The sequence below is a fragment of the Actinoplanes sichuanensis genome (assembly GCF_033097365.1).
GTDB lineage: Bacteria > Actinomycetota > Actinomycetes > Mycobacteriales > Micromonosporaceae > Actinoplanes > Actinoplanes sichuanensis.
The window spans coordinates 5810961-5924801 of the sequence record NZ_AP028461.1 but is presented as its reverse complement, the minus strand read 5'-3'; the positions used below and the strand labels follow the sequence as shown (position 1 = coordinate 5924801).

The window sequence follows — 113841 nt, the reverse complement described above, 5'->3', positions numbered from 1 at the left end:
GTTCGTCACCGTGTCCAGCCGACCCGGTTGGGCCCGGACCTCTGCGGGTAGCTCGGAGCCGTGCCCGAGGAATCGAACACCGCCACCGCCGAGGACCGTGCCCGCCTGGAGCGCGAGGACCGGGAAGAGCGCGAGCTCGTCCGTGAGCCGGACGTCAACCAGGAGTCGAACCGGTCGGCCACCCGGCTGGAGCTCTTCTTCGACCTGGCGTTCGTGCTGTTCGTGGCCGGATGCGCGGACCTGCTGGCCAAGGACGAGACGGCCACCGGCGGGCTCCGGTTCGCGGCCGTCGTCGCGGTCGGCTGGTGGGCGTGGGCCAGCACCACCCTCTACGCCAACCGGTTCGACACCGACGACGCGATCTTCCGGCTGCTCACCCTGACCGGGATGGGCGGCGTGATCATGATGGCCGCCGCGGCCGACCAGATCACCGGCCCGGCCTGGACCTGGTTCGTGGCCGGTTACGTGCTGCTGCGGGTGGTGCTCACCATCGGCTACCTGCGGGTGTGGCGGACGCTTCCGGAGACCCGGGCCGGGATTCGGCCGTACCTCCTCGGGCATGCCGCCGGAGGCGCGTTCTGGCTGGTGTCGCTGATGGTGCCGGCGCCCGGTCGGTATGTCCTGTGGGCGGCCGGGGTGTTCGTCGACCTGCTCGGTCCGGCGCTGAGCGCCCGCCGGCCGGACGCCCCGCCGCTGCACATGGAGCACCTGCCGGAGAGGTTCGGGCTCTTCGTCATCCTGGTACTCGGCGAGTCGGTCGCGGCCACCGTGCACGGCCTGCACGACGGGAAGTGGACGTCCGGGACGACGATCACCGCGGTGGCGGCGTTCCTGGTGGCGGCGGCCCTGTGGTGGTCCTACTTCGACCTGTCCGGCGGCGCCGCGAAACGCCGCCTGGTCCAGGAGGGCGAGCGCACCCGGGAGGGCGTGCACGACTTCTACGTGTACGCCCACCTGCCGGTCGCGGTCAGCCTGGCCGCGGTGGCGGTCGGCCTGGAACACGCCATCGCGCACGGCTCGGACGACCATCTCGCCGCCGGCACCCGCGGTGTGCTCGGCATCGGCCTGGCCGGTTACCTGCTCAGCGCCGCGGTCATCCAGGGCGTGCTGTCCCGCCGGTACCGTCCCGCGCTGATCTGGCCGGGCCTCGGCGTCCCGGCGATCGCCGTCATCATGCTGCTGGACCTGAGCCCGGCCGTGCTGACCGGGCTCTGCGCGGCGGTCCTGATCGCCGGTGTCGCCACCGGCATCCACCAGCACCGGCAGGGCGAGATCAAGGTGGCCAAGGTCTGACCTCAGCGGCCGGTCACGGTCAGCGCCGCGTCCACGATGGACACCGTGTCGATGCCGTGCAGCCGGTACGCGTCGGCCAGGCTCGACGACTGACCGAACTCGGTCACGCCGAGGCACCTGATCCGGTCGCCGCGGACCGCGCCGAGGAACGCCAGCGTGTGCGGATGCCCGTCGTGCACGGTCACCAGCGGCGCTCGGCGGCCGTCCGGGAACAGCTCGGACACGATGTCCCCGCCCACCCCGGACTCCCGCGCGCCGCGCTGCTGGAACGAGCGGAACACCAGATCCGGGCTGGTCAGGCAGACGACCCCGGCGTTGACGCCCTCGGCTGCCAGAGCCTCGGCGGCGGCGATCACCTCGGGCATGATCGCGCCCACCCCGACCAGCGTCACGTCCTCGGCCGACAGCGGATGCTCGGCGGGCAGCCGGTAACCACCGGCCACCGCCTGCCGACGACGCCGCTCCCGTAGGGCCGGATCGTCCGGCACGGCCGCGAGCTGCGGATCGATCGGCCGGGTGGACAGCCGGAAGTACGCCGACGTGCCGTCCGGTACGCCGACCCGGCTCATCGCGTGCAGGAAACACCACTCCAGGTCCTGCGGGAACGCCGGCTCCCAGGCCACACAGCCGGGCTGCTCCAGCCCGATCGACGGTGTGGTGATCGACTGGTGGGCACCGCCCTCCGGCGCCAGGGTCACCCCGGACGGTGTGCCGACCAGGATCGACTGGCCGCCCGCGTAGATCCCGTACGACCACGGCTCCAGCGCCCGCGACACGAACGGGTCGTACAGCGTCGCGATCGGAATGAGTCGCTCACCCCACCGCGACCAGGTCGCGCCCAGCTCGCCGAGCAGCGACACCAGGTTCACCTCGGCGATGCCCAGCTCGATGTGCTGGCCGGTGCGGTTCTCCTGCCAGCGCAGCACCCGCTCGGCGTCGTCGGCGAACCAGTCGTGCCGGTCCTGGACCGCCCACACCCCGGTCTTGTTGATCCAGCCACCCAGGTTGGTCGACGAGGCGACGTCGGGGGAGCAGGTGACCACCCGGGCGGCCGCCGACGGCGCGTCCCGCGGCAGGTCGGCCAGCAGTCGGCCGAGCGCGGCCTGGGTGCTGATCGGCTTGCGGTAGGCGTGTCCCAGCTGGGCCGGAACGGACACCGGCGCCGGGGCGGCGACCGGCTCCCGGCGCAGCACCCGGCCCCGCTCGGCACACCAGCGCCCGGCCCGGCTGTCCGGATCGAACCGTTGCCACGGCGTCGCCCGGTCCACCCCGGACGACTCGGCCAGCACGTCCATCTGCGCGCCGGTAAGCAGCGCCGAGTGGTTGTTGGGGTGGCCCTCGGTCGGCAGCCCACGGCCCTTGACGGTGTAGGCGAACACCACGGTCGGCCGGTCCGCGTCCGCGTCGACCGCCCGGAACGTGTCCACCAGCAGCCCGATGTCGTGGCCGCCCAGGTCCCGGACGGCCGCCGCCAGCTCGGCCGGGTCCAACTCGTCCAGCAGCGCCTTCAGCTCCGGCGCGCCGGGCAACGCGTCTCCGGCGGCGAGGATCCGCTCGGCGGTCTGCGCCGGACCGGCCCGCAGCATCCGCTGGTACTCCTCGTTCGGCATCGCCTCCAGCCGGGCCCGCAGTACCTGGCCGCCGGGCCGCTCGAACAGCTCCGAGATGATCCGGCCCCACTTGAGGACGACCACCTGCCAGCCGGCCGCCGCGAACATGCCCTGCAGCTTGGCGATCTGGATGTCCGGCACCACCCGGTCCAGCGACTGCCGGTTCAGGTCGACCACCCAGAGCAGCTCGCCCATCCGGGCCACGGCCGGGTCCATCACCGCTTCCCAGATGGCGCCCTCGTCGAGTTCGGCGTCACCGAGCAGGCTGACGAACCGGCCGCCGGTGGGCGTACCGGCGAATTGTGAACTCAGGTAGCGGTGCGCCATCGCCGCCCAGAGGGCGGCGGTCGCGCCGATCCCGACCGACCCGGTGGAGAAGTCGACGGTGTCCGGATCCTTCAACCGTGAGGGGTACGACTGCAGGCCGCCCTTCTCCCGCAGCCTCGGCAGATACGCCTCGTCGAGGTCGCCGAGCAGGTAGTTGACCGCGTGCAGCACCGGCGAGGCGTGCGGCTTGACCGACACCCGGTCCTGGGCGGTCAGCTCGGCGAACCACAGCGCCACCATGATGTCGACCATCGACGCACTGGAGGCCTGGTGACCGCCCACCTTGACGCCGGAGTCGTTGGGCCGGCCGGCGTTGGCGGCGTCGACGATCGACGCCGACAGCCACAGCACCCGGCGGGCGATCTCGCGCAGGACGTCGACGTCGGGGGCGGGATGGGTCATCGGGAACTCCGGGACATGAGGGCTCGGTCGAGGTCGGTGATCAGGTCGTCGGCGTGCTCCAGGCCGACGGAGAGCCGGACCAGGTCGGCGGACGGCCGGGCGTGCGCCGCCACCGGCCGGTGGGTGAGGGCGGCCGGATGCTGGATCAGCGAGTCCACCCCGCCGAGCGAGACGGCGTGGGTGAACAGCCGGGTGCCGGTGGTCAGCCGGCAGGCTGCCTCGAACCCGCCGCGCAGCGCGACCGACACCATCGCCCCGGGGCCGCGCGACTGTCGGCACAGCAGCCCGCGCGGGTCGCCGTCCAGCCCCGGATAGTGCACACGGGCCACCGCCGGATGCCCGGTCAGCCACCTCGCGATGCGACCGGCGCTGTCCTGCTGGGCGCGCATCCGGACCGGCAGCGTGGCCAGACCCCGATGCAGCAGGTAGGCGCCCCACGGGTGCAGGAGCCCGCCGGTCACCGCCCGGACCTGCCGCAGTCCGGCGGCGGTCTCCTCGCCACAGGCGATCACCCCGGCGACCACATCGCCGTGGCCACCGAGGTATTTGGTCGCGCTGTGCAGGGCCATGGTGGCCCCGAGAGTAACCGGATTCTGCAGCACCGGGGTGGCGAAGGTGTTGTCCACCAGCAGGGGGACGTTCCCGGCCTGTTCGGCGACGGCCGCGATGTCGACCAGGTCCAGGGTCGGGTTGGCCGGCGTCTCCAGGACGACCAGGCCGGTGTCCGGGCGGATCCGGTCGCCGACCTCGGCCTCGGCGCAGAACGTCACCTCGGTCCCGAGCAGACCGGAGGCCAGGAGATGGTCGGTGCCGCCGTACAGCGGGCGGACCGCGACCACGTGCCGCCGGCCGGTCATCGCGGTGTGCGCCAGGATCGCCGCGGTCATCGCCGCCATGCCCGATCCGAACGCCACCGCCGTCTCGGTGTGCTCGAGCTGGGCCAGCGCCGACTCGAACCGGGCCACCGTCGGGTTCCACAGCCGGGCGTACACGGCGCCGCCGTCGGCGAGTGGATGGCCGCCGGTCGCCATCGCCTCGTACGACTCCCCGCCCCGCTCCGGATCGGGCAGCGGATAGGTCGACGACAGGTCCAGGGGTGGCGCGTGCACGCCGAGCGCGGTGAGGTCCGCACGGCCGGCGTGCACCGCCACCGAGTCGCTGTGCAGAGGGCTCGTCATGGTCGTAGGGTTCCGGAAATCGCAACCCGAACATAGAGTCGCCGTCGAATCGGTAACCACTCGGCCATAATTCGACTTTTTCTGCAGTGCGGCGGCGATTTGGAGCGATCACTTTGCGGAACCCGCAACGGCCGGTCACCCTCGACCACGTCGATCACCGGTTGCTCCGGGCGCTCGCCGAGGACGCCGGGGTCACCAACAAGGCGCTGGCCGGGCGCCTGGGTCTGGCCGAGTCCACCTGTGCCTACCGGATCCGGGCGCTGCGTGAGGCCGGGGTGGTCACCGGTGCCCGCGCCCAGCTCGACCTGGCGCTGCTCGGTTACCCCTTACAGGCGATGATCAAGGTACGGCTGGGCAGCCACACCATGGCCAACGTCAGCCAGTTGTACGACGCGCTGGCCGCGACCCCGGGTGTGCTGCAGGCCTTCCACGTGGCCGGGGCCGACGACTTCTACCTGCACGTCGCGGTGGAGAACGCGGAGGCGCTGCGGGACTTCGTGCTGCGTCACGTCACCAGCCACCGGGTGGTCCGGCAGACCGAGACGCACCTGGTGTTCGAGGTGCGCCCCGGCGCCGGAGTCCTGCGAGCCTGACCTGCTGTCGTGATCGCCGCTCGTTCGGCCGCCGCCCGGGTTTCGGGTGCCGTGCGGGTTTCGGGTGCCGTGCGGGTTTCGGGTGCCGTGCGGGTTTCGGGTGCCGTGCGGGTTTCGGGTGCCGTGCGGGTTTCGGGTGCCGTGCGGGTTTCGGGTGCCGTGCGGGTTTCGGGTGCCGTGCGGGTTTCGGGTGCCGTGCGGGTTTCGGGTGCCGTGCGGGTTTCGGGTGCCGTGCGGGTTTCGGGCGCCGGTCAGCAGCCCAGCCGTCGGGTGCTCAGGGCGAGGTCGTCGATCCACAGGTCGAACGTGCCGGGGGTGGTGCCGGCCTGGTAGAGCTGCCAGCCGACCTTGACGGTGTCGACCGCGGGCAGCACGAACGGCACATCGGCCCCGCCGTGCTCGGTGGTGGACGCGGTCAGCTCCGGGTTGGCGACTTCGTCGATCCACACCGCGACCTGGTTGCCGGCCCGGTCGAGTCGCCACTCGAAGCACTGCCAGCGGTCCTCGGTCACCGGAGCCGACTCGCGCCAGTTCGTCCAGTCGCCGGTCGGCCCGCCGTCCGCGCCGACACCCCAGAAGACGCCCGGGACCGTCGGTGCGTACTGCCCTCCGATCGGCCGGACGACCTCGCTGCTGCCCGTCCCGGTCGCCTCGACCAGGGTGAAGTGCGCCCAGTCGGGTGCGGTCGGGAAGGCGTCGACGCGCAGCCGCATCCGGCCGTAGAGCCGGTCCCCGGGCACGGTCAGATCGTCGATGCGCAGGAACGCGCGCCCGTTGTCGACGGTGTTCACGTGCAGCACCCGGCCGTGGCGGGCCCGCTCGACGGTGAGGGTGCCGTTGCGGGTGTCGACGCCCCAGTCGGTGGTGGCCGGCCCGCCCAGCGGCTGCCGATCGAAGGTCTCGCAGAAGAGCAGGTCACGGCCGCAGGACGCGGGCTTGGCCGCGTCGGCCGGGACGCTGCCGGCGGTGGCGCCGAGCAGTGCGGCCGCCACGACCGCGGTGAACAGGTTACGCACCGTTGCCTCCAATCATTGGGAGCGCTCCCAGGCATCGTAAGGCATCGATTGATGATGGGGCGGTTGCGGTCTGGGAGGTGGGCGCGCCTCCGGGCTGTCGCCTCCGGTCATGCGGTGAGCGGCAGCCAGTAGGCGGCGAAGGTGTCCGGCTGGAAGCCCTCCGAGCGGTAGAGGGCCTGTGCCGTCTCGTTCTCCGGCGCGGTCTGCAGCTGGACCGCCACCGCACCCGCCGCCCGGGCCTCGTCGGCGCACGCCCGGACCAGTGCGCGACCCGCGCCGGTGCGCCGGGCGGTGGCCGAGACGAACAGGTCGTTCAGTGTCCAGACCGGGGCCATCGAGAGCGACGAGAAGGTCGGGTAGACGTTCACGAAGCCGGCCGGTGTGCCGTCCTCGGTGCGGGCCAGGAAGACCACGGACTCGCCGCGTTCGTGCCGCTCGCGGAGGAACGCCAGCACCCGCTCGGTCGATGCCGGTCGGTGGTAGAAGTCCAGGTACCCGGCGAACAGCGCGGCCACCTCGGGCAGGTCCTCGGCGGTGGCGCGGCTGACCTTGATCATGTCGGTTTCCTCTCCTCGGGCCGGTGCGGCCGGGCTCATCCTGCATCAGGTCGGGAAGGGCGCCGCGCATCGGGACCCCTGTGATAGTCACCTCTTGTGATAGTAAGAATCGGTGACTAAATTGGTGGCATGACGACAGTCGAACTGACCCGCTTCCGTGTCGAACCGTCCCGCGTCGACGAGTTGCTCCAGGCTCGTCCGGCGATGCTCGCCGACTTCCGGGCCGACCGCGCCGGATTCCTGGACGCCCGGCTCGTCCGGCTGCCCGGGGATCAATGGCTGGACATCGTGACCTGGCGCACTCCGGAGGACTTCGCGACCTCCCGGGCGAAAGGTGCGAACCTGCCCGGAATCAGCGCTTTCTTCGCCGCGATCGCCGAGCTCGTCAGTGCCGAGGAGGGTGCAGAGGAGTCCATTCCGGGCAGCTGAGGCACGTATCCGGGATACCGCGGGAGATGTAGATCTGTCAGGATGATGGCCCTCGAAGTTTTGATCGACTCGGCAGGCAACGTTTCGGGCCGCAGCCCCGTCATCTATCGGTAACGGCCATGGATGGCGCCGACCGGGACCCCTCGATTGTGAGAGCCATGATTCAGCGACGTAAGGTCATCATCGGCACACTCGGCGTGGCCGCGGTCGCCACCGCCGCCGGGTGTACCGCCTCCGGCAGCAAGGGCGCCGACGGCTCCACCGCCTGGGTCGAGCCGGTGGCGGAGACCGAGCAGGCCGCGGTGCCGGCCCGGGTGGCGATGACCCCGGTGAGCGGCACCAAGGACGTGTCGCCGGCCAACCCGATCGTGGTCACGGCCGAGGAGGGCACTCTCAAGTCGGTCACCGTCACCTCTGGAAAGACGAGGGTCAGCGGTGCCATCCAGGCCGACGGGACCTGGAAGTCGGATGACGACCTCGACTACGGCAAGAGCTACAAGGTGGTCGCGACGGCCGCCGACAGCAAGGGCGTGGACAGCGAGCACACCTCCACGTTCAGCACGGTGAAGCCGGCGAACACCGCGAAGGTCACCTTCCAGGCCAACTCGATGACCGCCCTCAAGAACGGCAAGACGTATGGCGTGGGCCAGCCGGTGATCATCGCGTTCAGCCGGTCGGTCAACAAGGCCGCCGCCGAGAAGGCCATCGAGATCGAGACCTCGCCCGCCGTGGAGGGCAAGTTCTACTGGCGTGACGACAAGACCGTGCACTGGCGGCCGAAGAAGTACTGGGCCGCCGGCACGCAGATCAAGGTCTCGGTGAAGGCCTTCGGCGTCAAGCTCGGCAAGACCGTCTACGGCGCGAAGAACTCGTCGGCCAGCTTCAAGATCGGCCGGGCGTTGATCGCGATCAGCGACAACCGGACGCACATGACGAAGGTCTACATCGACGGCAAGCTGGTCCGCTCGATGAAGAGCAGCCTCGGCAAGGGCGGTTACACCACCGGGGCGAACGGCCAGAAGATCAACTACTGGACCGCGGGCGGCCCGCACGTCGTGCTCACCAAGGAGCGCGTGCACGCCATGAGCTCGGCGAGCTACGGCGTCACCGACCCCAACGACCCGAACTTCTACGCGCCGAAGGACATCGAGTACTGCGCGCGGATCAGCTACTCCGGCGAGTTCCTGCACGCCGCCCCGTGGAACGGCTCGCTCGGCCGGGCCAACCTGTCGCACGGCTGCATCAACCTGAGCACCGCCGACGCCAAGTGGGTGTATGAGAACTTCATGCTCGGCGACATCGTCGACGTTCGGAACAGTCCGCGCGACCTCGAGGTCTGGAACGGCATCGGCGACTGGACGGTTCCCTTCGACAAGTACGGTGACTGACCTGCCGGTGGCTCGTCTGGCGGTGCGCTGACCGGTGGACGTCCTCTTCGACGCCGTGGACCGGGCGCTGGAGGACGCCCGCCGCGGTGCTCCTCTGTGTACCGCCGGCCGGGCTGCTCGCCGTCGTCGTGACGCGCGGCATCACCCGGCCGCGGTGGCCCGGTCCGACTGTTGGTGGCGACGCTCGTGGTGCTCGCCTCGTCGCAGCTCGTGGTGGGCGACGACCACGCGGGGGACAACGCGGTCGGCCGGACGTCGCCGCCGCGGCGTGGCGCTGGTCACGTGCGGCGGTCAAAGCGTTCTGGCGGCGTCCGGGAAAGCCGCCGCGACCGGCGACGCGGCCGTTCTAACCTATTTGCCGTGATCGATTTTAAATATGGTGAAACACGGCCATCGTTTGCTGCTGATCTATCAGGATATTGCCTGCGCTGACCCTTTCCATGGACAGAAGGAGTTCAGCGTGATCCGCAAGAGAGTGCCGACCGCCATCGCCATGACCCTCGCCGCCGGAGCCGGCGTGGTCGGCCTGACCGCGTCGCCCGCGGCCGCCCAGGCCGTGCCGTGCGTGCAGAAGATCGCAGTGGTCAACAACGGCGGCTTCGTGATCGATTTCCAGATCACCACGCGTGACGGCCAGCTCTCCGCACCGACCGACGACTACCCGATCAACCAGTGGCGGATCGTGGACCTGGCATCCACACCGTTCGCCGCGGGCGTCGACGTGCGGCCCCTGGTCCACGCCCAGGCCGGTGACGACGTTCCGGGCAACGTCTTCGTCTCGTACTGCGCGAACGGGCAGACCGCCACCTACACCGCTAGCGGTACCACGCTCGACTACTCGGTGACCCTGCTGACCTGATCTAGCTGAGGCGGGAGCGGAACTCGGCGAGCGTCAGCACCGCCGCGTTCCGCTCCTCCACCGGGAAGATCGCGATGTCGGCGTCGTCCTCCTCCAGCTGGGGCAGCCACTCCTTCAGGAAGACCTTGACCGGGATCCGGATGGCGTGCTCGCCGTCGACGTCACCCTCGTTCTCCAGGCGGGCGACCGTCGCATACGGCCAGATCGGCAGCAGGTTGCGGCGGCGGCCGTCCTCGGTGAAGAGGATGTCGCCCTCGTCGCCCCAGACCCACAGGGCGCCCCGATCGGCGATGGCCTCGAACGTGGCGGCCATCCGGGCCGTGGCGTCCAGCCCGAGCAGTCGCTCCGCGTCACGCCGTGAGATGTCATCCGATGCCATGGCGATGATGTTATCGACCGCCGGACGGCCCGCGTCGGGCCGCCCGGCGGAACCGGGATCAGGCCCGTGTGCAGGCGGTTCCGTTCAGGGTGAAGGCCGACGGACTGGTGAAGGTCCCGCTGTAGGTGCCCTGGAACCCGAACGACGAGCTGCCGTTCGCCGGGATGCCTCCGTTGTGCGTGGCATTACGCGCCGTGATCGCACCCGATGTGCCGCTCAGTGCCGCGTTCCACGAGCCGGTGATCGACTGGCCGGACGGGAGCGTGAAGTCCAGCGCCCAGCCGTTGATCGCGCTGCCGCCGGTGTTGGCCACCGTGACGTTGGCGGTGTAGCCGTTGTTCCAGACGTTGGTGGCGTAGGTGACCCGGCAGGACGCGCTTCCCGACGGCGGTGACGAGGGCGGTGTCGACGGGGTGCTTCCGCCTCCGTTGACCGTGGCCGAGAAGTCGGTCACGGCGAGTCCGGCGCCGCCGATCCACGGCTCGAAACCGGCCTGCACGCTGGTCAGGTACCAGGAGTTGGTCACCGACGTACGCGTCTTGGTGTCGTTGATGAAGTCCAGGACGCTGAAGCTCCAGCTGTTGATCGCCGAGGGCGCGAGGTAGGACACCACGGCGTTGGAGCCGTTGCTGCCCTGCCACACCTGCCAGGTCTTCCCGCCGATGGTGGCGTTGCCGACCGGGGAGCCGATCGGCTGGATCGAGCCCTGCCGGTTGAACCAGATCATGATCTCCTGCGCGTTGACGCCGTCGGTCTTCGGCGACGGGTCGAGCCAGATGTCGTAGGCCGCGTCGTAGGTGGCGCCGGAGACGTACTGGAAGCTGACGTTGCTGGTGGCGCTGCTGATCGAGCCGACCTGGATCGGCAGGTTGGTGCCGGGGGAGCACTTGGTGTAGTGGCATCCGAAGTAGACGGCCGGGTACGAGACGGGCGCGCCGCTGGTGTTGCCGGTGCCCTGCTGGCTGGTGATCGAGAAGCCGGTGCCGGTCACGTTGATGCACTGCTGGGCCGAGGTGCCCCAGCGGTTGTTCATCACGACGTAGCGGCCGCCGATCGTGGTCGTGCCGTACTGCTCGCAGATCTGGGTGTCGGCCGCGGCCGGCCCGGCGAGCGTGAGCACGGTGATGCCGGAAACGGCCAGCAGGCCTAACGCGAGTAGGGAACGTAGGGGACGGATCACGGGGGAGCTCCTTCTGGGGGATGGTTTGGGAGCGCTCCCAGAAGCGTACGTCCATCCCTGTTTCGTGCCAACGGGCATCTATCTCACAGGAAATTCATAGGTGTCCGATTTGGATGGTTCGGCCGCGGCCGGAGCACCGCCGGCCGCCCGACCGGAAGGAACTCATGACTGAACCGACGAACCGTCGCCGCCGCTCCCGCCTGCTGACCGTGGGCGCTGTGACGGGCGCGCTCGCGCTCACCGCGGCCGGGGTGGGAGTGGCCCGGGCCGCGACCACCACGCCGGCGCTCTCCTTCGTGGCCGCCACCTCGGCGGTCACCGCGGAGCGCTACGAGTACGACGGCGACGTGTGGCTCTCGTTCGACCTCGGGCTGCACGTGATCGCCGGCAAGGACCCGTTCGAGATCTGGGCCAAGCGCTCCGGCTACGACAAGCCGATCACGGCCGAGCAGGTGGTGGTCCAGAACGGAAAGAAGAAGAAGGTCGCCCTGCCGGCGGGCATGGTGGCCGACTTCAACGGTCTCAAGGACTTCACGAAGTTCACCATCGTCGACGAGGCCGGTAAGACGGTCAAGGAGTACACGACGGCGTTCTGCGGCAACACCTGGGGCTCGGCGCGCACCCGGCCGGACGCCCCGGCGACCAGCCCGTACCCGACCAGCTGCGGCGGCTACAACCCGTTCACGCTGGGCGCGGTCTGGGGTGTGCAGGCCGGCTGGAACTCGGCGGTGCCGGACCGGCCGTTCAGCGACGGCCGCGGTGACGACGGCTTCGACCTGCCGGTCGGTAAGTACACCGCCACGGCCACGGTGAACCCGACGTACCAGAAGATGTTCGGCATCCCGGAGAAGTCGGCGACAGTCAGCGTCGCCGTCACCGTCGTCGACATGTCCGACGAGGGCAAGGGCGGCCTGGCCCGGGCCAAGAAGGCGGACGTCGCCGCCGACCCGGCGCTGGCCGCGCCGGCCGACGAGCACTCCCTGCACGCCGGTCAGGGTGACGCGACCCGCCAGGTCTCGTCCTACCTGCCCGAGTTCCGGGCGCCGGCCAAGCGCCCGGTCACGCTGAAGGCCGCGCCCACCAGCGGACCGAAGCCGGACCTCAAGTCGCTGCCGGCCTGGGGGATCGACCTGTCCGAAGAGGACGGCAAGTGGTACGTCAACTTCGGTGCCACCGTCTGGAACGCCGGCACGTCGCCGCTGCTCGTCGACGGCTTCCGGCGCGCCGGCACCGAGCTGATGGACGCCTACCAGTACTTCTTCGACGCCAAGGGCAACCAGGTCGGCTCGAAGGAGGCGGGCACCATGGAGTGGGACCCGCGGGAGGGCCACAAGCACTGGCACTTCACCGACTTCGCCCAGTACAACCTGCTGTCCTCGGACCAGAAGCTGGCCGTGCGCAGTGGCAAGGAGGCGTTCTGCCTGGCCAACACGGACGCGGTCGACTACACCATCACCGGCGCCAAGTGGCGTCCGGAGAACACCTCGCTGGAGACCTCGTGCGGCGCCGACACCGTCGTCGCGGTGCGTGAGGTCCTGGACATCGGCAACGGCGACACCTACAGCCAGAGCCGCCCCGGCCAGTCGTTCGAGATCACCGATCTGCCGAACGGCACCTACTACATCCAGGTGCTGGCCAACCCGGAGAAGAAGCTCGCCGAGCTGAGCACCACGAACAACTCGGCGCTGCGCGAGATCATCCTCGGCGGCACCCCGGAGGCGCGGACGCTCACCGTGCCGCCGGTACACGGCATCGAGGGCTGACGTATGCGGTGGCCGCCGTCTCGCGGCGGCGGCCACCACCACGCGAGATCAGCGAACGAAGTCCTCGTAGGCCTTCAGCACCAGGCCGTGGAAGTGGTGCACACCGTGCTCGGACAAGCCCGAGCCCTCCGGGTCGTACACGATCCGCCCCTGATCAAAAGCGGGCGTCGCCATGCCCCGCTGAACGCTCTCCACGATCGCGATGTCCTGCTGCTGAAGAACGTCGTCGATGTAGCGGACCGCCTCCACCTCGGCGTCCTCGAGCTCCGCCGTCTCGAAGAAGAAGTCCCACGTCTCCAGCGTCCGGTCCGGCCCGTCCGGGATCACCTGGAACACCATGAAGTTGCCGCGTCCGGGATAACGCAGCAGGCAGGTGTTCGGCCAGAGCCACCACACCGCGTGCTGGGTGACCGAGGCGCCCGACACGTCGTAGGCCGGATTGTCCGCCTTGCCCGCCTCGGCGAAGTGGCTGGACCAGATGCCGTGCGTCTTGACCTCGTAGGTGTCCATGTCGACGAGCGCCACGAACTCCCGGTGCGCGATGTGGCAGTGGTAGCACTCCAGGAAGTTGTCGATGACGTTCTTCCAGTTCGACTTGACGTCGTAGGTGAGCCGCTTGGCGAAGGTCAGCCCGGCCACGTCCGGCGCCCACCGCTCGATCTCGGCGAGCAGGTCCGGCGCCTGCTGCGCCAGCGGGGCCGCCGATCCGTCCAGGTTGACGTAGACGAACCCGCCGAACTCCTCGACCGCGATGCGGTCGAGACAGATCTCAGCGCGATCAAAACCGGGCATGCGGTCGGTCTGGCGGGCCCGGCGCAGCGATCCGTCCAGGTCATAGACCCAGGCATGGTACGGGCAGACGATGGTCCCGGTGGTGCCCGAGCCGGACAGCAGCTCGTGCGCCCGGTGCTTGCACACGTTGTAGAAGGCCCGCAGCCCGCCCGACCTGTCCCGGACCACCGCGACCGGTGACCCGGCCACCGTCGTGGCCACATAACTGCCGGGTGCCCGCAGTTTCTCCACATGACAGACCCACTGCCAGGTCCGGGCGAAGATGGCCCGCTGATCCACGTCGACCCAGCGCGGATCGGTGTACGCCGCCGCCCGCAGCGACATCGACCGGGCCGGATCCGGGTCGTACCCCGAACCGATGTCCTTGACGTCCTGCCTATTGACCGTCATCAGATTCCTTCCATGGTGCTCCGGCCTTCCGGCCGGGGAGGAAACGGAAAGCCCTGCGCAGCAGTACAGGGAAGTCGATTCGCAGGCAAGGCGGATCGACGTCCGGGCCCGCCGCCCGCGCAGTCGTACGGGTGTCCTATCCTTTGTGGATGGTCAAGGGTGTGGAGCGGTTACCGGTACCGTTTCTACCCCACCCCGACTCAGGCCGATCTGCTGACCCGGACGTTCGGGTGTGTGCGGCTGGTCTACAACCTGGGGTTGCAGGCCCGTCGTGACGCCTGGCGGCAGCGGCAGGAGACGCTCGGCTACGGTGCGACGTCGGCGTTGCTGACCGGCTGGAAGAAGACGCCTGAGTTCGAGTTCTTGAATGAGGTGTCCTGTGTGCCGTTACAGCAGACGCGCTGAGGCATCTCGACGACGCCTACCAGAGGTTCTTCGCCGGTCAGGCGCGGTTTCCGCGGTTCAAATCGAAGAAGCGGTCGCGGCGGGCGGCGGAGTTCACCAGCAGTGCGTTCACCTACCGGAATGGTGAGTTGAGGCTGGCGGAGCTGATGGACACACGTCTGGATGTGGTGTGGTCGCGGCCGTTGCCCGACGGTGTGGTGCCGTCGACGGTGACGGTGTCGCAGGACCGGGCCGGCCGCTGGTTCGTGTCGTTGCGCGTCGAGGTGCCTGCCGCCACCGCTCCGGCCACCACGAAGATGGTGGGGATCGACGCCGGCATCAACCGGTTGCTGACCCTGTCTGATGGGCAACCGGTCGACAACCCCCGGCACGAACGCCGGGAGCGTGCCGCCCTGGCCCGCGCGCAACGGAACCTGGCGCGCAAGGCGCAGGATTCCCGCAACAGGGAGAAGGCGCGGCTGCGGGTGGCGCGGGTGCATGCCCGGGTCGCTGACCGGCGCCGGGACATGTGGCATCAGGTGACGACTCGGCTCGTGCGCGAAAATCAAGTGCTCGTGGTCGAGGACCTCGCCGTCCGCAACATGCTCAAGAACCACACACTGGCGCGGGCGATCAGTGACGCGTCCTGGCGGATGTTCCGCACCCTGCTGGAGTGCAAGGCAAAGCAGTACGAGCGGACGCTGATCGCGGTGCCACGCTGGTTTCCGTCGACCCGGTTTTATGTTCGGTGTGCGGGGTCCGGGCGGAGAAGATGTCCTTGTCGGTGCGGGAGTGGACCTGCACCGGCTGCGATACCAAGCATGATCGGGACGTGAATGCGGCCCGTAACATTCTGGCCGCCGGGCTGGTGGTGACGGCCTGTGGAGCTGACAGAGGACCTCAACGGGGGGCCGTTTCCCGGGCGGGCAGTCGGCGATGAAACAGGAAACACTCTGGGGTGACCCAGTGGAATCCCCGTCCCTTCAGGGCGGGGAGATGTCAAGACTCGCTATTGTGGCGGCTCCGGGAGCAGCCGCTCCAGCGCCGCGCCGGTCGCGTCGGCGAGCGCGGACAGCCGGGCGATCTGCTCGCCGGTCGGCCGGCGGGTGGTCGACCAGTAGACGCCGACCGCGCCGAGCGGATCGGCGGCGCGGACCGGGATCATCGCCAGCGAGCGGACGAAGGTGGGCCGGTAGGCGGCCATCGGGATCCGGTCGTCGAGGCGGATGTCCGGGATGATCGCGGTCGACCGGGACAGCATCGCCCAGCCGCTGATGCACTCGGTGATCGGGAACCGCTGGCCCTTCCACAGCGGGCTGATCGCGTCCTCGTCGGCGTAGAAGCACTTGTCGCCCTCGCGCAGCACCACGGTGGCGCCGTGCGCGTCGGCCAGCGCCCGGGCGTTCCCGCGCACCAGACGCTGGACGATGGTCAGGGTGCGGGCCCGGCCGAGGGCGACGACCACGTCGCGCAGCATGTCGTCCGTGGAGTGCACAGATACCACAGTAGGGGCGGGTGGGGCCGGACGGCGCCACTCCGGAGAGTGATGACCGACCGTTATGTCGGCTTCGTGCCCGGATGCGCCGCGGCTGTACCGACGATCGAGCCCGATTCGGCCCGTCAGGTGGACGGCGGCGGCCGAACGGAGACGTTGAAACGATCTTAAGTCGGGCTTCCGGGGCAGTTGTTCCCCGGAGCAAGTTTCCTGTGCCAGGGTTGGCCCTTCCCGCCGATCAGCACTGGTGAAACCCGGTGCGAGAAATGTGGAGGATCCGTGGCGAACATCGAGACCGCGCTGAAAGAGGCCATGACCCTCGAAGGCGCCGTCGGCGTCGCGCTCGTTGATTACACCAGCGGGCTCACCCTCGGTTATCTGGGCGGTGACGGGGTCATGGACATGACCGTCGCCGCCGCCGCGAACACCGACGTGGTCCGGGCCAAGATGCGGGCCCTGGAACTGCTCGGCCTGCAGGACGGGATCGAGGACATCCTGATCACCCTCGACTCGCAGTACCACCTGATCCGGCTGCTGCGCTCCCGGCACGGCGGCGACGCGCTCTTCCTCTACCTGGCCCTGCACAAGAACCGGGCCAACCTGGGCCTGGCCCGGCATCAACTGCGCAAGATCGAGTCGGAACTCGACGTATGACTGGCCCTCATGGCGGTCTGCCGAGCCGGCTCGCCCCGCGGCACTCCGCCCAGCAGCAGTCCGCGAGGTCCGTCCAGCTCGACCCGGTGACCGACCCGCGGCGGCCACTGCGGCTCGAACTGGCCGGGCTGCGACATCAGGTCGTCGGGGTGACCGGCTGCATCATCGCCGGCGTCGACGGCCTGCTCATCCTGCACGACAGCCGGACGGCGGGTGAACCGCACGACGTCGCCGCGATGGCCGCCGCCGCCCACGGCATCAGCCGCACCTGCGGCGGTGCCCTGGGTCAGGGGCAGTTCCAGGAGGTGACGATCCGCAACCGGGAGGGCTGCCTCGCGGTCTACGGGATCGGCGACCTGGCCCTGCTGGCCGTGGTCGGCGACGGCATGGTCAACATCGCCCGACTGCACCTGGAGGCCCGGCCGGTACTGGGTCGCCTGGCGCAGATGCTCGACCTGACCAAGTCGTAGTTCAGTTGTAGGAGATGATCTTGTTGATCAATCCGCCGCCGGGGAAGTCCATCATCAACACCCCGGTGCGGGTGAACGAGCCGGAGTTCAACCGCCCCAGCAGGTACGGATTGACGCCCTGCTGGAACAGCGCGCCGCCGGCCACCCAGTAGGGCGGGGCGAGGGCGCCGGAACCACTGGTGAAGTTGACGTAGATCTTCGTCGGGTCGCCGGAGTTCGTGGTGGTCAGGAAGTTGTTCACGGCGGTGCGCTTGTCGGCGATCTGGGCGAACGTCGGCACGTTGTACTGATCCTGCACGTAGGTGGACGACCCGTCGGCCCACCCGGAGAACTGGGCGAGCCCGTAGTCGGCGAACCGGCCGCCGCGCGGGCCGTTCAGCACCGCCAGTACCACCTTGCCGCGGACCGCGCCCAGGGTGGGCACCGCGGCGGCCGACGAGCGGGCCACCGACGGGGCCCAGAACAGGCCGGGGCGGGCGGCGACGTACGAGTCGAAGATGTCCGGGAAGCTCTTCTGTCCGGTCGCGTCGCTGCACGAACCGGTCTCGCCGGTGCAGTCGTGCTTGAAGCGCAGCAGGACCGTCTCGGCCGGGTGCGCGGTGAGGAACGCGGACAGCTTGTCGAGCACGTCGTCGAAGTTGGCGACCTGGTAGACCGCGCCGTGGTGGATGGTGAACGTGTTGCCGTCGTTGATCCGCGCCCGCACATCGATCGCCCGGATGCCGGCGTTGAGTTGCGCGGTCAGCGTGCCGGCGCTGTCGCCGTAGTTCTCCTGCGTCTGCGTGTAGTCGCCGCCGTGGATCGAGATCGTTTCGTGAGTGCCCGGGATCGACAGCGCGGCCAGGCTCCGGCCGTCCGGGATCCGGGCCATCCAGTCCGGGTTGTTCGCGCTGCTCAGCGTCCGGTACGAAGTGTCGGCCGCATACGCGGGCTGGGGCACGAGGAGCAGCGCGGCGCTGACGAACGCTGCGGCGAGAAGGCGCTTCATGCGACGAGAAGATATCGACTGCGCTTTATAAGCGCTAGTCGCAGCCTTGATCCGGGGAGTCGGTCAGGAACGCGACGAGACGGGTGGCCGCGCCGGTGTGCTTCGTGTACGCCTCCGGAAAGGCCGAGATCTGCACCGCCTGGGCCGCCTCGGTGAGCCGCATCTGCTGCCAGCCCTTCACGTCGAGCAGCTTGTCGTAGAACTTCTGGGTCTGGTATGCCGGGTCGGAGAGCTGCTTCGGCGTGCCCCACCCCTGGCTGGGGCGCTGCTGGAAGAGACCGATCGAGTCGCGGTCACCGCCGCGCAGGTTGCGCAGCCGGGACTCCTGCAGCGCGGTCGCCACCGCGATCACCAGGCCCTGCTCGGGCACCCGTCGCTCGGTGCCGATGGTGACGATGACCCGCGCGTTGGCGAGCTGTTCGTCGGTCCACCGGTCGGCCGCCGACGGGGCCGGCGCGGGTGTGCACCCGGCGTCGGCGCGTACCAGCGGGCTGATCAGAAATGCCACGAGAACGGCGACGGCGGTCACGAACAACGCGCGCACAGGGGCCTGCACCTTACTGCGGGGGAGTGGGGGACCGGCGAAGGATACCGATCAATGTCCGCCGGGTGAAAGCTCACGGGATCGGCCGTTCGGCCGAAGAAGTCTGTGTGGAGTGCACGGAGACGGACGTGCCGCGATGGAGGCTGACCCGCACCCTCGCCGCGTCGATCGGTGTGGACGCGGTCGCCTGGGTGTGGTTCGGGATCGGCCTGGTCACGCCGACACCGCCCGCGGTGGGTTGGGCCATGTTGATGTTCGCGGTGCCGATCGCGGTGTACGCGGGCTGGCGCGCCGGGGCCGCGGGCCGCACGTTCTGGCGGTACGCGTCGGCCGGCATGGTCGGTCTGGGCCTGGCCTCGATCTCCGCGGCCCGGGACTTCTTCAGCGGCGAGCAGGTGGGCCAGCACATCGGCGGGGTCACCGCCGGGCTCTATGTCACGGGCCTGATGGCGTTCCTGCTCGGCCTGCTGCGCATCCCCGGGGCGAAACGCACTCGCATCGAGTGGATCCGTTTCGGCCTGGACGTCGCCACCATGGTCGTCACCGTGACGACCTTCAGCTGGTACCTGATCCTGCCGCGCTGGGAGCGCTGGACCCAGGGCACCGCGGCCGGCGCCGCCTCGATCGTCGTCATCACCACCGCGGCGATCATCGGCATGCTGGCCTTCGTCAAGGTGTCCTTCACCGGCACCGGCCCGATCGATCGTCGGGCGCTGTACATCCTCGCCATGACCGGCGCGGTCGGGGCCGGCGGCGGCGCGCTGGCGCCGCTGCTGGCCGACCGGCCCTACCTGAACACCGGCCACGTGCTGCTGCCCACCACGTCGCTGCTGGTCTGTGTGGCCGCCGACCGGCAACGGCGGGCCTCCCGGGCGGGCATTCCGGCGCCCCGGCCGCTGTCCCGCCGGCCCAGTGTCATGCCGTACACCGCGGTGCTGGCCACCGGCGCGCTGCTGCTGTCCGCGGCGGCCTCCGGCGCCGGGCACCTGCTGGTGGTCGCGACCGGATCGGTCGTCGTCACGCTGCTCGTCGCGATTCGGCAGGTGATCGCGCTGCGGGACAACGCGCGGCTGCTCGACGACCTGGACGCCCGCCAGCGCGAGCTCGCCCACCAGGCCGGCCACGACAGCCTCACCGGCCTGGCCAACCGGGCCGTGCTGGTTCGCGAGATCACCGCCGCCCTGGACGACGGCCCGGCCGACGTGACGGTCGCCCTGCTCGACCTGGACGACTTCAAGGAGATCAACGACGACCTCGGGCACCCGGTCGGCGACGCGCTGCTCGCCGCGGTCGGCGCCCGGGTCACCGCCCAGCTGCCGGCCGGGTGTCTGGTGGCCCGGCTCGGCGGCGACGAGTACGCGCTCCTGCTGCGCACCGACCACGCCACCACGATCGCCGCGATCGCCGCCGACCTGCGCCGACCGGTCCGTGCCGGCGGGCACGAGCTGGTCGTCGAGGCGAGCATCGGGCTGGCCCCGGCCCAGTACGGCGACACCGCCGACGAGCTGCTGCGCCGGGCCGACGTGGCGATGTACGAGGCGAAGAGCCTGGGCAAGGGCCGGCACGTGATCTACCACGAACGGATGGACCACCGGACCGCCGAGCAGTCCCGGGTGGCCGCCGACCTGCGCGGCGCCCTCGACACCGACCAGCTGCACCTGCTCTACCAGCCGATCGTGGAGATGCCCGGCGGCGAGCTGTTCGGGGTGGAGGCGCTGATCCGCTGGACCCACCCGCAACGCGGCCCGATCGGGCCCGGCCTGTTCATCCCGGCCGCCGAACGCACCGGCCTGATCGTGCCGCTCGGCGCCTGGATCCTCGAGGAGGCCTGCCGGCAGGCGGTCCGCTGGCGGCAGGAGATGGGTGACGCCGCGCCACGGACGGTCACCGTGAACGTGTCGGCCCGCCAGCTGCGCGAGGCCGGGTTCGCCGGTGAGGTCGACGCGGTGCTGCAGCGGACCGGGCTACCGGCGTCCGTGCTGACCGTCGAGGTGACCGAGACCGCGGTGTTCGACGGCGGCACCGCGCTCGACGAGCTCAAGGCGATCGCCGCGCTCGGGGTGAAGATCGCCCTCGACGACTTCGGCACCGGCCACTCGTCGCTCGGTCTGCTGCGCACCTGCCCGGCCGACATCCTCAAGGTCGACAAGTCGTTCGTCGACGACGTCACCGAGAACGGCGAACCGGCCGTCATCGTGGCCGCGCTGCTGACCATCAGCGAAGGCATGCGGCTGCGCGCGGTGGCCGAGGGCGTGGAGACCGCGGCGCAGGCGGCCGAGCTGCACCGGCTCGGCTACCGCTACGCGCAGGGCTACCACTATGCCCGACCGATGCCCGCCGAGGCGATCAACGCGTACCGCCCGGCCGGCGACGGCCACCGGGTCGCCGCCTAGACTCCGGCCTCATCCCGGCTGTGCGCTTTCACCTCGTACATCCGGGTGTCGGCGGCGGCCATCAGGTCGTCGGCCTTGGTGGCCGGGCCGCCGACGGCGACGCCGATGCTCGCCCCGATGCGCACCCGGCGGCCCGGCAGGTCGAAGGGCAGGCGCATGTCGGCCATCAGCCGTCGTGCCCGGGCCTGCACGTCGGCGGCGCTGGTGACGCCGGTCAGCACCGCGGCGAACTCGTCGCCGCCGAGCCGGCCCAGCAGGTCCTCCGACCGCAACCCGGCGCGTAACCGTTCGGCCGCGGCCACCAGCAGCGCGTCACCGGCGGCATGCCCGTAGCCGTCGTTGACCGCCTTGAAACCGTCCAGGTCGATGAAGAACAGCGCCACCGAGCCCTCGCCGGTCGCACCGGCCAGCGCCTCCTCGAGCACCCGCAGCACCTCGGTCCGGTTCGGCAGCCCGGTCAGCGGGTCGTGGGCGGCGGCGTGCGCGAGCCGGTCCTGCTGGGCGCGCCGGTCGCTGATGTCGCGCTGGTTGGAGACGATGCCGCCGACGGCCGGATGGTCGATCGCGTTGCGCAGGGTCACCTCGTGCCAGTGCCAGGTGCCGTCCCGGTGCGCGACCCGCAGCTCCAGACGGGCCTGGCAGTCCGCGCCACCATCGGTCACCGTGGTCAGCGCCGTGTTGATCGCCAACTGGTCGTCCGGATGGAACAGGTCCAGGTAGCCGGTGTTCAGCAGTTCGCCGGGGTCCCAGCCGCCGACGTGCCGGACGGCCGCGCTGACGTGGGTGATCCGGCCCAGCCCGTCGATCACCGCGACCACGTCCGAGGAGTCCTGGACCAGCGCCCGGAACCGTTCCTCGGCCCGTTGCAGGGTGAGGGCGGCCTCCTCGGCGCGGGCCGCGGCGAGTCCCAGGTTGCCCAGCCCGAACCCGGCCAGCAGCAGGTTGATCGTGGCGGCCAGGTGTGAGTGGGCGGGCGGCACCACCGAGGGGGCGCCGAGCTGCACGGCGATCTCCATCGCGACGGTCACCACCGCGGTGACCCCGGTGGCCGGGCGCCAGGTCCGCGACCCGGACCAGCCGATGTGCAGGACACCGATCAGGACGACGGCGGCGGGCAGGAGGAAACCCCAGCCCGCCACCAGCAGCACCACCCCGATCAACACGGTGGCGTGGACCAGCCGCAGCACCACCCGGTTGTGCAGGTGCCCGCCGCCGAGCAGCCGCTGGTAACGCTCGCTGCCGCTGGCCGCGAACAACACGACGAGAGCGGCCAGCAGTGCCGGTGAGCCGAGGACCGCACCGTGCCGCCGGCCCCACTCGGCGAGTCCCAGGATCGCGAGGAACAGCACGGGTGCGCCGATCGCGGGCGGCACGGCGTCGGTCGCCGGGCGCGCGCCGAGGAACGGGCGGCCGGTAGGCACCTGCGTCACGTCGCTCCTCCGCCCTGGGACCGGTCCTCGGTCTCATCGGGTGGCCGGGGCCCGACATGAGAACTTCCCCGGACGGCTACCGGTCGGTGGAGCCGGCGCCGGGTTCGTCGAGGACCGCCTCCACCAGATACGGCCCGTCGTGATCGAGCATCGTGCGCAGAACTCCGGACAGGTCGGCGGCGTGTCGGACCCGGGACGCGGGTACCCCCATGGCCGCCGCGAGGTGTACGTAGTCGACACGTGGCTCGTATACGTGGTGACAGACCACGAATTTCGCGGCGACCCCGTGGTGGGCGGCCGTCCACAGTGCCTGGCAGGTGTGCATGGCTCCGCCGTCGCTGGTGAAGCCGACGACCGTACGCTCCGGATGGGCGATCCGGGCGCCGATCGCGCCCGGAATGCCGACGCCGAGCGTGCCGCCGGGGTTCTGGAAGAAATGTCCCGGCCGGGTCGGCGGCAGCCAGCGGTTCAGCGCCGGCGAACTGGTCAGCGCCTCGTCGACGACGATCGCGTCGTCCGGCAGTAGTCCGGCCAGCGCCGCCGCCACGGCAGGCATCCGCAGCGGCGCCGAGTCCGCCTCCAGCCCGGCGCCCAGGTCGTCGGTGAGCACCTTGTCCAGCTCGGCCGCGCGCAGCGCCCCGCGCCGCCGGACCCGTTCGGCCGCCGCCTGCCGCTGTGGCTCGGTCATCGCCTCCCCGAACGCCGCGGTCAACGCCCGCAGCGTCAGTCGCGGGTCACCGAGCATCCCGGCGGTCACCGGGTGGTTCTCGGCCATCGCATCCGGGTCGAGGTCCACCTGCACCACGGTGCCGCCCGGCCGGAGCGTGCTGTCCGCCACCTCCGGGAGCATGCGCGCGCCGACGATCAGTACCGCGTCGGCGTGTGTCGTCAGGTCGGTGCCGTGCTCGGCGGGGCCGCCCCACAGCGGATGATTCCACGGCATGAGCAGCTCGGACGCCATCACCCCGTGCACCACGGCGCCCCAGGTCTCGGCGAACCGGGTCAGTTCGCCGACCGCGCCGGAGGCGGCCACACCGTCGCCGGCCAGGACCACCGGCGCGTGCGCGGTGGCCAGCAGCCGGGCCGCCGCCTGGATCGCCGCCGGTTCCGGGACGACCCGGGTGTCCGGCACGCTCGTGGGCATCACCGCCTCGTCGGCGACCTGGTCCAGGACGTCCGTTGGCACGGCGAGGAAGACCGGCCCACGCGGTGGGGTGGCGGCCACCTTGAGCGCCCGCCGCACCAGGGGGAGCAGGTTCTCCGGGCGGGTGACCCGGTCGGCGTGCTTGGTCACCGGTCGGGCCATGTCGACCAGGTCGTCGTAGGTGCCCCCGGGCTCCGCGGTCAGTACCAGCATCGGAGTCCGCCGGTGCAGCGCGTGGCCGAGACCGCCGACCGCGTTGCCGAGCCCGGCCCCGCCGTGCAGCAGCACCACGCTGGGCCGTCCGGTGGCCCGCGCGTACCCGTCCGCGGTGCACACCACGGCGGCTTCCTGGAGGCCCAGTACGTAGTCGATGTCCGGGAACCCGGCGATCTCCGCGGGCAGCCACTCCTCGCCGGCGCCCGGGTCGCCGAACAGGTAGCGCACCCCGTCGGCCCGGAGTTGTTCGAGCAACCGACGGCGCCCGGTACGCCGTGTCCCGGCGGCCGTGGTGGGGGTGGTGGCGGGCGGGTGGAGCCGGCTCACGCTCATGGTGAGAGCGTAGGTAGCGGCATGAGCATTTTTCGTGTTTCCGGCTATCAGCTCCAGCGGATCCGGGCCGCCAGCACCTCGCCGGCCAGGGCCCGGGTCCGCGGATCCAGCCCGTGCTCCTGCTCGCTGCGGGCCAGGGTGATCGCCTGGTCGACGGCCTCCGCCAGCTTCCCGGTGGCGGCCTCGTCGAAGGCCGCCCCGGACAGCGCATTCATCGCCGCCAGATCGGTATCGGTCACCATGCCCGGCATCGGCATGCCCTCGTGCTGGTTCTCCGCCGGCAGCCCGGCCAACCGGTGCAGTTCCCGCAGCTCGGGCAGTTCGGCCTCGGTGAACACGCGGACGGTGGCGGCGAGTTCCCGCGTCGCCGCACCGCCCGCGCGTGCCGGCACCGCGTCGAGCAGGGGAACGACCTGCTCGTTCATGGCCAGCATGATCTCGATCCAGGCCAGGTCGGTGCCGCCGAAGGTGCTCGCCGGCGCCGGGGCCGGCGCTTTCTCCTCCGGCCGGCCGCCGCATCCGGCGAGCAGCAGGAGTACGGCCACCGAGGTGATCAGACGCATCGTGTTCCTCCTCGGTGACCGGTGACCCCTGGGGATTCTCAGCCGAACGACGGCGTCGTGCCGCACTTGGCGTCCGCGTTGATGCAGACCTTGACCAGCGCCGCCAACTTCGCCGGGTCCCAGGCGTTCATGAAGTCGCCGTGGATCGACGACGCCATGCCGGAGGACAGGGCCAGCCCGTCGCCGCCGAGCGAGTCGTAGCCGAGCATCATCGAGATGTTCGGGATGGCCACCGGGTACTTTCCGGTGCAGACGCCGTTGACCGACGGGCCCATGTGCGACTTGTGGTCGGGCGAGTCGATGTGCTTGCCGTCCCAGCAGTCCTGGTAGGTGAGCTGGTAGATCAGGTTGCCGCCGGCCGCGCACTTCGGCCAGTTGCCGTCGGCGCTGCGGCCGATCTCGGCGCTGCCCGCGCACCAGAACTGGCCGCTCGCGCCCTTCGGCGTGGCCACCTGCCGCTTGGCATCGCCCTGGACCATGACCAGGCCGGGCGGGAACGGGACGACGGTCGCCGGGTCCTTGATCTTCGCGCCGTAGTAGGCCCGGAAGTTCTTCATCTTCACCGGCTTGCCGCCCTGCAGCAGCGTCGGCGCCCAGTACGCGCTGTGGTCACCGGCCGCGTCGCAGGTCGTCGACTGCTTGAGCAGTTGCGCTCCGGTGCTGCTCGCGGTCACCTTCGGCCCGAAGAAGGTGTGCAGGTGCGAGGCGCCGGGCAGGTTCGGCAGCACGATCGGGTCATCGGCGGCCTCACCGGAGACCGTGCAGTTGGTGTGGAACTCCGGAACCCGCACGATCCCGGCCGGCACCGACTTCGGCTGCACCGCCTTGTGCAGGGCGAGGGTCTCCTTCCAGGCCGCCTCGTCGACCGGAACCCAGCCGCCCGGGCTCGCGGACGGGTTGGTGGGCGCGGCATTGGAGGCGGCGGGCTTGGACGGAGCGGCACTGGACGGGGCGGTACCGGTCGGGGCCGCGGTCGCCGGGGCCGCCGAAGCCGTGGCGGGAGCCGAGGCGGCGACACCGACGTTGAAGTGGTTGATGTTGACGAAGTCCGAGCGGGACTTGCTTTTCATGACCAGGACCAGCGTCTGCTTGCCGGTCGGCAGCTTCGCGGCCTTCGCGGTGACCGTCGTCCACTTCTGCCAGCCGCCGGTCGACGCGATCGGGAAGGTCGCCAGCAACGTGCCGTCACGATCGCCCAGGCGGGCCTCGATCGAGCCGCCTTCGGAGTTGTTCGAGGCGATCCGGGCGCTCAGCGAGGTCGAGCCGATCGTGACGTTGCGGTACTCGAGCCAGTCGCCGCTCGCCAGCCAGCCGACGTTCTTGCCGCCGCCGGTGTCCGAGGTGTTCTCGGTCTTGGCGCCGCCCTGCGCGGCGAACGATTCGGCCTGCAGGGTGCCCGGCGTGGTGACCTCGCCGGCGCCGGCGGTGGTGATGTAGATGCCGCTCGCGCCGAGCGCGGCGACGACGGCGGCACCCAGGACCACCCGGGTGGTACGGCGGCGGCGCTTCGGGTCCGGCGGGGCGACGTGCTGGGATTCCATACCCATATCGATCCTCAACAAAATGGCGGGGAAAGGGTGCGGCACGAATTATGCAGACCCTGCACAGGCGGTTCAATACGTCAAGAAAAAATTCATTTCCCCAGGTCAGGGCGATGCTGGTGGCCGTCGTAACGCCTTTCAATAACAGTTTTTCGAGATTGCTTCCTTAAGTCTCCATTAATTAGTCGGCGGTCGATCCCCGGTTCGGGCGCGAGGTCTTTCCGGGCGGCGGGCTAGGATCCGCGGATGCGCTGGTGGCGAGGTCTCGACCCGATGATCCGGGACACCGCCGGTGCGGTCCTGCTGGTCGTGGCGGCGTTCGTGCCGGGGATCGCCGAGCTCGGCCTGGAGATCGGCGAGCTGCACCTGCGCCCGGCCGACCGGATCAGCCTCGCCTTGCTGCTGATCCAGGCGTTCGCCCTGATTCCACGCCGCCGGTGGCCGGCCCTCGGCCTGGCCGTCGCCGCCGCCGCGTTCGCCGTGCACCAGCTGGCCGGATACCCGCCGACGGTGACCGGGCTCGCGCTGCTGGTCGCCCTCTACAGCGTGGGGGCTCACCAGGAGCGGCACCGCCGCCCGCTCGCCGCGGTCGCCGTGGTGGCCTATGCGGCGCTCGCGATCGCCCTGCACCAGCGGGGCGCGGCCGAGCGGGTGATCGATTTCGGAACCTTCTTCGCGGTGCTCGCCGCCTGCTGGGCCGCCGGATCGTGGGTGCGGGCCCGGCAGGCCGAGGAACGGCGACGTCGGCGGGAGAGCGTCGGCGCGGCGATCACCGCCGAGCGCGCCCGCATCGCCCGGGAGTTGCACGATGTCGTCACCCACCATGTGACCGCCATGGTGGTGCAGTCCGACACCGCCGGTCTCCTGATCGGGCCGCAGCCGGACCGGGCCGTCGAGGCGGTCGCCGCGGTCAGCCGGTCCGGGCGGGAGGCGCTCGGCGAACTCCGGGTGCTGCTGGGCGTACTGGAGAAGGGTCTGGAACCCACCGAGACCACCGAGAGTCGCCTCGCGGACCTGGTGGACCGGATGCGCCGCGCCGGTCAGCCGGTCGACTTCGCCGAGGAGGGCGGGCCCGGGCCGGACGGGGGCCTCGGGCTGGCCGTGCACCGGGTGGTTCAGGAGGGGCTGACCAACGCGGTCAAACACGCGCGCGGCCGCCCGACACGGGTACTGGTCCGGCACGACGGCGAGGGGACCGCGGTCGAGGTGGTCACCGCCGGCACCGCGCGCGGCGAGGTCCGCGCCGGGCGCGGCCTCACCGGCCTGCGCGAACGGATCAAGATCTTCGGCGGGACGTTCGACGTGGGCGGTGATCCGGAGGGCGATTTCACGGTACGGGTGTGGCTGCCCCGGGACCGGGCTGAGGCGGGTGCGGGCGCGAGTCCCTCGGGAGAGACGATCGGCGGTGTGGTGTGATCCGGGTGCTGGTCTGCGATGACCAGGCGCTCATCCGCGCCGGGTTCGTGACCGTTTTCGGACTGCAACCCGACCTGGAAGTGGTCGGGGAGGCGTCCGACGGTGAAGCCGCGGTACGGGAGGCGCTGCGGCTGCGTCCCGACGTCGTCGTGATGGACATCCGGATGCCGCTGCTCGACGGCATCGAGGCGACCCGCCGCCTGGCCGGGCCGGACATCGCCGACCCGATGAAGATCCTCGTCGTGACCACGTTCAACCTGGACAGCTACGTCTACCAGGCGTTGCGGGCCGGGGCCAGCGGCTTCCTGCTCAAGGACGCCCAACCGGCCGAACTGATCGACGGCATCCGGACCGTGTCCCGTGGGGAGGCACTGCTGGCCCCGGCGGTGACGCGCGCGTTGGTCGGCCGCTTCGGTGATCGGGTTCGGCCGACGGTCGCGGGGGAGGACGATCGGCTGGGTGCGCTGACCGCCCGGGAGATCGAGGTGTTCCGGCTGATCGCCGAGGGCCTGTCGAACTCGGAGATCGCCGGGGCGCTGGTGATCAGCCAGGAGACCGTCAAGACGTACGTCTCCCGGATCCTCACCAAGCTCTCACTGCGCGACCGGGTGCAGGCGGTGATCCTCGCCCACCGCACCGGCCTGGTCACCTGACGCGGTCCCGGTACGGTCGCGGTCGCGGTCGCTCGACCATCCCCCGGCAGAGCTACCCCCGCTGCCCACCGCAGGGCGATGATCTTCGATGGGATGCTGCCTAGCGTCGTACCCATGAAGCGTCTTGGTCGTCCGTTGCTCCTCCTGCTGATCTTCGTCGTCGTCGACGCCCTGGTGGTGACCGTCCTCAACGCGCTGTCCGGTAGCGCGATCCTCTCTCTTCTCGTCGGCGCGGCCGCGGCCGCCGCCACCCTGTGGCTCTACGCGTGGACCACCCGCCGCATCGAGCGGAAGGAGCCGCAGGACATGCCGGCCGCCGGACGGTTCCGGACCCTGGCCCGGGGGACGCTCGCCGGGATCGGCCTGTTCACGGCGACCGTGCTGGCCATCGCGGTCTTCGGTGGGTTCGGGATCGACGGCTGGGGCTCGGTCGGCGGCATGCTCTCGATCTTCGGCCTGATGGCCGGCGTCGCCACCGTCGAGGAGGTGCTGTTCCGCGGCATCCTGTTCCGGCAGATCGAGGAGCGCGCCGGAACCTGGCCGGCCCTGGCCGTCTCGGCCACCCTGTTCGGTCTGCTGCACCTGATCAACGACCCGACCGCGATCGGCGGCGCGCTGGCGATCGTCGCCGCCGGTCTGATGGCCGGCACCGCCTACGTCGCCACCCGTGCCCTGTGGCTGCCGATCGGCCTGCACCTGGGCTGGAACTTCGCCGAGGGCGGCATCTTCGGTGTGCCGGTCTCCGGTGCCGACAGCTCCACCCTCGGCCTGCTGCGCGGCGTCTTCGACGGCCCGGCCGTGCTGACCGGCGGCGACTTCGGCCCGGAGGCCAGTCTCTTCGCCGTCCTGGCCAGTCTGCTCGCCACCGCCTACCTGCTGCGGGTGGCCCGCCGCCGCTCCGCCTTCCGGGCCCGCGCGACCGTCTGACGGCCGCAAGCTTCCCTCGGGCATCGGGAGCGGCTATGGTCACTCTCCTTTGATCACGGTCGGAAGGGACTGTGCAGTGGTGGCGATCCGGAGCCGTGTCGTTCATGCCCGGCAGGCCATGGCGGGGATGCCCGCCCGGATGGTCTACGGCAACGACGCGTGGGCCAGTAACAACCGGGGTCAGCAGCGGACCCTGCGGGACCTGCGCAGCCGGCGGTCGGGCCCGGTCGACGTGGTGACCCAGCGCCAGGCCGACCAGATCGACACCCTCGGCTACGTGCTGCTGGACACCCCGGCCGACCCGTCCGCGGTGCGGGCCGTCCAGGCCGGCTACGACGACGTGATCGACGACCCGGCCGCGACTGTCGACATGGGCCGCCGGATCCGGCACGTGGTGCGCTACGTCAAGGAACCGCTGCGCCGCGTCCCGGCGATCCGGGAGATGCTGACCCCCGGCGCGCTCGGGGTGCTCGACGCGTTCTACGCCGGCGCCTGGGCGATCCAGCACGTCCGGATGTGGCGGATCGGGCACATCCCGGTCGAGGAGCAGCGCTACCACCACTACGGCAACCAGTGGCACTGCGACCAGCACCCGACCACCACGCTGAAGCTGTTCGTGCAGATCAGCGACGGCGTCACCCCGGAGAACGGCGCGTTCCGCTTCCACGACGTGCCGAACACCCGCCGCATCATGCGCACCGGGTTCATCGACAACAGCCACGTCGTCGGTCCGGCCCGGCGCCTGATGGAAGACCCGCGCAGCGCACGCTACTTCGACGTGCCGGCCGGGCACGTCGCGTTCTGCAACACCACCCGCTGCCTGCACCGGGCCGGTATCCCGCCGGAGGGCACCACCCGCGGCATGGTGCAGTTCACCTTCGGGCCGAGTGCCACCGGCCCGCGCGCCGCCGACCCGTTCGCGAACCTGCCCCCGGACCCGAACGTGGCCGAGGGCAACTTCGCCTGACCCGTACGGTATGCAGGTCACGTGAGCGAGGGATCATCGATCGGGCGGGCCGGGCAGCGGATGGCGGTGGCCACGCTGGCCTCCCGGGTCGCCGGGTTCCTGCGGATTCTGGTGCTGGCCGCCGCACTCGGGCTGGGCACCCGCCTGCTCGACACCTACAACGTGGCGAACACGCTGCCGAACGCGGTCTACGAGCTGGTCGTCGGCGGCACCATGGCCAGCATCGTGGTGCCGCTGCTGACCCGGGCGAGCCTGAGCGAACCGGACGGCGGGGTGCTCTACGCGCAGCGGCTGCTGTCGCTGATCGTGTACGTGCTGAGCGCCGTCACGATCCTCGCCGTCGTGATCGCGCCGTGGCTGATCGACCTGTACGCGCCCGGATTCACCGTCGAGCAGCGGGACCTGGCCATCGTGTTCAGCCGGTTCTTCCTGCCGCAGATCCTGTTCTACGGGCTGAGCGCCACCACCGGGGCGATCCTCAACATCCGGGGCCGGTTCGCGGCCGGGGCGTGGGCGCCGCTCTGCAACAGCGTCATCGTCATCGCGGTCGGCCTGACCTACCTGTCGGTGGCCGGCAGCGCGGCCGCCGGGACCGGGCTGAGCACCGGGCATCTGCTGCTGCTCGGGCTGGGCACCACGGCCGGGGTGGTGGCGCAGACCATCCTGGTGCTGTGGGCGCTGGCCCGCAGCGGGTTCCCGGTGCGGCTGCGGCTCGACCCGCGGGGCATCGGCATCCGGCGGATCGGGAAGCTCGGCGTGTGGGTGCTGCTCGCGGTGGTGGCCTCGCAGACGCTCACCGCGGCGGCGACCCGGGCGGCGTCCTGGGCCGGGCCGGGCGGGGTCACCGCCTATCAGAACGCGAGCGCCGTCTACCTCGTACCGTATGCGGTGATCGCCGTCTCGGTGATGACCGCGATCCTGCCGCGCCTGAGCCAGTACGCGGCCCGCGGCGAACGCAACCGGGTCACCACCGGCCTGTCCCGGGCGGTCCGCACCGCGCTCGTCGTGATGGCCCCGATCGCCGCCGCTTTCCTGCTGCTCGGCCCGCACATCGCGACGGTGCTGTTCGCGCACGGCAACAGCAGCGCGGCGACCGTCCGGGTGCTCGGGCTGGTGCTCGCCGGGTTCGGGCTGACGCTGGTGCCGTTCACCAGTTACATGATTCTCCAGCGAGGGCTGTACGCGCTGCAGGACACCAGGACGTCCGCGCTGATCACCGCGCTGGTGGCGGCGGTCGGGGTGGCCGGGTGCGCGGCCGCCGGGTGGCTGCTGCCGGGCGAGGACATCGTGATCGGCATCCCGGTCGCGTACGCGCTCGCTTACACCGTCGGGCTGAACGTGACCGCGCTGGTACTGCGCCGGCGCCTCGGTTACCTGGACGGGCGGCGTCTGGTCCGTACCCATGTGCGGGTGCTGGTGGCGACGGCGGCCGGCGCCGGATGCGCCGGCCTCGTCGTCTGGGCCGTCGACGCGGCGACCTGGGCCGGTGCGCTGACCACGCTGACCGGGGCCGTGTTCGCGGGGGCCGTCGGATATCTCGCCGCCGGGCGGCTGATGCGCCTGGCCGAACTGCGACACCTGCTGAATCTGGCCCTGCCCGGCCTGCGCACCTGGTGACCGCCTATTTCTTGGAGACCGGCTCGGCGGCGGGCTTGGGAACGGGCGCCGATGTGGTCGGCTTGGCGGCCGGCTTGCGCACGATGAGGGCCGGGCAGTGGGCCGGCGCATCGGAGGGCACCGCCGGAGCGAGGTCGCCCAGTGTCTTCACCGACGCCTTGGTGATCGCCCGGACACTGGCCTCCTGCTGAAAGCCCGCCAGGTTGCTGGTGTATCGGCCGTCCCCGCTCGGGTAGAGCACCAGCGGCACCCCGTCGATGTATGCGCACGCCTTCGCGTCCGCACCCCACCCCATGATGTGGTGCCCGCGGTAGGTCTCGTAGAACCCGGGTTTGGCGACGACCGGCGCGGACGGTGCCGGTGCCGGGTCCACGTCCGGCCCGGTGCCGGCCCACACGGTGCCCGCCGTGGTGGCCAGCCCGACCGCCACCGCCAGCACGGCGATTCCCCGCGCGGCGTATCCCGGGCGCTTCACCGTTCGTTTGTCGTGGTGCATGGAATTCATTCTCGGACCACTTTCGTCGACCTATACAGGAATGATCGTGCCATCCGTGACCGTACTCCCGGACAGCGATTTCCAGTCGATCGGAAACGCCGATCGAACGCCGTTCCAATCCTTTCGGGGACAACGGCGGAACGAATTACCGGGGTAACCGGTTGAATAGGTTTCCGACATGTTCCGTCCATTCGAGGGATGAGGATTCCGTATGGCGAAGACGAACCGTCGTGACGTCCTGCGCTACGGCGCGGCCGGAGCGGTGACGGCTGCCACGGCCGTGGTAGCCGGCCAGGAGTTGGCGAGCGCCGATCCGCCACCGGGGCCGGGCGACAAGAAGGACCTCACGGACCTGCTCGACCCGCGCGACTTCGACGAGCTCTTCAAGGGCAAGAAGATCCGCGGCCTGCACAACCTCCGGGGCCGCAAGGAGTTGATGATCAACAATCGGCGGCTCGCCCTGACCGAGATCAAAACCCTGTTCGTGCCGGCCGACGGGTCGCCGCCGTACGTCGGGGTGGGCTACATCAGCGCCCTGAACCACTACGACCCGGTCGAGATCGACGGCAGTCGCAACCGCGACGGGCTGCGCAAGCTGGCGAAGAAGGTCGTGGACATCCTCGGCGACTTCGAGCTGGCCGACGCCGCCGCGCAAGACCACGCGCACTGACGATCGAAGGAAAGGCGACTGAACATGGCAGTACGCAAGAGCATCACCGCGATCACCGTGGCGGAGGGGACCGCATTCATCAATGCGCTGCGCCAGTTCAAGACGACGTCGGCGAACGGGCGGAACTACAACTGGTACATCGACCAGCATGTGCTCTATTTCTCCCGGACCGCGGACAACATCAGTCACGCCCACCAGTCGCCGTCGTTCTTCCCATGGCACCGTGAATACCTGCGCCTGCTGGAACTCGATCTGCAGACGGTGAGCGGCAACCCGAACGTCTTCATCCCCTACTGGGACTGGACCGGCTCCGCGCACCCGTTCTCCGCCGACTTCCTCGGCGCGATCACCAACGGCAGCGTGACCAGCGGCAACTTCAGCCCGTCGTGGGGCTGGTCGCTCTACCGCAGCAGCATCCAGACCAACTTCCTGCAGCGGCGGGTCGGCGTGAACGCGAGCCGGCCCACCGCCGCGACCGTCAACGGTGTCCAGAGCTACCAGGTGTACGACCAGTCGCCCTGGGATGCCACGGTGTCCAACAGCTACCGCAACCGCAACGAGATCCTGCTGCACAACCGGGTGCACAACTACGTCGGCGGGCACATGGCCACCCGGGAGGCGCCCAACGATCCCGTGTTCTGGCTGCACCACTGCAACATCGACAGGCTGTGGTGGCTGTGGCAGAACGCCAACGGCCCGGACACCTACCAGCCGCGGACCGGTTTCACGGCAGGTGTCATCGACAACAACGAGACGATGCGCCCGTTCGCGAACGGGCGTACCCCGTCCGTGGTCCGCGACATCGGCTCCCTGGGCTACAGCTACCAGTGACGCTCAGGCCACTGCCCGGCGGCGGCGTGCGAAGCCGCCCCCGGCAGCGGCCTCGGCGATCGCCGGTGTCCGGTTCACGGTGCGGCGCTGCAGACCCGGGTGCCGGGTCTCCCAGGCCGCGCGGACCCGGGCCGGCAGGTGCAGGTCACGCCACACCCGGCGGAGCATGGCCGGGTTGATCAGATCCTCCACCTCACCGCAGTTCGCGGCCTCGCACAGGACCTGCTCGTAGGCGGTCCGCAGCTGGGCCGGATCCTCGAGCTCGAACTGGCGGCGACTGGCGTGCCCGCAGGCCATGTGATGCGGGACTTCGAGCACACCGACGCTGTGTCCGTGCAGGTCGTCGATCCGGTCAGGGACGGCGGGGGCCCGGGTGGCGGCGCTGCGGTTCTTGCGGCCGTCACGGGCGGCGACGTACGACATGCCCCTCAAGATAGGCCCGCCGGGGTGCCGGAGTGGCCGGATACGAAATCGGTGGCGGCACCGGGACAGCCGTGCCAGGGTGGGGAACACCGGCAGAGCCCACAGACGAGGAGAGACCGATGCGAGCAGCTTCCACGCTCCGGACCCCGACCCGTCCTACCGTGGAGTTCTGCTTTGGCATTGTTGAATCTCGGGATCGTCGCCCATGTTGACGCCGGCAAGACCAGCCTGACCGAGCGCCTGCTGTTCGAGGCCGGGGCCGTCTCGCGCCCCGGAAGCGTCGACGACGGCACCACCCGCACCGACTCGATGGAGCTGGAACGGCAGCGCGGCATCACCATCCGCGCCGCCGTGACCTCGATCAGCCTCGGTGACCTGACCGTCAATCTGCTCGACACCCCGGGCCACCCGGATTTCATCGCCGAGGTCGAGCGGTCGCTGGCCGTCCTCGACGCGGCGGTTCTCGTGGTGTCCGCCGTGGAGGGTGTCCAGCCGCAGACCGTCGCCATCTGGCGGGCCCTGCGCCGGATCGGCGTACCCACTCTCTTCTTCGTCAACAAGGTGGATCGGCGTGGCGCCGACGTGGACCGGGTGACCGGTCAGATCCGCCGACGGCTGGCCACCGCCCCGGTGTCCCTCACCACGGTCAAGGACCAGGGCGACCCCATCGCAGCGGTACGGGCGAAGCGTCTCGATTCCGAGCCGGTGGTCTCCGGGGTGGCCGAGGCCGACGACCGGATCGCGGAGAAGTGGCTGGCCGGGGAGCCGGTCCGGGTCCGTGACGTGCGTCGGGCGATCCGGCGGGCGGTCCGTGGCGCCCGGCTCAGCCCGGTGGTCTGCGGCTCGGCGATCACCGGAGCCGGGGTGCCCCAGCTGCGCCACATCCTGACCGACCTGCTGCCGCGTAGCGACGAACGGGACGGTCCGCTGGCCGGCACGGTCTTCGCCGTCGACCGGGACGGTCAGGGGCGGCGGGCCTGGGTGCGGCTGTGGTCCGGGCGGCTGAGCGTCCGCGACCGGGTGGACCTCGGCGGGACCCGCCCGCAGACCGTCACCCAGATCGAGGTCAGTGAGCCGGAGGGCGTCCTGGTGCGCCGGTCGGCCGCGGCCGGGCAGATCGCCGCCGTGCGCGGGCTCTCCGCCCGAATCGGCCAGCACGTCGGGCAACCGCCCCGGCGGCGGCTCTACCGGTTCCCGCCGCCGACCCGGCAGGCCCTGGTCGAGCCGGTCGACCCGGCCCGGCGGCTGGCCCTGTTCGCCGGTCTGACCGAGCTCGCCGACGAGGACCCATTGGTCGACCTGCGGCTCGACGATCAGCAGGAACAGGCGGTGATCAGGCTGCACGGCGAGGTGCAGAAGGAGGTCATCGCGGCCCTGTTGCACGATCGGTACGGGGTGGCGGTGCGGTTCTCCGGCACGCTCACCGCCTGTATCGAGCGGGTCGCCGGTTCCGGGTCGGCGCAGGACCGGATCCGGGAGCGCGAGAATCCGTACCTGGCCGGGATCGGTCTGCGGATCGAGGCCGCCCCGGCCGGGCACGGTGTCGAGTTCCGGCCCGGCATCGAACCCGGCCGGCTGCCTCCGGCGTTCATCGCCGCCACCGAGGAGGGGGTGCGGGCCGCGCTACGGCAGGGCCCGCACGGCTGGCCGGTCACCGACTGCGTGGTCACCATGACGTCGTCGCAGTACTGCCCGCGGCAGAGCCGGCCGCACCAGAAATTCGACAAGTCGATCTCCAGTGTGGCCGGCGACTTCCGGCACCTGGCCCCGGTCGTGGTGGCCGAAGCACTGCGCACCGCCCGGACCCGGGTGTGCCATCCGGTCGAACGGTTCGACGTGAACCTGCCGGACGAGGTGGCCGACGTGGTGACGGCGCTGCTCGGCCGGGCCGGGGCGGTCATCCGGGACACCACGACGGCCGGCGGATATCTCGAGGTGAGTGGTGTCCTGCCGTCGTCGCGGGTACCGCAGGTGGTGGCCGCCCTGCCCGACCTGACCGGAGGTGAGGCCGTGCTGACCGCCCGGTTCGACCACTACGCGCCGGTCACCGGGGAGGACCCGCCGGTGATGCGGCGGCGCGGCCCCGACCCGGCCGACCGTGCCGGGTGGTTCCGCGCCGTACCACGCTAGGAGGTTTCGAAGGCGCCGACGTCCGGCGCTGATCCGTTGTACGGCAGGCCCACGTTCACCCCCTTGTTGATCAGGGTGCTCCCGGTGGCCAGATGCAGCGAGGTCAGCGCCGGCAGGCTGCCGTCGGACTGCCGCGACACGTTCCAGCCGGTCGTCGACACGCTCTGGAACTGGCTGTCGGACATGGTCACGCCGAGGTTCCACGAGTTGTTCGACGCGGTCGTCCCGCTCAGGTTGGCGGTGAGTGTTCCGCCGTACGCGATGTTGTTGCGCAGTGTGCCGAGCCCGACCGCGGCGCCGCTGGAGTTGATGCCCAGCATGTTGAAGCCGATGCCGTTGCTGTAGGCGGTGTTGTTGAAGTAGTCGTTGGCGACCGGGTGATGGTTGCTGTAGAAGCCCGGCCCCCGGTTCAGGAACGCCACCGAGGTGCGGACCGTGTGCTTGACCCCGTTCGACACGTAGACGCCGCCGTACCCGCCGGCCTTGAAGCCCGCGCCGTTCCCGGCCGCCGTGGTGGTCTGCGGCAGGTACCCGTTACGCCACGCCCACGAGTTCTCGATCGTCACCGACGAGTACGCGTTGATCAGGTCGAAGCCGTCGTCGGTGTTCCACCAGGCCCGGCAGCCCCGGAACACGTTCCCGGCCCGGCCCGCCCCGATGTGCGCCCCGAACCCGTCGGCGTTCTCGCCGGCCCCGTTCGAGCTGTACGGGTCGTAGTTGTCGTGCGAGTCGGAGTTGAGCACCAGGTTGTTGCTGCCACTGGCGATGAACACACCGGGACCCATGATGTGGTGCGTGTTCAGCTTCTCGAACGTGTTGGAACTGCCGGAGATCCACACTCCCCACGACTCGTGGTTGAGGTTGTTGTTCTGCGGCACCCCCTTGATCTCCAGGCCCCGCAGGTGCAGGTGGCTGCCGGTCACGTCGAAGCCCTTGATCCGGCAGTCACTGGTCATCCCGGTGAAGTCGAAGAGCACCTTCTCACCGGGGTAGTTCCAGTAGTTGATCGGGCTGCCCGAGGTGCCGCTCTTGTTCAGGGTGATCGCGTCCACCACCGAGGTCCGGCTGGCGCAGCTGGTGGTCGCGGTGGTGTAGGAGTAGGTGCCGGCGCGCAGGTAGACGGTGTCGCCGGCGGTGGCGGCGGTCTGCGCGCGGGCGATCGACTTGAACGGGGCGGCCTGGCTGCCGGCCGCGGTGTCACTGCCGGTGGGGGAGACGTACCAGACGCTGCCGGCCGCCCAGCTGGTGGCGGCGAGACCGCCGGCGGCAGCGACGGGGATCACTGCCAGCAGGGCGATCATCAGGACTCTTCGTGCTCTCACGGGGATGCTCACATTTCCGGGGAACGGGGGAGGGGGATGGGTGGGGGTCAGACGGCGGAGGGGCCGTGGTTGGCGTACTCCCACAGACGGTTGTGATTCACGTCGGAAAGGTTGCGCCCGATTTCGATCAAGGCGGAGAAGGGGCGGGCCGTGGTGGCCGCCGGCGCCCACGGCGCGACCGTGTCGAAACCGGCGCCGAGGTGGCTGTCGCGGATCACCAGCTGCCCGTTGGGGGTGATGCCGGGCAGGTATCCGGTGGCGCTCGCGCCCTGGTCCCAGGCCCGGCCGAGCCGTCCGGTGGGTGCCGCCAGGTACCCGTCGTCGGCGACGATCCGGGAGCGGGTGACCAGGAAGCCGTACGGGTACGACGGGTGGGTGTTGGGGGCGAAGATCACACCGCCGGACGCCTTGCGGCTGGACACGAGCCGGAACGTGCAGTGGGTGAAGACCGCGGCGGCCCGGCCGAAGACGAAGTCGGTGTCGCCCTCGACGTAGGTGTCGCGTACCGACACCCGGGCGATCCGGTTCACGTCGTCGGCGTTGGTGAGCAGGGTGTCCTGGCGGCTGATCAGCCGCAGGCCCTCCAGCTGGGTACGGTCGGCGTCGGTCCGCAGCGCCAGCGCCTGGTGGGTGCCCCGGTCGACGGTGTCCAACAGGGTGTTGGTGATCGTCAGGTTCTTCAGCTGCAGGTCGGTGCTCTGGGCCCAGACGACCGTGGCGCACAGCCCGGCGGTGGCGCTGGTCTTCGTGGCGCACGACTGGTACATCGGCCAGGCCGGGTCACCCTCGGCGTACCGGCCGTCCGGATTGACCTGGGCCGCCCACTGTGCCGGGGTGACGGTGGCGTCGATGGTGAACTCGAGCCGCACGTCGTCGGCCCGGCGGCCGGTGCCGTAGACGGTCAGCGGCGGCGAGCCGGCCGGAATGAACACGGTGCCGGTGTACGTGCCGGGGCGGATCGCGATCCAGCGGCGGGCGGTGCCACCGGCCCGGTGGGCGGCGTCGACCGCGTCCTGCACGGTGGCGAAACCGTGCGGGCCGACCACGAGATCGGGGCGGTGCGGGGTACGGATCGGGGCGGGCCGCCAGGGGTCGGCGACCGGGGCGGCGTACGTGCCGGAGAAACCGAGATAGTTCTCCGGCACGTACGGCCCGGCCTCCCCGGCGGACAGGACCGGGCGGGCCGTCGTACCGGGCGGGACCTGCGGTGAGGCCGTCCCGGGGGTAGCCGGGAGAGCCAGTGTCAGAGCGGCCACAGCCGCGAGGATGTGCATCGTCGACCTCCAGGAATGCGCTTTCCTGGGAGATCGTACTGTGAAGTTCGTCGATGCGGAGGAGTCAATCCTCGGTGATCGTGAAGGTCACCTCGGTCTCGTACAGCCCGTTGTCGTCCCAATCGCAGGTCAGGCCCTCGGGTACGAAGCAGCTGTACTCGTTGTCCTCCTCGTACGGGTTGCTGAAGTAGATGACGATCTTCCCGCCGTTCTCCAGGTCGTACTTGATGGAGCCCGCGGTGCCGCCCTGGTCGACGTCCGCCTTGGTCCGCATCCAGTCCGACGAACCGGCCTTGATCGTCTCGTTGGCGTAAACGTCGATGATGCCTTCGGTGGCTTCCTGCGACACCAGGTCGAGTCGTTCCGACGTCTGGTTGTCGACCGTCACCTTGGCGCTGAACACGCGTGGGTCGGCCTGGGCCGGAGCCGCGACGCCGATGGTTGCGGCCGCTGTGGCCAGTGCCGACGCGGCCAGGGCACGGAACGCTTTCATGGTGATTCCTCTTTTGCCGTGGAATGGTTGGACGATTCAGGCGTCCCTGCATTTGCGAACCAATCATCACGGCGTGCGAAAAACGCCGCCCATGGAATTCCCGGGGGCTGTCCGAATGGCCACCGCCATCGGTCGTTCGGTTTCTCCGCCGGGTGCGGGCAGGCCACCCGGCGGCGAACGGCCACCGGCACCGGCCGCCACGGGTAGCCTGCGCCCCGGTCAGGAGGCGTATCGGCGCTCCGCGCGGGCCCGGGCCTTGGCCGCCTCCACCTCACGGTCACGCGGCGGGGCGCTGGTGACCAGCGCGGCGAGCAGCTCCGCGGTGGCCGCCCGGACCGCCTCGACGGCCTGGTCGAAGGCGGCCTGGTTGGCCTGCGACGGGCGGGCCGTCCCGGCGATCTTCCGGACGTACTGCAGGGCCGCCGCGTGGATCTCGTCGGGCGTCGCCGGCGGCTCGAAGTTGTGCAGCTGGTGGATGCTCCGGCACACGATTCGGGTCCCTTCGGTTACGGCTCGTGGACATCGTCAACACTAGGGCCCGGGGGTCATCGCCCGAACCCCGGCGGCCGGGGATCCCGGCGTGGTTTACTCGCCTCTCGATCGGGTTGCCGCGATGCTGGAAGACCGGGGTGGGCATGCGGTTGCGGACGGCGTTGCCGGCGGGTGTCGCCCTCGCCCTGGTGGTTCAGGGCATCCACCCGTTGCTGCCGGTGAACGGTGGCTACGCCCTCTCCGACGTGGCCGTCGCGGCGGCCAGCGGCTACGCGGCGTTCTTCTACCGGCGGCGGCGGATGGGCGACGACGGCATCTCCCGGCGGATGCGGCTGGCCTTCGGCTGTGGCGCCGTCGCCTGCACGATCTGGTCGTTCAGCAACGTGCTGCTGCTGGCCTCGGTGACCGTGCTGCCGATACTGGCCCAGCCGGGCAGCCTGCTGTCGACGGTCGCGGCGGCGTTCGTACCGGTGGCGCTGGTCCTCGCCTCGCCACGTCTGCGTGGCATCGCGGCCGCCCGCCGGGCCCTCGACGTGGCCGCGGTCTTCGGTGCGCTCTTCGCGCTGGCCTGGACGTTCGTGTTCGCCAGCACCGGTAGCCGGACCGGCGAGTGGACGAACATGGTGGTCCTCGTCGGGCTGCTGGTGCTCTCGGCGGCGCTGGCGCTGGTCACGCTCTCCGGCTCGGATCCCCGGGACGGTGCCAGCACCCAGCAGTTCCTGGCCACGGCCGCGCTGCTGCAGGCACTGACGCTGCTCGGCGGACTGCGCAACGGGTTCGACGGCGCGGCCTGGTACGCCAACGGGGTCGGCGCCGGTTTCGTGCTGGCCGCCTGGGTGATGGCGGTGTCCAGCCGGCTGGCGGCGTCCCGGCCGGGCGACAGCGGCCTGGACACGCTGATCTTCCGGCCCTGGGCGCTGCTGCCGTACGCGCCGGTGGTCTGCGCGGTGGCGGTCGCCGGTTCGTTGCAGGCGCGCGCCGGCCGGCTCGACCCGGTGCTGGTGTGGACGCTGCTGGCCACGTTCTCGCTGGTGCTGCTGCGCCAGTTCATGACCCTGTTCACGATCGGCCGGATGGCTGTCGAGCTGCAGGACCAGCGGGACACTCTCGAACACCAGGCGCACCACGACGGCCTGACCGGGCTGCTCAACCGGGCCGCGTTCGAGGAGCGGGCGGCGGCGGTGCTGGCCGCCGACTGCGGCGAGGTGACCGCGATGATCCTCGACCTGGACGGGTTCAAGCCGGTCAACGACACGTTCGGGCACGCGGCCGGCGACGATGTGCTGATCGTGGTGGCCCGCCGCCTGACCGCCGAGTTGCGCTCCGCCGATCTGGTCAGCCGGATCGGCGGTGACGAGTTCGCGATCCTGCTGGTGGATCCCGGATCACCGCCGGGGGAGCAGGTGGCCGGGCGGCTGCTGGCCCGGATCGTCGAACCGATCCGGGTGCACGGTCACGACGTCACCGTCGGCGGCAGCATCGGCCTGGCCACCACCCGGGCCGGTGGGGAACTCGCCGTCCTGCTGCGGCACGCCGACACCGCGATGTACGCCGCCAAGGCCGCCGGCAAGGGCACGATCCGCCGGCACGAACCGGACGCCTGGCCCGCTTCGGCGTGATCCCCGTTCAGCCGACTCTGGTCTCCTCGATGTCGAGCGGCTTCGCGGTGAGCACGTCGGAGCTGACGTAGGCCAGGTCCAGGGTCACGTCGGTGAACCAGAGCACCGGCAGGGTCAGCGGCGGCGGCTGCTCCGGCGTGAACGTCACCGGGATCAGCCCGAACAGCTTGCCCTTGAAGGTGGGGCTGTAGAACTCGACGTTGCCGTCGAGGATCAGCTCACCGCTCTCGATCACGGTGACCGCGTCACCCGGCTCGTCGATGGTGAGGCTGAACGGCTTGTTCACCACCTTGTCCATGGTGAATTTCAGTGCCTTGATCACGCCGTTGCCGGTCGGCACGTCGGCCACCCCGTCGTAGGACGAGTTGTACATGGTGATCGACGCGGCCTTCACCACACCCGGCTTGGCCCCGGCCAGCGGGATGCCGCCGTCGTCGGCCAGCACGTTCATCTGCCGGGCGCCCAGGCAGGGGATCTCCTCCGGCCTGGCGCTCGCGCTCGTGCTCGCGGACGGGCTGGGGGTGGCCGACGTGGCGGAGGGTGCGGGGGTGGGTGAGGCGGTCGTCGCCGACGGGGCGGCGCTCGGCTCCGCGCTGGCCGAGGGGGCGGGCTCGGCCTCCTCCTCGGTACCGCCGATGCCGAGGAAGTCGCCGACGCCGTTCCAGAAGTCGTTGATGCCGTCCAGTACCGGGTTGCCGCTGCCGGTCTCGGCCGGTGCCGCTGATGCGCTCGGCGACGGGGATGCCGACGTGGCCGGGGCAGCCGTCTTCGTCTTCGAAACAGCAGGCTTCGGCTTCTTCGCGACGGCGGCGGCGCTGGCGCTGGCGCTCGGCGACGCCTTGCGTGACGGCAGGCCCTCGGGGCAGTCGGCGGCCTCGGCGGGCCGGTTCCCGGCGACCATCACGCTGGTGGCGAGCAGCAGCGGCGCGACGATCAGCAGGGCCTTGCGGTGGGTGCCGGCCGGCGGCTGGTCCACGACCGGGTCGATCTCCTGGGTGGGCCGTTCCTCGGTGGCCGGCTTCGCCCCCGGTGGGCCCCAGGCGATCACCAGCGCGCCGCCGATGATGCCGGTCATCATGCCGATGATCCAGCCGCCGAGGTTGAGACCGATGAACGAGTACAGCGCGGTGATGATGCCGATCACGCCGTAGAACAGGCGCTGGCCGGGGGAGACCCAGGTCAGGACACCGGCGGTGATCATCATGACCGGCAGGAGGTACGAGTAGAAGCCCTGCGGCCCGATGTGGATCTGGATGTTGTCCAGTTCCATGTTCGCGCTGCCGAACATCTCCAGCCCGGACAGCACCAGGAAGAGCCCGCCCCAGTACGGCCGGCCGCGCCGCCACTGTCGGAACCTGTCCCGGATGTCTTCCGTCGCCACGCCGAGCCTCCCAGTCACCTCAGAGCGACGGGCTCGCGGAGAGGTGCCCCGCGAGCCCGGTGGAACGTTGTCAGTCCTCGTCGTAGTAGCACTCGTGCGAGCCGCCGACGTGCAGCTTGAGGTTCATGCCGTTGAGGGTGAAGGTGGCCGCGGAGGTGTAGTACGCCTCCTGGCGCAGGCCGTTGATGGTCACCTTCTCGGCCTGCTGACCGAACGAGAGCGGCGCCCCGTGGCTGTCGGCGCCGTCCTGGTCGAGGGTGGAGCCGTCCAGGCCGATCTGGATCTTCTCGAAGGTGGCGTCGCCGCCGAGGGTGGACATGCCGATCAGCAGTTCGTCGGCGTGCACCGGGTGTTCCGGGTCGTCACCTGCCTCGATACGCAGGGTCACCGGGCCGACCGCGACCGACTGGCAGAGGCCCCACAGATCGGCGCTCTGGATGCCGGACATCGCCGCCGGGATCTTCCCGTCCGGGTAGTTCTTCGTGTCGGCGGTCGGCAGTTCGCCGCTGTACTGGGTGAAGCCGTTGCCCACCAGCTTGTCCGCGGACAGTTTGAACTGCTTGCCGGAGACGGTGAAGTTCGCTGCCAGGGCGCCCTCGGCGAGGGCCAGGACGAGTCCGCCCGCGACCACCGTGGGCACGCCCACCGCAACGGCGAACCGGCGCCAGTTGGTGCGCCCGTACGCCGGAGCGCTTTCGCCATCCGCCACGGAACCTCCTCATGGATGGTGGGACCGGCGACTTGCGCAGCGAGGCACATCGATGGTCGCGGTCGTAATGTGCGGGAAATGTTGCCGCTACCGGGCCGCGACTACAAGGGCTTGATTTACCCGTCAGTAACCCAATTCACTAGATCAACATGACTCACCGTGACCTCCGCCACCCATGTGTCCGAAATTTCCGACATTAGGATCGAGGCTGGCGAGTTACCCGTTACCCGGGGTACGCAAGGCCTGGTTTATTGCGGATGGGTAACGAAGTGAATTGGCCGGGAGGAGACTTAGGTCACGGCCCTGACCTGCCGATCGGAGAGGCATGACCGCCCGCGAGGACCGCCGCCGATGAGCGTGCAGCGCCGCCTCAACGTCGGCTTCCTCGCACTCCTCGTACTCTTCACGGTCCTGCTGCTGGTCCAGTTCGGCCTCAGCACGCGGATGCGCAACCAACACGAACACGCGATCGACCGGGCCAACCGGGCCGAGGTCGCCAACGACCAGGTCCTGCAGCGGATGACCGACGCCGAGACCGGGGTGCGCGGCTTCCTGCTCACCGGCGAACCCATCTTCCTCGAGCCGTACGAGAAGGGCTGGACCGCCGCCCTCGTCGCCCTCGACGAGATGGCCCGCACGATCGGCGACGACGACGCCGCACAGCTGCTCGGCCGCGAGCGCGAGGCGGTGCACGCCTGGCTGGACGAGTACGCGGCCCCGATCGTCGCCGCCGGCTCACCCGACCACGACCCCGCCCGGGCCGTCCGCGGCAAGGAGATGTTCGACGAGTTCCGCGAGGTCAACGCAGCCGTCAACGGCGCGGTCGAACGGCAACGCGACCGCGCCCTGTCGGCCGCCGCCTCGACCCGCTACTCGCTCGACCTGGCCGCCACGATCCTGGTCGTCGCCATCATGATCATCGGCGTGTCGGTGGCCCGCACCGGGCGGCGCGAACTGCTCGTCCCGCTCGAACGGCTCGGCATGACCATCCGCCGTCTCGCCGAAGGCGACCGCTCGGCCCGCGCCGAACCGGTCGGGGCGGACGAGTTGCGTACCGTCGTGGAGGCTCTCAACGATCTCGCCGCGCAGACCGAGACCCTTCTCGCCGCCGAGCAGGCCCGCGCCGCGCGGGCCGGCCTCCGGCAGGCCGTCGCCGCCGAGATGCAGGAGATGGCCGACCCGGCCGCCACCGGCCGGCGCATCGCCGAACTGATCGCGGTGGCCGTCGACGCGGCCGCCGTGCACAGCCAGATGGTCCTGCCCGGCACCAGCGCCCTGCACGCCCACTGGCCGGCCGCGGTCGTCGATCCGCCGGCCGACCAGATCGCCGAGGTCCTCGCCGCCAAACCCGGCTACCTGCGGGTCCGCCCCGACGGCGGCATCTGGCTCGGTATCGGCGGCGACACCGACTGCGCGCCCGGATATCTCCGCGTCCACCGTCCCGGCGCACCGGTCTGGGCCGAGGACGAACAGCGCCTGCTCGCCGGTGTGGTCCGCGAGATCGAACGGGCGCTGCGCCAGCTCAGCCTCCAGGACAAGCAGGCCCGCCTGATCACCGAACTGCGGATGCTCGACCAGCGCAAGGACGTCTTCATCCAGACCGTCACCCACGAGCTGCGCACCCCGCTGACCAGCATCCTCGGGTACACCGAGATGATCACCGACGAGGACGGCGGTGCGCTCACCACCCTCCAGCAGCGCGCGCTCAACGCCATCCTGCGCAACGCCCACCGCCTGCACGACACCATCGGCGACCTGATCCTGCTCGACCGGCCGGACCACGGCACGACCTCCCACACCGAGGCCCTCGACCTGGCCGCTCTCGCCCATCTGGTCCGGGCCGAACTCGCCAACGCGGCACGGGCGAAGGGCCTCACCGTCACCTTCGACACCGATGAGGGATGGGTACGCGGGGACCGTACCCAGCTTCAGCGGGCCCTGCGCAAGCTCGTTGAGAACGCCATCAAGTTCACCCCGGACGGCGGCAGTGTCGAGTGCCGGATGACCGCCGACGACCGTTCGGTCGCGGTCGCGGTCACCGACACCGGCATCGGCATCCCGGCCGAGGACGTGCCGGGGCTGTTCACCCCGTTCCACCGGGCCGGGAATGCGATGGACCAGGCCGTCCAGGGTCCCGGCCTGGGTCTGGCGATCGTCCGGGACATCGTCCGCGACCACAACGGCACCATCGCCGTGCAGTCGGTCGTCGGGCGGGGCAGCACGTTCACCCTCACCCTGCCGGCCTGCCCGGCGCCCGCCGAGCCACGGTCACCGGCACACGTCTGAACCGTCGGACGAGACGACGGTCAGCCCGTCCAGGGCGGTGCGGTGCGTGATCAACAGGACGGTACGCTCCCCGGCCGTCGCCAGCAGATCACGCGTCAGGGCCGAGGCCGTGGTCTCGTCCAGGTGCTCGGTGGGCTCGTCGAGGACCAGCACCCGGGCGTCGGTGAGCAGCAGCCGGGCCAGGGCGAGCCGGCGTCGCTGACCGCCGGACAGCGCCATCCCGTGCTCGCCGACGAGCGTCTCCAGACCGTCCGGCAGGGTGTCGACCCAGTCCAGCAGCCGGGCCTCGGCCAGTGCCTCGCGCAGCCGGTCGTCGGTCGCGTCGGTTCTGGCGATCCGCAGGTTGGCGGCGATCGTGGTGTCGAACAGGTAGGCGTCCTCGGGTAGATACCCGACCACCTTCCGTACCCGCTCCGCCGGAATGTCCCGCAGGTCGACGCCGTCCATGGTCACCCGCCCGACCCGTGGATCCAGAAACCGCACGAGCAGCGCGGCGACGGTGCTCTTCCCGGAACCGCTGGGCCCGACGAGAGCGACCCGCCCACCGGCGGGCAGCAAGAGGTCGGCGCCACTGATCGCGGTCCGTCCGTCGACCCACCCGGCGGTGACCCCCTCCACCCGGATCTCCGGAACCCGGCCCCGCTGCCCGTCAAACCCGGCCGGCCGGTCGTCTTGTCCGGCTGGGACGTCGGGAGTGGTCCAGATCTCGGCCAGCCGCTGGAGGGAGGCGCGGGCCGCCGCATAGTGCTGGGCGGCCACCGGCAGCGGCCCGGCGATCTCGAACACCGCCAGGGGAGTCAGCACGACCAGGGCCAGCAGTTCACCCGGCAGATCGCCGGACCGCACCGCGGCGGCCCCCGCGACCAGCCCGGCCAGCACCGACACCCCGGTGGCGAGCGCGGTCACGGCGGCACCCAGCCCGGCGGTCGCGGCCGATCCACGGGCCGCCGCGGTCAGCCGGGCGTCGACCATCGCGAGCCGGTCGAGGCGGTCGCGGGTGGCGCCGTACGCGGTCAGATCGGGCAGACCGTGCAGCAGGTCGACGACACCGGTGCCGAGGTCGGCGCGTAGCGGTGCCAGCCGCCCGTCGGTCCGCCGTGCCGCCGCCCGTTGCAGCAGCGGCACCCCGGCTCCGGCGACCAGCAGCGCCAGCGCCAGCGCCGACCCGGCGGCCGGCACCAGCGTGCCCACCACCAGCACCGACGCGAGCCCGACGACGGCCGCGACCGCGTAGGGCAGCACCACCCGGGTGACCAGGTCGAGGACGGCGTCGACGTCGGAGGCGAGCCGCCGGGCCAGATCCGCTCGCCGGAAGTCGGCGAGACCGGCCGGCGCCAGGCGTTCCAGGCGTTCGAACAGCCGCACCCGCACGTCGGCGAGGATCCGGAACGCGGCATCGTGCCCGAACACCCGCTCCAGATACCGCAGCACACCCCGGCTCAGCCCGCACGCCCGGACCGCGACGATCGCCACCATCAGATGCAGTACCGGTGGATGCAGCGCGGCCCGCGAGATCAGCCACGCCGACACCGCGGTCAGCGTCACCGCGGCCCCGGCCGCCCCGGCCCCGGCGAGCAGCGCCGACGCGAGCCGCCCGGCGGCCGGCCGTAGCAGCCGGAGGGTGTCGGGCCCCCGGGTGGCGGTTCCGACCGCGACGGCGTCCCGGGATCCGCTGCCCGGCAGGTCGGCGTCCGGCGCGGTGGCGGGCGGCGTGGTGTCGCTCATGCCGGCACCAGTGCGTCGGTCAGGTCGATGACGCGGTCGGCGAGGGCGATCAATTCCGGACGGTGAGCCGCGATGATCACGGTGCGCCCGCGAGCCAGGCGGCGGATCGCGTCCATCACCCCGGCGGCGGTTTCGGTGTCGAGGTTGGCGGTCGGCTCGTCCAGCAGCACGATCGGCGCGTCCCGCAGAAAAGCCCGAGCCAGCGCGATCCGCTGCCGTTGCCCGGCGGAGAGTCCGGTCCCGGCATCCCCCAGCACTGTCGCGTAGGCCTCCGGCAACTGCTGGACGAACCCGTCCGCGTCGGCCTTCCGGGCCGCGGCGACGACCTCCGGACCATCGGCATTTCCGGTCAGCGCAATGTTCTCGTACACCGAACAGGCGAACAGATGCGGACGTTGCGGAACCCAGGCGATCCTGCGGCGCCAAGCCGCAAGATCAAGATCCGTCAGCGGTACGCCGCCCGCGCTCACGGTTCCCGCCGAGGGAGTGACGAAGCCCAGCAGTACCGCGAGAGCCGTCGATTTCCCGCAGCCGGACGGCCCGGTCAACGCCACGACCTCACCGGCCCGGATGGTCGCGTCGAGTCGCAGCGCCGCCCCGGCCCGCCCGGGATACCGCACCACGACCCGGTCGAACACGATGTCCCCGGCCCGCGGCGGGACGGTCCCGCCGGTCGGAAGCGGAGTCTCGAGGATCGCGAACACCTCTTCCGCCGCCGCCAGCCCTTCCGCGCTGGCGTGGTAGTTGGCGCCGACCTCACGCAGGGGCCGGTAAGCCTCCGGCGCGAGGATCAGTACGAGCAGCGCGGTGGCCAGGTCGAGGTCCCCGTGCACCAGGCGCAGCCCGATCCCGACCGCGACGAGCGCCACCGACAGCGTGGCCAGCAGTTCCAGGACCAGCGACGACAGGAACGCGGTCCGCAGTGTCCGCATGGTGTGCCGCCGCTGGTCGTCGCTGATCCGTCGGATGATCCCGGCCTGGACCCGCGCCCGCCCGAACAGTTTCAGCGTGGGCAGCCCGGCGACCACGTCGAGGAAGTGGTGGGAGAGTCGGGCCAGCAGCCGGAACTGCCGCCGGTTCCGCGCCTCGGTGTGCCTCCCGACGAGCACCATGAACAGCGGGATCAGCGGCAACGTGACCGCGATGGTGACGGTGGCGATCAGGTCGGCGGGCAGCAGCCGGACCAACAGCAGTCCCGGGACCAGCACCGCCAGTACGAGCTGTGGCAGATACCGCGCGAAGTAGGCGTCCAGCGCGTCGAGCCCGTCCCCGGCGAGCGTCGCGATCTCCCCGCTCGACGGCACGCCGGCCGGCCCCCGCGCGGCGACGTGGGCGAGCAGCCGGCGGCGGAGTTGGCTCTTGACGGCGGCGGCGGCCCGGGCCGAGGTCACCTCCTGCGCCCAGGCCACCGCGGACCGGGCGACCACGACGAGTGCCAGCGCCGCCGGCGTCGGCATGCCCGCGGCCCGGCTTTCGGTGATCGCGGCGCCGTCCAGGAACACCGCCGTGATCGCCGCCGCGAGCAGGGTGGCCTGAGCGACCAGCAACCCGGCGTGGACGACCCCGAGCACGACGGTCGCGGCCAGGTAGGCCCGGGTGGCCCGGGCGTATCCGAGCAGGCGGGGGTCCAGGGGCTTCATCGACGTCCTTCCGGGGGACAAGCCGTTTACACGCGAACAGTCGGGGAATCCGGCCCACCACCTCGCCTGCGGTGATGGGCGCCGCAGGCGAGGACCGGGGATCAGCCGGGGATGTCGCTCAGCTTGAGCCGCTTGCGGAAGACCCAGTAGGTCCAGCCCTGGTACAGCAGCACGATCGGGGTGAACGCGGCGGCCACCCACGTCATGACAGTCAAGGTGTACGGCGTCGATGACGCGTTGGTGACGGTCAGGCTGTAGGCCCCGTCGATCGTCGACGGCATGACGTCCGGGAACAGCGTGACGAACAGTGCGGCGACGGCGAGCACGATGGTCGCTCCGGTCGATGCGAACGCCCAGCCCTCACGTCGTGCCCTGGTCAGCACCACCGAGCCGACCAGGGTCAGCGCGGCCGACACGGACAGTGCGATCCCGAAACCGTCCAGGTTGTCGATGCCGGTCCAGATCAGGAACGCGGCGGCGACCGGGACGGCGACGAGGGACAGACGCTCGGCGAGCCGGCCGGCTTCCGTACGCATCGGGCCGTCGGTCTTCAAAGCGAGGAAGACCGCGCCGTGCAGGGTGAAGAGCGCGAGTGTGGTCAGGCCGCCGAGCAGCGCATACGGGTTGAGCAGGTTGACGAATCCACCCACGTATTCGTGCGACGAGTCGATGGGCACCCCGCGCAGGATGTTGGCGAAGGCGACGCCCCAGAGGATCGCCGGGATCAGGCTGCCCCAGAAGATCGCCAGGTCCCAGCCGCGTTTCCAGGCCGCCGACGGGCGTTTGCCGCGATATTCGAAGGCGAGCCCGCGGACGATCAGCGCGACCAGGATGAGTAGCAGCGGCAGGAAGAAACCGGAGAACAGGGTGGCGTACCACTCGGGGAACGCCGCGAAGGTGGCCCCACCGGCGACCAGCACCCACACCTCGTTGGCGTCCCAGACCGGTCCGATGGTGTTGATCGCGAGGCGGCGGGACCGGTCGTCGCGGCCGAGGACCGGCAGCAGGATGCCGACGCCGAAGTCGAAGCCCTCCAGCAGGAAGTACCCGGCCCAGAGGACGCCGATCAGAATGAACCAGACAGTGGTGAGTTCCATGGCTCCTCAGTAGGCGAACGCGAGAGGTTTGTCGGCTTCATCGGTTTCCGGAGCGATCACAGGCGCCCCGGCAGACGCATATTTAAGGAAGAGTCCGATCTCGATGACCGCGAGGATGCCGTAGAGGACGGTCAGAACGATCAATCCGGTCGCCGCCTCGCCGGTGGAGACCGAGGGCGACCCGGATTCGGCCGTCTTGAACAGGCCGAACACCGTCCACGGCTGCCGCCCCATCTCGGTGAAGATCCACCCGAACGAGTTGGACAGCAGTGGCATCGCCACCGTGCCGACCGCCGCGATCCACAGCCATCGCGATCGTGGGCTGCGCGTGCCGCGGGTGAACCACAGCGCCGCGGCCGCGATCACCATGGCCAGTGCCCCGAAGCCGATCATCAGCCGGAACGACCAGTAGGTGACCGGCACGTTCGGCACGTAGTCACCCTCGCCGTACTCCTGCTGATATGACGCCTGGAGATCGTTGATGCCCTCGACCTCGCCGCTGGGGGAACCGGTCGCCATGAAGGACAGCAGCGACGGGATCCGGACCGAGTAGAGCTCCTCGGATCCGTCGAGGGACCCGACCGTGAAGATCGAGAACGAGGCCGACGAGGTGTTCTCGTAGAGCGCCTCGGCGGCCGCCATCTTCATCGGCTGCTGCTCGGTCATCACCCGGGCCTGCAGGTCACCGGTGATCAGCACGCCGAGCCCGGCGATCAGCACCACCCACGCGCCCAGCCGTAGCGACGGCCGGAACACGTCGTCCTGATTGCCGCGCCGCAGATGCCAGGCGCTGACCGCGAGCAGCAGCGCCCCCGCGGTGAGGAAACAGGCGGTGATGGTGTGCGGGAACGTGACGAGTGTCGTCGAGTTGGTGAGCACCGCCCCGATGCTGGTCAGCTCGGCCCGCCCGTCGCCCATGGTCCAGCCGACCGGGTGCTGCATCCACGAGTTCGCGGCCAGGATGAAGTAGGCCGACATCATCGTGCCGATCGACGCGATCCAGATGGTGGCCAGATGCACGCGCTTGGGCAGCCGGTCCCAGCCGAAGATCCACAGGCCGAGGAACGTCGACTCCAGGAAGAACGCGAGCAGCCCCTCGATGGCGAGCGGCGCGCCGAAGATGTCGCCCACGAAGCGTGAGTAGGCCGACCAGTTCATGCCGAACTGGAACTCCTGCACGATGCCGGTCACGACACCGATCGCGAAGTTGATCAGGAAGAGCTTCCCCCAGAACCTGGTGGCCCGCAGGTACGTCTCTTTCCCGGTGCGCACCCACGCGGTCTGTAGCCCGGCCACCAGGGCCGAGAGCCCGATCGTTATCGGAACGAAGATGAAGTGGTACACGGTGGTGATTCCGAATTGCCACCGCGAAAGATCGAGCGCGTCCACCAGCGTCCTTTCTCCGACGTCGATGCCCACTCTTGACCAGGCACTTCACGGGTGATCAGGGCCAAAAGTCCCGATCGATGGGAGCAGGCGGCAGGTTCGGCGAAGCCCCGGAAGATCGCTGAGAACGGAAACATGAGACGCGTAGCGTGATTTCGTGGATCTGCACACCGTCACCGAAGTGATCAGCCCTGCCCAGCCCGGTCAGTGGCGGCCCGGCGACGCCTGGATGGGCGGGGGTACCGCCCTTCTCGGCGAACCCCGCCCGCACGTGACCCGGCTCCTCGACCTGGCCGCCGCCGGCTGGCCGCCTCTCACTGTCCGTGACGACGGTGTCGAGATCGCGGCCACCTGCACCATCGCCGAACTCGCCGACCGGCTCGGCCGGCACGGGATCGTGCTGCAGTGCTGCCACGCGTTCCTGGCGTCGTTCAAGATCTGGAACGTGGCCACGGTCGGCGGCAACCTCTGCGCGGCACTCCCGGCCGGGCCGATGATCTCGCTGAGCGTCGCGCTCGACGGGACTTGTGTGCTGGTCGGGCCGGACGGCGGGGAACGCCGGGTGCCGGCGGCCGACTTCGTGACCGGTGCGGGGAGCACCGTGTTGCGTGACGGTGAGTTCCTGCGGGCGATCCACCTTCCCTCCGGTCCGCTGGGCGCGCGTACGGCGTACCGCAGAGGGTCTCTGCATCGGCATGGCCGATCGGCCGTCCTGCTGATCGGCCGGGCCGACCCCGACGGCGCTGTGTCGCTGACGGTGACCGCCGCGACCCGCCGGCCCTACGTCTTCCGTTTCCCCTCGCCGCCGTCGGCGGCGGAGGTCGAGGCGGCGCTCGACACCATCCCGGACGCCGACTACGTCGACGACGTGCACGGACGCCCGGTCTGGCGGCGGCATCTGACCCGCCACCACGCGCGTTCCATCCGGGCTGAGCTCGTGTCCTGACGTTCGAGCCCCGACCAGGTACTTCCGGCTGCACCCGGCGGCCGGCAGGAAGGCAAGACAGATGACCATCGAGATCAACGGAACACCGCACGACCGCACCCCACGTCCCGGCCAGTGCCTGCGCACCTACCTGCGCGAGGAGGGCTGCTTCGGGGTCAAGAAGGGCTGCGACGCCGGCGACTGCGGAGCGTGCACCGTCCACGTCGACGGCAGACCGGTGCATGCCTGCGTCTACCCGGCCTTCCGGGCGCAGGGACACAGCGTGACGACGATCGAGGGTCTCGCCGACCCCGCGGGCCTGCATCCGATGCAGCAGAACTTCCTCGACGCGCAAGGTTTCCAGTGCGGCTTCTGCACCGCCGGCATGATCATGACGGCCGCGGCCCTCACCGAGGAGCAGCGCGCCGACCTGCCGCGATCCCTCAAGGGCAACCTCTGCAGATGTACGGGCTATCGCGCCATCACCGACGCGGTCAACGGCAGACCGTCGGCCGTATGCCCGGCAGCGGGCGCCGCCGTCGGATCGAACCTCGGCGCCCCCGCCGGACCACAGGTGGTCACCGGAACCGCCCGCTACACGTTCGACCTGGACGTCCCGGGGATGCTGCATCTCAAGGTGCTGCGCTCACCGCACGCACACGCCCGGATCCTGTCCATCGACACGTCCGACGCGCTCGCCGTGCCCGGCGTGGAGGCCGTCCTCACCCACAAGGACGCCCCCGACCGGCTGTTCTCCACCGCCCAGCACGAGAACGAGGCCGAGGACCCGTACGACACCCGCGTCCTCGACGAGATCGTCCGGTTCATCGGCCAGCGGGTCGCCGCCGTCGTCGCCACCTCGGAGGCCGCCGCCGAGGAGGGGGTCCGCCGGCTGCGGGTCGACTACGAGGTGCTGCCCGCGGTGATCGACCCGGCGCTCGCGATGGAACCCGGCGCCCCGCTCGTGCACGCCGACAAGGGGATCGCCGAGGGCATCATCCGGGCCGACGCCAACGTGGTGGGGGAGTTGCACGCCGGGATCGGTGACGTGGAGGCCGGGTTCGCCGCCGCCGACGCGGTCTACGAGGCGACCTTCCGCACTCCGCGCGTGCAGCACGCCAGCCTGGAGACGCACGGCGCGGTCGGCTGGCTCGACGACGACGATCGTCTGGTCATCAGGTCCAGCACGCAGACCCCGTTCCTGACCCGGCGGGCCGTGTCCCGGCTGTTCGGGCTCGCCCAGGACCGGGTCCGGGTGGTCGCCGGACGGGTCGGCGGCGGGTTCGGCGGCAAGCAGGAGATGCTGGTCGAGGACCTGGTCGCGATGGCCGTGCTGCGCACCGGGCGGCCGGTCAAGTGGGAGTACACCCGATCCGAGCAGTTCACCGCGGCGACGACCCGGCACCCGTTCGTCATCACGGTCAAGGCGGGCGCCCGGGCCGACGGCACGATCACCGCGCTGCAGTTGAACGTACTGGTCAACACGGGTGCCTATGGCAATCACGGTCCGTCGGTCATGCACCACGGCTGTCATGAGACGGTCGCCGTCTACAAATGCGCGAACATCCGTACCGACGCCGTCACCGTCTACACCAACACCGTGCCCGCCGGGGCGTTCCGTGGCTACGGCCTCGGCCAGGTCACCTTCGCCGTCGAGCAGGTCCTCGACGAACTCGCCCGCATGATCGACATGGACCCGGTCACGTTCCGGGAGATCAACGTGGTCCGCCCCGGCGACGACCTCACCGCACCCGGCGGGCACGTCCCCGATCTCGGGATCGCCAGTTACGGCCTCGATCAGTGCCTCGACCGGATGCGCGCGGCCGCTGCCACCGTCGACGAGGCGCCGGACGGCTGGCTCGTCGGCGAGGGCATGGCCATCGCCATGATCGCGGCCGGCCCACCCGGCGGCCACTTCGCCGACGCCACCGTCACCCTGCTCGCCGACGGTCGCTACGAACTGGCCGTCGGCACCGCCGAATTCGGCAACGGCAGCACCACCGTGCACGCCCAGATCGTCGCCGACGAGCTTCGCACCACCCCCGACCGGGTGATCATCAGGCAGTCCGACACCGACGTGGTCCGGCACGACACCGGCGCCTTCGCCTCCACCGGCGTCGTCGTCGCCGGCCAGGCGGTCCTCCGCGCCGCCCGGGCCCTGCGCGCGCGCATCCTCGTCGCCGCCGGCCGCTCACCGTCCGACGTCGGCCACCTCACCGGCCTCTCCCTGGCCGGGCTCGGGCCCCTCACCGAGAGCGGACATTTCGACGGTACGCCGCGGTCGGTCGCCTTCAACGCCCAGTGGTTCCGGGTGGCCGTCGACCCGGACACCGGTGAGCTGCGGATCCTGCGTTCCGTGCACAGCGCGGACGCCGGCACCGTGATGAACCCGCTCCAGCTCCGTGGCCAGATCGAAGGCGGCGTGGCCCAGGCCATCGGCGCGACTCTCGCCGAACACGTCGACGTCGACCCGTCCGGTCGGGTCACCACGGACACGTTCCGGCAGTACCACCTGCCCACGTTCGCCGACGTCCCGGTCACCGAGGTCCACTTCGCGCGGACCACCGACACGATCGGGCCGCTCGGCGCCAAGTCGATGAGCGAGTCGCCGTACAACCCGGTGTCGCCGGCCCTGGGAAACGCCCTCCGGGACGCCCTCGGTGTCCGCCTGACCGAGCTGCCCTACACCGCCGACCGCATCTGGCAGGCCCTGCAACCCTGACGCGGTGACCTGCGGTTTGTTCCGAGCCGCAGGTCACCCCGGGCTCAGCCTCGCGCGGTCATGTCGCCGGTGGTGGGGGTGCCCTCGGCGAGGGCGTAGCGCAGCAGCACCGAACCCTTCGGCGTGGTGAACGGCGGCTCGACCAGCGTCAGGTTGGCCGGCACCGCGCCGCCGTCGAACACCTTCTTGCCGGTGCCCAGCACGACCGGGTGCAACCACAGGTTGAGCCGGTCGAACAGCCGGTCCCGCAGCAGGCTCTGCACCAGGTCGAGGCTGCCGATCACGTGGATGTTGTCGTGCCGGTCCCGGATCTCGTGCACGGCCGCCACCAGGTCCGGGCCGAGCAGCGTGGAACCCGCCCACTCCAGGTCCGGCTTGCCGCGCGAGGCGACGTACTTCGGCACGCGGTTGAACAGGGCCGCGATCCCGCCGTCGAGACCGTCCTCCGGCTGGTGCGGCCAGTGCCCGGCGAAGATGTCGTAGGTCTTGCGGCCCAGCAGGAGCGCGTCCAGCCCCTGCATCCCGGCCGCCACCTGCTCCCCGCCGGACTGCTCGAACAGCGGCGCCTGCCAGCCCCCGAACGGGAAGCCACCCTCCGGATCCTCGTCCGGCCCGCCGGGCGCCTGCCCCACCAGGTCGAGCGTCGCGAACAGGTCGATGTGAATCGTGCCCACGGTGTCCTCCAGCCGTTTCGTCGTCATCGGTCACCCATGCAGACCGCCCCCACCCGGCAAACTAATCGCCCACCTCGGCTTCCTACGGCAGGCGGCGGCTTTGTTGACTGTGTTGCGGTTCGGGGGGAAGGGACTACATTGCGGCTAAGGTGATCGATGAATCTGGATGGCTGTCATGTTCGAACAGTTCACGATCGTTACTGATCCGGTCGGCGGCTCGGTCGGGCTGTCGGCGATCTTCGCCTCGCTTTCTCTGGTCACGCTGTTCGTGCTGCTCGGTGTGCTCCGGATGCGGGCCTGGCCGGCCGGTCTGATCTCGCTCGGTGTGGCACTCGTCGTCGCGGTCGCCGTCTACTCGATGCCGCTCGGGCAGGCGCTGCTCTCCGCCAGTGAAGGGGCGGCGTTCGGGTTCTTCCCGATTCTGTGGATCGTGATCAATGCCATCTGGGTGTACAACCTGACCGTCGTGAGTGGGCATTTCGATGTCCTCCGGCGGTCGATGGAACGGGTCAGTCCGGACATGCGGATCCAGGCGATCATCGTGGCGTTCTGTTTCGGGGCGCTGCTGGAGGCGCTGGCCGGATTCGGGACTCCGGTCGCGGTCACCGTGGTGATGTTGATGGCGCTCGGGTTCCGACCGTTGCGGGCGGCGGCGGTGGCGTTGATCGCGAATACGGCTCCGGTCGCCTACGGGGCGCTGGCCACGCCGATCGTCACTCTCGGGACGGTCACGTCGGGGGCGGTCGCTGATCCTCGGCTCAACACCGACACGCTGGGTGCGATGGTCGGCCGGCAGACTCCGATCCTGGCCGTGGTCGTACCGCTGGTGCTGGTGGCCGTGGTGGATGGGCGCCGGGGTGTCCGGCAGACGTGGCCGGTCGCGGTGGTCGCCGGTTTGACGTTCGGGGTCGGGCAGTTCGTGGCGTCGAACTATGTGTCGGTTCCGCTCACCGACATCATCGCCGCTCTGGTCTCGGCGGCCGCGGTGGTGCTGCTGCTGAGGGTGTGGCGTCCGGTCGAATCACCCGATCTGCACACGGAGGCCGCGCCGGGGGAGCCGACGGCCGAAGCCGAGGACAGATCGGCGGCCGCGGAAACGGTCGGCGGTCGCGCGGTTCGGGTGGGGGCCCGAGGAGTGCGGCGGGATCCGCCCGCGGAGGTGCTGCGCGCTTATGCGCCGTACCTCATCATCATTGCGATCTTCTCCGTGGCGAATCTGGCGCCGGTCAAGAAAGCGCTGGCCGGGGAGCCGTGGACGGTGGTCTTCGGCTGGCCGGGGCTGGATGTGCTGGGGGCGAACGGTAAGCCGCTGTCGTCGGTGAATTTCACGTTCGGGTGGCTTCCGGCGGCGGGGACGTTGATGATTCTGGCCGGGATTCTGACCGCGCTGGTGTTGCGGGTCCGGCCGGGGGCGGCTTTGCGGGCCTATGGGCGTACCTATGTGGAGCTGCGGCACGCGATCGTGACGGTGATGGCGGTGCTGGCGTTGGCGTATGTGCTGAATCAGTCGGGTCAGACGGCGACGCTCGGTGCGTTCTTCGCGGCGGCCGGTGGGGTGTTCGTGTTCCTGTCGTCGATTCTGGGGTGGATCGGGGTGGCCGTGACCGGTTCCGACACCTCGTCGAATGCGCTGTTCGGGGCGTTGCAGGTGCAGACGGCGGTGAATACCGGGCTGGATCCGGTGCTGCTCGCGGCGGCGAATTCGTCGGGTGGCGTTCTGGGCAAGATGATTTCGCCGCAGAATCTGGCGATCGCGGCTTCGGCCGTCGGGATGGCGGGCCGGGAGGGTGACATCTTCCGGCGGGTGGTCGGCTGGAGTCTGGTGTTGCTGCTGTTCATGTGTGTGCTGGTGACTCTCCAGGCGACGCCGGTGCTGGAATGGATGGTGCCGAGGTAGTGGCATAGCGGCCGGGGCTGATGCCGAGAATCCGTTTGAAATGTCGGTTGAGGTGCGGCTGGTCGTGGAATCCGCTGTCGACGGCGACGGCGTGTAACGGCTGTCCGGTGAGGATGAGCCGGCGGGCGGTGTCGACGCGGCGGGAGATCAGGTATTGGTGTGGAGCCATGCCGAATTCGCGGCGGAACGAGCGGACCAGATGCGCCGGGTCGAAATGCAGAATGGCGGCGGCGGTCGCGAGGGGCAGTCCGTCGATGATGTGTTCTTCGAGCAGGTCGCGCAGGGCGTGTGCGGCGACGCGGCCGTCCGGCCGCGGCTCGGGCGGCGCGCCGAGGTGGGTGCGGAGCCGGGCGACGGCGACGGCGAGCAGGTCCTCGGCGGCGGAGACCTCGCCGGGGGTACGGATGAGCCGGTGCACCCGGGAGATGGCGTGATGCAGGGCGCGGTCGGTGATGGCCGGGGTGTCGACGGTGGCGCCGATGAGGTGGGCCGGGAGTCGGTCGTGTTCGAGGTAGAGGACGCGTTTGCGGAAGCCGCCGGGTCGGGCGGAGGTGCCGTTGTGGGGCACGTGCGGGGGTAGCACGGTGATCAGGTCGCCGTAGGCGCCGCGCTGGTGGCGGTCGAGGTCGTAGCGGACGGCACCGTCGTCGACGAGCAGCACGGCCCAGGTGTCGTGGGCGTGCATGGGGTAGGCGTGTTCGTCGAAGTGTGCGTGCAGCACTTCGACGACGCCGTCCAGTGGTGGCCGCCAGGCTTCGAGCCGGTGCACGTCAAAATCGTACAAGACCTGGTGGGGGCGTTGTCGTGACGATGTGACGCATGAGGTTCGACAACAAGATCGCTGTGGTGCTGCGGGACGACCTGTTGACGTGGCAGCGGCTGAACGTGACCGCCTTTCTGGTGTCCGGGCTGGGTTCGGTGGTGCCGGAGGTGGTCGGTGAGCCGTACGTCGACGGTGGCGGGGTGGAGTACCTGCCGATGTTCCGGCAGCCGGTGATGGTGTTCGAGGGTGGTAAGGAGTTGTTGTCGGCGGCGCACGGTCGGGCGTTGGGGCGGGTGCGGATGGCGGTGTTCACGTCGGATCTGTTCGCGACCGGGCACGATGCGGCGAACCGGGCGGCGGTGCGTGCGGTGTCGACCGCTGATCTGGATCTGGTGGGGATCGCCGTGTTCGGGCCGCGCAACGTGGTGGACAGGGTGGTCAAGGGCGCGTCGATGCACCCATGAGGTAGGTGGTGGTCTCCGCCTCCGGTCGCCGTGGTGTGGCCGGGGGCGGTTCGTCGTGTGTCGGGTAGCCGCAGCGGATGACGAGGTAGGGGTGGCAGGGTTCGCCGATGAGGGTGGCGAGCAGGCCGCGGGGCCAGGGTGCCTCGACGGCTTCGCTCATCGGTGAGCAGGCGATGCCGTGGACGGTGGCGGTGAGTAGCAGGGCGGAGAGGGCCTCGCCGGCACGGAGCCAGTCGGTGGGGGTGTCGCCGGGGCCGTGCAGGACGAGGTAGCGGGCGCCGATGTCGCCGTCGCCGGTGGCCGGGCCGTGCAGGGCGCGCATGGGTACCGGGCGCCGTCCTCCGGCTGAGCCCGCGCCGGTGGCCCAGTGGGCGACTTCGGCGGTGTGGCCGGGTCGGTGGGCTGCGTCGGAGGCGGCTCGGGCGGTGGTCGCCGCGAGGAGGGGGATCTCGTCTCGGCGTACCAGATGGGTGTGCAGTCCCTGGGTTTCGGCGGCGCGGCGCAGGTGGGTGATGGTCTCGTCGCTGGGGGTCTGGGCGCTGAAGGGCCGCCGGTCGGTGTGCCGCCGGGTGATGGCGGCGGCGAGGTCGGTGTCGCGCTGGGTGGCGGGGTTGGCGATGACCAGGCGGGCGACGGGGTCGGTGCCGTGTTCGACCTCGACGTCCCAGCCGAGGGCGTGGACGGCGATGGTGGCGTGGTGCAGGGCGGCGCCGCAACTGAGCAGGATGAGGTGCTGTTGCGGGTCGACGTGGGGTAGCCGGCGGGTGGGGTCGGTGCGGAGTTCCGCGGTGTGCCGTCCGATCCGCCATGACCAGGGTTGGGTGTTGAGGATCGAGGGGGCGTGCCGGGCCAGGCGGGCCGCGTGCGCGAGAACTGCCGTCCGGGTGGTCATGGGTCTCAGCGTGGGCCGGTTGGGGCGGACCGGGCAGGGTCGGAGGTCCTCAATCGGGGTGGCCCGCTGTTTCGTCGCTGTGGCCAACAAATACGATGATCGCCGTTTGGTTACGGAACGTGGATGCTGAACGCCTCTTCAGGGTGTTTGTTCGCCTCCTCGGTCACGGGGAGTGTTACGCAGCCGTTACGAACCCCCGCGTGAAACTCTCTCGGAAGCGTCGTATGTTGTGCCGAGCAACAAATCGAAGCTTCGGAGGCCCGGCAGCGGGCCCGATAGAAAGGAGACGTCGAGGTGTCCAAGAACTTCCGGGTCCTCGCGTCCGTCGCTCTGGCCGCATCGCTGGCCGCGACCTCCGCTTGCAGCAGCACCCGTGACGAGTCCTCCTCGTCCAGCACCGAGACCTCGAACCTGATCGGCATCGCGATGCCGCAGAAGAGCCTCGAGCGTTGGAACAAGGACGGTTCGCACCTGGACGAGATCCTGAAGAAGGCCGGGTACCAGACCTCGCTGCAGCACGCGGACAGCGTCGAGCAGCAGATCACCCAGATCCAGAACATGATCAACCAGAACCCGAAGGTTCTGGTCGTCGCCTCCATCGACGGCACCGCCCTGGCGCCGGCGCTGGAGAAGGCCGCCGAGAAGAAGGTCAAGGTCATCGCCTACGACCGTCTGATCAACTCGACGCCGAACGTCGACTACTACGCGACCTTCGACAACTACCAGGTCGGCAAGCTGCAGGGCGAGTTCATCGTCGACAAGCTGGGCCTGAAGGACGGCAAGGGCCCGTTCAACCTGGAGGCCTTCGCGGGTTCGTCGGACGACAACAACGCGAAGTTCTTCTTCTCCGGCGCGTGGGACGTGCTCAAGCCGTACGTGGACAGCGGCAAGCTGGTCGTCCCGTCGGGCAAGAAGCCGGCCAGCAACGAGGAGTGGACCACCGTGTCCATCCAGGGCTGGAAGACCGAGACCGCGCAGTCCGAGATGGACAACCGTCTGAACTCGTTCTACACCGGCGGCAAGAAGGTCAACGTCGTTCTGTCCCCGAACGACTCGCTGGCGCTGGGTATCGCGCAGTCGCTGGAGTCCAAGGGCTACAAGCCGGGCGCCGACTACCCGATCATCACCGGTCAGGACGCCGACCTGGCGAACACCAAGAACATCCTCGCCGACAAGCAGGCGATGACGGTCTGGAAGGACACCCGTACCCTGGGTGACCAGGTCCTGAAGATGGTCGACGCGATCGTCAAGGGCGGCACCGTCGAGACCAACGACACCAAGACCTACAACAACGGTGTCAAGGTCGTCCCGTCGTACCTGCTCCCGCCGGTCGTCGTCACCAAGGACGACGTCAAGACCAAGCTGGTCGACTCCGGCTTCTACACCGCCGACAAGCTCGGCCTGTAAGTCGAACTCCGGCCGGGCCCACCTTCTGCGGGCCCGGCCGGTCCCGGTCGGTTCTAGAGCAAGCGAGTTGTGCGATGGCCAACGACACGACCCCGATCCTGGAAATGCGGGGGATCACCAAGACCTTCCCGGGCGTCAAGGCGCTCTCGGACGTCACGCTGAGCGTGGCCCGCGGGGAGGTCCACGCCATTTGCGGCGAGAACGGCGCGGGCAAGTCCACCCTGATGAAGGTGCTCAGTGGTGTCTACGGACACGGCACCTACGAGGGCGACATCGTCTTCGAGGGCGAGACCTGCCGATTCAGGACGGTGCGTGACTCCGAGGAGCGGGGCATCGTCATCATCCACCAGGAGCTGGCGCTCAGCCCGTACCTGTCGATCGCCGAGAACATCTTCCTCGGCAACGAGCGGGCCCGCGGTGGCGTCATCAACTGGGCGCAGACCAACAAGCAGGCCGCCGACCTGCTGGCCCGGGTCGGTCTGTCGGAGTCCCCGGACACCAAGATCGAGGACATCGGCGTCGGCAAGCAGCAGCTCGTGGAGATCGCCAAGGCGCTGTCCAAGAAGGTCAAGCTGCTCATCCTCGACGAGCCGACCGCGGCGCTCAACGACGAGGACTCGGCACATCTGCTCGACCTGATCCGGCAGCTCAAGGGCCAGGGGATCACGTCGATCATCATCTCGCACAAGCTCAACGAGATCGCCGCGATCGCCGACAGCACGACGATCATCCGCGACGGCCACAGCATCGAGACCCTCGACATGCACGGCGCCGAGCCGGTGACCGAGGACCGGATCATCCGCAGCATGGTCGGCCGTGACCTGGAGAACCGGTACCCGTCGCACGAGCCCACCATCGGTGACGAGGTGCTGCGGATCGCGAACTGGACCGTGCACCACCCCACCGACCACAGCCGGGTCGTCGTCGACAACGCCGACCTCGACGTGCGTGCCGGTGAGATCGTCGGCATCGCCGGTCTGATGGGCGCCGGCCGTACCGAACTGGCCATGAGCATCTTCGGCCGCAGCTACGGGTCGGGTATCTCCGGGCAGCTGTTCCTGCACGGCAAGCCGGTCACGCTCAAGACCGTCGACGCGGCCATCGAGCACGGGATCGCGTACGCCACCGAGGACCGCAAGCACTACGGGCTGAACCTGATCGAGGACATCAAGCGCAACACGTCCGCGGCGAAGCTCAAGCGCATCACCAAGGGTGGCGTCGTCGACGCGGCCCGCGAGGTGATCATGGCCGAGCAGTACCGCAAGGACATGAAGACCAAGGCCAACAGCGTGGATGTGGTCGTCGGCAAGCTGTCCGGCGGCAACCAGCAGAAGGTCGTCCTCGCCAAGTGGCTCTTCGCCGAGCCCGAGGTGCTGATCCTCGACGAGCCCACCCGCGGCATCGACGTCGGCGCCAAGTACGAGATCTACGAGATCATCAACAAGCTCGCGGACGCCGGCAAGGCCGTCATCGTGATCTCCTCGGAGCTGCCCGAGCTGCTCGGCATCTGCGACCGGATCTACGCGATGAGCCAGGGCCGGATCACCGGGCAACTTCCCCGCGCCGAGGCCGGCCAGGAGAGCCTCATGCGCTACATGACCATGGAGAAGAGCGGAGCAACCCGGTGAGCGCCACCACCACGCTCGAGCCGTCGAAGGCACCCGAGCCCACCAAGAAGAACGACGGCGGGTCGCTCAAGGCCTACCTCGGTCAGAACATCCAGCAGTACGGCATGATCGCGGCGCTGCTGGTGATCATCGCGATCTTCCAGGTCACCACCGACGGCCTGATGCTCAACCCGGACAACATCGCGGCGCTGATCCAGCAGAACGCGTACGTGTTCGTCCTGGCCATCGGCATGGTCATGGTGATCGTGGCCGGACACATCGACCTGTCGGTCGGCTCCGTGGTCGCGTTCGTCGGTGGCATCTGTGCCATCCTGATGACCGACTTCGAGATGTCGTGGCCGGTCGCGGTCGCCATCTCCATCGCCATCGGTGGCCTGGTCGGCTGCTGGCAGGGCTTCTGGGTGGCGTACGTCGGCATCCCGGCCTTCATCGTCACCCTCGGTGGCATGCTGCTGTTCCGTGGTCTGGCGATCGTCGTGCTCGACCAGACCGTCGCCGGCCTGCCGGACGGCTTCAAGAAGATCAGCAACGGTTCGCTGCCGCCGGTGGCCGGTTACCTGGGCAACCTCGACGGCATCACCGTGTTCATCGGTGTGTTCGCGTTCGTCGGCCTGGCCGTCGCGCAGGTCCGGGCGCGGCGTGAGCTGAACAAGCTGGAGCTGCACACCGAGCCGTTCGCCGCGTTCGTCGGCAAGCTGGTTCTGGCCGCCCTGGCCATCGGCGCGCTCACCTACCTGCTGGCCTCCAGCGCGGGTGGCACCCCGATCGTGCTGATCATCGTCGGCGTGCTGGTGATCATCTACACGTTCCTGATGAACAACACGATCTTCGGCCGGCACATCTACGCGATGGGCGGCAACCTGCCCGCCGCCATGCTGTCCGGTGTGAAGACCAAGCGGGTCAACTTCCTGATCTTCGTGAACATGGGCCTGCTCGCCGGCGTCGCCGCGGTCATCACCACGTCGCGGGCCGGTGCGGGTATCGCCGCCGCCGGCACCAACTACGAGCTCGACGCGATCGCCGCGGCCTTCATCGGCGGCACGTCCGTCAACGGCGGCATCGGCAAGATCACCGGCGCCATCATCGGCGCCCTGATCATGGGTGTGCTCAACATGGGTCTGTCCATCATGGGCACCGACCCCGCCTACCAGCAGGTGATCAAGGGCCTGGTCCTGATCGCCGCGGTCGCGCTGGACATCCTGAACAAGCGCCGCGGCAAGTAGCCGCGGCATTGAGAAGCACGGGGGAAAGAATGAAGATCCGTAAGACGTTCGCGGTGGTCTCGGCCGCGATGATGCTGAGCGCCGGGGTGACCTTCCTGACCGGAAGCGCCGCGCAGGCCGCCGGTTGTTCCAACAACGTCGGCTGCGGCAGTGTCAACAACAACTCGCGGTTCAAGATGACCACCACGGAGACCTGGGACAGCGGGAAGAACTGGTGCCGGCAGTGGCAGGTGTCCACGACATCGCTGCACAAGTGCACGCAGAACGACCTCGAACCGGGCGGTCTCCGGGGCGGCGGCAACGTTGATGTCGATGCTGTCACCTACAACAACACCGACTGGTACTACCTCGACAACCGGATCACCAAGGGCGTCTGGGTCCGGCTGGCCGGCGGTGGACACATGTACTGCAAGGCGGCGCTGAGCGAGGCACTTCCGCGCTGCTCGTAGAGACCTTCCGGGGGGAAGGAAACAGCGCCGCTCGTGGGGACATACACGAGCGGCGCTGTTGCATGTCCGGGTAGCCCGTCCGGGGGTAAGGGTGAGTACCGGCCGGGCGGCGTTCACATTTCTCAGGCAGGATTGGTCGGCCACTCACGACGGAGGAGAACCCCATGACGAGCATCCCGGATGAACTGATCGATCTGCTGGAGCGGCCGCTGTTCGCCGACCTCGCGACGATCCGCGAAGACGGAACGCCGCAGGTCAACCCGATGTGGTATGCGTGGGACGGCGAGTTCCTGAAGTTCACGCACACGAACTATCGCAAGAAGTTCAAGAACATCAGCGCCAACCCGGCCGTCGCCATCTCGATCATCGACCAGGACAACCCGTACCGGTATGTCGAGATCCGGGGTGTCGTCGACCACATCGACCCCGACCCGACCGGTGACTTCTTCGTCGAGCTGGCCAAGCGGTACGACGCGCCGTTCGGCACGGCGGTCCCCAAGGACGCCGCCGACCGGGTGATCATCTACGTGCGGCCGACGTTCGCGGGCGGTCACTGACCACCGGATTCAGCCCGGCGGCCGCGTTGCGGCCCGGCGTCGCTTCGGTCTCGCGGCGACCGCACGCGAGGTGGTGTGTTGCGGTTGGTGACGGCTCCGGCCGTACGATCAAACGGTGTTGATCTTATGATGACGCGATGTCGTCGCCGGAGATCGTGCTGGACCAGGGATTACTGACCGCCGCTGCCGAGGCGGCCGGCTTCATGCCGGCCGACGAGGGCCGCGCGCTCGCCGAGGCCGCGCTCGCCGCGCCCGCCGGGCCGATCCTGGAGGTCGGCAGCTACCTGGGCAAATCGACGCTCTACCTGGCCGCCGCGGCCCGTGCTCGCGGCGGCAAGGTGGTGACCGTCGACCACCATCGGGGCTCCGAGGAGCACCAGGTGGGCTGGGAGTACCACGATCCGGGACTTGTCGACCCGCTGGTCGGGAAGATCGACACGCTGCCCGGGTTCCGGCGGGCCATCGCCGAAGCCGGCGCCGAGGACGTCGTGGTCGCGGTCGTGGCCCGGGCCGAGGAGTTCGCGGCGCTGTGGTCGACGCCGCTGTCGTTCCTCTTCCTCGACGGCAGCCACACCGACGAGTCGGCGCAGCGTGACCTGGCCGGCTGGGCGCCGCACCTGGCGGCCGGTGGGGTCCTCGCCATCCACGACGTGTTCCCCGACCCGGCCGACGGTGGGCAGGCCCCCTACCGCATCTACCGCAAAGCGGTCGAATCCGGCGACTATGTGGAGCTCACCGGCTGTGGTTCGCTGCGACTTCTCCGGCGAAACCAGGCGTCCTGAAGATCTCCGACCGCGGGTGGGCCGCGTGCAGCGCGTCGACGGCCAGCACCACCGCCGCCGCCGTCCACGTGGTCCGCTCCACCGGCCACCGCACCCCGTCGGTGAGCACCAGCCCGGTCCAGTAGGAACCGTCCGGCTCCCGCAGATGCTGCATCGCCGCGACCAGCTCGGTCGCGGCGTCCCGGTCACCGACCGTGTCCAGCGCCAGGGCCAGCTCACACGTCTCCGCACCGGTCACCCACGGCCGGTCGGAGACACAGCGGGCACCCCGGCCCGGCACCACGAACTCGTCCCACCGCTCCCGCAGCCGCTGCTTCGCCGGTTCGCCCCGTAGTGCGCCGCCCAGCACCGGGTAGTACCAGTCCATCGAGAACCGGTCCTTGTCGGCGAACGCCGCCGGATGCCTGCCTCTTTCGCCGGCTTTTTCACGGGCCGCATCTTTACCGGCCGCATCTTTGTCGGTCGCGTGTTCTCGGATCACGTCCGCCAGCAGGTCGGCGGCCAGATCCCAGTCCGGCTGCGGCGCACCGACCCGGTCGGCGATCGCGACACCACAGCGCAGCGCCTGATGAATGCTCGACGACCCGGTCAACAGCGCCACCTCGTCACCGGCCGCCCACCAGATCTCCCCGCCCGGCGCCTGGCAGCCGGTCACGAAATCCAGCGCCCGCCGGATCGTCGGCCACATCCGGGCCAGGAAATCGTCGTCGCCGGTGCACAGGAAGTGATGCCAGCAGCCGACCGCCAGATACGCGGCGTGATTGGTCTCGGCCGTGACGTCGGCGACCACCCCGCTCTCGTACCGCGACGCCCAACTGCCGTCGGCACGCTGGGTGCGGCGCAGCCAGTCATAGGCGGCCTCGGCCCGCTGCGTCTCACCGCCGACATCCAGCGCCATCGCCGCCTCGACATGATCCCAAGGGTCGAGCTGGGCCGCACGGTGCCACGGAATGGCGCCGGTGGACTCCTGCTCGGCGGCGATGCTGGCGACCGTGACACGAATGTCGTCGGCGCTCAGCACCCCCGGTAGGTCAGGCACCGACACCCACGGTCACCTCCTCCTTTTTCAGATAGATCGCCACACTCTTGCCGATCAGCGGATTCAGCGCCTGCTCCAACACCCGTGTCAGCGCCGGCTTCTCGGTGATGTCCCAGACCAGCATCTTGTGGTACGCCTTGGTCAGGCCGGCGTCGCCGATCGCGCACTTGAGCCACCAGTACGGGCTGTGCAGCGCATGAGCGAACCCGTTGCCGGTGACCGTCAGACCCGCGTCCCGCAACCGGCCGGACAACTCGTCCTCCTTGTAGATCCGCACGTGCCCGCCCTCATTGGCGTGGTACTCGTCGGACAGCGCCCAGCACACCCGCTCCGGCAGCCACCGCGGCACCGTCACCGCCGCCCGCCCGCCCGGCTTCAGCACCCGGGTCAGCTCCCGGATCGCCGTCACATCGTCCGGAATGTGCTCCAGCACCTCCGACGCGATGATCCGGTCGAAACTGGCGTCCGGGAACGGCAGGGCCAGCAGGTCACCTTGGATCGTCGTGGCGCTCGCCGTCGCCGGAACCTCACCGGCCAGCTCCATCGCCGCACACCAGGACGCGGTCGTGGCCAGATCCTTGACACTCAGATCCAGGGCGACGACGTCCGCGCCCCGCCGCAACGCCTCGAAGGTGTGCCGGCCCTCACCGCAGCCGAGATCGAGGACCCGCATCCCCGGCCGTACGTCCAGCCGGTCGTAGTCGACGGTCAACAATGTGCCCTACCTGCCCTTTCATTCCGCTGCACCCCTCGCCGGCGGCGCCGTTGTGGGGTCTTGTCTCGCACTTGTCGTCGGGCCGCCTGATGGTGGCGGCATTTACGCCTCGCCCTGCTCGGGCCGGCTCGGCTTTGTCCCCGTCCTGCGCGGCTTCGCCGGTTCATCGCCGTGCGGAGGGCTCTCTCGGCGCGGCCTCGCGTCGTCGGTCAGCGGCTTCCGGCCTGGTGGGCCTCCGCCTCGGCAGGCCGGGGCGCGGCCCGGCGGCTGCCTTTGCCGTGCGCGGCGATCGCGTCGGCATACCACTCGGCGGTACGGATCGCGGTCCGCCGCCAGGTGAAATGCTCGACCGCCCGCCGCCGTCCCTCCGCACCGAGCCGCCGACGCAGCGCCTCGTCGTCGAGCAGCCGTCCGATCGCCGCCGACAGCGCCCCCGGATCACCCGGCGGCACATGCAGCGACGCCAGCCCGTCCGGGCCGGTCACCTCCGGCAGAGCCCCAGCCGTCGTCACGACCAGCGGCACCCCGCACGCCATCGCCTCCACTGCCGGCAGCGAGAACCCCTCATACCGCGACGGCACCGCAGCGACCGTCGCGGACCGGAAGAGATCAGCCAGCTCCGCATCGGAGATCCCCGACACGAACCGCACCGCACCATCCAGGCCCAGCCGCGTGATCGCCTTCGCGGCCGCCCCGTCCGGCCGCGCCGAACCGACCACAACCAGCTCCACATCATGATCGGCGCGCAACTTGGCAACCGCCTCGATCAGCTCCGGCAGCCCCTTGAGCGGAACATCCGCACTGGCCACGGTGACCACCCGGTTGACCGCCGCAGACTCCGGCACGCCGTTCCCGAGCGCCGCCGGCGTGTCGCTCGCGGTCGCCGTTAGCGCGGTGTCGCTTGCGGCTGGTGTCTTCGTGGCGTCGTCCCCGGCCGGGTTGAACGTGTCGACGTCCACGCCGACCCCGATCACCCGCATCCGCTCGGCGGGCACCCGGAACGCCTCGACGATCTCGTCCCGCGCGGCCTGCGACACCGTCGTCAGCCACGGCAACCGCCGAGCCACCCGCCCCTGCATCCGCGTGAACGCATACCAGCGCCGCAACGAGGCTCGCCGCTTCCAGTCCGGCGCCGCCGCCAGCTCAAGGTCCCGATCAACCGTGATCGGATGGTGAATCGTGGCCACCAGCGGCGTATCCGACCAGCTCAACGGCAACAACCCATACCCGAGGCACTGGTTGTCGTGCACCACGTCGAACTCGGCCAGCCGCTCCCGCAGATGCCGCCACGCCCGCAACGAGAACGTCAGCGGTTCCGGGAAGGCCCCCGTGCACATCGCCGTCCACTCAAGAACATCGATGGAGCTGGTGAATTCCGACGCCTTCGGTGTGCGAAACGGATCAGGCTCGCGATAGAGATCGAGACTCGGCAGAACCGTCAGCTCGACCCCGTCGTCCAGCTCGGGAAGCGGCGGCCCGGAAAACACCTCCACTCGATGCCCGAGCCGAACCAGCTCCCGCGACAGATGCCGGACATAGATCCCCTGCCCCCCACTGTGCGGTTTGCTCCGATACGACAGGAGGGCGATGCGAAGAGGCGCGGAGATCACCAGATGACCCTAAGAGGCGGAAGACAGATGATCACTACTGTTTCGGCCCGAGGATTCGATCACTTTACGAAAATCAGAAACATTCTCACTCTGTACGCCCGTAGCATCCCGCAATGTGCCCACCCAAACACGTTCAGTCACCGCAGTCGGCCCCCGTCCCCATCCCGTCACCCATGCCGCACTGTGGCCCGACCGGGTCGGATGCCACCCGACCGCCTGCTAGCGGCGGCCCGCGCGGTCAGCGGAACAACCATCGCTGGTTACCGCCGCCGGCACAGACCGTGACGATGACCGCGTTACCCGGCCGGGCACCCACGTAGGGATCGGTCAGGCATCGGCCGTTCGCCGCGTTCGTCAGAGTGCCGTCGCTCAGTAGTTGCCATTGTGCGGTCGTGCGCCCGTCACACCCGGTCAGTTCGACAGTGCCGTCACCCACGAGATAGGCGCACATGCCGAGCACTTCCAGGGTGCGGTTCGTGTTCAGCTTCCAGCGTTGCGGGCTGGTGCCGTTGCAGTCGTCGATGTGCACCTCACGGCCTTCGGCGGCGGTACCGCCCCGTAGGTCCAGACACAACCCGTTGCCGGTGACCAGCAGCCCACTCCCGGTCGTGATCGCGGTGGGCAGCAGATCGACGGGTGCCACCGGTGCCACCGGCGTCGTACTGCTCGAACCACCGACCGACGCCCCCACCGACGGATTCGTCGAGGCCGCCGTGGTTGCCGGGGACGTCGACGCCGTGCGGGTCGGCGGCTTCGACGAGGTCACCGCACCACCTCCGCCGGGACCACTGACCTGATCGTCCCCCTGGGGTGCGCTCGGCACGACACCCGCCGACGTGGGCGGCCCGACCGCGGCCGGCAACGACTGCCCGGGCACCGAGACCCAGGTCTCCTGCTGATCTCCGGGCCGCAGCAGCGCATAACCGGCGACCGTGGCCACCACGAGCGCCGCGGCCCCGCTGATCAACACAAAGCGGCGCCGTCGGTGGTTCGGTGCCCCGTCCGGCCCCGGATCCTCAGTCAGAACCCCGGGAATCGTCGGCAACAACTGAGTCGGCATCTCCCCGGCCCGCTGCTCCACCGGCCAGGTGGACGCCGACGAGGGTGGCTCCTGCCGAGCCCCGTCCGGCAGAACGAACGGACGCACCAGCAACGGATCACGTTCGTCGCCCACTTGGCGTTGCCACCCCCGGTCTCGGTACCGGTGCCCCAACTTACCGTCATCAAGCGACCGGTGTGAGGACCCCATTCAGTCGATGTTCATCGTTATCTGCATTCCCCACCCACCCCACCATCACATCCATGAAGCCCGCGCTGCCCGCGCTGCCCGCGCTGCCCGCGCTGCCCGCGCTGCCCGCGCTGCCCGCGCTGCCCGCGCTGCCCGCGCTGCCCGCGCTGCGGATCGTCTCCGCTTCGCACGGCTTGGGGATCAGGACTTCCAGAACGATCGCTTCGTGGCAGCCTTTCCGGTGGCGAACTCCTCCAGAATCCGGACCGCGGCCGCCCACCTCTCCTCCAGCGACGCGTCGCCGCGCAGCAGGGAGATCAGCTCGCGGACCGGGTCGACCGCGGCGTCCGCGACCGGCTCCAGCAGGACGGTGAGGCGACTGACCAGATCGTCCAGCAGATCCCGGCGGTCCAGCGACGGCTGGCCGGCGGCCTCACGCAGGCGCGAGACCTCAACCGCGGCGAGTTCCCGCAGCTCGTCCACGGACAGCCCGTCACCGGACCGACCCGGCCTCCCCTGAGCGGGCGTAGCCGCGCGGGACCGCCGCACCATTCCGGTGAACCCACGCGGCGCCGGGCCGGCCGGAACCGCGCTCTCGGCGGCGGAGCCGGACTGGGCCGACGGCGGTGCACCGCCACCGCCGTAAGCAGGCGGGGCAGACATGTCCGCGGCGCCGGTCTCGTGGAGCGAAGCCGGTTCGGCGGAGGACCAGACAGCGCTGTCGGCCTCGAGGCTCGCGCCCGCCTCGGCGAACGTGTCATGCGCGGCCGCACGCTTGGCACGAATCGGCATGACGCCGGGTCGGCTCGGCATCGGCGCGGCAGGTGGTGGCATCGGCGGGACGGCACCCCCTGCCGCACCCACGGCACCGGGGAACGGCGACGCCGAGGCCAGGACGAAGGGCGCCGCAGCCGGGGCGGCGGCGGGCGACTCCCACCCGGACGGCATCTCGACCGGCTGGGTGACCTTGCGGGTTTCGCCGCCCTCGTTGACGACCCGGGCGTCGACCGCCACGAACGCGGTGAACCGGCACAGCACACCGAACCGCAGTGACGTACCGACGATCTCGCTCTCCAGCGACAGATCACCCGACGCGTACGCATCTTCCAGATCGCGTAGCCGAGCTCGGGCCCACAGCGAGGTGACAGCCGACTCGGAGCGCTCCTGAACCGCGACAACGGTTCGGAACTCCTGGTCGTCACGAGTGCGCCCGGTCACCGTGAGCGCACCGCCGGCCGCACCGGTGTAGCGCCCGGTGATCACGAGCGGCACCCCCGGGTAGAGACCCGGCAGGCGGGCCGGGCTGCGCGTGCCGTCGATCGGCGTGAACCCGTCGCCGGTGACGGTGAGACCGGTGACCACCGGTGCCCCGATCCGGCGGTGGATCTGCTCCATCGCCTCGTCGAGGCGGTCCTCGCTCTCCACCAGTTCGGCACGGCCGGCACCGATCGCGGCCAGACGACCGAGGAACCCGGCGTTGACCGCCCGGTCGATACCCACGGTGTGCACCCGGATCGTGCCGATCAGCGGGGCCACCTGCTTGACGATCTGATCCTCATTGCCGACCTGACCGTCGGTGACCAGGACCAGCACACGGTCACGGCCGGGGCTGTCGGCCAGTAGCGCGAGCCCCGCGGTGAGCGGGCTGAGCAGCTCGGTGCCGCCGCGCGCGTCGGCACGGGCCAGATGCTCGACCGCCCGGTAACGATGCCTGTCGGTGGCCTCGACCAGGCCGGAGTCGAGACCGGCCGGCCGGTCGACCTCGTGGTCGAAGGTGAGCACGGCGAACCTGTCATCCGCGGTCAGGGTGTCGACGACCCGGGCCGCGGCGCGCCGGGCGGCCACCATCTTCCAGCCGCCCATGCTGCCGGAACGGTCCAGCAGGAGGACCACGTCCTTGGGGCGCGGGGCCGCGGCGGGCTCCGGCGGCAGCACCACGAGCTGGTACGTGCCCTGCTCGCCGTCGTCGTCGGGCACGGCGACGGCGGACTCGGCACCCGCCGCATACGCCAGCCGCAGCACGAAGTCACGGTCGGCCCGCTCGCCCGGTGCGATCCGCAGGGTCCCGCCCTGCTCGGTGACGGTGTGCAGACTGGAACGGACCTCACCGAGCTCCAGGCCGGCCGGGTCGACATCCACACCGATGGACAGACGCAGTGGATTGGGGAAGCCGGGCAGCAGGACCGGGGGAGAGATCCTCGACGCGTCCGGAACAGCGTCGGTGTCCTGCTGCTGGCCGTCACCGGCGGACGGGCCGGGCAGCGGGAGCCCCGGCACATACCGTGGCGCTACCACCAGCGGGAACCGGAAGGTGGCCGCCCCGTCCTCGTACGGTAATGGGCCGACCAGCCGCAGTTGAACGGTGACCCGCTCGCCGGGCAGGATGTTGCCGACCCGCATGGTGAAGACGTCGGGCCGCTCCTCCTCGGCGATGGAGGCCCGCTGGCCGGCGGCGATGGCCTGGTCGTAGCGCTCCCGGGCGGCGCCGCGCTCGTGCAGCTCGGCGGTGACGACCCGGTCGGCGGCGGTCATCGTCATCCCGGTGACCGCGGCCCGGTCCGGCAGCGGGAAGACGTACGTCGCCTCCAGCGCCGTGTCGTGTGCGTTGACGAACTCGGTGGTCAGCTCGGTACGGACCAGTAGGCCGCTGATGGAGGCACGCACGTCGAGACGGTCCAGCGGCAGGTTGCCCCGGTCGGTGAGCAGCGTGCCGAAGCCAGCACCGGACACCTGACGGTGACGCTCCAGCTCTGCCGATCCCATCGGATTCACGGAAATGATCATGCGATTCTCCCATCGGTGAGCCCGCGGGACGCGAGCAGTTCGAGCAGAGGACGGGCTGCCGCGGCGATGTCGTCGCGGTCGAGGTCGGTGGTGTGGTGCGGCAGCAGCAGGATCACGCCACCGCCCAGGGGTAACCCGGTGATCAGCGGGAGCACCGGTGGCGATGACGGAACGAGTGCCTCCACCGCGGCGGCCAGCTCGCGTCGGGTGGTGCCGCCGCGGAGCTCCGCGGAATCGTCGTCCGGTGTGGCGCCGGCGGCGGACGCCGGGGCGAGGGTCTCCAAGGCGAGGTCGGCATCGACCGAGGGGGAGAACGAGAGTGGATCCGGCGCGGCCGGCGACGCCTTCCAGAACGGGGGCCGGGAAGCTGCCGGCGGGACCGGGGTCGGATCGGTGCCGAGCACGCGATCGGGAATCCGCGCGACGGCGGCAAGGGTCTGCTCGGAGGCCCCGGCGAGCTCCTCCTGGATCTCGGCCAGGGTGCGTCCGGCGGCCTGGCGCCGCTTGATCGCGACGAGCTGCAAGAGATGACGTGGCCCGTAGAGGACCGTGCGCCCACGCGTGCCGAGTGGCCGGTCGACCAGGCCGATCGTCGTATACCACCGGATCGACCTGCGGTCGGGCAGCTCCCGGACGCGGCCGTTGGGGGCGCCCGGGTACTCCGCGGCGAGTGCCGCGCTCACCCGCTCGACCAACTGCTCCATCGTCCACATGCCCTGACAATGACACTGTCACCATGACACTGTCAATGCCATAATGGCGATCTGCCCGCCACGGCGGATGCGGTGACGGGCAGGTCGTCGAGCCGTGGGTCTATGCGGCGGGCTGATAGGGCTTGCCGTCGACCGTCAGTGTGTAGGGGGCGTATTGCGTGACCGTGCCGGTCGGCTCGTCATAGGCGACGATCGCGACCACCTTCGGATAGCGGCGGAGCCTGGCGAAGCCGTTCAGCGGGACCACCTTCACCTTGTCCTCGGCCAGTCCCACCAGCGTCACCTCCCAGTGATGCACCGGGATCGGGTGGATCTCGGTGGGCGACTTCCAGCCGTCGAGGCTGTCACCGCCGACCGCGGTGGCACCCACCTTGACGTCCTTGAGGTGCCAGCCACCGATGCTCACGGCGCCGTCGCTGACATAGCGGAAACCCAGGAGAACCGACTTCCCGGCGTACGGCTTGAGGTCGTAGGAGAGGGTGACGTCGGCGGCCTTGCCGGTGATCGCCGCGCCGAGTGGGCCGTCGACCGTGCGGTCGCCCTTGAGCATCTGATAGGTCTTGCCGCCGTCCGCCGACACTGTCACGTACCCATAGTCGAAGTTCTCCTCCAGGCCGTAGGTCGTGGTGAACCGCAGGACCGGGTCGGTGGCCGGCACCTCGACCTCGCGGACCGCGGTCGCGTCGGTGTCCGGGGTGTCGCCGGAGAAGAGCATGCCCGCGTCGAGGGTCCAGGCCAGCGGCACCGGCGGCAGCGACGACGCCCCCTCGAAACCGACCGTCCGCCATCCGTGCGGCAGCTTGACGTAATCGGCACCGTTGGGCGGCGCGCCGGGCCGTCCGTGGGCCGACGGGTTGTCCAGGTTCACCGTGGACCGCAGGCTCCGTGCGGTCACCCGCTGCCGGGCCACCCCCCGGACGACGCCGCCCGGATCACCGGCGACCTTGTCCACCAGGGTCGTCACCTGGAAATCGTGCAGCACGTCGTGCAGGCTCTCGCCCTCCGGCAGCGCGGCCGCGACTGCCGCGAGGCCGTGGTTCTCCTTGTCCAGGTGCATCCGGGTGAGCAGCTTCGCGCCGAACCGGTCGTGGAGGTAGAGCATGAGCTGATAGGTGATGCCGTAATCGGCGAGGACCTCGTCCGGTTCGCCCTCGTCCCACAGGTTCGGCGAGTTGGCCGGGCCCCCGCAGTCACGCGGGTTCGGGTTGTAGGCGGTCTTGACGATGCCGAAACCCTGGTAGCAGGCCAGGTGGTTGTCGAAGCCGCGATGCCGTACCCCGATGTCGGTCTCGGAGTAACCGGCGAGCCGCTGGGCGTAGTCGGCCATCCCCTCGCTGATCCACGTCTCCTCGTCCGGGTCGGTGTAGTAGGTCAGCAGGTGCTGCCATTCGTGGGCGAAGGTCGACTCGTACATGCGCGGGCGGGCCGGGCGGCTGACACACGGGTCGTCGGCCGGTTCGTGCTGCGGGTCGGCCCCGGTGCGATGTGCCCAGTCGTAGGCGTCGATCGTGATCACGTTGCGGTCGAAGAGCTCGTTGAGCTGCTCGGAGAAGAACCCGGAGATGTAGGTGAGTCGCTTCGGGAAGTCGAAGTAGTTGTCGTCGCGGATGTTGTCGACGAGTGTGACGGTCCGGTTGCCGGCCCCGGTGAAGTCGCCCGGCAGACCCGCGTTGGTACCGGCGCGGTCCGGCGGGGTGCTGAAGGCCTTGGTCTCGCGAGGATAGATCACCTCGTCGAACTCACGGACCAGCGAGGTGACCTGGGCGTCGGTGACCTCGGTGGAGTTCTTGCGACAGTCCTTCTCGGGAAAGGCCAGATCGTTGGCCACCCACACCTCGATGTGTTCACCGACGCCCCGCAGCGTGTAGTCCTTGCGGTAGACGTCGCCGTCGATCGAGTTGAGCCCGGCCCAACTGCGGACGGTGCCGACATCGGGTGTCTCCGCGGCACTGCGCGCACTGGGCCGGGGCTCGTAACTGGAGACCGGGAGCGGCTCACCCTCGAAGGTGAGCCGGTCCAGGTCGGGTTCGAGGGTCTCGCCCTCGAAGGGTGGCGTCGGGGTACTCGGCGCCGGAGGGGGATCGGTCGGTGGCGCGGCCGGCGCCGGGCCAGCAAATAACGGGATGCATGCGGTTATTGCCGCGAAGCTGGCAAATAGGGTACGCGTCACGTCTCGGGACGCTACCTCCGATCGCCGGATCGTGACGCCAACACCGGCCGTTGTGGATCAGGAAACCTCCCGGCGGAGCACACGTATCGCCCCCAGTACCAGCGGCAGGACCACCCACACCGCGGCGGAGACCGCCACCCGGGCCCACTCGCCGGAAGTCATGTCCGGCTCCGCCATCGCCTGCGAGGTCACGTTGAGATCCAGCCACTCGGACGCATCGGCCAGCACCCGGATGCTGCCGCCCAGGATCGACCACACCGTCGGCAGCGCGAAGAAGATGACGATCGCCAACGGGGTGTTCAGCAGCAGGGCGCCGAACGCGATGCCCATCAGCACGAAGATCACCTGCATCAGCAGGCTCTGCCAGACCATCGACGGGTCCAGGCTCCACGAGCCGTCGCCGCCCACCGCCGGTGCGATCAGGTTGGCCACCGCGGCCAGAAGCGCCGTGGCCGCCGTCGCGGCGATCGCGATCAGGACGCCCGCCGCCACCTTGGCCAGCAGCACCCGGGCCCGCGCCGGCACCAGGGTGAAGGTGGCCAACGCGGTCCGCTGCGACCACTCGCTGGTCACCGACAGGATGCCCAGCACCGGCAGCAGCACCGCCGACGGCAGCAACCCGAACCCGTACAACCCGGCGAAGGTGATCTCACTGTCCTCGGCCCAGCCCAGCAGGATCGCCGACGTCGCCACCGTGGCCAGGCCGATCACGATGAGCAGCCACATACCGGCCCGGGTATCGGCGAGTTTGCGCAGCTCGACAAAGGTCAGCCGGGCCATCGGCACCGGCGCGGCGGCGCTCGCCGGCACGGTCGCCGGCATGACGTCACTGGTGGTCGCGGTCATCGGTGCGCCCCTTCCGGCTCGGCGCCCGCGGTCAGGCGCAGGAACATCTCCTCGAGACCCCCGGCCCCGGCCGGTCGCAGCTCGAGCAGCACCACCCCGGCCGCTGCGGCGGCCTGGCCGATGGTCTGCGGATCCGACGGCACCAGGACACTGCCGTCGACCGACCGGGTGCCGGTCAACCCCATTCGCTGCAGCAACGCGTCCAGGGCGGCGGGATCGGTGGTCCGCACCATCGTCCCGGCCGCGCCGAGCAGGTCCTCCTTGTCGCCCTGGGTGAGGATCCGGCCGTTACCGATCACCACCAGCCGGTCGGCGACCACCTCCACCTCACGCAGCAGGTGCGAGGAGAGCAGGACCGTGCCGCCTCGGTCGGCGAAACCGCGGAGCAGACCGCGCATCCAGTGGATGCCCTCCGGATCCAGACCGTTCGCAGGCTCATCCAGCACCAGCACGGCCGGATCACCGATCATCGCGTACGCCAGACCCAGCCGCTGCCGCATGCCCAGCGAATACGCTCGCACCCGCCGTTTCGCCGCGGTCGCGTCCAGGCCGACCCGCGCGAGCCGTTCCGGCACCCGTGCCGTGTCCAGCCCCATCGTGATCGCCGCCAGCGCGAGGACCTCCCGCCCGGTGCGTCCGGCGTGCTGGGCGGACGCGTCGAGCAGCACACCGATGTGCCGCCCCGGGTTGCCGAGCCGCCGGTACGGCACCCCGGCCACCGTGGCCCGACCCGAGGTCGGCGGGGTCAGACCGCAGATCATCCGCAGCGTGGTGGACTTGCCGGCGCCGTTCGGCCCGAGGAAACCGGTCACCGTACCCGGCTCACAGGTGAACGACACGTCGTCGACGGCGCGCTGTGGCCCGTACGTCTTGGTGAGGTTCTCAACCGCAATCATGCGACCCAGAGTGAGCGAGAAGCCTCGGCCGCCGCGTCGGCCGAGAGTCGATGTCGGTGAAACCTTGGTATATGCCGAAGCATCGACTTTGGTCGGTACCGGACGGTGGCTGAGCGCCCGTAAAGTCGACGGCGTGGGAGCCTCCTCGCCGGAATACCGCTGGTTGTGGCCGTCCGCGCTGGCCGCGGACCCGGCCGGGCCGCTGGCCGCGCGCCGGTCCACCCGCGACTGGGCAGTCGACAGCCTCTGCTTCCTGCTCGCGATCGCCTTCACCGCCTGGATCGTCGTCGAGCTGCTCGATCCGGCTTCCGAGACGGCGAAAACCTGGGGCACCACACCGATCTGGCTCACCGCGGTCGACGCGGTGGCCAGCACGATCGCCGCCATCGGCCTCTGGTGGCGGCGTCGTTTCCTGACCGCGCTGGCCGTCTACTCCCTGCTGCTCACGACGTTCTCGATGGCCAGCGCCCTCACCCAGCTGATCGTCGTGTTCACCGTCGGCGTGCACCGGCGCTTCGCGGTGCTCGCCGGCTACACCGCCTTGGTCATCGCCGCCAACGCCGTCTTCGCCGTCGCCCGGCCGGAGGGGGGCCTCGGCTACTGGGAGGCGTTCGGCTGGGGCGCCGCGATAAACGTGGTCGCGGCACTGTGGGCCATGATCATCCGCGGCCGCCGGCAGCTGATCGTCACTTGGCGTGACCGCGCCGAGCGCGCCGAGTCGGAGCAGCGGCTGCGCGTCGCCCAGGCCCGCGTCCTCGAGCGCACCCGGATCGCCCGGGAGATGCACGACGTCCTCGCCCATCGGATCTCGCTGCTCAGCCTGCACGCGGGCGCGCTCGAGTTCCGGCCCGGAGCACCGCCGGAGGAGATCGCCGGCGCGGCCGCCGTGGTGCGTTCCAGCGCTCACCAGGCCCTCCAGGATCTTCGGGTGGTGATCGGTGTGCTGCGCACCGGCCAGCCTGAGGACGAGCAGACCCCGGAGCGACCACAACCCACCCTCAGCGCGCTTCCCACACTCGCCGACGAGTCCAGGTCCGCCGGAAACCGGGTCCGGCTGCAGATCAATGCCGACCCCGAGTCGGTGCCCGCCGCGACCGGCCGTGCCGCGTACCGGATCGTTCAGGAAGGCCTCACCAACGCCCGCAAGCACGCCCACGGCGCGGCGGTGCGGGTCGTGGTCGACGGCGAGCCGGGCGAGGGCCTGAGCATCGAGGTCCGCAATCCGATGCCGGTCACCGTTCCCGCTCGCCCCATCCCCGGTACGGGCATGGGCCTGATCGGCCTCGCCGAGCGGGCACTCCTCGCCGGGGGGCGCCTCGACCACGGCCGCGTCGACGACGACTTCGTGCTCACGGCCTGGCTGCCATGGCCCCCATGAAGCCCCGCTCAGCCGACCCGCCAGGCCGGTCGTCGAGGGCAGCGCCCAGCGATCTCCACCCGCCAGGCCGGTCGTCGAGGGCAGCGCCCAGCGATCTCCACCCGCCAAGCCGAGCCGTCGGCGAGGTCGTGGGCAAGCGGATGTCGCCGGCTCAGCGGGGTTGGCGGTGGGGGAGCGCAACGAATGTTTCCGGCGGTGCCGAGCAGTTGGCGACGCCCTGAAACGGCTGCCGAGCGGTCGTCGATGGCGAAGGCCGAGGGAGGTTCTGACCATGTCGGGCATCGGAGTCGACGATGGTGCTGTCCGGACTGGCACCCGGGAACGGCGGGTGTCGCGGTGAGCGGCCGTCATTCGTCGGCGAGGGCGAGTGCGGTATCGGCAAGGACGGCATGGGCAAGGACGGCATGGGCAAGGACGGGATGGGCAAGGACGGGATGGGCAAGGACGGCAACGGCTGAAGGAGCGCAGGCGTCGGCGGCGAGGACGAAGGGCGAAGCTCGGAGGGTGAAGGTCTGAGGGTGAAGGTCGAGGGGTGAAGGTCGTAGCCGGTGAGAGCGGCTCGCGCCGGTGATGTGTGGACGGGATGGGAAGACGGGGGTGGCGGTAGAGATGGGTGGACCGGGATGAGCGCGGTTCGGGTGCTGATCGTCGACGACGATCCGCTGGTCCGCGCGGGACTGACGATGATCCTGTCCGGTGACGAGCAGGTGAGCGTGGTCGGCCAGGCCGCCGATGGGGCCGAAGTGCCGGAAGCGGTCGAGCGGCATCAGCCCGATGTCGTACTGATGGACATCCGGATGCCCGGAGTCGACGGACTCGCCGCGACCGAGACGCTGCGTGGCCGGCCCGGGGCGCCCGAGGTGCTGGTACTCACCACATTCGACGCCGACGAGTTCGTGCTGCGGGCGCTGCGTGCCGGGGCCGCCGGGTTCCTGCTCAAGGACACCCCACCGGGCCAGATCCGCGACGCGGTGCTGCGCGTGGCCCAGGGCGAGGCCGCACTGTCACCAAGTGTCACCCGGCAGTTGATCGCGCATGTCGCCGCCGGTACCTCCCACGAGCCGGGCCCCGACCCGGATCGGCGCCGGGCCGAGACCCTGCTGGCCCGGCTGAGCGCCCGGGAACACGAGGTCGCGTTGGCCGTCGCGCAGGGCCGCTCCAATGCGGAGATCTCCACCGAACTGCACATGTCGGTGGCCACCGTCAAAGCCCACGTCTCCCGGGTGCTCACCAAGCTGGACCTGAACAACCGGGTCCAGGTGGCGCTGCTGGTCCACGATGCCGGCCTGGCCTGAGCGATCAATCCAGAGTCTGGGTGATCTCCGCGCGGTCGGCGGAGAAGACGAGCCGACCGCGGGCCCCGTTGACCAGAGGGAGGTAGGGAGCGACGTGCCCGCATTCGACGTCCGCGACGATCGGCACGCCCAGACCGCCGAGCGCGTCGAGGACCGCCTCGGTCTGGCTCAGGCTGCCGGTCGGCGGTGCGGCGGTACGTCCGACGATCACCGCGGCCGTGTTGTCGAAGAACCCGTTGAGCCGCATCCCGTGCAGGTTCCGGCAGATCGTCGCCGCATCGTCACCGGCCGCCTCGACGTAGACGAGCAGCCCGTCCGCGCCGAGAGCAGACGTGTCGGCGTACCGGGTGCCGGCCAGATTGCACAACGTCTCGATGCAGCCGCCGATGAGCCGCCCCTCGACGTCCACGTCACCGGCCCCGTCCAGCCTGGTCCAGCCACCCTCGGCGTCCAGGACGAACTCGTCGACCTCCGGGTTCGTCCGGTAGTCGACCCAGCCCTTGTCCCGGTAACGGCCGGGCGGAGACTGGGTGAACGAGTCGCCGGGCGCCAGCGTGACGACGTCCAGCCAGGACAGCAGACCCGCCGGCGGACGGTACGGGGTGTCCATCAGGTTGTTGCCGTGCACCGTGGCCACCCCGGTGAGCAGCGTCAACGGCGTGATGATCGTGGCCATGTCGGAGTAACCGACGATCCATGTCGGCTCGGCTGCGCTGATGGCGTCCCAGTCGAGAAGGGGCAGCAGATCGATCGCGGTCTCCCCGCCCCACGGCGGGACCACGGCCCGGATCGCCGGGTCGGTCAGCATCCGGTTGAGTTCGGCGGCGCGCTGCGGGGCCGGGGCGCTTACGTGCCGAGCGCCGTCCATGCACTCGCCGACGACTACCTCGTACCCCCGGCTCCGCACGGTCTCGACGGCGACCTGAAGACGGCCGCTCATGCTCTCGTCGACCCCGCTGGACGGCGAGGTGACACCGACAAGGTCACCGGGACGCAACGGTGATGGATACCTGATGGTCATTTCACGGATCATGGCACAGGCGGCCGGACGCTCACTCGAAGAGGGAATGCCGGCGGCCGCCCTCGGCCCGGGCACGAGCCCGGCGCCGCAACTGGACCACCACGGCGTCGACCGCTGCGGCCACCGACCAGGCGGCGAGCAACCATCCGGGAACGGTCCAGCCCGCTCGGAACAGCAGCACGGCCAGGATCGCGCAGACCACCATTCCGAACAGCGCGAGGACCAGCCGCAGGTTCAGCGGGCTGTACGGCTCCTCGACCGTGCCGCGGCGACCGCGAGGTTGCGCTCCGAGTGGCATCCCGAGAACCTACCCCAGCCGGCACCGCCGAAACGAAAGGCGGGGAACGGCCCATGGATGGGCGATCGATGCCGGGTGGTCCGGTGACGACGAATACCCGGCCGGTGGCCCCGCGAGGACGAACGAAACCGGCCAGAAGGTGGAACCGGAGCAATCCGGAAGATCCAATTCACCCGAACCATTCATGATCGACATTTTTCTATATCGCTTGAACGTCGTGAGGGCCATGATGGAGGCCGGTCATCGATTCAGGATCGATTCGACACGGGAGGCGCCATGTCCCAACCGGAAAGGAAGCTCGGCACTTGGCCGATCTTCGTGATCGCGGTCTCCGCGATGACTCCGCTCACCGTAGTCGCAGGCGCCCTGCCGCTCGGCTACGGCGAGGTGAAGGAGAAGGGCATCCCGGTGGCGTACATGCTGGTCGCCGCCGTGCTAGGGGTGTTCGCGGTGGGTCTGGCCGCGATGGCGAGGCATGTGCCCAACAGTGGCGCCTTCTACGCGTACGCATCGATCGGCATCTCCCGTCCGGTCGGTGTGGGTACCGCGTTCGTGGCGCTGGTCGCCTACAACGCGATGCAGATCGGTCTCTACGGCGCCTTCGGAGTGGCCGCCCACAACGCATTGTCGATCTTCGGCATCGACATATCGTGGATCATCTGCGCATTGATCGGCTGGGCGGTGATCGCGTTTCTCGGCCGTCTCGACATCGATCTCAACGCCCGCATTCTCACCGTCCTGGTCTGCGCCGAGGTTCTCATTGTTCTGATCTTCGACGCCGTGATGCTCGGCAATCCCTACGGCGGAACGATCACTTTCGACACCCTCAACCCCGGCCTGATCGCCACGGCGGGTGGCGTGTCTCTGCTCGTGGCCGCGATCGCCGGCATGGTCGGGTTCGAAGCGCCACTGGTCTACGCAGCTGAAGCCCGTGATCCGCGGCGCACGATCGCCCGTGCCATCGGGTTCACCCTGCTGGTGGCGGCGTTCCTCTACGGCGGCACGGCATGGGCGATGTCGGTCGTCGCCGGCCCCGACAACATCGTCGTCATCGCCGGCCAGCACCTCGACGACCTGTTCTTCTTCCTGCCCGACCCGTATCTCCCGGCCGTCCTCGTCGATCTCGGCCGCATCTTCTTCGCGACCAGCCTGTTCGCCGCGATGCTCGCCTTCCACCACACCGTCGCCCGCTACGCCCTGACCGTGGCCCGCGAGGGCGTCCTACCCGCCGGCCTGGCCCGCACCCGGGGCGGCGTGCCGGTCGCCGCGTCGATGTCGCAGTCCGCGTTGGCCCTGGTCGTGCTGGTCGTCTTCGCGATCGCGACGTGGGACCCGACGACCGACCTCTTCTTCTTCGGTACGGTCTCGGGCGGCCTCGGCGTACTCGTCCTGATGACCATCGCCGCGGTAGCGGTCGTCAGGTTCTTCCGCCGCGCCGACCACGGGGAGACCCGCTGGCGCCGAGCGATCGCCCCGTGGATCTCGGTGGTCTTCCTCTCGCTGGTCCTGCTGCTCACGGTGGCCTTCTTCAGCGTGCTCCTGGGCACCGACAACGTCGCCAAGGTCTGGTCCCCGATTCTGTCCTTCCTCGCCGCGCTGGTGGCCGGCATCATCTGGGGCCGCAAACTCCGCCGCGAACGCCCCGACATCTACGCCGTGATCGGCACCGGCCACCCGCCGCTCGCCCCCGGCGAATCCGCGCCCCCGGTGATCACCGACGCTCCCGCGGCCGAAAGCGCGACCGCGGCCGAAAGCGCGACCGCGGCCGAAAGCGCGACCGCGGCCGAAAGCGCGGCCGTGACCGAAAGCGCGACCGCGGCCGAAAGCGCGGCCGTGACCGAAAGCGCGACCGCGGCGGAGAGTACGACCGCGGCCGAAAGTGCGGCCGTGACCGAAAGCACGACTACCGGCGAAAGCGCGACCACGGCCAAGTCGACCAAAGCTGAAAAGACGGAAAAATCCGATGTTGCTTCGGTGATTGAACCTCCCAGGTCGTCCACCGACGAAGCGCCCGACACCCCCGAGATCCCAGACGGGTCCGCTACCGAAAAGCCGGACGAGCCAACGGCCGCGAGATCCGCGCCTGCCGCACCCGCGACCATTGCGGATGGCGACGGCAACACGGCGGACGGTGACGGCAACACGATGGATAGCGACGGCAATACGGCGAACGGCGGCGACGGCGACGGCGACGGTGACGGCGGCAAAACGGTGGACAGTGCCGGAACTGCGGCGGGCGCGACCGTCTCATCGGAGACCGCCGCGACCGAGGCCACCAGCGGCGGCCAAGGTCCAGCCGGATCAACACCCGACGACGGAGGTACGCCCGAAGCCTCCCGCCCAGCGCCGGCTCCCCGAAAACGCGCCCCCGCCAAAACGGCTCCCCGGCGTCGACCGTCTACCGGAACCACCTCGGGCGACCAGGCTCCCGACGCAGTCACCAACCAGCCCCCGTCAGTGAACGGCGCCGCCGACAACGGTTCACTTCCGGAGTCCGCGTCCGGTTCCGACCAGCCCACCGGAAGTCAGGCCGCACGCTCTCGAACCACCCGCCGCCCGGCCCCACGCCCTCGCCGCCCGCAGCCTTCCGACACCGCAGTCCCCGCCGATTCCGAGCCTCCCGACGAGCGCTGACCCCCGGGTTCGGACTCTGACGAGCGCTGACCCCCGGATCCGGACTCTGACGAGCGCTGAACCCTGGGTCCGGACCTCCAGACGGGCGCTGACCCCCTGGTCCGGGCACAAGCCGACCGGGTGGGGCGAGTTCCAGGAGGACGGTGCGACCCCATCCGTTGAGTGGGCCGCGGACGCTCGGGGCGTCCGCGGCTCCCAACGGTGGGGGAAGTGTTACGGCTCGGAGAGGGTGGTCGGGTCGGGATGAGGCCCCGACCCATGGATCGGGTTGGGTGTCATCGCAGCATTCCGGCACGGAAGGCCTGTGCGACCGCATGTGCTCGGTCGTTGGCGTCCAGCTTTCGGAACACTTTCTTCAAGTGGCTGTGAATGGTCGCCGGGCTCAGGTAGAGGTCGGCGCCGATCTGCTTGTTGGTTTTGCCGTGCGACACCAGGGTGAGGACCTGTACTTCACGATCGGTTAGTTCGCTCGTCTGGCGGGACCGGCGTGGGGCCGTCCGGAATGCATCATTCATGAAGATCGTTTTCCCGCTGCCTGCACAAGGAGCGCAACTGATCATCGATAACGGTTGGGGTTGGCACACTCGCCCAGTGCGAAGTATCGGTCACGCAATGCGACTGCGGGCGAACTCGGCCCCTAGTTGATCACGGAGGGTGTCGAAGGCAGGCCCAGCCGTAGCGACAGCGCTCCGGGCATACCGAAGAACGGTCGCCGGACGTGCCGAGCGGGGGGCGGGCGTGGCGAAGGACGGTCGCCGGACGTGCCAGGTGGTGGGAAGGCGGGCGTGGTGAAGAAGCGGTCGCCGGACGTGCCGAGCGATGAGGCGGTGTGGCGAAGGAGCGGTCGCGGGACGTGCCGAGCGGGGGGAGCCGGGCGTGGCGAAGGAGCGGTCGCCGGATGTGCCGGGTGGTGGGAAGACGGGTGTGGCGAAGGAATGACCGCCGGACGTACCGAAAGAAGGGAGGTAAGCGGCGAGAGCCGCCGGCCGCGACCCTCGCGGAGTGGAAAGCGCGGAAGCCGCCGACGCCGCTCGGCGTGGGGCGGCCAAGAGGCGTGGGGTGGCCAAGAGTCGCGTGACGGCCAAGATGTGCGGGGCGGCCAAGAGGCGCGGGGCGCTCAAGAGGCGCGGGATGTGAAACGCGGGAGCCGCCGGACGGCGGCCCCCGCGTGGGTGCGGGACGGGATCAGTTCTCGGCGTGCTGCTGCTTGTTGGGGGAGGCGTGGAGGCTGCCCGCGTGCGCCTTCAGCGACGGATCGCGGCTGGATTTGATCAGGCTGGCGACCGTCGTGATGATCAGGATGCCGATGATGACGCCGAGCGAAACGGGCGTCGACACCTCGGGAACCGCGTCGCTGATGTCCTTGTGGGCCCAGTGCAGGACCAGCTTGACGCCGATGAAGGCGAGGATCAGCGACAGGCCCGTGGAGAGGTACACGAGGCGGTCCAGCAGGCCCTTGACCAGGAAGAACAGGGCGCGAAGGCCGAGTAGGGCGAAGGCGTTGGCGACGAAGACGATGTACGCCGACTCGGTCACGCCGAACACCGCGGGAATGGAGTCGAGGGCGAACAGCAGGTCGGTGCCGCCGATGGCGAGTAGCACCAGGAACAGCGGCGTGACCATGCGCTTGCCGTCGATCCGGGTGACCATCTTGCCGTCGACGTAGTCGTCGGTCACCGGCAGGAGTCGGCGGCCCGCCTTGACCAGGGCGTTCTCACCGACGTCGGGATCCTCGTCGCGGTGTCGGAAGAGCTGCACCGCGGTGTAGAGCAGGATCAGGCCGAAGATCAGGAACATGAACGAGAACGCGCTGAGCAGGGCGGCGCCGAGCGCGATGAAGATGACCCGGAGAACCAGCGCGATGATGATGCCGAAGGTGAGCACCTCTTGCTGGTATTTCTCGGGCACCGCGAAGGTGGTCATGATGATGACGAAGACGAAGAGGTTGTCGACCGACAGGCTCTTCTCGACGATGTAGCCGGCGAAATATTCGGTGCCGTGGCCCCAGCCGTAAACACTCCCGAAGACGATGCCGAAGACGATGGCGACGGCGATGTAGAAGATCGACCAACCGGCGGCCTCGCGGAAGCCGACGACGTGTGGACGGAGCACCCCGAGAGTCAAATCGAGGGCGAGCAGGGCGACGATGACACCGATGGTGACGATCCACCCGAGCGCGGAGACCTCAAGCATGCTTCACAGGATCTCCAAAGATTCTGCAAACATGCTGAGAAACGGCCTCATCCGACGAGGAATGAGCGCTTCGCGAGGCCCATCCAGAAGCCGTCGATCGGCTGCGCGGGTGCCTGCGTCGGGTCCTCTGATGCACCGAGAGTGAGGAACATCGGCGCGAAATGTTCGATCGTCGGGTGCGCGTAGGGCATGCCGGGCGCGCGGTCGCGGAAGTCGGCGAGCTCGTCGACGGCGCCGCGGGAGAGGGCCTCGGCGGCCCACGCGTCGAACTCTCGAGACCAGCCGGGCGCGGCCGCCTCGGGGCGCCAGTCGCGCAGGAACGGCAGGCCGTGCGTGGTGAACCCGGAGCCGATGATCAGCACACCCTCGTCGCGCAGCGGAGCCAGTCGGCGGCCGAGGTCGAGCAGGTCGTCGGGCTCGAGGGTGGGCAGTGACATCTGCAGCACCGGGATGTCGGCGTCGGGGTACATGACGGTCAGCGGCACGTACGCACCGTGATCAAGTCCGCGGTCGGTCTGGGCGACGGTCTGGTGGTCGGGCATCAGTTTGCGCACCGATTCGGCCAGCTCGGGTGCGCCCGGGGCCCGGTACTGCACCTCGTAGTAGCGCTGGGCGAAGCCGCCGAAGTCGTAGACCAGCGGGACGGTGGCGGTGGCGCCGAGCATCAGCGGCGCGGACTCCCAGTGGGCCGACGCGACGAGGATCGCTTTCGGTCGCGGGAGGCCGGCGGCGAGCTCCTGCAGCTGCGCCACCCAGGTGGGGTCGTCGACCAGCGGCGGGGCGCCGTGGCTGAGGAAGAGGGCGGGCATCCGCATGGCAACCTCCGTTGAAGCTTCAACTATTTACCGGGCAAGCGTACGCCGATTTATTTGACGGTGCAACTAAACCCGGTATTGACGCGGAGGTGGCCACGTAATTACATCGAAACCAGGCCCGAACCCAGCGTCGCCGGTCCGTTACCGCTGGGTACCGAAGGCGAAGGGACCGCGCATGACCCCTCGAGGCGGCGATGCGCTCCGTCAACGTTGCCGGAGCGATCGCCGCCTCGCGGCAGGCGCGAGCCGATGACGGCCCGGGTCAATCCCCTCGTTCCGCGTGGCAGCTCCGCCGAACGGCCGTTCGAGGTGGTGGTCACCCCGGAGAACGCCGGCTGGGACTACAGCGGGCTGCGGGTGGTGCACCTGCCGGTCGGCGGCCGGGTCCGCTTCCCCACCGGCTGCGACGAGATGCTGGTCCTGCCCCTGTCCGGCGGCTGCGACGTGGCCTGTGACGACGAGCGTCTCACCCTGACCGGCCGCCGTTCGGTCTTCTCCCGGGTCACCGACTTCGCCTATCTGCCCCGCCAGACCCAGGTCACGCTGCGCGCCCCGAACGGGGGACGGTTCGCGCTGCCGGCCGCCCGTGCCGACCGGACCCTGCCGTTCCGTTACGGCCCGGCCGAGGACGTCGCGGTCGAGTTGCGCGGTGCCGGTCAGGCCAGCCGGCAGGTGAACGACTTCTGCACCCCGGAGACCTTCGAGACCGACCGGCTGATCGCCCGCGAGGTGCTCACCCCGGGCGGCAACTGGTCGTCGTACCCGCCGCACAAACACGACGAGCAGGGCGACGGCGAGAACAGCCTGGAGGAGATCTACTACTTCGAGGTGGCCGCCTCCCCGGCGGGTGGGCACGGGTGCGGATTCCACCGGGTGTACGGCCACCCGGACCGCCCGATCGACATCTGCGCCGAGGTGCGCACCGGCGACGTCGTGCTGATCCCGTACGGCTGGCACGGCCCGTCGATGGCCGCGCCCGGCTACGACCTGTACTACCTGAACGTGATGGCCGGCCCCGGTGAGCGGCGTCGGCTGGTCCGTGACGACCCGGCCCACGGCTGGGTGCGCGGGCGCTGGGCCGCCGAGCGGGTCGACTCCCGGCTGCCACTTACCTCGATCCGCGAAAAGAGGCGAGCGTGAAACAGCGGCTCACCGTCGGCCAGGCTGTCGTGCGTTTCCTGGCCAACCAGTGGACCGAGCGGGACGGCGTCGAGCAGCGGGCGGTGGCCGGCTTCCTCGGCATCCTCGGGCACGGCAATGTGGCCGGAATCGGTCAGGCGCTGCTGCAGGCGCAGCGCACCGGGTCACCCGACATGCCGTTCCGGCTGGCCCGCAACGAGCAGGCCATGGTGCACACGGCGGTCGGGTACACCAGGATGCGCAACCGGCTGTCGGCGATGGCGTGCACCGCCTCGATCGGTCCCGGTTCGACCAACATGCTCACCGGCGCGGCCCTCGCCACCGTCAACCGGCTGCCGGTCCTACTGCTGCCGTCGGACGTCTTCGCCTCCCGCGCCAGCAGTCCGGTGCTGCAGGAGTTGGAGGATCCGCGGGCCGGCGACGTCTCGGTCAACGACGCCTTCCGGCCGCTGTCGCGGTTCTTCGACCGCATCCAACGACCCGAGCAACTGCCACACGCCCTGCTCGGCGCGATGCGGGTGCTCACCGATCCGGTGGAGACCGGTGCGGTCACCCTCTGCTTACCCCAGGATCTTCAGACCGAGGCGTACGACTACCCGGACGAACTCTTCACGAAGCGGGTCTGGCACGTGCCCCGGCAGGCCCCGGATCCGCTCGCGGTGGAACGGGCGGCGGCCGTGATCCGTGGCGCGCAACGGCCGCTGATCATCGCCGGTGGGGGAGTGATCTACTCCGAGGCGTCGGCCGCCCTCGACCGGTTCGCGCGGGAGACCGGCATCCCGGTCGCCGACACCCAGGCCGGCAAGGGCGCGTTGAGCTGGGATCATCCGAACGCGGTGGGCGGGATCGGGGCGACCGGCAACCCGGTGGCCAACCGGCTGGCCCGCTACGCCGACGTGGTGATCGGGGTCGGTACCAGGTACAGCGACTTCACCACCGGGTCGCGGACCGCGTTCCAGCGGCCGGACGTACGGTTCGTCAATCTCAACGTGACCGGGTTCGACGCCGGGAAACTGTCCGCGCTGCCACTGGTCGGCGACGCCCGCGCCGGGTTGAACGCGTTGCTGCCGGCCCTGCACGGCCGCCGGTTCACCGGCGACTTCGGTGACGACGTGGCGGCCTGGCGGGCGGCTGTCGATCACGCGTACCGGGGCCGGGGAGCACCGGGGGAGTTGCCCACCCAGGCCGAGGTGATCGGCGTGGTGAACGAGGCCTGCGGCGCCCGCGACGTGGTCGTCCAGGCGGCCGGGAGTCTGCCCGGGGACCTGCAGCGGCTGTGGCGGGCGCGGGACCCGAAGCAGTACCACGTCGAGTACGGATACTCCTGCATGGGCTTCGAGATCGCCGGTGCCCTCGGGATCAAGCTCGCCGAACCCGGCCGCGAGGTGTTCGCCCTGGTCGGCGACGGGTCCTATCTGATGATGGCGCAGGAGATCGTCACCGCGGTCGCCGAGGGTGTCAAACTCATCGTGATCATCGTGGAGAACCACGGGTTCGCGTCCATCGGTGGGCTCTCCGAACAGGTCGGGTCGCAGCGATTCGGTACCGAGTACCGGTACCGCAACCAGCGCAGCGGCGACTACGACGGGCCCCGCCTGCCAGTCGACCTGGCCGCCAACGCGGAGAGCCTGGGCGCGTCGGTGATTCGCTGCCGGAGCATCGCCGACCTGGTCGAGGGCATCAAACAGGCCCGCGAGGCGGAACGGCTGACCGTGCTGCACATCGAGACCGACCCGGCCCCGTCGGCGCCCGCGTCCGAGTCGTGGTGGGAGGTGCCGGTGGCCGAGGTGGCCACGCTGCACAGCACCCGTGACGCGCGGGCCGAATACCTGGCCGGCAAACGCGACCAGCGTCATCACCTGCGGCCCGGTGCCATCTGACAGCACCGAGGGCGCGACGACGCCTCTCGCGTGGCGGGAGAGCGGGTGGCCGTATCCCCGCATGGTTTTGATCTTGGTGGGCGGAGGCCGTGAGTCTTCCAGCGGCCTCCGCCACCGCGGTCAGTGGGGCAGGACCAGGACCTGGCCGGGGAAGATCCGGTCCGGGTCGGTGATGATGTCGCGGTTGAGGTTGAAGATGTCGCGCCAGCGGCTCTCGTCACCGAGCTGCTCGCGGGCGATCCTGGACAGTGAGTCGCCGGCCTTGACCGTGTAGAGCTTCGGGATCGGGCCGGTCGGCTGGGCCGGCGGCAGGAAGAGGACCTGGCCGGGGAAGATCCGGTTGGGGTTCTGGATGGTGGCCCGGTTGAGCACGAAGATCTCCGGCCAGCGGGCCTCGTCGCCCAGCCGCTCCCGGGCGATCTTGGCGAGGCTGTCGCCGCGCTGGACCGTGTAGGTGCGCGGCTTCTGGCCGCCGGGCAGGACGCCGGCCAGGCGCAACAGGTCGGCCAGCTCGAACGTGCCGGGCTTCTCCGACGGGAGCGTCGGTTTCCAGCCGGGCTGCTTGAGAATCGAGTCCTCGCTGCGCCGCACCAGGCCGACGAGCACCTCGGCGACGATCGTGCTGCCGACCGGGCCCAGATGTGCGCCGTCGTGGAACGCCTTCGCCTCGGCCAGCACGTAGTACCAGAGCGGGGTCCGGGTCAGGAACTCGCTCTCGTCCAGCGCGGCCCGCTGGGCGTCACTGCCCGCCGCCTGCCGGATCTGGTCCTTGCTGAGCACCGGGACCCCGAGCAGATCGGCGACCGCCTGGCCGGTGGGCAGCCGCAACCGGTAGCCGCGTAGCAGGTTGCGGACCGCGAGCCGGCCCGCGTCGGCCGGTGCCTCGGGCTCGCCGGTGGTCTTCTTCAGGCGGAACAGCGCGCCGCCGCCGAGCGCGGCCAGATTGGTGTCGATCTTGCGGGTCTTCATCACGGCGTCGCCCGAGCCGACGATGTTCTCCCACTCGATGATCCAGTTCTCCGGCAGGTTCTCGGCCGGTTCCAGACCGATCTCCTCACCCAGCTGCCCGCTCAGCGCGGTGAACACGAACAGCAGATCGAGGCTGCCCGGCGGTCGGGTGTTCGTCCGGAAGTTCGAGTTGAAGTTGTAAAGGCTACGAACCATCGAATGACCGAAACGGTACGCCGCGACGGCGAACTCGATCGGCATGAAGAACGGCTCGGCGTGCGGGTTGAACCATTTGTTCCCGTGTACGACCACGTCGTCCACGATCTTCTTGTCGGCAACCTTCTTGAGGAAGTCCTGCACCACGACGTGCTGATAGTGCTGGCGCAGTACCCGGCGGGCGTCACGGAACGACAACCCCTGGTCGATCAATTTGTTGTGCGCCTTCAGGAATGCCACGTGCAACTGCGAGATGATCGTGTTCTCGTCGTTGCGCGGGTCGCCGATCAGTGCCGCCCGGTCGAACTTCGGATCGGCGTTGCGCGGCTCGCGGGGCAGATCGTTGTCGTCGCCCTTGCCCTTGGGTCGGGCCAGCGGCGGCGGGTTCGGGTTCGGCGGGTTCTGCAGCGTGATCTTGTGGACCTTGCCGATCAGCATCCGATCGTTGTTGTTCGGGTCGCGCGGGGCCGGCGCACCGTAGAGGCTGTCCAGGTCCAGTTGGGCGGTCCGCTGGTTGCGCAGCACCTTGCGGATCTGCTCCGGCGACAGCGGTGCCATCCCGGGATCCAGCAGCACCGCCATGCTGCCGGAGCCGAGGCCGGCCGAGGCGTCGTCGATCTCCAGCGTGATGTCGTGATCGATGAACTGGCCCAGATAGGTGTAGGCGGCCGGGATCGGGCTGTCGTCCGGCCGGCTGTCGTCGTCGGTCATCGCCTGGCCCAGCCGCTTCAGCTTGGCCGGAGTGTCCGGTAACCGTGGCAGCAGGTTCGCCTCGTCCTCCTGCAACGTCGGGAAGAGCAGGTCGAAGGGGTGGGTGGCGACCGGCGGCGCGAGGGCGAACGCCAGTGGTGATCGGGCGGCGAAGTCGGCGAGTTCCCGCTTGGCCCGGTCGATGTCTGAATCGGAGATCGAGCGGCCGTGTCCGAGACGAGGCATGGTGATTACCTACGCTTTCGTTAGCCTGATTTCGGCGCATTTTGCACATGCCGGATCGCGAAATGGCCGAATCATTCGGTGTCTCTCAGCGGCAACCCTAGGCATCGGCCGTGCGCGGCACGGACAACTGCTTGACACCTGGCGGCGCTGTTGTTGGCAAATAGTGCCAACAAAAACATGTATCAGGCGATCCCCCGAGCGGGGGTCAGTGCGTACGTAATCCGTCGAACGCTAGATCGGAAACGGTGTCGGCAATGGACTCCGGGGCGCCGCGTTCCGGTTTGTACCATTCGATGAGCGAATTCACCATGCCGAAGATCAGTCGGGCCGCGGTCGCCGGATCCACGTCGGCGCGCACACCACCTTCCGACTGCGCCTGCTTGACCAGGTCGGTGACGATCCGGTCGAACGCCCGGCGGCGGGCCACGGCGTGCTGCTCGGCCGCCGTGTTGCCGTGCACCCGCAGCAGCAGGGTGACGAACTCCAGACGCTCGGCCAGCACCAGGACGCTGCGCCTGATCAGGCGCCTCAGTCGTACGGTCGCCGGGTCCGGACTCTCGACGGCCTCCCGAGCGGCCTCCTCCAGTGCGCCGAGCGCCCGGTCCACGGCCATCGTGAGCAGTTGTTCCTTACTGCTGACGTGGTGGTAGAGCGTCGACTTGGTGATCCCGAGCGACTCGGCGATGTCGAACATGCTGGTCGCGTCATACCCGTGGGTGTTGAACAGCCGGACGGCGGCGGTCAGCACCGCGCTCTGATCATGGCCTGGTCGGCCCCTGCGGCGGCTGTTCTCCATCAGCAGAACCTAGCCCCTTGATTTACCGACCGATCGGGCGGTTAATGGAGGGCATGACGAGTCCCGCTGAGCTCTACCAGACCCATCGCGAGTTGCTGGACCGCGCGATCTCGGCGGCCGCGGCACGTGACTACTGGTCGGCGTTCCCCGAGTCACCCAGCAAGAAGGTCTACGGCGAGGAGGCCGCTCCGGCCGGCGACCGGGCCTTCACCGCACTGCTCGGCAAGCCGTTCCCGGTCGACGTGCCCGGCGCCGTCGGCACGGTCGCCACCGAGCGCTCGCCCTACGGCATCGAGCTGGGCGTCAGCTACCCCAAGGCCGACCCGCTCGCCCTCGTCGCGGCCGCCCGCGCCGCGGTCCCCGGCTGGCGCGCCGCCGGGCCCACCGGCCGGGCCGGAGTCGCCGCCGAGATCCTCACCCGCCTGCACGCCCGCGTCTTCGAGCTGGCCCATGCCGTCCAGCACACCACGGGTCAGGCCTTCGTGATGGCGTTCCAGGCCGGTGGCACCCACGCCCTCGACCGTGGTCTGGAGGCGGTGGCCTGCGCGCTGTCGGCCACCACCCGGATGCCCGGCGGCTCCTCCTGGACCAAGGGCGACCTCGCGATGGAGAAGACGGCGACGGTCGTCGGCCGGGGTGTCGGCCTGGTCATCGGCTGCACCACCTTCCCCACCTGGAATGGTTTTCCCGGCCTGTTCGCCGGCCTCGTCACCGGCAACCCGGTGATCGTCAAGCCACACCCGGGCGCGGTGCTGCCGCTCGCCATCACCGTGCAGGTGTGCCGCGAGGTCCTCACCGAGGCCGGGCTCAACCCCGATGTGGTGACGCTGGCCGCCGAGGAGCCCGGTGACCACATCGCCGGCACCCTGGCCACCCACCCCGACGTGCGGATCGTCGACTTCACCGGGTCCAGCGAGTTCGGCGACTGGCTGGAGGCCAACGCCCGGCAGGCCGTCGTCTACACCGAGAAATCGGGGCTCAACACGGTCGTCGTCGACTCCACCGACGACTACCAGGGGCTGCTGCGCAACCTGGCCTTCTCACTGTCTTTGTACAGCGGTCAGATGTGCACCACCCCGCAGAACATCCTGGTCCCGCGTGACGGCATCGAGACCGACGCCGGGCATCGTGACGTCGCCGAGTTCGGGGCCGACCTGTCGGCGGCGCTGGGCAAGCTGCTCGGTGACCCGCGGCGGGCCGCCGGGACGCTCGGGGCGATCGTCAACGACGGGGTGCTCGGGCGGCTCGAGGAGGCCGCGTCCGGGCCCGGAGTGCTGCATCCGTCGACTGCCGTCAGCGATGAGCAGTTCCCCGGGGCGGTCATCCGGACTCCCGTGGTGGTCCGGCTCGACGCCGCCGATGAGAAGGTCTACACCCGCGAGTGCTTCGGGCCGGTGTCGTATCTGATCACCACCGACTCCACCGAGCACAGCCTGGCCCTCTTCGTCGAGACCGTGCGGGCACACGGGGCCTTGTCGGCGCTGGTGCACTCGTCCTCGCCGGAGGTCATCGAGGCGGCCCGGGAGGCGGCGCTCGACGCCGGGGTGCACCTGTCGGAAAACCTGACCGGTGGCGTGTTCGTCAACCAGACCGCGGCCTTCAGCGACCTGCACGGCACCGGGGCCAACCCGGCGGCGACGGCCTCGCTGACCGACGACTGGTTCGTGGCCGGGCGCTTCTACACACTCCAGTCCCGCCGGCACGTGGCCGCCTCATGACCGCTGCATCCGCTTCTGACTCGTCGCCGGCTTCGGTCTCTGGCTCGTCGGCGGCTCCGGCGGGGCCTTCCGGATCCGCCTCTTCCTTGTCTGCGGGTTCCTTGCCAGCTTCCGCTTCCGCCCCCGCTTCCGCTGATTTGCCGTCGTTTGTTGCATTTGAGGCGGCGATTGCGCGGGATCAGCGGATCGAGCCGGCTGATGAGATGCCGGAGGGGTATCGGAAGACGATGATCCGGCAGATCGCGCAACATGCGCACTCCGAGATCATCGGCATGCAGCCGGAGGGGGAGTGGATCACCCGGGCGCCCACGCTGCGTCGCAAGGCGATCCTGCTAGCCAAGGTGCAGGACGAGGCGGGGCACGGGCTGTACCTCTACTCGGCGGCCGAGACTCTCGGCGCCGACCGAGGTGACCTCACCCAGCGGCTCATCGAGGGCCGGCAGAAATACTCGTCGATCTTCAACTATCCGACCCTGTCGTTCGCCGACGTCGGGGTGATCGGGTGGCTGGTCGACGGCGCCGCGATCTGCAACCAGGTCCCGCTCTGCCGCAGCTCCTATGGGCCGTACGCGCGGGCGATGATCCGGATCTGCAAGGAGGAGTCGTTCCACCAGCGGCAGGGTTACGAGCTGCTGATGACCATGATGCGTGGCACGGCCGAGCAGCGGGCCATGGTTCAGGACGCGGTCGACCGCTGGTGGTGGCCGTCGCTGATGATGTTCGGGCCGCCCGACGCCGAGTCACCCAACACGGCGCAGTCGATGGCCTGGAAGATCAAACGGCACACCAACGACGAGCTGCGGCAGCGGTTCGTCGACATGTCCGTGCCGCAGGCCGAGGCGCTCGGCGTCACCCTGCCCGACCCCGAGCTGCGGTGGAACGCCGAGCGTGGCCACCACGACTTCGGGCAGCCCGACTGGGCCGAGCTGAAACGGGTGATCTCCGGCGGCGGGGCGATGAACGAGCAGCGCATCAGGCGTCGGCGCGAGGCTGACTCCGATGGTGCGTGGGTGCGCGAGGCGGCCGCGGCACACGCGGCGAAAGGGATGTCATGACCAGTCACGAGTGGCCGCTGTTCGAGGTGTTCGTGCGGGCCAAGCGCGGCCTCAACCACGTGCACGTCGGGTCGCTGCGGGCGGCCGATCACGAGATGGCGTTGCACCACGCCCGTGACCTCTACACCCGGCGCAACGAGGGCGTCAGCATCTGGGTGGTCAGGTCCGACGCGGTCGTGGCCAGTGACCCGGCCACCAAGGAGTCGTTCTTCGAACCCAGCGGCGACAAGGTGTATCGGCATCCCACGCACTACGCGATCCCCGACTCCGTACCGCACATCTGAGGAGCCGGCCATGGCCTTCGACGACGCCTACGACGCGCTCACCGATCATGAGGACGATGCCCGCTGGGCCTACGGGACCGGGTTCAGCGACCCGCTCGCCGGAGTCACCGCCGACCTGCCGGACGGGGTGGACCGGGCCGACCTCACCGCGTACTGCCTGATGCTCGGCGACGACGCGCTGATCCTGTCCCACCGGCTGCAGCAGTGGGTCACCCGCGCGCCCGAGCTCGAGGACGAGCTGGCCCTCGCCAACATCGGCCTCGACCTGCTCGGCCAGGCCCGGCTGCTGCTCACCCGTGCCGGGATGGCCGAGGGGCGAGGCCGCGACGAGGACGAACTCGCCATGCGCCGGTCACTCTCGGAGTTCCGTAACGTGCGGCTGGCCGAGCGGGCCGACGACGACTTCGCGCACCTGGTGGCGCGGCTCTGCGCCTTCTCGGTGTGGCGGCTCGAACTGCTGCAGCGGCTCAGTGGGTCAACGGATCCGATGCTCGCGGCCATCGCGGCCAAGGGCGTCAAGGAGGTGACCTATCACCGGGACTACGCGGCCCAGTGGGTGGTCCGGCTCGGCGACGGGACCGATCTGTCCCATCAGCGGATGACGACGGCGATCGACGCCCTGACGCCGCTGCTCGGCGAGCTGTTCGAGCCGCATCCGGTGGAGAGCCGGCTCGCCGGGGCGGGCGTCGCCGTGGACCCGGCCGGGTTGCGGGCCACGTTCGACGAGGTCTGGGCGTATGTCCTGACCACCGCGACACTCGGCCCGGCGGCGCCGGTCTCCTCCTCGGCCCACACCGATGGGCGGGACGGGCTGCACGGGCCCGAGTTGGGGGAGATCCTCGACGAGATGCAGGGGCTGGCCCGGTCGGTGCCCGGGGGTGCCTGGTGACGGCGACCGCGGCCGACGTCGTCGCGTCCGTGGTCGATCCGGAGCTGCCCATGCTCACGCTGGCCGAGCTGGGGATCGTCCGGGACGTCCGGCAGGACGACGGCGGCGTGCTGGTGACCATCACGCCGACCTACTCGGGGTGCCCGGCGATGGAGACGATCCGGGCCGACATCCGGGTGGCGCTGCGGCGAGCCGGATTCGGGCGGGCCGAAGTGCGTACCGTGCTGGCGCCCGCCTGGACCACCGACTGGATCAGCGAGACCGGTCGACGCAAGCTCGCCGAGGCCGGGATCGCCCCGCCCGGCACGGCACCGAGCCGTGCCGCCGGGCCGATCCCGCTCAGCCTCGGTGTGCGGACCGCGGTCGGCTGCCCCCGGTGCGGGCAGCCGTCGACCGAGGTGCTCGCCGCGTTCGGCGCCACCGCCTGCCGTGAGCTGCGGCGATGCCCCGCCTGCCGGGAACCGTTCGAACACGTGCGGGAGATCTGACATGCCATTCCACCCGCTGCGGGTCGCCGCGATCGACAGGCTGTGCGCGGACGCGGTCGCTGTCACGTTCGAGGTTCCGGCTTCGTTGTCGGCGGCGTTCCGGTTCAGCCCTGGACAGTCGCTCACCGTGCACCGCGATGGTGAACGGCGTACCTACTCGATCTGTGCTCCTGTCGGGTCCGCGCCGCGGATCGGTGTGCGGGAGGTGCCCGGCGGCCTGATCTCCCGGTGGATGGTGCACGATCTCCGGGTCGGTGATCTGGTCGAGGTCGCGCCGCCGTCGGGGACGTTCACTCCGGACCTGGCTGCCGGCGGGCACCATGTGCTGATCGCGGCCGGGTCCGGGATCACGCCTGTTCTGTCGATAGCCGCGTCCCTGCTGGAGGGGGTGACGGCCGGTCCATCACGGGCGGGCGGGTGGCTGGATCGGGCGGCGCCGCATCTGCGGTCTCCGGTGCCGGCCGGGCTTGCCGGGTCATCGTCGGCTTCGCCGGCCGCTGGGCTTCCCGGGTCGGTTTCGGATGGGGCTCGGGTCACGCTCTTCTATGGCAACCGGCGGGCCGACACCGTCATGTTCGCTGAGGAACTGGCCGACCTGAAAGACCGGTATCCGGACCGGCTCGAACTCGTGCACGTGCTCTCCCGGGAAGCGCGGGAGTCCGAGTTGTTCAGTGGGCGCCTCGACGCCGCGCGACTACGGGAGCTGGTGCCGCTCCTGACCGATGTCGAGGCGGTCGACCACTGGTGGCTGTGCGGGCCGTTCGGGATGGTCACCGACGCCACCACGGTGCTCGGTGAGCTCGGGGTGCCGGCCGGGCGGGTGCATCGGGAACTCTTCTGGGTGGACGAGGCTCCGCCACCGCCGGTCCGACCAGAGGCGCTCGTGGACGGGCCGATCTGCGAGGTCACCGTGGTGCTGGATGGGCGCAAGACGACCGTACCGGTGCCGGAGGGTGTGACGCTGCTCGACGGAGCGCAGAAGTCGCGGCCGGACCTGCCGTTCGCCTGCAAGGGCGGGGTTTGCGGCACCTGCCGGGCCCGGGTGACCGACGGTGCGGTGACGATGCGGCGGAACTTCGCGCTGGAGGAGGCCGAGGTCGAGGCCGGGTTCGTGCTGACCTGCCAGTCCCTTCCCGCCGCGGCGAAGGTGGTGGTCGACTTCGATCAGTGAGCCGCGGAAAACGCGTATCGGGCCGGGTCCGGGTCGGTGCAGAATCGGCCGGATGCGGATCAGAGAGGCACGGTTCGAGGATCTGCCGGCGTTGCAGGAGATCGAGCGGGCGGCCGGGGTGCTGTTCCGTGAGATCGGGATGCCGGAGATCGCCGACGACGAGCCGTTCCCGATCGAGGTGCTGTCCGGTTATGTGACCGCGGGGCGGGCCTGGGTCGCCGTCGGGCCGGATGTCGACGCCGGACCGGTGGGCTATCTCATCGCGGATCTGCTGGACGGGAACGTCCACGTCGAGCAGGTTTCGGTTCATCCGCGCTTCTCCCGGCGTGGGGTCGGGCGGCTGCTGATCGATCGTGCCGCGGAACACGCGGTGCGGGTCGGTGCGCCGGCGCTCACCCTGACCACCTTCGCCGATGTGGTGTGGAACGCGCCCTATTACCGGCGCTGCGGCTTCGAGGTGATGGACGACGCGGTGGTCATGCCGGAGCTGCGGGCGGTGCGGGAGCACGAGGCGGCTGCCGGGCTCGATCGCTGGCCCCGGGTGTGTATGCGGCGGCGACTCCAGGTGGATGGTTTGCCGCACTCTTCTGGATGAAATGTCCGAAAGCGACGGCGATTTGCGGATTTGTGGGTATCGGTTGTCGCCAGGATGGGCCGGAGAATGTAGCCGGCACCGGGAGAGAGCGATGAACAAGTCCCTGACCTTTCGCGTCATCAGCGGCGTCATCGTCGCTTCCACACTGCTCGTCGTGCCCGCCACCGCGACCGCGGCGGTTCGTGAGCTGACCCGCCCGACGCCCGTGGACAGCGGCCGCCCGGCAACGACCGCTACCGCTACCGCCGCCACCGGCGGCTCCGTCGTCACTGCTGCCGCGACCGGCGGCTCGGTCGCCACTGTCGCCGGCGGGCCGGCGGGAACCAGCACCGTGGATGCCGGCCGGAGGAAGGCGGCGGCGCCTTCGGCCCAGATTGCCGCGAGCCTGCCGTTCCGGGTGTCCGTTCCCGGGGCCGCCGCGTCCGGTGTCTACACCTCGAACCAGGGAAACCCACAGGTCGCCGTCACTCTCAAGGTGGCCGGACAGGCACCGTGCGGCATCCTCCAGGTGACCCGCAACGGACCCGCCGACGGCATCGAGTGGCACACCGTCGGAGCGTTGTGCAGCCCGGGGACGGCGACGTTCCGTACCCAGGTCAATCGCCTGTGGGGCAGTCGGGCCCTGCCGTCGATCCGCCTCTGCAACGGCGACAGTCTCGGCCTGGCCGAGGGCGTCGACTGCGACAGGTTCACCCCGCCGCGCGGCGCCTGACGAAAGCTGCCGCGCCTGGTGGCAGGCGCGTCAGCACAACATTCCGGTGACGCCCTCCGCGGCGATCCGGGCGTCGAGACGGGACCGGTCGAGGTTCGCGCACAGCACGATCGACGCCCCCGCCGTCAAAGGCGCCATCAGCCAGATCAGCGGCTCCTCACAGGCCGCCGTGTCGACCAGGATCCGGTCGCCCGCGCCGAAACCACGTGCCGCCGCGATGCCGGCCGCGGCTGCCCCGTACTCCCCGAAGGTCGTGCCGTCGACGGTGGCCGCCGCGCCCGCCTCGACCCCGCCCGGCGGTGGCGGCGGCACGCCGAGGCGTGCCCGCGCCGCCGGGGCGAAATCACGATAATCCGGGGGTACGTCCGGAGTCGGGCCACCGTCGGGCGCCAGCCCCAGCACGAACCGATGTCCGGCCGGTGGCACGTCCTCAAGCCAGCTGCCGACCCGCCGCCGCTCGACGAACGTGACGTCCAGCGTCGGCCCGGTGTCCGGCGACAGGCCGGCCGCACCCCAGCCCCGGAACGACACCTCGATCCCGGCCGCCCACGCCCCGAGCAGCACGGCCGCGGTCTGCCAATGCGGCGGCAGTAGTACTCCGGCCCGGCTGCCACGGCGCAGCCCACACCCGGTGGTCAGCAGGTCCGCCGTCGCGGCCGCCCAGGCGCCCAACTCGGCGGCGGTGAGCCTGGTCTGTTCACCGGTGGCGTCGTCGTAGAAGGTGATCAACCGAGCCGTCCGGGGTCAGGACTCCGAGCCGACCCGCTCGACCTCGCCGATGACGTCCCACAGGATCTGCGGGACACCAGGGGTGCCCTGCACGGTCGAGACCTTCTTATGGAAACCATTGCGGTACGTTACCGTCAGCTCGTAGACGTAGCGGTCGCAGCACGGGTTCTTCGGCTGGTAGGAGCCGCGCAGCCGCAGGAACTGGCGGGTGCTGACCATCCGCAGCGCCGGCCGGCCGTTCGGGGTGGCGCCGGTGACCACGAACGTGTCGTGACGCCCGGTGAAACCGCCGGAGCGGTCGAGTGTGATCGACGAGGCCAGGACCGGCGCCGCCGTGGCCGGTGCGGCCGGGGTGATCGTGGCGACGGCGCACGAGGCGACCAGCGCGGCGAGACTCGTGCGGATGATGGTGCGACGTTCCATGGCGTCCTCCGGTTGTCCGGCCCCGTTGTTCGGCGCCTGCAACCCTGACAACACCGGGCAAATCATGTTGGAAACGGACAATCATCCCCTCGGGAGGGTCAGGCCGCCTGGATCTGGTTGATCTCCCGCGCCTCGGCCGCATACCGGGCCAGCAGGTGGACCGTGCGCGGACCGGCCTCGCCGTCGGTCGGGAGTCCGGTCCGCGCCTGGAAGTAGCTGACCGCCTCGGCCAGCTCCGCCGGGTCCGGCCCGACCCGCACGCCGAGGTCGGCGAACAGTGCCCGCAGCACCTCCGGGTCCGCCGGCGGAACCGGCTCCGACCAGCCGATCAGGCCGCCGACGGCGTTGCCGACCAGGCTGAGCATTCCTCGTGCTGACATCGTGACCTCCCGTGTAGTGGGTGATCCCAGCATCTCCGCGTGACCTGTGCCGAACATCTGCCCACCGTCTCCAAACCCTGTGCGCCTCTGCGACTTTCGGCCGATCCGATGGGTCGGCCCGTGGTCGTCATCGCGCTCAACGCGGTCCCGCGGGTTCAGGAACCGGGTCGGCCGGCAAACCAGGCTTCAGCCGTCGGCTATCCGGACATTCCGGAAGCCCGATCGGCCGAAAGCGCACGGCCGGTCCGACTCGACGGGTTCAGCCCGCACCGTCGCACAGGGTGGACCGGGCCAGGATGACCAGCTCACGGGCGGCGGCATCGGGGAGCCCGTGCCCGGCCAGTTCCTCGACGACCGCCCGCCGCGGCTGTCCGGCGGCCAGCGCCGCGCACGCCTGCCCGCCCATCTCGGTGATCTCCTCATTTCGAAGATCCACCGTCGCGTCGGACAACCGCCCACGCACCGCGGCGACGAAGCGCTCATCCGAGGCCACCAACTCCGCGGCATCCGCCGACGCCGACGGCTCCATCAACGGCGCGGCCACCGCGTCACTCACCGCAGGCGTTGCGCCGGACGCTTCCGGATCAACCCAACGTGGTACGGGTGGCGAGCTCGCACATCCCGCGAGAACCGTGACGGCTGCCGCCGTCACGAGGCCGGCCGCCCATCGGTGGGTCTCCCGCGTCGTTCGGTGATTCGGCCGCGTCATCGGTCCCGGCGGCGTCATCGGGCCTCCCGCAAGTCGGTCGGCCGGCCCCGACGGAGCGCCGCGGCGGGCTCGCTGATCGTCGGACCGAACGGGCGTCGCTCCACTGTCGGCCGCGCCCGCCCGATCCGTCCGGCCGGGCGTTCGCCGAGAAGCCGGGTGCCGGTGGCCCGCGGCGGCCTCCCGTCGTGGTCGGCTCGACCGGGTGCCGCTGATGTGGGCGATTCGGGGATCGTGTGGGCGCCGACCGACTCTGCCGGATCGGGAACGAGGATTGATGCCGGATTGCCCGGGAATGGCTGGGGGAGAAACACCCGGCCGACCCTAGACGCCGGATCGGGGGTTCGGCGTTGCCGCGCCGGAGCCACCCGGACGGGCGACCGGCGGGCACAGCGAAGTCACAGACGGCTCACCGCTGCGGAACAACCTTCGGGCGCAGAGTCGATCACATGACGGACCTGATGACGCGCCCCTCCCGGAATGACGACCAGGCCGGCGGCGGCCACGATGCGCGGAGCCCGTACGGGCGGCATCGGGTCACCTACGACCTCCCGCCGACGCATGTTCCGCCGATGATGGTCGGCACTCCGCGTGATCCCCGGTGGATGAAGCGGATCGCGGGCGGCGCGGCGATCCTGGTGCTGATCGCCGGCGGCGGCGCGGGCGGGGCGTACCTCGCCGAGGACTATCTGGGTTCCAGCCCGGCCCAGGCCGCGGCCGTTTCCGCGGCGACGATCACCGAAACCTCCGACCTGGCCCCGATTGTGGCGAAGGTCCAGCCCAGCATCGTGACGGTCCTGGTCGACAGCGCCCGATCGTCGTCCCTGGGCTCCGGTGTGATCCTCTCCGCCGACGGCCTGATCCTGACCAACAACCACGTGATCGAATCCGACGGCTCGGTCAGCGTGCGACTGTCCGACGGCCAGACCGTACCGGCCGAGGTGGTCGCCACCGACACCACACACGACCTGGCCCTGGTGCAGGCGACCGGCTTGACCGGCCTCACCCCGGTGACGTTCGCCACCGACGACAGCGTCGCGGTCGGCGACACGGTTCTGGCGTTCGGCGCTCCGCTCGGCCTGGAGGGCACCGTGACCTCAGGCATCGTCTCGGCTCTGAACCGCAGCGTGAACACCGGCGACGAGAAACTGTCCGGCCTGCTACAGACCGACGCCCCGATCAACCAGGGCAACTCCGGCGGCGCCCTGGTCGACACCTCGGGCCGGGTGATCGGCATCAACGTGGCGATCGCCACCGCGGGCGACAGCAGCGGCAGTGTCGGCCTCGGTTTCGCCATTCCCGCCGACACCGCTACCGCGGTCGTGAACCAGCTCCGCAGCCGGCTCTGACCCCTCGATCACTCCGCCCCTCGATCACTCCGTTGCGAACCGTTTCGAATTCCACTCCGCCGCGAGACGTCCTTTCCGTGGTGGCCCGGTTCTGAGCGGAAGGCTCCGCGCTGCGAGATGTCCTACTCCGATTTCGCCCGGCCCGTTCCTGCCGCGGATTCGTGACGTGGCGCCGCCGGACGTCGATCAGGCGCGGGTTCGGATCCGGTGTGGTGCAGCGGTGGTTGGGTCCAGGGGATCGCGGACCGGCCGTGACTTCGACTCCGGTATGGGCAGCCGCCCGCGCCGCCTCCATCACACCCGCCCGGGCCGGCGCCGCGCCCGGAGACTCCTGATCAGAAGTTGCGCCAAGTGTCGAACCACTCCTCGGCCACGGCGGAGGGGACTCCGGCTCGGGTGGCGAGTCCCAGGAAGGCCTCGCCGGCTTCTTCTCGGCGGATGGTGTCGAGGATGTCGAATTCGTCGTCGATGGTGTCGAGCCTTTCGACCAACTCCCGGAGTGCGGCCTTGACGAGGTCGGTGGCCGGGTCGGCCACGCCTCCAGGGTGGGTCACCGCCGCCCGGGCAGCCGGCGGATCCGAGACGGCGGTAACGAGAGCGGACGCAGCAGCGGGCAAGGAATCGGCGGCTGGCGAAGAGGCGGCGGGCGAGAAATCGGCGGCCGGCGACGAGGCGGTGGATGAAGCGGTGGCGGGTGAGGGATCGGCGGCCGGCGACGAGGCGGTGGATGAGGAAGCGCCGTTAGGTGAGGAGACGGAGGAAGCGCGCGTGATGGCTTTCAGCGCCTTGGCGTAGGCCTTGCATACGGCGGCGCCGGCTGCCGTATGGTCGTCGGCCCAGTCTCGGAACGGGTTGTCCATGTTGGCGGCCAGCCATGTGTCGGACTTGGCGCCCAGCAGGTGCAGGGTCGTCGGGGACCTCCGGAAACGGGTGCGCAAGCCCCGGGCGGTCGAGCCTCGCAGGCCGTGGATCAGCAGGTCGTCCAACGGCAGGTCGGGAAGGGTGTCGGCGGCCAACCCGTAAGCGTCGAACATCTCCAGCAATCGCAGCCGGGGAAGTGCCGTCAGCGCGGTCGGATGGTCCAGGCGGCCGGGGGCGGCCGTCCAGCGCAGCGTGACGGTATGTGCCGCCGGGAAGGCGCCGACCGTGTCGGCGGAGAGCGCGCCGGCGCCGCTGACCGACACCGAGCGGACCTGGGACAGGCCGTCGGGTGCCACCGTCGCCGGGGTCGCGGAGACGATGTCGAGATGCAGCCCGCGACCCTCGTCGTGGGCATGAACCGTGCGCACGGACACGCCGCCGGTCGCGGGTGCCGGGCCGTCGATGGTGAGGGTGCGGGTGCGGGGTTGCAGGCGGAGAGTGCGGAGGGCGGCGCCGGTGATCCGGAGGCCGGTCACCCGGGTCTGCGACAGGTCGACCGACTCGGGGGCGTCGAGCCAGGTCAGTGTGGTGATCTGGGGATGCCGCTGGAGGGCCGCCGTCAAGCCTCGATCGGGGCCGGACCAGCTGATCTCGGTGCAGCGGGGCAGGCGGGTCAGCACCGTCCAGTCCATCGGGCGGGCGGTGGGGTAGGACGTCAGGTCGAAGCAGCCCAGGGCGGTCGTCTCGGTCTGCGGGCTGGAGCCCAGGTCGACGAGCACCGGGTCGGTGCCGCGGGACAGCCGGCGGGCGGCTCGGACCTCCTCGGGTAGGTCGGCCCACTCACGGTCCAGGATGGTGGCGATGAACGGCCAGTCCCAGCCGGAGATGCTGTTCACCTCGGCGGGCACACCCGGTGGCACCGGGAGGTTGCCGAGCCAGGTGAAATCAGGTGGCAGCTAGACCCACCCCCTGACAGAAAAAGGTGGATCACCGTGAGTGATCAGAGGGTGGCGCGGAACTCCGGCCAGTGGCCCCAGAAACGCTCGACCTCTTCGATCACGGACTGCAGCCCGGCGGCGACCTCGCGCGGGACCGGGGTGCCGTCGTCGAACTTCGGCACGGATGGCAGATAGTAGAGACCACCGCGTACACCAGGCTCGACGCCCAGGGTCAGGATGTGTCCGTCCATCTCGAACTGGGTCGCGAACCGTCGGCTGCGTACGATCGCGCCGGTGTGGTGACGCGCCTCGCGGGGCTGCAGTGCCTGGACCGTCATGATCTGCTCCTTACGTTTCCTCACGAACCAGGACGTGACCCTGGTAACAGTGAGTACGCATGGGGCGGGTGAGACGTTCAGCCCTCGGCGTCCCATTTCGCCAAATGGGCGTTGGCCGCCCGGGCCGCCGCCGCGTGCCCGGGAAGCTCGACCACCTCGACGCCCGCGGCGATGAGCAGCGCGACGCCTTCGCAGGTGACGAAGAGGTCGGGTTCGCGCCAGGCGATGACGACCCGCGGGATGCCGGCCGCGATGATCAGACCGGTGCACGTGGCGTGTGGGCGGCCGGCGCGTTTGGAGCAGGGTTCGAGCGTGCTGTACATGGTGGCGGTGCGCAGCCGGGCGGGGCTGTCGACGCGCTGGAGGGCCGACTCCTCGGCGTGGACCTGTGGGTCGCAGTCGCGGGACCAGCCGTTGGCGAGCTCGATGCCGTCACCGTCGACGATGACCGCGCCGACCGAGAACGCCGACGTGGACGCCGGGCAGCGGTCGGCCAGCTCGATCGCGCGGCGCATCCACCGATGGTCGTCCATGCTGCTCCCCGTCGTGCGACCCTGGTCCGAATCAGCACACTACTCCCGGCCTTCGTTGTGCCCGCCTCCCAGAATGGACGCCGTGACAGATCTTGCCGAGTCGACCCGCCAGGCCGTCCAGAAGCTGGCACCGAACCGTCACGGCGTCGTCGTCGCCGCGCTGACCGCCGACCGTACCGAGGTCTGTTCGTCAGGCGGGCTGACCGTCGACTCGCGGCTGGAGATCGGTTCGGTGAGCAAGGTGTTCACCAGCCTGGTCCTGGCCCGGCTGGTCGAGGCCGGTGAGGTACGGCTGGACCAGCCGCTGCACGACTTCCTGCCGGCGCCGGCCGGGATCACGCTGCGGCATCTGGCCACCCACACCTCGGGGCTGCCGCGCCTGCCGAAGGGGATGCTGCTCAAGGCGCTGCTGCGGCCGAACACCCCGGATCCGTACGCGGACTGCACCGCCGACTACCTGATCGCCAACCTGTCCCGGATCCGCCCGGCCCCTCCGGGCACCCGGTTCCGGTATTCGAACCTGGGCGCCGGCCTGCTCGGGCTGGCGCTGGCCCGGCACACCGGCCTGTCCTACGGCGACCTGGTGGCCCGCGAGATCACCACCCCGCTCGGCCTGACCGGCACCGGTGTCGGCGGGCCGGTGGAGCCGGAACACGACGCGAAGCTGCGTCCGGTGCAGCCGTGGAACATGGCCGACCTGGCCGGTGCGGGTGGTCTGCGGTCCACCACCACCGACCTGATCGCGTTCGTCCGCGCGCATTTCGAGGAGTCGCCGATCACCGCGGCGGTGGGGCTGGCGCTCGACGTCGAACACCGGGTCAACCCGTTCCTGACCGTGCGCCTGGGCTGGATGGCCCAGCGGCTGCACGACAAACTCGGCGGTCACCTGCAGATCTATCACAACGGGCAGACCGGCGGGGCGTTCGCGTTCGTCGGGTTCGACCGGGCGAAGCGGGTGGGTGTGGTGGTGCTCAGCGATACGTCGCGGATCGTCGACGGCCCGGCCATGGACCTGCTACGCGAGCTCCAATCAAGCGAGCACCAGTCAAGCGAGCACCAGTCAGGGCAGTGACAGCCGGCGCATCGACCTGACGTACCGCTGGGTGGCGAACTCCTGGGCCAGCGTGGTGAGCGGACCGCCGAGCCGGGCCAGGGCGCTCGCCGGCCGGGAGAACGCGGTGATCCGGAACCGGATCCGGCCCGCCTCGGTCAGGTGCAGCACGAACGCCTCCTCGCCGCGCTCCGGGTGGCCGTCCAGGGTGCCGTAGGCGAAACCCTGCCGGTCCGGCTGGTCGATCCGGTAGACGACCCGGCACGGCGCGGTCAGCCGCAACGGTCCGGCGCCGATCCGGATCACCACCGGCAGACCGGGTACGGCCGGCGCGCGCGTGCCGACGGTCAGCCCCGCGCCCCGATGCATCCGGAACGTCAGCAGCGCCTCGGCGGCCCGCTCGAAGACGTCGCGCCCCGCGCCCACTTCGACGTCCCGGAGCACGTGCCGGTAACCCGCGGGCAGCGGAGCGTCCCGGGTCGCACCGACCTCGGGATATGTGAACGGGCCGTCCAGCAGCACCGATTCACCGTAGATCACCCTCGCCATTGATCGGCGTCTTATAGAAGAATGCAATTCGCGAGTGGAGCGCTGAACCGCGGAAAGATCGACATGGTTATGACAGTCGGTGGGGCTTAGCTGATCTATTGGCAAGGGGTACGGGGATGGCCGCTCACGAACCACTCGGCAGGGAGTACCTGCTGCACGAGGAGATCGGCCGCGGCGCCGTTTCGGTGGTGCGGCGCGCGACCAGCCGGCACGGCGGCCCGCCGCTGGCGGCGAAACTGCTGCGCCCGGAGCTGGCGGGCGACCACCGGGTCCGTGAGCTGTTCCTCCGTGAGGAGGCGGCGCTGCGCGCCCTGAGCCATCCGGCCATCGTGCGCCAGCGTGACCTGATCGTCGAGGGCGGCACCCTGGCCCTGGTCATGGAGTATGTGGACGGTCCCAACCTGCGCCGCTATCTGTCGATGCGGGGCGGCCGGCTCACCCCACCCGAGGTCGTGGTGGTGGCCGCGCAGGCCGCCGCCGCGCTGGCCTTCGCACACGAGCGGCGGGTCGTCCACCTCGACCTGAAGCCGGAGAACCTGCTGATCGTGCGCGGTTCGACGCCGCCGGAGATCCGGATCACCGACTTCGGGGTGGCCGTGCTGCTCGGCGGCGCGCACCACTCGGTCGCCGGCGGCACCCCCGGCTACACGGCGCCGGAGATCTTCCAGGGCGGCCCGCCGACCCCGGCCGCCGACGTGTGGTCGCTGGGTGTGCTGCTGCTGGAGCTGACCACCGGCCGTCCGGACGGTGACCCGTCGGCGCTGCCCGGACCGCTCGGCCCGGTGGCCCGTGACTGTCTGGCCGCTGATCCCCGCCGCCGCCCGCCGGCCGCCCGGGTGGCCGCCTACCTGGGACAGTTCGCGGCGCAGGCGCGGGGCATCCCGCCGGTCGCGCCGGTGTCCGGGCACCCGATGGGTGACGCCGAGCCGGTCACGTTGGCGCTCGGGTTCCCGCCGCCGCAGCTGCCGCAGCCGACCTATCCGCCGCCCGCGCCGCCGCAGCCGCCGAGGGCCGCGTTCATCGGGCCGCGGGACACGATCGGGACGTGGGCCGGCCGGCTGCCGTCGGGCGCGGGGCAGCCGCCGCCGGAACCCCCGAAGCGGGCGCGTTGGCGCCGGGGACCGCTGATCACCCTGGCCGCGGCGGTCGCGGTCGCCGCCGTGGTGACCGGGCTCAACCTGACCACCCAGGCCGACGCGCGCACCGGCAACCTGGTCACCCAGGTCAGCATCCCGCCCGCGGTCACCCCGGTGGAGAAGGGCACCGGGACGTTGCCGCCCACCAACGACGTGGCCCTGCCGCCGCTGAACACCCCGGCCGCCGAGCGGCTGCGGGTCACCATGGCCGGCAAGGTCGACGACGGGGCGGGCACGCTGGCCATCTCGATCCGGGACGGGCAGGCCATCGCGTACATCTGCGACGGCGACCGGCTGGAGGCCTGGCTGAAGGGCACCGCGAAGAACGGGCTGCTCAGCCTCTCCGGCAAGAACAACACGAAGATCAGCGGCCTGTTCGACGCCCGGCGCGCGGCGGGTGAGGTGACGTTCGAGGGCAGGGCGCACCGGTTCGAGATCGGCGTGGTGCGCAAGCCGTCCGGGCTGTACCGGCTGAGCAGCCAGGTCGGCGGCGCCAAGGTCAACGGCTCGTGGATCGTGTTGCCGGACGGGCGGCAGGTGGGTGTGCTGCTGCGCGGCGAGACCCCGGGCCCGGCGCCGCTGCTCGACCTGACCGGGCGCAGCACCACCGTCGACGGTGCGACGGTCACCGGCGCGACCACCATCGACGTGGACACCGGGGAGGGATTCTGAGGCCCCGGGTCTGGTTGCCCGTGGTCGCCGGGGTCGGGGTCGCGGTGGGCCTCGGCGTGTACGGACGGCTGCACGACCCGGTCGGGACGTCCGACGTGGAGACGTTCCTGCGGATCCAGACCCTGAAGGCGTGGCTGGCCACCGGGGTCGCCGCGTTTCTGGCGGTGCAACTGCTGACGGCGCTGGCGATCTACGGCGTGGTGCCCGGTGCCGCGTGGGTGGGGGCGGTGCACCGCTGGTGCGGCCGGATCGCGCTGCTGTTGTCGATGCCGGTGGCGGTGCACTGCCTCTACACGTTCGGCCTGCGGTCGGACACGCCCCGGGTGCTGGCGCATTCCCTGCTCGGCTGTCTGCTCTACGGCGTGTTCGTGACGAAGATGCTGCTGCTCAGCCGGCCCGGGGACGGGCGGGGCTGGGGGCTGCCGGTGGCCGGCGGGCTGGTGCTGACCGCGGTGGCCGGCCTGTGGCTGACGTCGGCGCTGTGGTTCTTCACGACGATCGGGCTGAGCTGGTGAGCTACCAGGTGGCGAGCACCCGGGCCTGACCTCCGGAACCACCGGCGTACGGGATCAGGCCGACGAAGATGGTGGCGCCGGTACGGGGCAGTCGGTCCAGCCCGGCCAGGTTCTCCAGCCCGTACCGGTCGGCCCCGGTGAGAGCCAGGTGCGTGTCGAAGGTCTCGGAGATCCCCGGGTCGATGCTGAGCGTGTCCACACCGAGACTGCGGATCCGGCGGCGGGACAGCAGCCACTCGCAGGCGTCCGTGCCGAACCCGGGGAAATGCAGCGTCCCGGCCGCGTCGGTGCCCCGGTAGGCGTTCGCGTCCCCGATCCGCGAACCCCATCCGGAGTACATCAGAACCGCCGCCCCGTCCGGGATCCGGCCGTGCCGTCGCTCGAATTCCCGCAGGTCGTCGATGGTCACCTCGGCGTCCGGGTCACGGGCGGCCCGCCGGGCGATGTCGACGACCACGGCCGGCAGGATCAGTTCGTCCGGCCGCAGTTCGGTGGCGAGCCGCCCGCCCGCGGTGAAGTGGCCGGGAGCGTCGACGTGCGTACCGATGTGCTCGATGATCCGCCACTCCTGCATGTAGTAGCCGTCGTCCTCGACGGTCGTGACGGTCCGCCGGAACGCCTCCTCGCCCGGACTGAACGCCGGGAACGTCTCGGACAGCGGATGGGTGAGGTCGCGGAGCCCGCGTCCGGAGTGTGCGGCGGCGGGTTCGGCGGTCATGGCGGTGGCGGCGAGCCCGGCGACTCCGGCGAGCGCGGCCCGGCGGGTGACTTTGTGTTGAGTGCACATGCGCACATCGTGCCGGATGGGAATCGTGCGGTGTCGGTCTTGTGACCAACGGTTGCCACGGTGTCCATCATGAACACCACACGGGGGATCACTCTGGCCTGGCTCGGCCATCCGGTGACGATGGTCGCGCTGGCGGTCCTCGTCGTCAACGATCACGTACTGAAGGCGGTCCATCCCGGCTGGGTCACCGGAAAACTCAGCGACGCGGCCGGCATGTTGCTTGCTCCGCCCCTGCTCGCGGCCCTGGCGGGCCTCATCGCTCCGCGACTGCCGCTGCGCCCGCTCGCGATCACCTCGATCGTCACCATCGGCGTCGGTTTCACGTTCGTCAAGCTCTGGGTGTACGGGGCCCGACTGGCGTCCGCGACCTGGAGCCTGGTCACCCCGTCCCTGATCCGGGCCGACCCCACCGACCTGCTCGTCCTGCCCCTGCTGGCCGCCACCTGGTGGACCCTGGGTCGCAGCCGCACGACCCGGGCCGGCCGGGTGACCAGGGCGGTGCGCCTGGCCGTGCTGATGCCGCTGGCCCTGGCCGGTGTCGCGGCGACCAGCCCGTTGCCGCGCCCCCTGGCCCAGGAGGTCGCCGTGGACGACGGCGCCCTCTACGTCCGGGTCGGCCGCGACGACTGGTGGGTCAGTCGGGACGAGGCGAGGACCTGGGCCGCGAGCGCCGCGCCGCGGTCACCGGAGTCTCCGGCGTGTTCCCAGGGGCGGATCTGCTACCGGGTGGTGCCGGCCGGGCTCGGTGTGCAGAGCAGCGTGGCGGGCGGCCCGTGGACCGACAGTTGGCGGGTCAGCGAAGGCCAGCGGCGAGCGCTCTACCACGACTACGGTGACGCCGACAGTCTCGGCGACCTCACGTCGGACGGGCTGGCCGTCCTGGACGGTGCGGCCGGTCATGTGGTGGTGGTCGCCAACGGGCGCGACGGGTTCGCGGTCCGAGACGCGATCGGCCGCTGGGAACGAATCGGCTTCCCGCGGTCGGACGGAGGATCGGTGGTGCCGCCGCTGTCGGCCGACCCGTCGCCGGATCCGCCGAGCACCGCGCTCGTGATCACCGTGATCTCGTTGCTCGCCGGGTTCCTCATGACGGTCACCGGGGTGCTGTCGTTGCGTCGTTCCGGGCAGAGCCGGCACTGGTGGTGGCTGGTCGCCCTGCTGCCGGTGTCCGCGATCATGCTGCTTCCGCTGGTCGTGCTGGGCTGGCTCGAACCGAACTCGTTGATCTGGTTCCCGGTTTTCGTCTGCACCTGCCTGGCCGTCATGGTGTCGCTGGTCGGTGCCTGCGTCGCCGTGAGCCGATCCGAGGTGTGGGCCGCCTCCCGACGGGACTGGTCCCGTTCGACGGCGGTCGCGGCCCTACTCACCGTCGCCGTGTCGGTCGCTGCCTGGTGGGTCATGTCGTGACCGGTGTTCGGTTCTGGCCGTTGCCGTAGCGGTGACCGGCGGCATCCGGCCCGGCGCCGCGTCGCGGTCCGGGCTGCCGCCTGCGTCGCCCCGGACGGCCCGGGTGCCTCCCGGTAGTCGTACATCCAAAGGATTTGATCCCGGGATCTCACCGTGACCCGCCGCTGACAGTGTGTCGAAGGTGAACGCTGCTCGGGGGAAGGCGCTCGCCTGGCTGTGTCATCCGATGACGGTGACCGCGCTGGCGCTGCTCGTCATCAATGATCATCTGCTGAAATCCGTCTGGCCCGGCTGGGTGACCGGCAAACTCAGTGACGTCGCCGGGATGGTGCTCGCGCCGCCGCTGCTCGCGGCCCTGGCGGGCCTCATCGCGCCGCGGCTGCCCTTCCGGCCGGTCGCCGCCGCCGCGATCGTCACGGTGGGTGGCGGGTTCCTGTTCGTCAAGCTCTGGGGGTACGGGGCGGAGCTCGCGTCCGCGGCCTGGAGCCTGATCACGCCCTCGCTCGTGCGGGCCGACCGGTCCGATCTGCTGGCCCTGCCGTTCCTGGGTCTGGCCTGGTGGACCGCCCGGCGGCCGCTGACCGGCGGACCGGCCCGGCGCTGGCTGCGCGCGTTGCGACTGGCCGTGATTCTGCCGGTGGCATTGTTCGGGGTGGCCGCGACCAGTAGCACGGAGCCGCGCAAGCCGAACGCGCAAGCCGTGACCGTCGGCGCCGACGGTGCGATCTACCTGGAATTCGCCGGCGACTATCCGGA

106 protein-coding genes (1 of these 106 cut by a window edge) are annotated in these 113841 nt (G+C 70.2%); 52 read left to right on the top strand and 54 right to left on the bottom strand.

Features of this window, described 5'->3' with window-relative positions:
• Positions 1-60 precede the first annotated feature (60 nt).
• Positions 61-1293: a low temperature requirement protein A gene (locus tag Q0Z83_RS27335; RefSeq protein WP_317796866.1), complete on the top strand. Its 1233-nt coding sequence runs from the start codon at positions 61-63 to the stop codon at positions 1291-1293.
• Between the two features lie 2 nt (positions 1294-1295).
• Here the strand turns inward: Q0Z83_RS27335 and Q0Z83_RS27330 are convergent, their stop codons facing one another.
• A complete protein-coding gene (locus tag Q0Z83_RS27330) occupies positions 1296-3632 on the bottom strand; it encodes a transketolase-like TK C-terminal-containing protein (RefSeq protein ID WP_317796865.1) in 2337 nt (778 codons plus the stop codon).
• On the bottom strand, positions 3629-4810 hold the full coding sequence (locus Q0Z83_RS27325) for a trans-sulfuration enzyme family protein (RefSeq protein WP_317796864.1): 1182 nt from the start codon (positions 4808-4810) through the stop codon (positions 3629-3631). Before Q0Z83_RS27325 ends, Q0Z83_RS27330 begins: the two co-directional genes overlap by 4 nt.
• A 113-nt stretch (positions 4811-4923) precedes the next feature.
• On the opposite strand from Q0Z83_RS27325, the gene Q0Z83_RS27320 reads away from it, so the two are divergent.
• The gene (locus tag Q0Z83_RS27320; protein WP_317796863.1) at positions 4924-5403 is read left to right on the top strand and encodes an Lrp/AsnC family transcriptional regulator; all 480 of its coding nucleotides are present in this window, start codon (positions 4924-4926) and stop codon (positions 5401-5403) included.
• 251 nt (positions 5404-5654) lie between these two features.
• On the opposite strand, the gene Q0Z83_RS27315 is transcribed toward Q0Z83_RS27320, so the two are convergent.
• Together Q0Z83_RS27315 and Q0Z83_RS27310 are read right to left on the bottom strand one after the other, a co-directional pair.
• Complete coding sequence (locus Q0Z83_RS27315) at positions 5655-6419, bottom strand: hypothetical protein (protein WP_317796862.1); 765 nt, start codon at positions 6417-6419, stop codon at positions 5655-5657.
• Between the two features lie 107 nt (positions 6420-6526).
• Positions 6527-6976 carry a GNAT family N-acetyltransferase gene (locus Q0Z83_RS27310; protein ID WP_317796861.1) on the bottom strand — a complete coding sequence of 150 codons (450 nt, stop codon included), beginning with the start codon at positions 6974-6976 and terminating at the stop codon, positions 6527-6529.
• A 129-nt stretch (positions 6977-7105) separates the two neighbouring features.
• Between Q0Z83_RS27310 and Q0Z83_RS27305 the strand changes: the two genes are divergently transcribed.
• The 3 genes from Q0Z83_RS27305 to Q0Z83_RS27295 all read left to right on the top strand — a co-directional run bounded on the left by Q0Z83_RS27305 (position 7106) and on the right by Q0Z83_RS27295 (position 9652).
• Positions 7106-7405 carry a hypothetical protein gene (locus Q0Z83_RS27305; RefSeq protein ID WP_317796860.1) on the top strand — a complete coding sequence of 100 codons (300 nt, stop codon included), beginning with the start codon at positions 7106-7108 and terminating at the stop codon, positions 7403-7405.
• A 158-nt stretch (positions 7406-7563) separates the two neighbouring features.
• The gene (locus Q0Z83_RS27300) at positions 7564-8793 is read left to right on the top strand and encodes a L,D-transpeptidase (RefSeq protein WP_317796859.1); all 1230 of its coding nucleotides are present in this window, start codon (positions 7564-7566) and stop codon (positions 8791-8793) included.
• A gap of 460 nt (positions 8794-9253) precedes the next feature.
• Complete coding sequence (locus Q0Z83_RS27295) at positions 9254-9652, top strand: hypothetical protein (RefSeq protein WP_317796858.1); 399 nt, start codon at positions 9254-9256, stop codon at positions 9650-9652.
• Position 9653: 1 nt separating this feature from the next.
• Here the strand turns inward: Q0Z83_RS27295 and Q0Z83_RS27290 are convergent, their stop codons facing one another.
• Both Q0Z83_RS27290 and Q0Z83_RS27285 read right to left on the bottom strand, forming a co-directional pair.
• The gene (locus tag Q0Z83_RS27290; protein ID WP_317796857.1) at positions 9654-10031 is read right to left on the bottom strand and encodes a DUF2750 domain-containing protein; all 378 of its coding nucleotides are present in this window, start codon (positions 10029-10031) and stop codon (positions 9654-9656) included.
• Positions 10032-10089: 58 nt separating this feature from the next.
• Positions 10090-11211 carry a GH12 family glycosyl hydrolase domain-containing protein gene (locus Q0Z83_RS27285; protein ID WP_317796856.1) on the bottom strand — a complete coding sequence of 374 codons (1122 nt, stop codon included), beginning with the start codon at positions 11209-11211 and terminating at the stop codon, positions 10090-10092.
• A gap of 164 nt (positions 11212-11375) precedes the next feature.
• Between Q0Z83_RS27285 and Q0Z83_RS27280 the strand changes: the two genes are divergently transcribed.
• Entirely contained in the window at positions 11376-12974 is a 1599-nt protein-coding gene (locus Q0Z83_RS27280; protein ID WP_317796855.1) for a lysyl oxidase family protein, read from the top strand.
• Positions 12975-13022: 48 nt separating this feature from the next.
• On the opposite strand, the gene Q0Z83_RS27275 is transcribed toward Q0Z83_RS27280, so the two are convergent.
• Complete coding sequence (locus tag Q0Z83_RS27275) at positions 13023-14156, bottom strand: aromatic ring-hydroxylating oxygenase subunit alpha (protein WP_317796854.1); 1134 nt, start codon at positions 14154-14156, stop codon at positions 13023-13025.
• Positions 14157-14315: 159 nt separating this feature from the next.
• On the opposite strand from Q0Z83_RS27275, the gene Q0Z83_RS27270 reads away from it, so the two are divergent.
• The 3 genes from Q0Z83_RS27270 to Q0Z83_RS55930 are packed head-to-tail and all read left to right on the top strand — an operon-like array spanning position 14316 to position 15480.
• Positions 14316-14561 (top strand): transposase, encoded by a 246-nt coding sequence (locus Q0Z83_RS27270; protein ID WP_317796853.1) that lies wholly within the window; start codon positions 14316-14318, stop codon positions 14559-14561.
• Positions 14534-15376, top strand: coding sequence for an RNA-guided endonuclease InsQ/TnpB family protein (locus Q0Z83_RS27265; RefSeq protein ID WP_317797140.1), 843 nt, complete (start codon positions 14534-14536; stop codon positions 15374-15376). The genes Q0Z83_RS27270 and Q0Z83_RS27265 overlap by 28 nt, the downstream gene beginning before the upstream one ends.
• A complete protein-coding gene (locus Q0Z83_RS55930; protein WP_449701867.1) occupies positions 15289-15480 on the top strand; it encodes a zinc ribbon domain-containing protein in 192 nt (63 codons plus the stop codon). Before Q0Z83_RS27265 ends, Q0Z83_RS55930 begins: the two co-directional genes overlap by 88 nt.
• Positions 15481-15549: 69 nt before the next feature.
• Here the strand turns inward: Q0Z83_RS55930 and Q0Z83_RS27260 are convergent, their stop codons facing one another.
• Positions 15550-16035: a GAF domain-containing protein gene (locus tag Q0Z83_RS27260; protein ID WP_317796852.1), complete on the bottom strand. Its 486-nt coding sequence runs from the start codon at positions 16033-16035 to the stop codon at positions 15550-15552.
• A 279-nt stretch (positions 16036-16314) separates the two neighbouring features.
• Here Q0Z83_RS27260 and Q0Z83_RS27255 point away from each other — a divergent pair, with 279 nt between their 5' ends.
• Positions 16315-16689, top strand: a complete 375-nt coding sequence (locus Q0Z83_RS27255) for a hypothetical protein (RefSeq protein ID WP_317796851.1) — start codon at positions 16315-16317, stop codon at positions 16687-16689.
• Positions 16686-17159: a roadblock/LC7 domain-containing protein gene (locus Q0Z83_RS27250; protein ID WP_317796850.1), complete on the top strand. Its 474-nt coding sequence runs from the start codon at positions 16686-16688 to the stop codon at positions 17157-17159. Before Q0Z83_RS27255 ends, Q0Z83_RS27250 begins: the two co-directional genes overlap by 4 nt.
• A 1-nt stretch (position 17160) precedes the next feature.
• On the opposite strand, the gene Q0Z83_RS27245 is transcribed toward Q0Z83_RS27250, so the two are convergent.
• Both Q0Z83_RS27245 and Q0Z83_RS27240 read right to left on the bottom strand, forming a co-directional pair.
• Positions 17161-18147 (bottom strand): phosphatidylinositol-specific phospholipase C, encoded by a 987-nt coding sequence (locus Q0Z83_RS27245; RefSeq protein ID WP_317796849.1) that lies wholly within the window; start codon positions 18145-18147, stop codon positions 17161-17163.
• Between the two features lie 34 nt (positions 18148-18181).
• Complete coding sequence (locus Q0Z83_RS27240) at positions 18182-18691, bottom strand: peptidase M23 (protein ID WP_317796848.1); 510 nt, start codon at positions 18689-18691, stop codon at positions 18182-18184.
• A 128-nt stretch (positions 18692-18819) separates the two neighbouring features.
• Here Q0Z83_RS27240 and Q0Z83_RS27235 point away from each other — a divergent pair, with 128 nt between their 5' ends.
• The gene (locus tag Q0Z83_RS27235; RefSeq protein WP_317796847.1) at positions 18820-21084 is read left to right on the top strand and encodes a putative bifunctional diguanylate cyclase/phosphodiesterase; all 2265 of its coding nucleotides are present in this window, start codon (positions 18820-18822) and stop codon (positions 21082-21084) included.
• Here the strand turns inward: Q0Z83_RS27235 and Q0Z83_RS27230 are convergent.
• From Q0Z83_RS27230 to Q0Z83_RS27215, 4 genes are all read right to left on the bottom strand, one after another.
• Positions 21081-22514 carry a GGDEF domain-containing protein gene (locus Q0Z83_RS27230; RefSeq protein ID WP_317796846.1) on the bottom strand — a complete coding sequence of 478 codons (1434 nt, stop codon included), beginning with the start codon at positions 22512-22514 and terminating at the stop codon, positions 21081-21083. The two genes, Q0Z83_RS27235 and Q0Z83_RS27230, sit on opposite strands and share 4 nt — an antisense overlap.
• A gap of 76 nt (positions 22515-22590) precedes the next feature.
• A complete protein-coding gene (locus Q0Z83_RS27225) occupies positions 22591-24207 on the bottom strand; it encodes a thiamine pyrophosphate-binding protein (RefSeq protein WP_317796845.1) in 1617 nt (538 codons plus the stop codon).
• 47 nt (positions 24208-24254) lie between these two features.
• Positions 24255-24770 carry a DUF305 domain-containing protein gene (locus Q0Z83_RS27220; RefSeq protein WP_317796844.1) on the bottom strand — a complete coding sequence of 172 codons (516 nt, stop codon included), beginning with the start codon at positions 24768-24770 and terminating at the stop codon, positions 24255-24257.
• A 38-nt stretch (positions 24771-24808) separates the two neighbouring features.
• On the bottom strand, positions 24809-26311 hold the full coding sequence (locus Q0Z83_RS27215; protein WP_317796843.1) for a DUF1996 domain-containing protein: 1503 nt from the start codon (positions 26309-26311) through the stop codon (positions 24809-24811).
• Positions 26312-26557: 246 nt separating this feature from the next.
• Here Q0Z83_RS27215 and Q0Z83_RS27210 point away from each other — a divergent pair, with 246 nt between their 5' ends.
• The 5 genes from Q0Z83_RS27210 (at position 26558) to murJ (ending at position 31891) form a co-directional block, all read left to right on the top strand.
• On the top strand, positions 26558-27727 hold the full coding sequence (locus tag Q0Z83_RS27210; protein ID WP_317796842.1) for a sensor histidine kinase: 1170 nt from the start codon (positions 26558-26560) through the stop codon (positions 27725-27727).
• Positions 27724-28380: a response regulator gene (locus Q0Z83_RS27205; protein WP_317796841.1), complete on the top strand. Its 657-nt coding sequence runs from the start codon at positions 27724-27726 to the stop codon at positions 28378-28380. The genes Q0Z83_RS27210 and Q0Z83_RS27205 overlap by 4 nt, the downstream gene beginning before the upstream one ends.
• A gap of 114 nt (positions 28381-28494) precedes the next feature.
• On the top strand, positions 28495-29307 hold the full coding sequence (locus Q0Z83_RS27200) for a CPBP family intramembrane glutamic endopeptidase (protein WP_317796840.1): 813 nt from the start codon (positions 28495-28497) through the stop codon (positions 29305-29307).
• 79 nt (positions 29308-29386) lie between these two features.
• Positions 29387-30274, top strand: coding sequence for a phytanoyl-CoA dioxygenase family protein (locus Q0Z83_RS27195; protein WP_317796839.1), 888 nt, complete (start codon positions 29387-29389; stop codon positions 30272-30274).
• Positions 30275-30334: 60 nt separating this feature from the next.
• Positions 30335-31891, top strand: coding sequence for a murein biosynthesis integral membrane protein MurJ (gene murJ, locus Q0Z83_RS27190; protein WP_317797139.1), 1557 nt, complete (start codon positions 30335-30337; stop codon positions 31889-31891).
• A 4-nt stretch (positions 31892-31895) separates the two neighbouring features.
• Here the strand turns inward: murJ and Q0Z83_RS27185 are convergent, their stop codons facing one another.
• Positions 31896-32387 carry a tyrosinase family oxidase copper chaperone gene (locus Q0Z83_RS27185; protein ID WP_317796838.1) on the bottom strand — a complete coding sequence of 164 codons (492 nt, stop codon included), beginning with the start codon at positions 32385-32387 and terminating at the stop codon, positions 31896-31898.
• Between the two features lie 211 nt (positions 32388-32598).
• Here Q0Z83_RS27185 and Q0Z83_RS27180 point away from each other — a divergent pair, with 211 nt between their 5' ends.
• Together Q0Z83_RS27180 and Q0Z83_RS27175 are read left to right on the top strand one after the other, a co-directional pair.
• Positions 32599-33057 carry a tyrosinase family oxidase copper chaperone gene (locus Q0Z83_RS27180; RefSeq protein ID WP_317796837.1) on the top strand — a complete coding sequence of 153 codons (459 nt, stop codon included), beginning with the start codon at positions 32599-32601 and terminating at the stop codon, positions 33055-33057.
• A 24-nt stretch (positions 33058-33081) separates the two neighbouring features.
• Positions 33082-33888, top strand: coding sequence for a tyrosinase family protein (locus Q0Z83_RS27175; RefSeq protein WP_317796836.1), 807 nt, complete (start codon positions 33082-33084; stop codon positions 33886-33888).
• Between the two features lie 3 nt (positions 33889-33891).
• Here Q0Z83_RS27175 and Q0Z83_RS27170 read toward each other — a convergent pair whose 3' ends face one another.
• The gene (locus Q0Z83_RS27170) at positions 33892-34311 is read right to left on the bottom strand and encodes a hypothetical protein (protein WP_317796835.1); all 420 of its coding nucleotides are present in this window, start codon (positions 34309-34311) and stop codon (positions 33892-33894) included.
• A 174-nt stretch (positions 34312-34485) separates the two neighbouring features.
• Here Q0Z83_RS27170 and Q0Z83_RS27165 point away from each other — a divergent pair, with 174 nt between their 5' ends.
• On the top strand, positions 34486-36441 hold the full coding sequence (locus Q0Z83_RS27165; RefSeq protein ID WP_317796834.1) for an elongation factor G: 1956 nt from the start codon (positions 34486-34488) through the stop codon (positions 36439-36441).
• Here the strand turns inward: Q0Z83_RS27165 and Q0Z83_RS27160 are convergent.
• The 4 genes from Q0Z83_RS27160 to Q0Z83_RS27145 form a co-directional block, all read right to left on the bottom strand.
• On the bottom strand, positions 36438-37742 hold the full coding sequence (locus Q0Z83_RS27160) for a right-handed parallel beta-helix repeat-containing protein (protein WP_317796833.1): 1305 nt from the start codon (positions 37740-37742) through the stop codon (positions 36438-36440). The two genes, Q0Z83_RS27165 and Q0Z83_RS27160, sit on opposite strands and share 4 nt — an antisense overlap.
• Before the next feature lie 68 nt (positions 37743-37810).
• Positions 37811-39019, bottom strand: a complete 1209-nt coding sequence (locus tag Q0Z83_RS27155) for a putative acyl-CoA thioester hydrolase (protein ID WP_317796832.1) — start codon at positions 39017-39019, stop codon at positions 37811-37813.
• 82 nt (positions 39020-39101) lie between these two features.
• Entirely contained in the window at positions 39102-39530 is a 429-nt protein-coding gene (locus Q0Z83_RS27150) for a hypothetical protein (protein WP_317796831.1), read from the bottom strand.
• A 219-nt stretch (positions 39531-39749) separates the two neighbouring features.
• Positions 39750-40019, bottom strand: a complete 270-nt coding sequence (locus tag Q0Z83_RS27145; protein WP_317796830.1) for a DUF2277 domain-containing protein — start codon at positions 40017-40019, stop codon at positions 39750-39752.
• A gap of 146 nt (positions 40020-40165) precedes the next feature.
• Between Q0Z83_RS27145 and Q0Z83_RS27140 the strand changes: the two genes are divergently transcribed.
• A complete protein-coding gene (locus Q0Z83_RS27140; RefSeq protein WP_317796829.1) occupies positions 40166-41641 on the top strand; it encodes a GGDEF domain-containing protein in 1476 nt (491 codons plus the stop codon).
• Between the two features lie 7 nt (positions 41642-41648).
• On the opposite strand, the gene Q0Z83_RS27135 is transcribed toward Q0Z83_RS27140, so the two are convergent.
• Together Q0Z83_RS27135 and Q0Z83_RS27130 are read right to left on the bottom strand one after the other, a co-directional pair.
• Positions 41649-43022 carry a DUF6114 domain-containing protein gene (locus Q0Z83_RS27135; protein WP_317796828.1) on the bottom strand — a complete coding sequence of 458 codons (1374 nt, stop codon included), beginning with the start codon at positions 43020-43022 and terminating at the stop codon, positions 41649-41651.
• Between the two features lie 70 nt (positions 43023-43092).
• Positions 43093-43731, bottom strand: coding sequence for a DUF6230 family protein (locus Q0Z83_RS27130; protein WP_317796827.1), 639 nt, complete (start codon positions 43729-43731; stop codon positions 43093-43095).
• A 351-nt stretch (positions 43732-44082) separates the two neighbouring features.
• Between Q0Z83_RS27130 and Q0Z83_RS27125 the strand changes: the two genes are divergently transcribed.
• Positions 44083-46017 carry an ATP-binding protein gene (locus Q0Z83_RS27125; protein ID WP_317796826.1) on the top strand — a complete coding sequence of 645 codons (1935 nt, stop codon included), beginning with the start codon at positions 44083-44085 and terminating at the stop codon, positions 46015-46017.
• Here Q0Z83_RS27125 and cydC read toward each other — a convergent pair.
• From cydC to Q0Z83_RS27105, 4 genes are all read right to left on the bottom strand, one after another.
• Positions 46000-47742 (bottom strand): thiol reductant ABC exporter subunit CydC, encoded by a 1743-nt coding sequence (gene cydC, locus Q0Z83_RS27120; protein WP_317796825.1) that lies wholly within the window; start codon positions 47740-47742, stop codon positions 46000-46002. The genes Q0Z83_RS27125 and cydC overlap by 18 nt on opposite strands.
• Positions 47739-49382 carry a thiol reductant ABC exporter subunit CydD gene (cydD, locus tag Q0Z83_RS27115; protein ID WP_317796824.1) on the bottom strand — a complete coding sequence of 548 codons (1644 nt, stop codon included), beginning with the start codon at positions 49380-49382 and terminating at the stop codon, positions 47739-47741. Before cydD ends, cydC begins: the two co-directional genes overlap by 4 nt.
• Positions 49383-49483: 101 nt before the next feature.
• Complete coding sequence (gene cydB, locus Q0Z83_RS27110) at positions 49484-50479, bottom strand: cytochrome d ubiquinol oxidase subunit II (RefSeq protein ID WP_317796823.1); 996 nt, start codon at positions 50477-50479, stop codon at positions 49484-49486.
• A gap of 6 nt (positions 50480-50485) precedes the next feature.
• Positions 50486-51868, bottom strand: coding sequence for a cytochrome ubiquinol oxidase subunit I (locus tag Q0Z83_RS27105; protein ID WP_317797138.1), 1383 nt, complete (start codon positions 51866-51868; stop codon positions 50486-50488).
• A 154-nt stretch (positions 51869-52022) separates the two neighbouring features.
• On the opposite strand from Q0Z83_RS27105, the gene Q0Z83_RS27100 reads away from it, so the two are divergent.
• On the top strand, positions 52023-52811 hold the full coding sequence (locus Q0Z83_RS27100) for an FAD binding domain-containing protein (protein ID WP_317796822.1): 789 nt from the start codon (positions 52023-52025) through the stop codon (positions 52809-52811).
• Positions 52812-52872: 61 nt separating this feature from the next.
• A complete protein-coding gene (locus tag Q0Z83_RS27095) occupies positions 52873-55512 on the top strand; it encodes a molybdopterin-dependent oxidoreductase (protein WP_317796821.1) in 2640 nt (879 codons plus the stop codon).
• Between the two features lie 44 nt (positions 55513-55556).
• On the opposite strand, the gene Q0Z83_RS27090 is transcribed toward Q0Z83_RS27095, so the two are convergent.
• Positions 55557-56213, bottom strand: coding sequence for a dihydrofolate reductase family protein (locus tag Q0Z83_RS27090; RefSeq protein ID WP_317796820.1), 657 nt, complete (start codon positions 56211-56213; stop codon positions 55557-55559).
• 139 nt (positions 56214-56352) lie between these two features.
• Here Q0Z83_RS27090 and Q0Z83_RS27085 point away from each other — a divergent pair, with 139 nt between their 5' ends.
• On the top strand, positions 56353-58083 hold the full coding sequence (locus Q0Z83_RS27085) for an L-lactate permease (protein ID WP_317796819.1): 1731 nt from the start codon (positions 56353-56355) through the stop codon (positions 58081-58083).
• On the opposite strand, the gene Q0Z83_RS27080 is transcribed toward Q0Z83_RS27085, so the two are convergent.
• Positions 58022-58852 carry a helix-turn-helix transcriptional regulator gene (locus Q0Z83_RS27080; RefSeq protein ID WP_317796818.1) on the bottom strand — a complete coding sequence of 277 codons (831 nt, stop codon included), beginning with the start codon at positions 58850-58852 and terminating at the stop codon, positions 58022-58024. The genes Q0Z83_RS27085 and Q0Z83_RS27080 overlap by 62 nt on opposite strands.
• A 50-nt stretch (positions 58853-58902) precedes the next feature.
• On the opposite strand from Q0Z83_RS27080, the gene Q0Z83_RS27075 reads away from it, so the two are divergent.
• Positions 58903-59310, top strand: a complete 408-nt coding sequence (locus Q0Z83_RS27075) for a DUF2000 domain-containing protein (protein WP_317796817.1) — start codon at positions 58903-58905, stop codon at positions 59308-59310.
• Here Q0Z83_RS27075 and Q0Z83_RS27070 read toward each other — a convergent pair.
• A complete protein-coding gene (locus Q0Z83_RS27070) occupies positions 59285-60202 on the bottom strand; it encodes an Acg family FMN-binding oxidoreductase (protein ID WP_317796816.1) in 918 nt (305 codons plus the stop codon). The genes Q0Z83_RS27075 and Q0Z83_RS27070 overlap by 26 nt on opposite strands.
• A 294-nt stretch (positions 60203-60496) precedes the next feature.
• Between Q0Z83_RS27070 and chvE the strand changes: the two genes are divergently transcribed.
• From chvE to Q0Z83_RS27040, 6 genes are all read left to right on the top strand, one after another.
• The gene (chvE, locus tag Q0Z83_RS27065; RefSeq protein ID WP_317796815.1) at positions 60497-61609 is read left to right on the top strand and encodes a multiple monosaccharide ABC transporter substrate-binding protein; all 1113 of its coding nucleotides are present in this window, start codon (positions 60497-60499) and stop codon (positions 61607-61609) included.
• Between the two features lie 74 nt (positions 61610-61683).
• On the top strand, positions 61684-63237 hold the full coding sequence (gene mmsA, locus Q0Z83_RS27060) for a multiple monosaccharide ABC transporter ATP-binding protein (RefSeq protein WP_317796814.1): 1554 nt from the start codon (positions 61684-61686) through the stop codon (positions 63235-63237).
• Complete coding sequence (gene mmsB / locus Q0Z83_RS27055; RefSeq protein ID WP_317796813.1) at positions 63234-64460, top strand: multiple monosaccharide ABC transporter permease; 1227 nt, start codon at positions 63234-63236, stop codon at positions 64458-64460. Before mmsA ends, mmsB begins: the two co-directional genes overlap by 4 nt.
• A gap of 29 nt (positions 64461-64489) precedes the next feature.
• On the top strand, positions 64490-64909 hold the full coding sequence (locus Q0Z83_RS27050; protein WP_317796812.1) for a hypothetical protein: 420 nt from the start codon (positions 64490-64492) through the stop codon (positions 64907-64909).
• A 164-nt stretch (positions 64910-65073) separates the two neighbouring features.
• On the top strand, positions 65074-65466 hold the full coding sequence (locus tag Q0Z83_RS27045; protein WP_317796811.1) for a PPOX class F420-dependent oxidoreductase: 393 nt from the start codon (positions 65074-65076) through the stop codon (positions 65464-65466).
• Between the two features lie 137 nt (positions 65467-65603).
• On the top strand, positions 65604-66248 hold the full coding sequence (locus Q0Z83_RS27040) for a class I SAM-dependent methyltransferase (RefSeq protein WP_317796810.1): 645 nt from the start codon (positions 65604-65606) through the stop codon (positions 66246-66248).
• On the opposite strand, the gene Q0Z83_RS27035 is transcribed toward Q0Z83_RS27040, so the two are convergent.
• The 9 genes from Q0Z83_RS27035 to Q0Z83_RS26995 form a co-directional block, all read right to left on the bottom strand.
• Positions 66199-67293, bottom strand: a complete 1095-nt coding sequence (locus Q0Z83_RS27035; protein WP_317796809.1) for a prenyltransferase/squalene oxidase repeat-containing protein — start codon at positions 67291-67293, stop codon at positions 66199-66201. The genes Q0Z83_RS27040 and Q0Z83_RS27035 overlap by 50 nt on opposite strands.
• Positions 67280-67999, bottom strand: a complete 720-nt coding sequence (locus Q0Z83_RS27030) for a class I SAM-dependent methyltransferase (protein WP_317796808.1) — start codon at positions 67997-67999, stop codon at positions 67280-67282. The genes Q0Z83_RS27035 and Q0Z83_RS27030 overlap by 14 nt, the downstream gene beginning before the upstream one ends.
• 212 nt (positions 68000-68211) lie before the next feature.
• On the bottom strand, positions 68212-69612 hold the full coding sequence (locus Q0Z83_RS27025) for a glycosyltransferase family 4 protein (RefSeq protein WP_317796807.1): 1401 nt from the start codon (positions 69610-69612) through the stop codon (positions 68212-68214).
• A gap of 238 nt (positions 69613-69850) precedes the next feature.
• Positions 69851-70786, bottom strand: a complete 936-nt coding sequence (locus Q0Z83_RS27020) for a ricin-type beta-trefoil lectin domain protein (RefSeq protein WP_317796806.1) — start codon at positions 70784-70786, stop codon at positions 69851-69853.
• Between the two features lie 255 nt (positions 70787-71041).
• Complete coding sequence (locus Q0Z83_RS27015; RefSeq protein WP_317796805.1) at positions 71042-73603, bottom strand: VIT domain-containing protein; 2562 nt, start codon at positions 73601-73603, stop codon at positions 71042-71044.
• A gap of 17 nt (positions 73604-73620) precedes the next feature.
• Positions 73621-74337 carry a MerR family transcriptional regulator gene (locus Q0Z83_RS27010; RefSeq protein WP_317796804.1) on the bottom strand — a complete coding sequence of 239 codons (717 nt, stop codon included), beginning with the start codon at positions 74335-74337 and terminating at the stop codon, positions 73621-73623.
• A gap of 100 nt (positions 74338-74437) precedes the next feature.
• Entirely contained in the window at positions 74438-76165 is a 1728-nt protein-coding gene (locus Q0Z83_RS27005) for an immune inhibitor A domain-containing protein (protein ID WP_317796803.1), read from the bottom strand.
• 399 nt (positions 76166-76564) lie between these two features.
• The gene (locus tag Q0Z83_RS27000; protein WP_317796802.1) at positions 76565-77353 is read right to left on the bottom strand and encodes an ABC transporter permease; all 789 of its coding nucleotides are present in this window, start codon (positions 77351-77353) and stop codon (positions 76565-76567) included.
• Positions 77350-78249, bottom strand: coding sequence for an ABC transporter ATP-binding protein (locus Q0Z83_RS26995; RefSeq protein ID WP_317796801.1), 900 nt, complete (start codon positions 78247-78249; stop codon positions 77350-77352). Before Q0Z83_RS26995 ends, Q0Z83_RS27000 begins: the two co-directional genes overlap by 4 nt.
• A 133-nt stretch (positions 78250-78382) precedes the next feature.
• Here Q0Z83_RS26995 and Q0Z83_RS26990 point away from each other — a divergent pair, with 133 nt between their 5' ends.
• The 3 genes from Q0Z83_RS26990 (at position 78383) to Q0Z83_RS26980 (ending at position 80922) form a co-directional block, all read left to right on the top strand.
• Positions 78383-79627 carry a sensor histidine kinase gene (locus Q0Z83_RS26990; RefSeq protein ID WP_317796800.1) on the top strand — a complete coding sequence of 415 codons (1245 nt, stop codon included), beginning with the start codon at positions 78383-78385 and terminating at the stop codon, positions 79625-79627.
• A 293-nt stretch (positions 79628-79920) separates the two neighbouring features.
• Positions 79921-80085: a hypothetical protein gene (locus Q0Z83_RS26985; protein WP_317796799.1), complete on the top strand. Its 165-nt coding sequence runs from the start codon at positions 79921-79923 to the stop codon at positions 80083-80085.
• A gap of 165 nt (positions 80086-80250) precedes the next feature.
• Positions 80251-80922, top strand: a complete 672-nt coding sequence (locus Q0Z83_RS26980; RefSeq protein WP_317796798.1) for a response regulator transcription factor — start codon at positions 80251-80253, stop codon at positions 80920-80922.
• 4 nt (positions 80923-80926) lie between these two features.
• Here Q0Z83_RS26980 and Q0Z83_RS26975 read toward each other — a convergent pair whose 3' ends face one another.
• Together Q0Z83_RS26975 and Q0Z83_RS26970 are read right to left on the bottom strand one after the other, a co-directional pair.
• Positions 80927-81943 (bottom strand): S66 family peptidase, encoded by a 1017-nt coding sequence (locus tag Q0Z83_RS26975; protein WP_317796797.1) that lies wholly within the window; start codon positions 81941-81943, stop codon positions 80927-80929.
• 31 nt (positions 81944-81974) lie between these two features.
• Positions 81975-82241, bottom strand: a complete 267-nt coding sequence (locus Q0Z83_RS26970; RefSeq protein ID WP_317796796.1) for a hypothetical protein — start codon at positions 82239-82241, stop codon at positions 81975-81977.
• 417 nt (positions 82242-82658) lie between these two features.
• On the opposite strand from Q0Z83_RS26970, the gene Q0Z83_RS26965 reads away from it, so the two are divergent.
• Positions 82659-84875 (top strand): amino acid permease, encoded by a 2217-nt coding sequence (locus Q0Z83_RS26965; protein WP_396349886.1) that lies wholly within the window; start codon positions 82659-82661, stop codon positions 84873-84875.
• A 275-nt stretch (positions 84876-85150) separates the two neighbouring features.
• On the opposite strand, the gene Q0Z83_RS26960 is transcribed toward Q0Z83_RS26965, so the two are convergent.
• From Q0Z83_RS26960 to Q0Z83_RS26950, 3 genes are all read right to left on the bottom strand, one after another.
• A complete protein-coding gene (locus tag Q0Z83_RS26960) occupies positions 85151-85390 on the bottom strand; it encodes a response regulator transcription factor (protein ID WP_317796794.1) in 240 nt (79 codons plus the stop codon).
• Between the two features lie 670 nt (positions 85391-86060).
• The gene (locus Q0Z83_RS26955; RefSeq protein WP_317796793.1) at positions 86061-87068 is read right to left on the bottom strand and encodes a TerC/Alx family metal homeostasis membrane protein; all 1008 of its coding nucleotides are present in this window, start codon (positions 87066-87068) and stop codon (positions 86061-86063) included.
• Between the two features lie 47 nt (positions 87069-87115).
• Positions 87116-87883: a dioxygenase family protein gene (locus Q0Z83_RS26950; protein WP_317796792.1), complete on the bottom strand. Its 768-nt coding sequence runs from the start codon at positions 87881-87883 to the stop codon at positions 87116-87118.
• Between the two features lie 249 nt (positions 87884-88132).
• On the opposite strand from Q0Z83_RS26950, the gene iolB reads away from it, so the two are divergent.
• Both iolB and iolD read left to right on the top strand, forming a co-directional pair.
• A complete protein-coding gene (gene iolB, locus Q0Z83_RS26945) occupies positions 88133-89023 on the top strand; it encodes a 5-deoxy-glucuronate isomerase (RefSeq protein WP_317796791.1) in 891 nt (296 codons plus the stop codon).
• On the top strand, positions 89020-90903 hold the full coding sequence (gene iolD / locus Q0Z83_RS26940) for a 3D-(3,5/4)-trihydroxycyclohexane-1,2-dione acylhydrolase (decyclizing) (protein ID WP_317796790.1): 1884 nt from the start codon (positions 89020-89022) through the stop codon (positions 90901-90903). The genes iolB and iolD overlap by 4 nt, the downstream gene beginning before the upstream one ends.
• A gap of 120 nt (positions 90904-91023) precedes the next feature.
• On the opposite strand, the gene Q0Z83_RS26935 is transcribed toward iolD, so the two are convergent.
• A complete protein-coding gene (locus tag Q0Z83_RS26935) occupies positions 91024-93003 on the bottom strand; it encodes a LysM peptidoglycan-binding domain-containing protein (protein ID WP_317796789.1) in 1980 nt (659 codons plus the stop codon).
• Between the two features lie 205 nt (positions 93004-93208).
• Positions 93209-93799: a TetR/AcrR family transcriptional regulator gene (locus Q0Z83_RS26930; RefSeq protein WP_317796788.1), complete on the bottom strand. Its 591-nt coding sequence runs from the start codon at positions 93797-93799 to the stop codon at positions 93209-93211.
• Between the two features lie 53 nt (positions 93800-93852).
• On the opposite strand from Q0Z83_RS26930, the gene paaN reads away from it, so the two are divergent.
• From paaN to Q0Z83_RS26890, 8 genes are all read left to right on the top strand, one after another.
• Complete coding sequence (gene paaN / locus Q0Z83_RS26925; protein WP_317796787.1) at positions 93853-95517, top strand: phenylacetic acid degradation protein PaaN; 1665 nt, start codon at positions 93853-93855, stop codon at positions 95515-95517.
• Positions 95514-96572: a 1,2-phenylacetyl-CoA epoxidase subunit PaaA gene (gene paaA / locus Q0Z83_RS26920; protein ID WP_449701861.1), complete on the top strand. Its 1059-nt coding sequence runs from the start codon at positions 95514-95516 to the stop codon at positions 96570-96572. Before paaN ends, paaA begins: the two co-directional genes overlap by 4 nt.
• A complete protein-coding gene (gene paaB, locus Q0Z83_RS26915; RefSeq protein ID WP_317796785.1) occupies positions 96569-96856 on the top strand; it encodes a 1,2-phenylacetyl-CoA epoxidase subunit PaaB in 288 nt (95 codons plus the stop codon). The genes paaA and paaB overlap by 4 nt, the downstream gene beginning before the upstream one ends.
• Positions 96857-96866: 10 nt before the next feature.
• The gene (gene paaC / locus Q0Z83_RS26910; RefSeq protein ID WP_317796784.1) at positions 96867-97745 is read left to right on the top strand and encodes a 1,2-phenylacetyl-CoA epoxidase subunit PaaC; all 879 of its coding nucleotides are present in this window, start codon (positions 96867-96869) and stop codon (positions 97743-97745) included.
• The gene (gene paaD, locus Q0Z83_RS26905) at positions 97739-98233 is read left to right on the top strand and encodes a 1,2-phenylacetyl-CoA epoxidase subunit PaaD (protein ID WP_317797137.1); all 495 of its coding nucleotides are present in this window, start codon (positions 97739-97741) and stop codon (positions 98231-98233) included. Before paaC ends, paaD begins: the two co-directional genes overlap by 7 nt.
• A gap of 1 nt (position 98234) precedes the next feature.
• Positions 98235-99404 carry a 2Fe-2S iron-sulfur cluster-binding protein gene (locus Q0Z83_RS26900; RefSeq protein WP_317796783.1) on the top strand — a complete coding sequence of 390 codons (1170 nt, stop codon included), beginning with the start codon at positions 98235-98237 and terminating at the stop codon, positions 99402-99404.
• A gap of 52 nt (positions 99405-99456) precedes the next feature.
• Positions 99457-99999 carry a GNAT family N-acetyltransferase gene (locus Q0Z83_RS26895; RefSeq protein ID WP_317796782.1) on the top strand — a complete coding sequence of 181 codons (543 nt, stop codon included), beginning with the start codon at positions 99457-99459 and terminating at the stop codon, positions 99997-99999.
• A 91-nt stretch (positions 100000-100090) separates the two neighbouring features.
• Positions 100091-100711: a hypothetical protein gene (locus tag Q0Z83_RS26890; RefSeq protein ID WP_317796781.1), complete on the top strand. Its 621-nt coding sequence runs from the start codon at positions 100091-100093 to the stop codon at positions 100709-100711.
• A gap of 30 nt (positions 100712-100741) precedes the next feature.
• Here Q0Z83_RS26890 and Q0Z83_RS26885 read toward each other — a convergent pair whose 3' ends face one another.
• The 4 genes from Q0Z83_RS26885 to Q0Z83_RS26870 form a co-directional block, all read right to left on the bottom strand.
• Positions 100742-101440 carry a TIGR03089 family protein gene (locus tag Q0Z83_RS26885; RefSeq protein WP_317796780.1) on the bottom strand — a complete coding sequence of 233 codons (699 nt, stop codon included), beginning with the start codon at positions 101438-101440 and terminating at the stop codon, positions 100742-100744.
• Positions 101441-101455: 15 nt separating this feature from the next.
• A complete protein-coding gene (locus Q0Z83_RS26880; protein WP_317796779.1) occupies positions 101456-101863 on the bottom strand; it encodes a hypothetical protein in 408 nt (135 codons plus the stop codon).
• A gap of 98 nt (positions 101864-101961) precedes the next feature.
• Entirely contained in the window at positions 101962-102243 is a 282-nt protein-coding gene (locus Q0Z83_RS26875; RefSeq protein WP_317796778.1) for a peptidoglycan-binding protein, read from the bottom strand.
• A gap of 259 nt (positions 102244-102502) precedes the next feature.
• The gene (locus tag Q0Z83_RS26870; protein WP_317796777.1) at positions 102503-102799 is read right to left on the bottom strand and encodes a DUF732 domain-containing protein; all 297 of its coding nucleotides are present in this window, start codon (positions 102797-102799) and stop codon (positions 102503-102505) included.
• Positions 102800-103398: 599 nt separating this feature from the next.
• Here Q0Z83_RS26870 and Q0Z83_RS26865 point away from each other — a divergent pair.
• Positions 103399-104298 carry a S1C family serine protease gene (locus Q0Z83_RS26865; protein WP_317796776.1) on the top strand — a complete coding sequence of 300 codons (900 nt, stop codon included), beginning with the start codon at positions 103399-103401 and terminating at the stop codon, positions 104296-104298.
• Between the two features lie 335 nt (positions 104299-104633).
• Here Q0Z83_RS26865 and Q0Z83_RS26860 read toward each other — a convergent pair whose 3' ends face one another.
• The 3 genes from Q0Z83_RS26860 to Q0Z83_RS26850 form a co-directional block, all read right to left on the bottom strand.
• Positions 104634-106055 carry a hypothetical protein gene (locus Q0Z83_RS26860; RefSeq protein WP_317796775.1) on the bottom strand — a complete coding sequence of 474 codons (1422 nt, stop codon included), beginning with the start codon at positions 106053-106055 and terminating at the stop codon, positions 104634-104636.
• A gap of 104 nt (positions 106056-106159) precedes the next feature.
• A complete protein-coding gene (locus Q0Z83_RS26855) occupies positions 106160-106435 on the bottom strand; it encodes a hypothetical protein (protein WP_317796774.1) in 276 nt (91 codons plus the stop codon).
• A 77-nt stretch (positions 106436-106512) separates the two neighbouring features.
• Positions 106513-106968, bottom strand: coding sequence for a deaminase (locus Q0Z83_RS26850; protein WP_317796773.1), 456 nt, complete (start codon positions 106966-106968; stop codon positions 106513-106515).
• A gap of 82 nt (positions 106969-107050) precedes the next feature.
• Between Q0Z83_RS26850 and Q0Z83_RS26845 the strand changes: the two genes are divergently transcribed.
• Positions 107051-108040: a serine hydrolase domain-containing protein gene (locus tag Q0Z83_RS26845; protein WP_317796772.1), complete on the top strand. Its 990-nt coding sequence runs from the start codon at positions 107051-107053 to the stop codon at positions 108038-108040.
• Here the strand turns inward: Q0Z83_RS26845 and Q0Z83_RS26840 are convergent.
• Entirely contained in the window at positions 108029-108559 is a 531-nt protein-coding gene (locus tag Q0Z83_RS26840) for a DUF1990 family protein (protein ID WP_317796771.1), read from the bottom strand. The two genes, Q0Z83_RS26845 and Q0Z83_RS26840, sit on opposite strands and share 12 nt — an antisense overlap.
• A 125-nt stretch (positions 108560-108684) precedes the next feature.
• Between Q0Z83_RS26840 and Q0Z83_RS26835 the strand changes: the two genes are divergently transcribed.
• On the top strand, positions 108685-110376 hold the full coding sequence (locus Q0Z83_RS26835; protein ID WP_317796770.1) for a serine/threonine-protein kinase: 1692 nt from the start codon (positions 108685-108687) through the stop codon (positions 110374-110376).
• Positions 110377-110396: 20 nt separating this feature from the next.
• The gene (locus tag Q0Z83_RS26830; RefSeq protein ID WP_317796769.1) at positions 110397-110891 is read left to right on the top strand and encodes a DUF6529 family protein; all 495 of its coding nucleotides are present in this window, start codon (positions 110397-110399) and stop codon (positions 110889-110891) included.
• A 1-nt stretch (position 110892) separates the two neighbouring features.
• Here Q0Z83_RS26830 and Q0Z83_RS26825 read toward each other — a convergent pair whose 3' ends face one another.
• Complete coding sequence (locus tag Q0Z83_RS26825) at positions 110893-111678, bottom strand: cyclase family protein (protein WP_317796768.1); 786 nt, start codon at positions 111676-111678, stop codon at positions 110893-110895.
• Positions 111679-111747: 69 nt separating this feature from the next.
• Between Q0Z83_RS26825 and Q0Z83_RS26820 the strand changes: the two genes are divergently transcribed.
• Positions 111748-113085 (top strand): hypothetical protein, encoded by a 1338-nt coding sequence (locus Q0Z83_RS26820; RefSeq protein WP_317796767.1) that lies wholly within the window; start codon positions 111748-111750, stop codon positions 113083-113085.
• A gap of 181 nt (positions 113086-113266) precedes the next feature.
• On the top strand, positions 113267-113841 hold the 5' end (the start) of the coding sequence (locus Q0Z83_RS26815) for a hypothetical protein (RefSeq protein WP_317796766.1). It continues 730 nt past the right edge of the window; 575 of the gene's 1305 nt are visible here — the first part of the coding sequence; its start codon is at positions 113267-113269; the stop codon falls past the right edge of the window.

What these genes read in the sequence shown, in the direction of transcription:
- Q0Z83_RS27175 (WP_317796836.1), top strand. Translation starts at nt 33,082, where the DNA reads ATGGCAGTACGCAAGAGCATCACCGCGATCACCGTGGCGGAGGGGACC.
- Q0Z83_RS26835 (WP_317796770.1), top strand. Translation starts at nt 108,685, where the DNA reads ATGGCCGCTCACGAACCACTCGGCAGGGAGTACCTGCTGCACGAGGAG.
- Q0Z83_RS26880 (WP_317796779.1), bottom strand. Translation starts at nt 101,863, where the DNA reads ATGGAACGTCGCACCATCATCCGCACGAGTCTCGCCGCGCTGGTCGCC.
- Q0Z83_RS27225 (WP_317796845.1), bottom strand. Translation starts at nt 24,207, where the DNA reads ATGAGCGTGAGCCGGCTCCACCCGCCCGCCACCACCCCCACCACGGCC.
- paaA (WP_449701861.1), top strand. Translation starts at nt 95,514, where the DNA reads ATGACCGCTGCATCCGCTTCTGACTCGTCGCCGGCTTCGGTCTCTGGC.
- Q0Z83_RS26935 (WP_317796789.1), bottom strand. Translation starts at nt 93,003, where the DNA reads ATGCCTCGTCTCGGACACGGCCGCTCGATCTCCGATTCAGACATCGAC.
- Q0Z83_RS27085 (WP_317796819.1), top strand. Translation starts at nt 56,353, where the DNA reads ATGGCTGTCATGTTCGAACAGTTCACGATCGTTACTGATCCGGTCGGC.
- Q0Z83_RS27075 (WP_317796817.1), top strand. Translation starts at nt 58,903, where the DNA reads ATGAGGTTCGACAACAAGATCGCTGTGGTGCTGCGGGACGACCTGTTG.
- Q0Z83_RS27305 (WP_317796860.1), top strand. Translation starts at nt 7,106, where the DNA reads ATGACGACAGTCGAACTGACCCGCTTCCGTGTCGAACCGTCCCGCGTC.
- mmsA (WP_317796814.1), top strand. Translation starts at nt 61,684, where the DNA reads ATGGCCAACGACACGACCCCGATCCTGGAAATGCGGGGGATCACCAAG.
- Q0Z83_RS27045 (WP_317796811.1), top strand. Translation starts at nt 65,074, where the DNA reads ATGACGAGCATCCCGGATGAACTGATCGATCTGCTGGAGCGGCCGCTG.
- Q0Z83_RS26850 (WP_317796773.1), bottom strand. Translation starts at nt 106,968, where the DNA reads ATGGACGACCATCGGTGGATGCGCCGCGCGATCGAGCTGGCCGACCGC.
- Q0Z83_RS27245 (WP_317796849.1), bottom strand. Translation starts at nt 18,147, where the DNA reads ATGAAGCGCCTTCTCGCCGCAGCGTTCGTCAGCGCCGCGCTGCTCCTC.
- Q0Z83_RS26960 (WP_317796794.1), bottom strand. Translation starts at nt 85,390, where the DNA reads ATGAATGATGCATTCCGGACGGCCCCACGCCGGTCCCGCCAGACGAGC.
- Q0Z83_RS27000 (WP_317796802.1), bottom strand. Translation starts at nt 77,353, where the DNA reads ATGACCGCGACCACCAGTGACGTCATGCCGGCGACCGTGCCGGCGAGC.
- Q0Z83_RS27290 (WP_317796857.1), bottom strand. Translation starts at nt 10,031, where the DNA reads ATGGCATCGGATGACATCTCACGGCGTGACGCGGAGCGACTGCTCGGG.
- Q0Z83_RS26950 (WP_317796792.1), bottom strand. Translation starts at nt 87,883, where the DNA reads ATGCGGATGCCCGCCCTCTTCCTCAGCCACGGCGCCCCGCCGCTGGTC.
- murJ (WP_317797139.1), top strand. Translation starts at nt 30,335, where the DNA reads ATGGCGGTGGCCACGCTGGCCTCCCGGGTCGCCGGGTTCCTGCGGATT.
- Q0Z83_RS27150 (WP_317796831.1), bottom strand. Translation starts at nt 39,530, where the DNA reads ATGAAAGCGTTCCGTGCCCTGGCCGCGTCGGCACTGGCCACAGCGGCC.
- iolB (WP_317796791.1), top strand. Translation starts at nt 88,133, where the DNA reads ATGACGGCCCGGGTCAATCCCCTCGTTCCGCGTGGCAGCTCCGCCGAA.
- cydD (WP_317796824.1), bottom strand. Translation starts at nt 49,382, where the DNA reads ATGAAGCCCCTGGACCCCCGCCTGCTCGGATACGCCCGGGCCACCCGG.
- Q0Z83_RS27220 (WP_317796844.1), bottom strand. Translation starts at nt 24,770, where the DNA reads ATGCGTCTGATCACCTCGGTGGCCGTACTCCTGCTGCTCGCCGGATGC.
- Q0Z83_RS26970 (WP_317796796.1), bottom strand. Translation starts at nt 82,241, where the DNA reads ATGCCACTCGGAGCGCAACCTCGCGGTCGCCGCGGCACGGTCGAGGAG.
- Q0Z83_RS26955 (WP_317796793.1), bottom strand. Translation starts at nt 87,068, where the DNA reads ATGCTTGAGGTCTCCGCGCTCGGGTGGATCGTCACCATCGGTGTCATC.
- Q0Z83_RS27140 (WP_317796829.1), top strand. Translation starts at nt 40,166, where the DNA reads ATGCGGTTGCGGACGGCGTTGCCGGCGGGTGTCGCCCTCGCCCTGGTG.
- Q0Z83_RS26965 (WP_396349886.1), top strand. Translation starts at nt 82,659, where the DNA reads ATGCTGGTCGCCGCCGTGCTAGGGGTGTTCGCGGTGGGTCTGGCCGCG.
- Q0Z83_RS27280 (WP_317796855.1), top strand. Translation starts at nt 11,376, where the DNA reads ATGACTGAACCGACGAACCGTCGCCGCCGCTCCCGCCTGCTGACCGTG.
- Q0Z83_RS27160 (WP_317796833.1), bottom strand. Translation starts at nt 37,742, where the DNA reads ATGATCGCCCTGCTGGCAGTGATCCCCGTCGCTGCCGCCGGCGGTCTC.
- Q0Z83_RS26930 (WP_317796788.1), bottom strand. Translation starts at nt 93,799, where the DNA reads ATGGAGAACAGCCGCCGCAGGGGCCGACCAGGCCATGATCAGAGCGCG.
- Q0Z83_RS27210 (WP_317796842.1), top strand. Translation starts at nt 26,558, where the DNA reads ATGCGCTGGTGGCGAGGTCTCGACCCGATGATCCGGGACACCGCCGGT.
- Q0Z83_RS26855 (WP_317796774.1), bottom strand. Translation starts at nt 106,435, where the DNA reads ATGACGGTCCAGGCACTGCAGCCCCGCGAGGCGCGTCACCACACCGGC.
- Q0Z83_RS27170 (WP_317796835.1), bottom strand. Translation starts at nt 34,311, where the DNA reads ATGTCGTACGTCGCCGCCCGTGACGGCCGCAAGAACCGCAGCGCCGCC.
- Q0Z83_RS26900 (WP_317796783.1), top strand. Translation starts at nt 98,235, where the DNA reads ATGCCATTCCACCCGCTGCGGGTCGCCGCGATCGACAGGCTGTGCGCG.
- Q0Z83_RS26980 (WP_317796798.1), top strand. Translation starts at nt 80,251, where the DNA reads ATGAGCGCGGTTCGGGTGCTGATCGTCGACGACGATCCGCTGGTCCGC.
- paaN (WP_317796787.1), top strand. Translation starts at nt 93,853, where the DNA reads ATGACGAGTCCCGCTGAGCTCTACCAGACCCATCGCGAGTTGCTGGAC.
- Q0Z83_RS26995 (WP_317796801.1), bottom strand. Translation starts at nt 78,249, where the DNA reads ATGATTGCGGTTGAGAACCTCACCAAGACGTACGGGCCACAGCGCGCC.
- Q0Z83_RS26875 (WP_317796778.1), bottom strand. Translation starts at nt 102,243, where the DNA reads ATGTCAGCACGAGGAATGCTCAGCCTGGTCGGCAACGCCGTCGGCGGC.
- Q0Z83_RS27250 (WP_317796850.1), top strand. Translation starts at nt 16,686, where the DNA reads ATGACTGGCCCTCATGGCGGTCTGCCGAGCCGGCTCGCCCCGCGGCAC.
- Q0Z83_RS27125 (WP_317796826.1), top strand. Translation starts at nt 44,083, where the DNA reads ATGAGCGTGCAGCGCCGCCTCAACGTCGGCTTCCTCGCACTCCTCGTA.
- cydB (WP_317796823.1), bottom strand. Translation starts at nt 50,479, where the DNA reads ATGGAACTCACCACTGTCTGGTTCATTCTGATCGGCGTCCTCTGGGCC.
- Q0Z83_RS27010 (WP_317796804.1), bottom strand. Translation starts at nt 74,337, where the DNA reads ATGTGGACGATGGAGCAGTTGGTCGAGCGGGTGAGCGCGGCACTCGCC.
- Q0Z83_RS27050 (WP_317796812.1), top strand. Translation starts at nt 64,490, where the DNA reads ATGAAGATCCGTAAGACGTTCGCGGTGGTCTCGGCCGCGATGATGCTG.
- Q0Z83_RS27275 (WP_317796854.1), bottom strand. Translation starts at nt 14,156, where the DNA reads ATGACGGTCAATAGGCAGGACGTCAAGGACATCGGTTCGGGGTACGAC.
- Q0Z83_RS26895 (WP_317796782.1), top strand. Translation starts at nt 99,457, where the DNA reads ATGCGGATCAGAGAGGCACGGTTCGAGGATCTGCCGGCGTTGCAGGAG.
- Q0Z83_RS26865 (WP_317796776.1), top strand. Translation starts at nt 103,399, where the DNA reads ATGACGGACCTGATGACGCGCCCCTCCCGGAATGACGACCAGGCCGGC.
- Q0Z83_RS26890 (WP_317796781.1), top strand. Translation starts at nt 100,091, where the DNA reads ATGAACAAGTCCCTGACCTTTCGCGTCATCAGCGGCGTCATCGTCGCT.
- paaC (WP_317796784.1), top strand. Translation starts at nt 96,867, where the DNA reads ATGGCCTTCGACGACGCCTACGACGCGCTCACCGATCATGAGGACGAT.
- Q0Z83_RS27300 (WP_317796859.1), top strand. Translation starts at nt 7,564, where the DNA reads ATGATTCAGCGACGTAAGGTCATCATCGGCACACTCGGCGTGGCCGCG.
- Q0Z83_RS27310 (WP_317796861.1), bottom strand. Translation starts at nt 6,976, where the DNA reads ATGATCAAGGTCAGCCGCGCCACCGCCGAGGACCTGCCCGAGGTGGCC.
- Q0Z83_RS27090 (WP_317796820.1), bottom strand. Translation starts at nt 56,213, where the DNA reads ATGACGACGAAACGGCTGGAGGACACCGTGGGCACGATTCACATCGAC.
- Q0Z83_RS26820 (WP_317796767.1), top strand. Translation starts at nt 111,748, where the DNA reads ATGAACACCACACGGGGGATCACTCTGGCCTGGCTCGGCCATCCGGTG.
- Q0Z83_RS26975 (WP_317796797.1), bottom strand. Translation starts at nt 81,943, where the DNA reads ATGACCATCAGGTATCCATCACCGTTGCGTCCCGGTGACCTTGTCGGT.
- Q0Z83_RS27040 (WP_317796810.1), top strand. Translation starts at nt 65,604, where the DNA reads ATGTCGTCGCCGGAGATCGTGCTGGACCAGGGATTACTGACCGCCGCT.
- Q0Z83_RS27325 (WP_317796864.1), bottom strand. Translation starts at nt 4,810, where the DNA reads ATGACGAGCCCTCTGCACAGCGACTCGGTGGCGGTGCACGCCGGCCGT.
- paaB (WP_317796785.1), top strand. Translation starts at nt 96,569, where the DNA reads ATGACCAGTCACGAGTGGCCGCTGTTCGAGGTGTTCGTGCGGGCCAAG.
- Q0Z83_RS27095 (WP_317796821.1), top strand. Translation starts at nt 52,873, where the DNA reads ATGACCATCGAGATCAACGGAACACCGCACGACCGCACCCCACGTCCC.
- Q0Z83_RS27330 (WP_317796865.1), bottom strand. Translation starts at nt 3,632, where the DNA reads ATGACCCATCCCGCCCCCGACGTCGACGTCCTGCGCGAGATCGCCCGC.
- Q0Z83_RS27200 (WP_317796840.1), top strand. Translation starts at nt 28,495, where the DNA reads ATGAAGCGTCTTGGTCGTCCGTTGCTCCTCCTGCTGATCTTCGTCGTC.
- Q0Z83_RS27180 (WP_317796837.1), top strand. Translation starts at nt 32,599, where the DNA reads ATGGCGAAGACGAACCGTCGTGACGTCCTGCGCTACGGCGCGGCCGGA.
- Q0Z83_RS27070 (WP_317796816.1), bottom strand. Translation starts at nt 60,202, where the DNA reads ATGACCACCCGGACGGCAGTTCTCGCGCACGCGGCCCGCCTGGCCCGG.
- Q0Z83_RS26985 (WP_317796799.1), top strand. Translation starts at nt 79,921, where the DNA reads ATGGTGCTGTCCGGACTGGCACCCGGGAACGGCGGGTGTCGCGGTGAG.
- cydC (WP_317796825.1), bottom strand. Translation starts at nt 47,742, where the DNA reads ATGAGCGACACCACGCCGCCCGCCACCGCGCCGGACGCCGACCTGCCG.
- Q0Z83_RS27215 (WP_317796843.1), bottom strand. Translation starts at nt 26,311, where the DNA reads ATGGAATCCCAGCACGTCGCCCCGCCGGACCCGAAGCGCCGCCGCCGT.
- Q0Z83_RS26825 (WP_317796768.1), bottom strand. Translation starts at nt 111,678, where the DNA reads ATGTGCACTCAACACAAAGTCACCCGCCGGGCCGCGCTCGCCGGAGTC.
- Q0Z83_RS27185 (WP_317796838.1), bottom strand. Translation starts at nt 32,387, where the DNA reads ATGCACCACGACAAACGAACGGTGAAGCGCCCGGGATACGCCGCGCGG.
- Q0Z83_RS27015 (WP_317796805.1), bottom strand. Translation starts at nt 73,603, where the DNA reads ATGGGATCGGCAGAGCTGGAGCGTCACCGTCAGGTGTCCGGTGCTGGC.